This window comes from Absiella sp. AM29-15 (assembly GCF_003434225.1).
Classification (GTDB): Bacteria; Bacillota_I; Bacilli_A; order Erysipelotrichales; family Erysipelotrichaceae; genus Hoskinsella; species Hoskinsella hominis.
This window is the reverse complement of the sequence record NZ_QVFL01000017.1, coordinates 387-115692: the sequence shown is the minus strand read 5'-3', so window position 1 is coordinate 115692 and position 115306 is coordinate 387. Positions and strand designations below refer to the sequence as shown.

Genomic DNA, 115306 nt, shown 5'->3' with positions numbered 1-115306 from the left:
TTCACTAGATATCACTTTTCATTGTTGTCAATACCCTTAACTTATTGGCATTGAGACTAAACTACAGATTTTTATTTTCGATTCATTTGTTCAAGATATACGGCAAGCACGGCAATATCTGCCGGATTAACACCAGATATTCTGGATGCCTGTCCCATTGTCATAGGCTGTACCTTACTCAGCTTCTGACGAGCTTCTAAAGAAAGGTTTTCAATATCTTCATAGTTAATATTCTCTGGAAGTTTTCTTTCATCCATCGCATGTAAATGCGCTGCATCACGTTTTGCTTTATTAATATATCCTTCATATTTTATTTCAATTTCTACCTGTTTTGCAACGGTATCTTCAATTTTATGATCAAGATATGGCAAAAGTGCTTTCATTGTAACCTTTGGACGTTTCAAGAGCTCATTGGCACTGATGCCATTATGTAATGGTTCATAGCCTAAAGAAATAAGATAATCATTGATTTCTGATTTTGGTGTAAAACGTACCGTATCTAAATAAGCCATTGCTTCTTTGATATGTTTTTTCTTATCCATAAACTTTTGATAACGTTCTTCTTTGATTAAGCCAATATCGTGTCCATATTCACTCAAGCGTAAATCCGCATTATCGTGACGTAATAATAAACGATATTCTGCGCGTGAGGTTAATAATCGATATGGTTCTTTTGTTCCTTTGGTCACAAGATCATCAACCATTACTCCGATATATGCTTCATCACGATGTAAAATCAGTGGCTCTTTACCATCCAGTTTCAGGCTAGCATTGATACCTGCCATCAAACCCTGAGCAGCTGCTTCTTCATAACCGCTTGTTCCATTGATTTGTCCTGCTGTATAAAGGTTCTCAATAATTTTATTTTCTAAAGATGGCTTACATTGTAAAGGATCTATTGCATCGTATTCAATCGCATAAGCGTATTTTTTTATACTGCAGTTTTCCAGACCTGGCAGACTATGTAACATCTGATCCTGAATATCATGTGGCATAGATGTAGAAAATCCCTGAATATATGTTGTATCCAGACTTTCACTTTCTGGTTCTAAGAAAATTTGATGACGTTCTTTATCCGCAAAACGTACAAGTTTATCCTCAATACTTGGACAATATCGAGGGCCAACGCCCTTGACCAATCCTGAATACATCGCAGATTTATTTAAATTATTACGTATGATTTCATGTGTTTTTGAAGTTGTATACGTCAGGTAACATACGACCTGATCTTTAAATGGACGAATATGGGTAGTTTCTTGTGAAAAACAGATAAAATCATCCGTGCCTGGCTGTACCTCTGTTTTAGAAAAATCAATAGAATCCGTATATACACGGGCAGGTGTACCAGTCTTTAAACGAAATGTTGTAATACCCAGATCACGCAGGCTCTGGCTTAATTGATTGGTTGTCGGCTCATTATCTGGACCACTTGGTGTAGAAGTATGCCCTACCAAAACCGTAGAGCTCATAAAAGTTCCTGTTGTCATAATCAATGCCTTACATGGTATGATTTGACCATCCTGTTGAAGAACACCTGTGATTTTTCCATTCTCCGCAAGGACTTTTTCCACACACATTTCTCGCACTTCCAGGTTTTCCTGATGTAGACAAACCTCTTGCATATATTTTTTATAAGCGATTTTATCTGATTGTACACGCAAACTTTGTACCCCCGGACCTTTTGTGGTGTTTAGCATCTTGAACTGCAAAGCTGTCGCATCTGCGGCTTTTCCCATTTCACCGCCAAGTGCATCAATTTCACGTACTACGATTCCTTTTGCAGGTCCGCCAACACTGGGATTACATGGCATAGATGCAATCATATCAATATGCATGGAATATAAAATAGTTTTTTTATTTGTACGGGCACAAGCAAGCGCCGCCTCTACACCTGCATGACCTCCACCAATTACGATAACATCTACCATATTCATTCCTCCATTCTAATGAAATTTTGTTCCACATCTAGGGCAGTAGCAGACATTGGAACCAATACTTGCACCACATTTGGGACATGTTCTTTCTTTCGCAAATAACTCACGATCAAATTCATAGCTGTATTCTTTTTTTATCTCTTTCCTTCTCATATTTAATTGAAAAATATATCCACTAATCAATAAAGAAACAATCGCAAGAACACTACCTGTGACAGTATATGTCATATAATGTTTTATAAAAGCATATATTGCTGCAGCTGCGCATAGGATTCCAGCTATTAAAAAGATTGTAAACATAGTCCAGCGTTCTTTTAGACATAAACGTGAATAACTGTTTTTCATATAACGACCTTCTTTCTTTTAAGGAATCCTGCCTTAAAAATATTCCTATCGTTCTATATTATAGACTACTTTTTTGTGAAATAATAGAATTTTTTTATCTTTTTAGTGATAACACTTTCTTTTCCTATAATTTTTTATATTCTTAACTTTGTTTGCTATTTTCCGACAAAATCTGTTCTCGCTTTCTGATATCCTTATAGAAAAAGATACATAACACTGGTGCCATGAAACACCATGCAATGGGTTCCGCTAATGCAACCCCCAAATAACCCGTATAAGGTATAAGCAAAAATGTTGCGGCTGTTTTTGTGATCATTTCAATCGTACTGGATACAATTGGTATTTTGCCATTGCCAAGTCCCTGCAAGCCATTACGATAGATAAATAGAATCGCTAGTACAAAATAAAACAAAGACATCACTCTTGTATAGAAAGCTGATAAAGAAATGACCTCTTTTTGGCTTGCGTCTACCAAAAGTGTGATCAGCACATCAATACAGGTATACGATATCAAGATTACGATAATTACCCAAATCAATGCGATGACAATACTTTTCTTCATCCCTTCACGTATGCGCTGATATTGTGCAGCGCCTAAATTTTGTGATACAAAGGTAGTATCCGCAATCGCAATACTGATCAATGGCTGCATAAACATCTCCACAATCTTTCTCGCAGCTGTCTGAGCCGCAATCACACTTTCACCAAGAGAATTTACAGCACTTTGTAAAATCACTGTTCCAAGTGATACGATAGAATTCATTAACCCCATAGAAATCCCCATACTGATTTGACGATGGTAAATTGCTTTTTCCACATGAAAATCTTTTTTCTTTATGATAAATATTGGATATCTTCTTTTTATATATAGAAAGCATAAAACAACGGAGAGCATCTGTGCAATCACAGTCGCAATACCTGCACCAGCAATCCCCCATGAAAAAATTGCGATAAACAGATAATCTAAGATCACATTGCTGATACTGGCGATAATCAAAAAGTATAATGGCGTCTTACTATCTCCAATTGCCCGCAGCATGCTCGCAAACATGTTGTATAACATGGTAATGCATAAGCCTCCATATAATATGAACAGATAGCCGTCTGCCATATCAATAATACTGTCTGGTGTCTGTAGCAGCTTTAAACTTGGACGTTTGATTAGTAATGCCACAATCGTCATGACAATTGTGGAAAGTATACAGAAACGTACACAGCCAGCGCATGCATGTCGCATGCCTTCTTCATCTTTTGCGCCATAGTATTGGGCAATCATAATACTAGATCCCATAGCGATTCCACTTGCAAAGCCAATAATCAAATTCGCAAGCGATGTGCTGGCGCCCATTGCCGCAAGAGCATTCACACCAAGGATCCTGCCTACCATCATGGTATCAGCCATCGTATAAAACTGTTGAAATACATTTCCTAATAATACCGGTATCGCAAAAGCTAAAATCAGCTTCATTGGATTTCCTTTAGTCATATCCTTCATTTGATCACCTGCCTGTCTAGTGCCTCATTTTATCACATTGAAAAAGAAGATGCAATTAACATCTTCTCATCATCTGTATCAAAAACTGAAATATTTTTGGTGCATCCGCTGCTTTTAAAAGCTTCATAATTTTCGATGCATCTTTTGTTAACATGCACATTTCCCCATTATTTTTTTGAAGCTGTATCATATGGTTGCCAAAAGCCTGATTTCCGATTGCATATTCTCCATATGCATGATCTCCAATCGCCAGAATAAATCCTATCGATAATGCACCATAAGCATATACACCAATCGCAAGGGCACCGATTGCGATATATCCAATCGCAACTGCACCTAATACAAAAGCACCAAGCGCCAAAGCACCAGCAGTAATCAAACCGACACTAATTGCCCCAAAGGATAATAAGCCTGCACTGAGTGCACCAATTGCGACAACACCGATTGCCTCATTGCCGATTGCGATAATCCCCTTTGCACAATGAAATTTACCATCATGTCTTGGTCCTTTTCCCACATTGATATGTACAAGAGGAATTCCAGCAATATGGATAGAAGAACGATATTCTTTCTGCCATCCATATATATAATGTATTTCTTTTGTAATTTCTTTTTGTGGTTCTATTTCATTTCCTAGTAATGTATCTATATTGACAGATAATGCTTTACTCAATATTTTTAAATTCTCCATATCTGGATTTGCGGTTCCATTTTCCCATTTACTAATTGCCTGCCTGCTGACATGACATAGCATTGCTAACTCTTCCTGGGAATATCCTTTTTCTTTTCTGTACTTATACAATTGATCTTTAAATTCCATTCTATCACCTCTTAGACATTGTATCATTATTACCACTATAATACGAGATACACCCATATACAATTACGCAACCAGTGGTAGAATTGCTCTTTATTCTACAAAAAAAGGATATACGTTTGTGTATATCCTATTCCTTTGTTTCATCATAGTCATCGCTTTTTGTAAGTTCCTTCATGGCTTCTTCAAAGCTGACTTTTTCCTGCTTTTTCTTTTCTTCATCCTGTGAAGATGGTGTATCATCATAATGCTGAATATCATCATGTAATACTTCCTGTGCAGCTTCATTATCTGCCTGAATCTGCTGTTCCACATCGTTTGCCATTGCCTGCTTCTTCAAAGCATCTTCAGGGGAAGTAATGGTACCATATTTCACAAGGTTATTAATCTGTTCACTAGTGATGGTTTCTTCTTCAATCAATGTATCCGCAATCAGAGTCAATAAATCGATGTGTTCTGTAATGATCTGTTTTGCACGTTCATAACATTCATTGATGATCTTACGGATTTCTTTATCGATTTCGTAAGCAATTTCACCAGAATAGTTGCTTCCAGATCCATAATCTCTGCCTAAGAATACATTGCCTGTACCATCATCATATTGAATAGGTCCAAGACTAGACATACCCCAGCTTCTAACCATTGCCTTCGCAATTTTTGTAGCTTTTTGAATATCATTGCTGGCACCAGCAGAAATTTCATCAAAGACAACTTCTTCCGCAACACGACCACCCATTAATCCAGTTATCTGTGCCATGAAATCAGCCTTTGTCGGCATCATCTTTTCTTCTCTTGGTGTCATCAGGTTATATCCGCCTGCTTCTCCACGAGGAATAATTGTTACCTTTTCTACCATATCTGCATCTTCCAGTTTAATTCCAATGACAGCATGTCCTGCTTCATGGAACGCAACCAGACGTTTTTCTTTATCTGTGTATTTTCTGGATTTCTTCGCAGGTCCCATCATAACACGGTCAATTGCTTCATCCAGATCCTCCATTGTAATCATCTTACGTTTATCACGAACAGCTAAAATTGCACCTTCGTTCAATACGTTTTCCAAATCAGCACCAGAGAAGCCTGGAGTACGTTTTGCCAGAGATTCTAAAGAACAATCTGGCGCAAGCTTTTTATTTCTTGCATGTACCTTCAAAATTTCATATCGACCTTTTTTATCAGGCAGATTTACTGTAATCTGACGGTCAAATCGACCACTACGAAGCAATGCAGGGTCTAATACATCCGGACGGTTTGTTGCGGCGATAATCACGATACCTTTATTTTCACCCATACCATCCATTTCTACTAACAACTGGTTCAGGGTCTGTTCACGTTCATCGTTTCCACCACCCATGCCAGCACCACGCTGTCTACCGACGGCATCAATTTCATCAATAAATACGATACATGGAGCTGTCTGCTGTGCTTTCTTAAACATATCACGCACACGGCTTGCACCAGTACCAACAAACATTTCTACGAAATCACTACCACTGATAGAGAAGAATGGAACATTCGCCTCACCAGCTACTGCTTTTGCTAATAATGTCTTACCAGTACCTGGAGGACCTACCATCAGCATACCTTTTGGGATACGTGCTCCCATATCAGTAAACTTCTTAGGATCTTTCAGATAATCAATAATTTCTTTTACTTCTTCTTTTTCTTCATCACAGCCCGCTACATCTTTAAAACGAACCTTGATATTTCCTTCAATTCTGGCTTTTGACTTACTAAATTCAAAAGCTTTGTTGCTGCCGCCACTATTCATCTTCGTAAAGAAGAAAATGGCAATACCTGCTAACAGCAGATAAGGGAATACATTGATAAAGAACTTCATCAGGAAGCTTTCCTGATTTGGATCTCTTGTTGTTAAAACAGTGTCTTTGTTTTTGCTTAATGTTTCTGTCAACCATTTCACATTTGTTTCTGTGTTAGGTACACTGACTTTGAAACTTTTGCTTTCTTTGCCTTGTTTGTACGTACCACTTACATCAATGACAGTAGATCCCATAGACATTTCAACTTTATCAAAATCAAGCTTTTCCGCTTTATTCATGAATTCGTTGTAATTAAACGTTGTTGTGTTGTTTCCGGTTCCATAGGATACAAGGACTGCCAATATCGCAAGAATAAGTAAGTAGGGCCAAAGACTTATGACCTTCTTATTGTTCATACGCATGTCCTCCTTTTTTTATTTATAAACTTCAGGTTTTAACACACCAATATAAGGTAGATTACGATACTTCTGGTCATAATCCAGACCAAAACCAACGACAAATTCATTTGGTATTTCAAAACCAACATAATCTGCCTCAATCTCTACCACACGACGATCAGGTTTATCTAATAAAGATACAACTTTAACATCTTTTGCACCTTTATTCATCAATAACTTGGTTACTTCTTTTAATGTTCTACCAGTATCTACAATATCTTCTACCAATAAAATAGACAAGCCCTTCACTGAGCAGTCTAAATCCTTATCAATACGAATATCTCCGATAGATTCTGTTCCCTGATAACTGGATACATCCATGAAGTCAAATTGGATGTCCAAATCTATATGTTTGATGAGCTCTGCCAAGAAAGGAACACTTCCCTTCAACAAAGCAACCACCAATGGTGTTTCATTTGTTTTTCGGTAATCATCACTAATTTGTTTACCTAATTCACTACTGCGTTTTACAATTTCTTCTTCTGATACTAAAATTCTGTCAATCACATCTCGCATGAGTAATCCTCCTAATACAGCTACAATCTATTTTAACACAAATAGCGTCGGATTGTTAGAAAAATGTGCAATATCACAGCCTATTTTTGGCACTAAAATCACATTTCCATCCTTATTCACAACCACTGGCCATACTTTACGTTCTTTTTTGGGAATTTTACGGTCAATAAACCAGCGATTCAGCTTTTTTGTGCCAAAGCGCAACTGAATCTGATCGCCTTTTTTCGCATTGCGGATTGTGATAGGAAAATCATCCTTCGTTAATGTAAGTGCCTCTACACTACTGCCTGTTTGACTGATACAAAAATAAGGTGTTTTCTCAAATTGAATATGTTCATAGGTATAAGCATAAGCAACCTCATCCTTCAGTTCTATACAAAGCTTACCATATTCCTGATAAATTTCATATTGATTTGCAAGTTCTCTTGACCATCCATCTCTGCCTGATTGAATTAACTGAATCAGCTGTCTGATTTCATGGTGATTAATAGCGATATGCATCTTGTCATATAAGAGATAATGCAAGAAGCTTTGGATATCTTCTTTTGACAATTCAGATAGCTCTTGTACTGTATATTGCCAATTAGATATAAACCGTTCCCACTTGTGATTAGTTTCCTGTTTCTTTATATTCTCCTGACGGATTTGTTCATTCAGCTCCTGTTTTTCCTGATAACTCATCTTTTCAATAATTTGATGACGGATACGGTTCCTTGTATAATCATCACTTAAATTCGTTTCATCAATTCCATAAGGTACCTGATAACGATGGCAATAGTCCATCACATCTTGTTTACTCATAGATAATAATGGACGAAGGATACGACAGCCTTTGATGATCGTACACGCTTGAATACCCCACACCTTTCCTTCACTATGGCGTTGTTTCTGCATCAGATAAGTTTCCAGATGATCATCCAAATGATGTGCTAACAGCACTGCTTCCCCATGGTATTTTTCTAACAGTTCAGCGTAAAAATGATACCGTTGTTCTCTGGCAAATGCTTCAAAATTACCAATACATTCTTTTTCCTGCATACGAACAACACAGGGAATATCATATGCCTGTGCATAGTCTTCCACGATTTTCATATCACGATACGCTGATTCCCGTATTTGATAATTCATATGTGCAATCACAAGAGAAATCCCCTCTCTTCTACACATATCTAATAATGCCATAGAATCAGGACCACCGCTGACACCTATAACATAAGTTTTTGTTTTATCGATCTTTTCTAATTTCATAGCCGTATTATACAAAACAAGACAGGTTATTGCAACCTGTCTTTCTTAAGATTTGGTAATATTTGCAATGATAAAGGTAGAATCATCTTTTCTTTGGCTTTTCTTTAAGATATCAGAGAAGATTTCCACATCATCTCGCAGGGTATCTGCTTTGCGTTCTCTCATCCATTCATAAAATTCATGTGTTTCTATGCCATCACTCATCATGATAAATTCATCTCCATCTTCTAACTCAATGGAAAAACAATCCGGCTGCATGATAGACACAATCCCAACAGGCAATGCATTTCCATTAATTTCATAGATTTTGTGGTTTCTCAACAGATAGGTAGGACAAGCTGCTGATTTTGATATATAGGCAACACCAAGGGCATAATTGAAGCATAAAACATCGAGCGTCGCAAAGGTATCACTTTGAATCAGTTTGTTTATGCATTTGATTGCGGCATCCTGGGTTATACCGCTGATCATCATGCGTTGGAATATACTGGTAATCAATTGGGAACTTTGAGCTGCTCGTTCCCCATTACCCATTCCATCAGATATCATACATACCATACTTTGACGAAAACGAAATACGGAGAAACTGTCCCCATTCCCTGTAAAAGCATTTTTTACGCTATCCGCTAAAGCATCGATATGAAAAGGTATCGCATCACTCATACAAATATGGAAACCATTCAAAAATCTTCGATTATGTATTTCATCCATTTCCAGATTCCTGTGTAATAAAGCTTCCATTAACGGTTTTAATGTTGTTTTAATTTCTCCTCGTTTGATATTGGAAATATCCATGACGATTCTAAGATAACCGGCTTTCGGCTCTTCCATCAGAAAATCATCCACGATATATTGATAGCCTTCCAGTGCTGTCACAATTCTTTGTTGGTCTTTATAATGACTATCTGCTTTCGATATCACATCTGCATTATATCGCAAGGCTTCTGCCATCGTTTTTAACAGTTCGCTTTCTTCACTGCTCATTTTCGCATAATAACTGGCTAATGATTGAAAGATACTGGCATAATTCAACATTTGGCGTTTTAATAAACCCTGATCCTGAAACCGGTTGATCACAGGTGTTTCTTCTTGTAGGCACAGACCTTTCAACTTTTCTTTTTTTATCGCAAGCAAAGCCAGACAAAACAGAAAATAACTGGTAGAAGCTATATCTTTTACGGTATAGATACCAAGTGCAAGAATTAATACAACAGCTGATTTTTTATCTTTTTGAAAAACACTGATTAATAAAGGAATTACCATCATGACCCATGGTACCCCTATACAAAGATATGCCAGAATAAACAAAGTCAATAAAGTCAAAGGCTGGGCCACCACACCAATCAATGTAAAAATCACCCATCCGACTATTGCACAATAACTTTGCAACAACTGTGTACATAACAGATATGTCCCAAATAAAATCAATGCGGCAATACATTCTGGTAGTACATAACGATTCTGTATCCAGCTGTATTCTTTACATAACTGTTTCATAAAAACATAGGTACAAAGCGGCATGATTACTACTTCTTTCACAAAACCAAACTGCTGAATACTATAAGGAATGATGATTGCTGTCACAATCAACGCAATCGCTTCATAAAGATTTCGTTCTAATAATCGAATCATATGTACAATAATAAAGAAACATGTAAACCCCAGTGCATAAAGATATGTGTCAAAAACCCCTCTTGTGAGTGACATTAATAAAACAAAGAATACGACAATTGTGCTTTCCCTGGTATTACGCATATACGACATGGCACAATAGATAAATACTAACATATAGGCAAATGGTGAGCCAATACTTCCAAGTAAGATGGAAATGATCGCACAACAGATATCCTGTGCATGAATCTGGTATCTGCTTTTCTCCTTACCCAAGACTGCCTTTTCCACAAAATCACCTCTTTCTCAAACATTCTAAAAGAAAGAAAGTGTTGTTTCTGTCGTAATTTGTCTGTCACCGCATGTTTTTTTCTTTCTCCTGATACTTTATGGTTCTAGAAATTAATCCAGACAATCTTTCACACGCTCTTTAATATCTTTAAATAATTCACTTTTTTTATCCAGATGTGCTTTGATATCAATGATTCTTGCGGTATTGATCCATTTGGCATCATTGATAAATAAAACAGACTCTTTATTCATACCTTTGATCTTGCCTAATCGCATCAAATGTTTTTTCCCATTAGGATTTTCTTTTCCATATGCCTGATGATATGCAGCTTTATTTCCACTCATTGGCACCACAAATGCCTTATTGTGAAACATGGTCACAATCAAACCGAAATGTTGATATCCGATCTCGTTGATGTATGCTTCTCCATAGTCAATGAAACAGATATCCCCAACACGTATGGACAATCCCATTTCTATACAGTTATTAAAATGTCTACGTATTCTTAAATTCTGATCACTGATCATTCGTGGAATAGCTTCCTTCACGGGCAAAGTCTGATAATCGGCACTTTTCTCTTCCACATACAAATCCCACAACTTATTCCAATGTTTACTATTGGATACACTTTGTTCTTTATACTCATCTTCTAAAATTTCATATAATTGTTTTACTTCCATCTGCATTACCTCCTGTGAGTGTAAGGATACAACAAATGTAAGCGTTTGTCACAAAAATGAAAAATAATTATATTTTTTCGTGAAAAATGATGATTTACTTTAAGTTTTTTTCCATTTTCCACACAGTACATAAACAAAAAAGACCAATCAGGTTTTCCCTTGATTGATCTGTTTTACATCATAATTAATTCATCTTTTTCTTTCATCATCATGAAAAACAAAAAGCATATAGATAAGTATAATGGTTTTATTTCACTTTCACAAATATAACTTTCTTGATTTTCCTGTATGACAATCATCTGGTTTTCATATCTGATCAAACAGCCAGTTACTGTCTGTTTCAGATATATCTTAAAACCATCTAGATGTAATATCAGACTTTCCTGCTTATCATCATATATTGCTTTTCCACGATACTGATCATTTTTATAATGATAAATAATACCATCTTTTGTTTCTTCAATATATCCATACCCAATCTGTGTATTGCCTTTGGTCATTTCCAAACGTGTAAATTTCTTATGCAGAACATATACCATATGACCATTTGTATCCAGCATTTGCCAGCGTTGATATTTCTTTCTCCAGATATACTTCACGTTTTATCACTTCTTTTATATAATCAGATAAGCAATACCGCCAATCACACCTGCCACAATCATAACGGTTGTTGGACTTGGTTTCCATTTTCTTAATACGAAAACACATACCGCAAAAATCACAACTGCCAAAATATCTGTTTTCTCAAGCATAATTCCACTTTCTCCCCAGAATGCCAGGATTCCAATAGAAATACCTGCTGCCGCAATCAATGAAACAACGGCTGGACGAAGTCCTTGCAACACTCCCTGAATAATTTTTAAATCACTATATTTGTAATATAAATAACCTAACAACAACATTAACACGATGGATGGGAATACACATCCGATTGTTGCGACGATTGCGCCGGGAAATCCAGCCACCTGAATACCAACAAATGTCGCAGAATTTATCGCGATCGGTCCTGGTGTCATCTGTGAAATCGTAATGATATCACTGAACTCTGTCATCGTCAGCCAGTTATGAATACTGACAACCTGATTTTGAATCAAAGGCATAGCTGCATAGCCACCACCTACAGAAAATAATCCAATCTGTAGAAAGCTCCAGAATAATTGTAAAAATATCATAATTCAGCATCCTCCTTTGTTTCATCTTTCTCCATAGGTTCCTCCTTGTGAAGATAATGATCGATTACCATTTGTAATACACCCAACGCTCCACAAGCAAGTACGATCACGATAACATTTACCCCAAAGAAATAATTTGCGATAAATGCGCCAAACATAACAATTGTTGGAATCACTTGTTTTTCCTTTAAAACACCTGAACCCATTGTCCAAACAACATCACAGATAACAGCCGCAACAGCAGACTGCATGGCCTTCAAAACAGCATTCACCACAACATTATCACGGAACGCCGCATATCCAATAGATATCACAGATAAGATAATCAATGGTGGTAAGACGGTTCCCAATACTGTAATCATAGCTCCTTTGATACCTGCAATACGATATCCTAATAAAATAGAAGCATTTACTGCGACAGCACCTGGTGCACTTTGCGCAATTGCTGCTAAATTTAACATTTCTGTTTCATCAATCCAATCTAAATCATCCACAAACTTTTTCTTCATCAGTGGAATAATGACATATCCTCCACCAAATGTGAATGCACTTAAATAGAACGTTGAAGTAAATAATTTTTCATATGTTTTCCAACCCTTCTTCATAACATCATCTCCATTTCTCTCTTTTACTTGTATTATAATCGTTGCATCATCATAAGTAAAATATTATAATTAAATAGTAGTTATATCATTTTACTTATGATAGGAGGCACATATGAATATTCGTCATTTACGTATCTTTCTTACTGTCTGTGAAAGTGGCAGTATGACACAAGCCGCAAAACAATTGTATATCTCACAACCATCGATATCTCTTGCGATATCAGAACTGGAAGATTATTATGGTATTCTTCTATTTGACCGTATTTCACAACGTTTATATATTACACAGGCAGGCGAAAAATTTCGCCAATATGCCCAGCATGTCATTCAGTTATTGGATGAAATGGAAAGCAATATCAAAACTTGGGACCATACTGGTACCATTCGCATTGGTGCCAGTGTAACCATAGGCAATTATTTTATGCCTGAGATCATCTCTACCTTTAAACAGCGTTTCCCTGATTTAGAAATCACATTGCAAATCAATAATTCCGATAACATCAAAGCTATGGTATTAGAAAACAAGATTGATGTTGGATATGTAGAAGGCAACGTTCGTGATGAATATCTGGAACGCATCACCTTATTAGAAGATTATCTGACTTTGATCTGCGCCACAAATCATCCTTGGACAAAGAAATCTAAAATTTCTCCAACTGAACTAGAAAAAGAAAAATTCCTACTTCGTGAAGTAGGAAGTGCTGGAAGGGAATTATTTGATTCCTATGCACAATTACATGCGTTATCTATTACACCTGTGTGGGAAAGTACATCTTCTCAAGCCCTCATTCGTGGGGTAGAAAAAAATCTTGGGGTATCCATACTCCCATATCTGCTTGTGAAGGATGCCATTGATGAAGGAAAAATCGCTTCTGTACAGCTGGAAGATGGAGAATTATCCAGAAGCTTTTCCATCATTTATCATCGCAATAAATTTCTGCCAGAAACTTTTCATGATCTTGTGGAAATCTCAAAGGATTTCTCTAAAACCATTCGATATCAATAAACCTAATGATCTATCATTTATTTATAAATATATCATCCTTTAACTTTTACCATAATCTTATCTAAAACATCATCTATGTCCACATGATATAAAGGTTTATTACCTTTTTCATATTCAAAAAGATAATTTTGTGCTTCCTGTATTATTTTCTTTATATTTTTTTCTATAAATGCCATAACTAGTTCTTCCTCAAAATCACCTCCCATATGATATGGTAAAAAAAATTCTTTAGTGATAGGAAACATTTTAGTATAATGTAGACCATGATGTCTTCCATCTCTAGTTTTTTTTCTTTTTGGTAATGAAAAAAAAGTACCCTTTGGTGCATTGCCAATATTGGAACGAAAAGGAATAGCAAATGTATATTTATTATTTTTATAACTCAATTTTAATAAAATCAAGCATGGTCTCTCTTTACTTTCTTGCCCCAATTTTTTCATAATTTCATCGTCTGGTGAAAATAAGTTATAAAATTTTTGTGATATAGATACAATTTTAATTTTTCTTTTATGTAAACTGCTCATCAGAATCCTCCTTATAACATAAACAGACTCTTTTTCAAGAGTCTGTTTCTAAATGATATTCTAATTTTAAGTCCCGTCATTCTCGGAGACAACACTTACAAATGAATGATATTCTAATTTTAAGTCCCGTCATTCTCGGAGACGATACTTACAAATGAATGATATTCTAATTTTAAGTCCCGTCATTCTCGGAGACAATACTTGATGAGTCAGCATCAGGGCTACCCTTCAATCATATTTTAACACAGGACTATAAAAAGTCAAGCAATTAAAATACTTTTTTAATATACATTTTTTTCTTTTAAATTCATTAATGAAAATTAAATCTGTTTCCTGTTTTCCATACCATTGCACATACAAAAAGAGAAACAAATTATACATCTGTTTCTCCTATTTTTGAATATCATTCTGTATTTCTTTTTGTGATTTCTTTTTATATATCATATGATATAACTGTAAACAACGTTTTTTTATTCCTTTGATAATTGATAATATAGGATGAAACTGTTTTGATATCATACCACTTGTTTCAATAAACAGTTCTACCACAATGGCAATAATAAATAACACCAAAAATCCAGTACCTTTATTCACAAGATATAAATATGCGGTAAATCCAAACAGTGCTGTAACAATGTATAGAATCAATACTGTATTTCGATGACCAAATCGCTGCATCAGTAAGTGATGCAAGTGCTTTTTATCTGCTTCATTGAATTTATGTCCGCTTAGTTTTCGTCTTAATATAGCACCCAGCGTATCCACAATTGGTACTGCCAGCAAAAGAATTGGTAATGCAAGTGTCATAATCGTAGAGCTTTTGAATCCCAGCAATGATATTGCGGAAATAATAAAGCCCAAAAACAATGCACCACAATCCCCCATAAATATACTGGCTGGATGTAAGTTGTAAAACAGAAATCCAAGAATAGAACCCGCAAGCAATAAGGACATCGTTTCAATATCCAGTCTTGCTTCTACCACTGACATACAGGCAATTACCACAAGAATAATCGCACAGATACCACCAGATAGACCATCTAATCCATCAATCAGATTAACAGCATTGGTAATACCAATAATCCATACAAATGTCACAATAAAGGAAATAATTCCCATATCAATTGTAATACCAAATGGTAAACGTATGACATCTAAACTTACTTTTCCCACAACCATTAATACAATGGCAGCCAGACATTCGATTGCCAATTTGTATTTTGGTTTGAGATCCACCATATCATCAATCAGTCCACCAAGGAACATGATGGTTCCACCGATGAGGATTCCATTGATTGTTGCATCTGTCTTCATAAAACACGCCATACACACGATGAAAGATACATAGATGGCTACACCGCCAATTCTTACGATTTTTCCACTATGTACCGTTCGTTCATTCATTTGAGCATATATCTCTAATTTAACCGCAATCACTTTAAGAATGGGTGTAATCAGTGCAGACATGGTTAATGGAATCAACAGATATTTCAGCCAATCCATAGATCCACCTCGCTTTTTTTATCTTACCATATGAAGGTTTTCTAACAGAATACCAGTACCTTCCGCTACACAGCGAAGTGCATTTTCTGCCACATATACTGGAATATGTAATTCATTACGCAACAATTCATCAATGCCATGAAGCAATGCTCCACCACCTGTTAATACAATACCTCTTGTGACGATATCACTTGCAAGTTCTGGAGGTGTCTGTTCCAGAACTGTTTTACATGCACGTACAACATCCTGTAAACTTTCACGCATACTTCCTTCGATTTCATCACTGTTTAAGGAAATGGTTGTAGGCAGACCGCTTACTAAATCACGTCCACTGACTTCCATTGTTTCATGAATACTGCCTTTCCATGCAGTACCGATATTTTTCTTAACTTCTTCTGCTGTACGATCACCGATCAACAGTTTCTTTTCTTCTTTTACAAATTTGATGATATCACGATCCAGTGTATCACCTGCGATTTTTAATGAGGTACTTGATACAATTTCACCAAGGGAAATAACAGCGACATCGGTAGTACCACCACCAATATCCAATACCATACATCCACTAGGCTTTCCAATATCCAATCCAGCTCCAACAGCTGCAACTTTTGGTTCTTCTTCGATATAAACCTTCTTTGCACCTGCACGATATGCTGCATCACGAATTGCATTTCTTTCCACACTTGTAATATTACTTGGGCAACAGATTAGAATAGTAGGACGTTTAAACATTCCTTTAATTGCCAGCTTCTTGAAGAAGAAGTTCAGCATAATTTCTGTTACTTCAAAATCTGCGATAACTCCATCCTTTAATGGACGAATAGCAAGTACTCTGCCTGGTGTTCTACCAAGCATATCTTTCGCTTCCTGTCCTGCAGCAAGACATTTTTTTGTTTCTGCATCTATTGCTACAACGCTAGGTTCGTCAATAACGATTCCTTCGCCTTTTACGTACATCAATAAATTTGCCGTTCCTAAGTCGATTCCAACTTCTTTTGAAAACATGTATTCTCTACCTCCGTTTCGCGCATGTACATTATATCATAATTTTTTAATTTAAAAAGACTTAACCTAACGTTTCTTAAGGAACCTTAAGAATTGTTTTTTATAAGAAAATAGTACCTGTTATCGGTACTATTTGATTTCTTCTATGGTTTTGTCATAGATCGTTTCTGGATCAATGATCGCTCCTGTTTTGGTCGTTACAATATGTAAGTGGTTTCCCAGATCTTTATTGTAGATATTCGCACCAGCTTTACCAATCACAGCGCCTTGTTTTACTTCATCGCCCTGTTTCAAACCAGTTTCACCAAGACTTTGATATGTGATATCTAAATCATCTGTTGTAATCGTCACACTCTTACCAAAAACAGAATCATCTTTTACTTCACTCACTTTGCCAGAAAAGCATGCTGTTACATCAAATGCCTGATTATCAAGTGCATAATCCATGCCCTGATTGCCACGGAATACACCTTCAAATTCTGTAATGCTGTCAACCTCGCCTTCACTTCCATCAAAGTAATCTAATACCACTTTCGCATCTACCTGAAATGGCTTTTTCGCTTTTTCTTTGGCAGCATTAGCCGGCAGGGTTAATACGGGTACATCATCTTCATTGAATACTGCTGTATCCTTTTCTTTATTCAATGTGTATTCATAACTCAAAAAGGCAACAGCTACCACAAGTAATGCAGATAAACCTACGATCATTTTTCGCTTTGGAAACTTCTTTTTCTTTGTATAACTATACATTTCATCACCTCTATTGGTGAGTATACCCTTGATGAAATGCTTTATACACGTTAATTTTCCACTTTATTCCAACGGCTTGCTGGATAATTTTTTGCGATATTCACTTGGTGAAATGCCAAAGCTTTTCTTAAATACCTTATTAAAGTAGAATTGATCATCAATTCCCACCTGCATGGCAACATCTTTGATCATATAATTATCATCCTTTAAAAGCTCTTTGGCTTTCTTCATCTTACGCTCATTGATAAAACCAATCAGATTCATACCTGTTTCATTTTTAAAGGTACGGCTCAGATAGCTTTCACTCATACCAAATGCTTCCGCAATCATCTTTAGCGTTACTTTCTGTGCAAGATGTTCTTCTACATAGGCAATGATCTGCATGATATTTTTCTTATATTTATCCGAACCGGTAGACCACAGCCATTTACATATTTCTTCAAAGGAACGCTCTACATTATCACAAAGCCGGTCAAAGGTTTCACTGGCATAGATATGGCGATGTAAAAGATCAAATGGATATACTTCTTTCATTCCTTTCACAATCTCATTTCCTTCGATATTATTCAAAATAAATATAATATATTCTTTGACAGAATAAGGTGCAATCCGGTGCACCTTCATATAATGAAGTGTTTTTTGTACGAGTGCATTAACCTGTTCGATATCTTTTGATGATATAGCCGCAAAGATATTGGTATGAAAATCAATCTGATTCATATCTAAATCTTCAAAATCAATGGATTCTTCACTTAATAACAATGTACCTTCTCCCTCATAAAAACGTTTTTCATGTGAGGACAAGATATCCAGATAGCTCTGATAGAAAGTGGAGATATCTTTTTCTTTTGGGGATACGATAACGGATAATGGCAAGTCCAGATATTGAGATATATTACGGATAATGCTGTTACAAATATTCAATACACGTATTTTTTCTTCTCCATGAAACATCAAAACACCAGAGTGATTGCTTAAAAAGATCATCAGGTATGGCATGGAAAAGGGAATCGTTTCTTTGATTAAATCCTGTAAATTCTGTTTCAGCTTGGTATGATCACGTACTTTGTTTTCATAAAGGATATTGATATTGTCTATCCGGAAGTATGCCATTTGATAATCTTTATGATATGGTGTAAACACTGGCTGTTGCAGGGTTGTTAAGAATTCTTCTTCCTCCATCACATGTTCGTTTTTCCTTAAAATCATACATTGTCGCAGCTGCATCAACGCCTGATCTTCTTCTTGTGAGATATTCGCATGTTGAGATTCACAGTTTTCTTTGACCTGTTCGATAATGGTTTCCAGTTCTTTTTCTTCTAGTGTAACTTTTAATAAATAATCAAATGCACCGGCTTTCATCGCATCACGCACCAATTCAAAATCGGAATAATTGCTTAATGCAATCACTTGTGTATTGGTATTTTCACTTCTAATCTTTGTGATTAGTTCAATGCCATCCATTTTCGGCATCTTTAAATCTGTAATCACTATTTCCGGGTGTGCTGCACAATAGATATCATAAGCTTCCTGCCCGTCTTTGGCGAGTGCAATCACTTCACAATCTAATGCTTTCCAATCAATCATATTTTTCAACGTGATACGAATAAGATTTTCATCATCTGCAATCAATACCTTATACATGCCTATGCCCTCCTATTTATCAATTTTCCAGCGGCAGCAGCAACGTTGTGATTGTGCCAACATCAATCACGCTTTCAACTTTCATAGAATATGTATCTCCATACATTAACTGAATACGTTCCTGTATGTTTTTCATACCGATACTAGATAATTTCTTGTTGCTGGATACTGAATCTTCTACACAAAACCCTTTCCCGTTATCCCCTATTTCTATGCAAAGATAGCCATTTTTTTCTCTTGCGCGGATGGTTAGTATTTGATGTTCACGATCTTCTTCAAATGCATGCAAAATACTGTTTTCCACAATTGGCTGTAATAAAAACTTTAAAATCTTTTTTTGTTTGATATTTTCATCTATATTATATACCGTTTCAAATAAATCGCCATATCGAAGTTTTTGAATAATGATATAATTTTTTACATTTTCTATTTCTTCCTGTACACTTACCATTTCATTACTATCCACAATGGTATTGCGAAGCAGTTTCGCAAGCGCATTGATGCCTTCACTTACCGGCTTGTCTTCATTTAAAATCGCCAGATATCGTAAAGTATTTAACGTATTAAACAGAAAATGAGGATTGATCTGTGCCTGTAACAGCTGTATTTGTGTTTCTCTTCGCTGCTCCTGTTCTCTTTGCACAGTCGTTAATAATTCTTCAATTCTTGTTAACAGATCATTAAATGTAGTACTCAAATGATGTAATTCATCTCTTCCTCCATCCTTGATTTTGATGGTTTCCAGATTATCTTCTCGAAAATCCTGCATGGAAGACAACATCGCATTGATTGGATCATGCATACTGTGATATGTTAAACTTGCACACAACAACAATACAATCATGGCAATCAAGCAATATACCAGTATCAGATTTCTAAAGTTATGAATTTCTTCAAATACATGATCACTGCTGACCATATCCATGATTTTCCAATCCATGCCTTCAATTTGGCGCAATGTCACAATATATTCCATATGATTTATTTTTGCCATTTGATCATCTATCTGAATTTTCATTTGATAAGGCAGACTGCTTTGTCCAAAAAGGATACAATCATTTTCATCTAATATCTGGATTGCATTAGTTTTACTATTTTTTTCAGTAAACAAAGGCGCAAATACTTCTTTTGGAAAATATGCATATACACTGCCAATCAAGGTATCATCTTCTATAATCGTACTGATATACAACATTTTATCGATATCATGTTCATAATACCAGCCCTGCTTATGTTGATGAAGCAGATTAGAAATACCATTAGACTGACCACTTTCACCAATCAGTTCTCCCTGGCGATTATACAACTGGATCAAAGTGCTTTCCATATTGTTGCGGGATCGCTCCATGATCTGTTTCTGTGCATCTGTTATGGTCTTATTTTGTATTATCTGAATACATGAATTTTTTTCACTGAAATTATCCACCTTGCTTTTTAAACGTTCAGCATTTAAAGACAGATTTTCTTCTGCCATGGTGATGAGCTGGATACTTGCCTGTTCACTTTTCTGAAGCAGCACAGATCTGCTAAAGGAATAGTAAAACATAAAACATATCAACATAAGAATGCTTGGCAATATCGCAAAGCCAAACAAACGCTGCTTTATGCTGAATCGTCGTATCCAATCATTAAATCGTTTGAGATAAAATGTTTTCATTTAAAATCCCATGGATAACGACAATAAAAATTGTCCACAAAGATATGCTAATGCCATGGATAACAGCAACAGCAGCATCTGTGTTTTACCCGGCTTACTAACATTTGTGAATTTTTGAAATTGTACATTAGATAATGCCCAAAAGCTTAAACAAAAACATATGAGGTAAACGCTAAGACGTACGAGAAAATAAATCATAGGAAGGTCCTCCATCTTTTAATTATTATTATACGGTCTGAAATGCCAAATGTAAAATAACATCTTTATTTTTTTTCAATTTTCTGCGGTTTTTATCACAAAAAAGATTCATTACGTCTGAATGATATTTACATTGGTTTTAGATTTTTGTTTAATCGTTCCACCATCCATTTGATACGATGCTTGCGCCCAGTTTCTGTTTTAGCGTCAAGATAAGCCTTTGTATATGTCTTTTTCACAGATGGTGACATTGCCATAAAATTCGTATAGGCAGGTTCATATGCTTTTAATATATCCGCAAGCGAAGCGATTTGTTGCTCTGTCACTGGTGGTGCTTTGGGACGATCCCATTGACCATTCTGCTTTGCCTCTTCTACTTTTGCTTTTCCATGTGCTGTCATCTTTCCTTGTTTTTCAAGCTCCATGACAATTTTCTTATTTTTATCTGACCATTTGCTGTTTGATCGCCGGATAGAAAAATATTTCTTATATGATGTATCATCAATGCGCTGCATCACACCATCAATCCATCCAAAACACAATGCTTCTTCCAATGCCTCTTTACTGCTTAATGTCTTTGGACCATTTTTCTTCCCAAATAACAGCCATACACCATGTTTTGATGTACCGTATTCTTCCAGCCATGAGCGAAATTCTACCCTACTAGAAAATGTTAATATTTCATCCATCTTTTTACCTCCATCATGCTCCTACATTCATCGTACCATATCCTATAAGAAAAAGAAGCATCTTGTGCTTCTAATGTTCTTTATGAAAATAAATAGAGCTGCTGCTTAAGATTAACAGGAATAAAAATCCTGTCTGAACCCAATAAACAGTATAATCTAAAATTCCATGAATTAATACTGTCAGAATACATGCGACAATCAAAGAGAATAAACGCATATCGATTCTTCTTTGAAATAAACGCCATACCTGTTTCAGATTGCTTCCTAAATATACCGCAAATATCGCAACACCAATCACTCCATGACTTAAGAACGGATCAAGATATACACTATGTGCATGCTGGGTTGGATGTCCATGATATAATGGATAGATATGATAATATGTTAACGGTCCTTCTCCTAACAACGGATGTGCCTGTATCCCTTTCCAAGCTGTTTGCCATATATTTGCACGTTTTAGAAAATCAGTAAAAATACTGGTACGCTGCAAGATATCTGGTTTGAGTAATAATGCGATGCCACCTGCGCCAAGGGTTCCCATGGTTGTGCCAAAATATCCCATGCGCTTATTGATCAAAAACATAAATGGAATGGTAACCACAAATGGTACCCACGCTGTTCGACATCCTGTCAGATATAACGCAAACAGATTACAAACGATTGTCACGATATAGAATACAATACGACGCATGGTTTTTACCTGCATCATCTTATAAACACAAATCAATACCAGAAATTCAATCATCATGGCATAATAATTGGCATTAAAGAAAGTCGAATTGATACGATCTTTTGGATTATCTTCCACACGAAGTTCTAAAAAGCTGTAATCCAGACGATGAATAATTCTAAAATATTCCATCAATGCCCAGGCAAAACAGAATAAGGATATGATACAACAAGCATCCAGCAATAATTCAAATAAACGCTTGTTGATGATTGTACGATAATAGAAAATAAACAACAGCAACAATAAAATACCAATTGCACAAACACCGCCTAAATAGTTGCCATTCACAAATGCAACAAGCGATGTCAGTAAACAAAAGCCTATGGCCCATTTACTGCGGGGTACTTCATTGATGATATTTTTCCACCGTTTTTTTACCAGCAGATATACTAGTGTACATGCAATGGCAATCAAACAACAATAGAATGGAAGAAAAATGGAACACACAACAAACATGATGATGTATTCATCTAACGTAAAACCATCCAGTTTTCGATGTAAAAAGGCTTTTAGTCTTTCCATAACCATCCTCCGATCCTTTATTGCTCTCCCATTATACCATTATGTAAAAAAAATAACAATTTCTACAGCGCAGTCTTACAAAATTGATATAAAGGCTGTAGAAACCGTCATTTTTAGGAGTGAATTAATATCTCTTTTTAATATCCAGGGTTTCCAGAAATTCATACAAGGGAACACTTTCATCTTTTAAAGCATCCAATATGCCATATGGATCTTCGATTTTCACATGATTGACTCTCAACATCTGTATCAGATTACAAATATCTTTACGATCATGTCTGCCATTAAGGGTTGCCCCGCCAAAACCACTTGGCATAATGATTCCATTATCAATAGGATCAATATATAAAGGCAGCTTTTCATTTCCAATATAGAGTGTTAAACGATACGTATACCAAGAATATCCCAGCATACCACTCGTATGACACATCGCATCAAATACTCCTTTTTGTATATTCTGAAACGGTATTACACGTAAGAACGGTTCTATGGTATCATTGCACAATATGTAGCCAATAACTTTCCATTTCTTCATCAAAGGATAGGATGGAAGGATTTTCATACTGTGTTCATCAATATCAGATATCTGACTTTCTGCGACAAACATAGGCAACCATAAGATGACCAAAAAGATTGTAAAAAACAATATACACAGGGAAACATTAAAATGAAAGCCATATTCTTCAAGTCCAAGCAATGCTCTTGATATCAATAATCCAAATACAATGCCAAACGCTGAAATCGCTAAAATCATCATAATGATCCGTTTACGATTCCATACAATTATTTTTTGAAATCTACGTTTTTCCATTGTATCACCTGTCCTTTTTAATAACGAATTTTTATATCAAGACTTTCCAGATAATCATATATCACAATCTCTGTGTTTTCTAACGCTTCTATCATATGATAGGGATCTTCGATTTTTACCTGATTGACCTCAAAGAATTTCATAATATTACAGATATCTTCTCTGCTCTTTAAACCATCAAAGATGAAGCCCCCTCTGCCACCGGGAATAAAGATACCATTATCCATGGGGTTGATCACAACCACAATATCACGATTATCTAAATGAAGCGTCAATACATAAGTATAGTTGTGAAATCCCCATCCTGCATAGCGACGATCCACACTAAATTCTCCATAATAGATATCAGATAAAGGGATCGTTTCCACAAACGCTGAAATATCATCTCTGCACAGGATATGCATGATCAGTTTCCATTTCATAGCGATGGGATAAGGAGGGATGACTTTGATTCGGTTTTCATCAATATCATAAATCTGTCCAACAGGCATCCATAAGGGCGTACACAAAAATATCACCATCACCACAAACAACACAATCATGAATGCCATATTCCAATGAGAATATTCTTTTGTTGTAATGGATATCGCCTGGGCACAGCTGACACCAAGCAATGCTCCACAAAAGATTTCAATCAACAGTTGTGATATGATTTTTTTCCTGTTTATATTTAATTTTTTAAACAATCGCTTGTTTTCTGACATCCAATCATTCCTCTTTCGTTTTTATCAGCTTCTAATAGCGAATCTTGATATGCAGACTTTCCAAATAATCATACATCACAATATCTGGATTTTTTAATGCGTCAATCATATAGTAAGGATCATCAATTTTTATCTGATGTATCTCAAAGAATTTCATAATATTACAAATATCTTCTCTGCTTTTATATCCACTAAATACAAAGCCGCCTCTGCCCGCAGGCAACAATACTCCATTGTCCATTGGATTGATGGCAAGTTTCACCTCGTGATCTTTTTGGTAAAGTGTTAAAAGATACGTATATCGGGAATAGGCCCATGAACCTGCATGGCGGTCTACACTGAATTTTCCACCTGTAAATGATGATAACGGCATCGTTTCTATAAATGGAGAGATATCATTTTTACATAAAACATATAGGATAATTTTCCATCTTGTGATGATATGATATTGCGGAATAACCTTGATATTATCATCATTGATATCATATACCTGCCCTTGCGGCATCCATAAAGGTGTCCACAAAAACACGAGCATACATACAAAGATAACGATCAATAATGGCATATTTACATCTGCTTCACACACAATGGAAACAGAAGTAATCGCCTGATGACATACAGAGCCAAGAATTACTCCCAGAAAAACTTCTGTGATTAATTGGAAAAGAATCTGTTTTCTACCTACATTTAACTTTTTAAACATCATTCTGTCTTCTGACATAGCCATCATCCTTTCTAACCATATCATACCCCAATTCTGAATGAATGTATGGATATTTGCAAATGTGGTTTAATTTTCAACATCATCGGTATTCAAAAAGGACACCGCTGTAGTAAAGATTCCATGTTGATCATCCACTTCACATAAAAGTTCTCCATGATATTTCTTCGCAATGCCTTCGATATTCTGCATACCAAAACCATGAGCGAAACGATCAGGCTTGCTACTTCCCTGTACAACTTCTTTTTCTATCGTACTATTTTTCATCTTCCAGATAATTTTATCATTTAAAATGCGCATACGAAGTAAAATAAAACGTTGTTCACATTTGATACAGCTCTCATATGCATTATCCAGTAAGTTACAAAGCACGGCACAGATATCCACAGCATCCATAAAATCATAATGAATGTCTTCACTTTCTATATTACACTGAATATTTGCTTCTTTAAATTTTGGATGATATAACTGTAACACTTTATCAATCAGCACATCCCCTGTTTTTTGATACTGCAGCAGCTCTTCACTTTTTTCATAAATCTCTTTACGATAGTGTTCAACCTTTTCATTCTCACTACCCATCTGATCTAGCATATCCAAATGCTTTTTTAAATCATGCATATTCTTCATGATAAACTCATTTTCTTTTTGTATGGCTTCATATCGTTCTTTATTTCCCACCATGGTATGTGCTTTTTCCATAGCCAGTATTTCTTTTTCCTTACTGACTTCCATACAAAAACAGATACGATAAAAGGAAGATACCAGCATGAACAACAACTGGGTTGCCATCAGAATGATATCCTGATCAATATATTGATGATGTGTAAAATACACAAGAATGAACAAATAGCTGATAACCGCAAATATGACAGGATATATATACATCTGATCATATCGTTTTTGGCGATGACTGCAGATTGCTAGTTGACATAAAAAAGCACTTCCCAATATAAATAAATCATCATGAAATGCATAAGAATACAAGATTTCATGTGATCCCATATACACTCCAACCAGCTGATATGCAAAGACAGCAACAAGATAAGATCCCAGTAACCATCCTGTTGTTTTTATAAAATCTTCTTCTTTTCGATAAATCAAGGATGCCACAATGATCATCACAAAACATAAGATATGATATGTCAATGCGTTTAATAAAATACTTGATAAGAAACAAACGACATAGATAATCAAAAACTTTTGAATCCTGGTATATAAGGAACGATATCCACTTGTCATAATTTCATGAAACTGGTATACCTGTACTAGAATTAACGCAATTTCCATACCTAATACAAGATAGTTCATAAACTTTTCTCCTGATAGGCAAACCATTTTCTATTAATTTCTTCCACTCTTCTTCTCGCAAGCGGTAGTGTCTGTCCATTCTCCAACTGAATAATTTCTTTTTGTATCATTTTTATATGTTTTAAATGCACCAAAATCCCCTTATAACACTCACAAAACATAGAAGCATCCAGCTGTTCCACCCATGTCCCAAAAGATTCTTTACTGATAAATGCTTCACTTCTTGTGTGGATACAGACCTTTCTGCCATAAGATTCAATATAATAGATATCTGAGCGGCGGATTCTTTGTGAAGTCGCGCCATCTCTTGCGATGATATAAGAACCATGATCATACAACGATAATACTTCATCCAGCTCACTAAATAACAATGACTTTGCGACTGGCTTCAACAAGTATCGTGCGGCCTGTATCTTGTAGCCTTCCATACTATATTTTAGATAGGAGGTTATTACCACAATGATCATATCTGGTTCATGTATTCTTAATTTCTTTGCGATATCGATTCCATTTTCATTTCCTACTTCGATATCCAGAAATAATACATCATATTTTGTTTTCGATTTTAACAGAGATGTCCCATCATGAAAGACATCAAATCGATTGATTTCCATTTCTCTACAGTCAAAATATTCTTCGACCATGCATTTTGCATCCTGTGCACAAATTGCGTCATCATCTAAAATACAGATGTTTAACATGTTTGATCCCCTCGCTTTTCTGTTTTTTCATTATACCATGTCATAGATACGTTTTGTATCTGTTTTTGTATAGATGGTTATTGATTCCATAAAAAAACAAACCATATGCCCTTTTGGGCATATGGCCTAGTTAAACTTATTCAATTCTGTTGTTTTATCAGATACCTGAATTTCCAATGCTTCCTGTTCTTTCTTCAGGTTATCTAATTCATCTTTTGCGTCACTGATTGCTTTATCAAGTGATTTTACTTTTTCCGCGTATTTTGTATTTTCTGTTTCAAATTCAGTAGAGATGCTAGAAGCAGCCTGTTGTTTTTCCTGCATATCTTTCTGTGCAGCATCTAACGCTGCTTTATTTTCTTCAGTTGAATTTGCATCATAATTTGCTTGTGCATCTGTATAAGCCTTTTCTGCTGCTGCCTGATTGTTTTTCGCAGCCTGTGCTTCCTGACTTAATGTACTTACCTGATTCAGATAATTTGATTTATTTGTATTCGCTTCATCCAATGCTTTCTGTGCTGCCGCAACTTCATTTTTCTTAGAAGCCAGCTGATCTTCTAATGCTTTTAACTCACCACTGACCTTTGCCTTTTCCGCACTGTTATCGGTGATATTCGCATCAGATTTACCATCATCATTTGTTTTGTCATCATCAGTTTTTGGAGTATCTGTAGTAGGCTTGTTGGTTTCTGTAACTTTTGGATCATCTTTTTTCTTACCACTATCACCAGACAAGAATTTGCCAAGTGCATATTTCACACCAAAACCACCAGCTACTAATAACAACACAACGACAACACCAATGATAACATACGTGATTATCTTATTCATTTTCTGATCTGCTTCAGGGTTTTTATCTTTTTTTGATTTAGATTTCTTTCGTCTTGGAAGATCATCATCTTCCTCCTCTTCTTCATCCTCATCATAATCGTCATGAAGATCACTAAAAACCTGTGTATGTGAAGAATCATCCATTTCTTCTTCCTCTTCCTCATAATCAGGTTCTTCATATTCCTCTTCTTCTACTTCTTCACTTTGGAAAGTAGCTTTTGGTTTACTATCCATAATAACCAAAGTCTTATCATAAGCACTATCGCCATCAAAACCGACTCTTGTCTTGGTTAAATCATCATCGGCCTGAATATCAGGAATTCCACTTGTCTTTGGCAATGGCTGCGTATCATCTGCTTTTAAAGTTGAAAAAGCAAATGTATCTTCTGTTTTCCTTGTACTTTCAGCTTCTGCTTTTTGTTTTTTCAACTCATTGATTTTCTTTTTCAATTCGTTATCCTGACTGTACGCGTTGATCATGTCTGACAAATCATCCTGATTTGCATTGTTTCTTTCGTCTTCTTCATTCCACATAATGAATACCTCCACATCAATATATTCAAACAGCATTTGCTGTAGTCCTAATAATGGAAAGAGTGTTCATAGAAATGAACACTCATATCGAATTATCTGCATCTCAAAGGAGGAGAGAGAAAATTCGTATGTAAGTTCACATACATTACTTTCATTGGCTAGATGAAAATATGCAATCTTACACATAGATTATACCATGGAATTTTCTAATCCGTCATTTTATTTCTTAAAATTTACTTACATTTAGATTAGATTATTTCCTAATATTAGGAAATCCATCCTTTAAGGGAACTTTTACGTACATTAATCATGGTCATATTATAAATATATGGCAATGTAGACAAAAGGACATCTGCGATTAAGCAGATGTCCTGTTTACTTAAATCCTAAGCGCTGATATTGTTCATTTGGTGCGTGATTCTCTTTCATTGCTTTAATCATTAATTGTTCCATATAACTTATAATACTGGTATCCTTTATTTCCCTTGTCTGACCATAATCTTCTACAATATCAAATAAATGATCTGTATTTACATATGTTGGATCTTTTACTATCGCATTATGATAAGATGGCACTCGATACAAAGGATATGGAACATCAGGTAAGAAATGCCCGCATTCTATTTCCTGGGGAATATCTTTACCCAGCCAATTTCTTATAGTTGTAAGGCTTGTTGTATACTCGTACAATTGATTTTGATCACGTCCGCCTCGCATATAAGTATAACGTCCATCAAATACATTTACTGATAAACCAAATGTACCATATAATGCATATTCATGTATTTTTTCCTTTTTTTCCATAATTGTACGGATAGAATGCCCTGTAACAGAAGAAGGAATCTCTACATTTTGATAATCTAATATCGTTGGCATTAAATCAATATTTTGTGTAATCTGTGTTATACATTTACCAGCATACTCATGATGTGGAAAATGTATAAGTAATGGAATATTTGCTAATTCATTAAATGCTGGCATATAATTTTTACCAATATACTCTCGTTCTCCTAAACAATAACCATGATCTGTTGTCAGAATAATCATCGTGTCTTCATACATATCTGCATCTTTTAATTTTTGAATAAATTTACCAAAGTGATGATCTGTCATTGTGATTAAAGCTTTATAACGTTTACGTAAATGTTCCATAGCTTCATCTGTTTCGTCATCGATTTTATGGTATACTGGTAAATCAAAATATGGTCCATCATAATCATCCTCATACATATCCAGATATTTTTGTGGAACATCAAATGGTTCATGTGGATCAAAAGTTTCTACCATCAAAAAGAAATCTCTGGCGCCTTTATTTTCATCAACCCATTTCATTGCGGAATCAAAGCATTTTACACTAGAATATTCTTCTTCTGATGTAAATCTCGTTTTATTACATTGATATTGTCGTTTTACATCTCCATAATAATTTTCTGGCATCCATGGATCATCAATGAGTGATACCCAAGGATCACTTTCTTGACCTCTGAAAAACTCATATGTATTAAACTGCTGACAATAATTTTCTCCTCCGATACGGAAATAATGTGCATGATCAGTAATCATATGAGAGCGGATATTTCCTTTTTGAAACAATACTTTTGGTAACGTGGTATCAAATATTTCTATTGGCCCCCAGCTACGTTCCAAAAAGTTTAATCTTCCAGTAAATATATCCCGGCGTGCAGGCATGCAAGGCATACTGCCAACAAAATGATTATCAAATCTACAGCTGTCATTCGCAAAAGCTGAAATATTTTCATTTTTACAATCAGTTTTACTATTGTAACAGGTTAGTAAATCCCGGCGAAGGGTATCCATCAATACAACAATCGTACGCATTGATTATTCCCCCTATTCATCATCATCTTGATTCATGATTTTATATGTATTGACATATAGTAAAGCTTCTCTAGCTTCTTGAATCAATTCGTTTATTTCTTTTTCATTGTAAACTTCTTCATGGCCTAAGGCAATCGTTAACACTAATGGTAAATTCATACCGCATATTAGATGCGTTTTCTTATCCATATATGGTACGAATTTCTGTGTGACACTGCCTCCCAGCATATCGGTAAAGATAAATACTTCTTCATCATGAATATCCTCCATGATTTTTTGAATCTGATCATCGATATTTTGTTCATCCACATAAGCATTTAATACTGAAACATTTGGATAAGCCGACAGAAAATTCAATGTATCTGCCATTCCTTCTGCTAATCGATGATGCGATGCGATTATAATCTTTCTCATACTACTGCTCCTTATGCTAAAATGCCAAATGCCGCACAAATCATAGATAAAACAACAATCATCAAAATCAGAATCGTCACAGATATTTTTCCACTTTTGATTAACTTATAAGCTATGATTGTCGCAAGTACTGGTAACATAAATGGAAATATCTGATCAAGAATACTTTGAATTTCCGTAACAGATTCACCAGAAGTATATTTTAATGGTGTTGATATTTTGACAACGCTTGGAATCAAAGCACCAGCTACAACCAACCCTAAGATAGACATAGATTCTGTTAATAGATTTAGTTTATCTCCTAATGTAGAGATCAGTTTTGTACCAGAACGATACCCTAAGTGGAATAATTTTACACGTACAAACATAAAGATGATATTCAATAACAGCCAAATCAGAATACCTGTCATATTACCTTCTAAAGCCATATATCCTGCAATAGACCCCATGATTGTAGGATATAACACCCAGATTAAGGAATCACCAATACCTGCCATTGGTCCCATCAATCCAATTTTGAAACTTTGTACCGCTTCTTTTGCATCAATACCACCTTCATCTTCAATACCTAAAACAGCGCCTAAAACCATACTTGCCATCCAAGGATGCGTATTGAAATAATTAAAATGATTATTTAAAGATGCTACATATTCATCATCATTATCATAAATTTTACGTAGTGCAGGACCAAGAGAATAGACAATTGAGCCAGCCTGCTGATATTGGTACGTATATGTATTTACAGCCATTCCCATCCAGCGAATTGCTGCTTTATTAATATCTTTCTTTGTTAAAACAGGTGTCTTATTCATCTTCTAGTCCTCCCATGTTTATATTAGAATTGTTTGATTGAGAATTTTTAAAGCCATAGAATACCAGACATACCATAACACCAGCAATGGCTACTCCAAGCATACTTACATTTAAATAAGCGGTTAAAAAGAAACCTAGCATAATTGCCGCAAAGTATTTTCCTGTTGGCATAAAATTTAGTAATAGTGCAACACCCACAACTGGAAGCATTTTTGAAGCTATCGTTAAGCCACCAGTAAACCAGGCTGGCATTGCTTTTAATACTGTATTGACTACATCTCCACCAACCAATAATGCCAAAGCTACAGGAACTGCTGCTGTTAAAAACATCAGACAAGGTCCACACAATAACGTGTGATACATTGTGGAAAACCGTTTTTTATTTGCTAAATCTTGTGCCCTTCTTACGATTACAGATTGCGCAATTTTTGCAATCACATCAAACTGTACCATTAACATTGCCACAGGAATACCGATGGCTAGACCAGCTTCTACGCCACCTCCTGTAGTTGCGGCTACAGCCACAGCAATTACAACACCCACACCATATTCAGGAACACTACTGCCACCAATAGATGCCACACCTAATGACATCAACTGTAAAGTGCCTCCTATAAATAATGCTGTTGGCATATCCCCAACGATTATACCAGCGAATAATCCTGTAATCGCAGGCCATCTAAGCCCAAATGTCATACCATATTTATCTACCGGAACAAGCCCTGCTAATATAATCAGTGCAATGTTCTGTATCAATGAAAGTCCCATAATGTTTTCTCCTTTTTCTTTCTTATTTTAGAATTGTTTTAAAATCAATTTCTGAATCTGCTACAAGGTATTTCGCATAAATACGTACACCTTTTTCCATTAAAGCAAGATATGTCTGTTTTTCTTGCTCATCAATTGTCACAAAGCGATTAACCTGAATCAGATTTTCTCCACTACGTTGTGCAGTTGCTCCTACATTCACTTCATGAATAGGCACATTTGCTTCTTCAATTAAACGCTTGATTGTTTCAATATGCTTTACAATCAGGAAAATATTTTGTCCCTCATATTTGTTTGCTTTGAAATTTGCCAAAGCTTTGTCCAAAGGAATAATGGAAATCGCCATACCAGCTGGACGAGCAAGCTTCATTGTAGATTTCTGCATTTCATCATTTGCCACCGTGTCATCAATGACCATCACTCTTTGTGCCTTTGTTTTTGGTCCCCATTGTGTTGCAGTTACCCCATGTAATAAACGATTGTCGATTCTAGTTAAAACGATTTTCATAAGTCCTCCTTGCTGTTCACTTTATGTGAACGAAAATAATAACGCGTTGATTATTTACATTCCCATGATAGCACTTACACAAATACCGTGTCAATAACTTTCGGTTATATTTGGTCATTTGGTTATTTTGTGTTTTATTAAACAACCATTTTCAACCATTTTCATCTAGCATTTCCAAGATTTGTATGTTATGATGTATATAGAAAAAAGGGTGATAATCATGAACTTTGAAGAACGTAAAGATAAAATCTTGCAAGCATTAAAGAAGAAAGGAAAACTTTCTTTTCAGGAAATTGAGGCGTTAGTTGATGTTGCGCCAACCACTATTCGCCGAGATTTAACCACACTTGAGCAAAACGGAGATTTGATCCGTTTTCATGGTGGTGTCAAATTAGATAAAGGTGTTGCAGAATATTCTATGCATAAAAAAAGCACCATGCATATTAATGAAAAGAAACTAATTGGTAAAACAGCCGCAGAGCTTATACAGCCAAATGAATTTATATTCATATCCAGTGGCTCAACAACTTTTCAAATGATTGAATATATCACAGACACAAGTATTAGTGTCATTACAAACGGTATCCCACATGCAGAAGCATTGAATAAAAAAAATATTCGCACATTTTTATTATGTGGATTTCTAAAAGAGCATACACGTTCCGTGGCTGGAAGTGAAACGGTGAAGTTAATAAACTCCTACCACTTTGATCGTGCTTTCATTGGTGCAAATGGAATTGCCTCTAACCTAGATTTGTTATCCGCAGACAATTTCGAACATGAAATAAAAGAAGCCGCAATACATAATTCTAAGCATGCCTATATCCTGGTAGATGCTTCAAAATTTGATACAACCGCTATGTATGCACTTCATTTACGTGACTATCCAAACGCTAATATCATCACCGAATTATACAATGAAGAAAATGCACAGGTGATTATTGCGAAATAAATGTCGAAAAAAGTCAAAAATCCATGATATTTATGTAAGCCATTTCATAATCCCATGATATAATACTAGTACAGGTAAAAATGTACAGCAATATAGCGTTTAAGAAAAGAGGATTTTGTATGGAAAAAAACATAAGTGTGGAACTTGGATGCGAGCACATCCGCGTCGCTTGTGTTGGCATAAATGGCAAGATATATCAGATACTTAGCAGACCGACACAGATACATGAAGGAAAAGAAGGATTAGCAAAACAGATCATCTCCATGATTCATGCATTAGATGATGCATCAGAATGTAAACACATTGGCATTGGCGTACCAGGACCAGTAGACACAAAGAAAGGAATCATTCGTTTATGTAATCATTTCCCTGAATTAGAGAATTATGCAATTGTCGAACGTATCCAACAGGAGATACCTCTACCATGCACTCTGGTAAATGATGTCAATGCCGCTGCTTTGGGAGAAGCATATTTCGGTGCTGGCAAGAATCATGAATCCATCTATTATATATCACTTTCCACAGGAATTGGTGGGGCTTATATTTATCATCATCGTATCATTTCCGGAAACAATGGATATGCTGGTGAAATCGGCAATATGATTGTGGATCAGAATCGTGATAAAATCAATAAACTGAATGTTGGCGCGATTGAAAATGAAGCAAGTGGACATGCGATTACACGGGAAGGGCAATATGTTTTTGGAGAAGATATGATACATAATGCTGGTGATGTATTTGAACAGGTAAGAAAAAAAGACCCTGTGGCCATCCAGCTATGTGAAGATGTCAGTAAGGATCTTGCGGTTATGTTATCTACGATTGCTTTGGTATTAGACCCACAGGTGTTTATCTTTGGAGGGGGCTGTATGAAAAGTGATGATGTATTTTTTCCTTTGATGGAAGAACATTTCCGTTCTTTGATTTATGATGATATGCAGGATATTCAATTAGTAAAAGAGGAACTGGAAGACCCTGAATTATTAGGGCTTGCCATGTGTGCGAGTGATAATGAAAAGAAGGCATAAGTTGCCTTCTTATTTTTTATGCATGTTTTACACGATCGTGTTCTTCTGCACGTTTTGCGTCATTAAAACGATCAACTGTGCCTACCAGATAACCTGTGATTCTTCTGATTTTTTCAAATCCTTCCGGCTGTAAGTGATATCCTAAACCAACTTCTTCACCATCAAATTCTAAATCGATAGAATCAATTTCCTTACGTGGATTGTTTTTACGTACATAGGCAATATAAGCCTTTGCGATCTGTTCACTGATTTCTTCATTTGAATGAATCGTGATACCTTCTACTACCTTTTCAAATTTCATAACATTCACCTTCCATATATTCATTATAGAAATTAGATGATTGCTTTGCAACTACAATGCCCTATTCCCCATTTCCTACAATCTTCATTCGATTAAATGGGAAGAATACATAAACATCTTTGCCAACGATATTCTCACCTTTAAATGGTCCCACCATACGAGAATCTGTCGAATTTACACGATTATCTCCCATGAGGAAATATTCATCTTCACCAAGAATTACTTCATCAAAATCCGCTGTAAAATTATCTCCGCGTCCACGAATCTTATTTGCATAATCGCTATCCAAGTATGGCTCATCAATTGGTTTTCCATTGACATAAACCACATCATCTTTCGCATATATACGATCTCCTGGTAATCCAATCACTCGTTTTACCCAGTCCTCTTTCACCTTATCGTTATATACAACCACAACATCATATCGATCAACACCAAACATTTTACGAGATATTATATTCATAATTCCGATATCATCATCTTCCAGGGTAGGATACATACTACGCCCATCCACACGAACTGGTCTAATCAAGTAGGTTGTAATCAAAAATATAGCGATAAAACAAATCACAAAGGTTTTTATCAAATCGAATAATTCATATTTCCACCCGCTTTTTGGGGATTCCTCGGGTTGCTTATCATCTGGTTGTGTATCCGTATGATACTGTAATTCTGTATAGCTGTCGTCTTCCATAAAGCCACTCCTTTTACCAATGGCTTTATTATATCACTGAACATTACAAATAGAAACAAAAGAAACCGTAAGAAATTCTGTTTTTTTAAAGATTTTTTCATATGATATATAAAAATCCTGTCCTGTGAAATTAAACGTGTTCTTTTCTATGATTCTAATTCACTATTTCCAACATTTTCATCTCATTAATATTCCTATCGGATGCATGTTTTTCCCCTGTATGTTCATTATCATCATGTAACATATTGAAAATCAGTATATAATCATGGAATCTTTGTAATCTTTATATTTCCTTCAAACTATCATGACGAATTTATGATATACTTAAATTAAGCAGAATCTATAAAATCTGAAGGGAGAATCTTATGTATCAAGATGAGTTGTTTCAAAATTATAAAAACATCTTAAATGCTATTACAAATCCCATCATTATCCTTGATTTAGAGAAAAGAATCAAGTTTGTGAATACAAGTGCACTGAATATCATGCCAAAGGATGCCGGAAATGTGATTGGTAAGAAGTGTTCTTGTATGAATACTCCATATTGTAATACAAAGGACTGTTGTGTGGAACGTTTTTTAAGGGGAGAAGCCGGCATGGTCCAAAAAGGACCTGGAAAAATCGCAAATCGTGTTTCTCTTTCAGAATTAAAAAATGATAAAGGAGAACGCATTGGCTATATTTCTGTATCGACTGATGTTCATGAGCTGATGGAAACACAGCGAGAATTAATGATCAATGAAGAGCGTTATCAAATTGCCTTAAAACAATCGCAGAGTATCTTATGGCAATATGATCCTTATGCCAAAACCATTACACGTATTGATTCAGGTAATCAACATACCTCAAAAATTCTTCATAATATTCATCGTGTAGAAAATTTTCCTGATGTTCTATGGGAAAAAGGAATGATGGATAAAGATTCCTTAGAAGAAGCGAAAAAGACATGTGAAGATATTTTAAATGGAAAAAAAGAATGTGAATGTGTTTTACATCTATTTGATGAGCATCATGATTCACACTGGTTTCATATTTTTAGTACGTCGATTTTTGATAAAGATGGCACTGTATTAGAAGCGATTGGTATTAGTAAGGATATTACTGATTTGAAACAGCTGGAATTAGAGTATCATAACGAAAAAGAATATCGTGCTATCATTTCTTCAGATTTTGTCAGTGTATTTGAAGTCGATTTGACCGCAGATAAAATGTTGAATGTCAATAAACGCTGGATGGAAGAAATGAATTTAAAAGAAGATGCGACCTATGATGATTTGACACAACGCATTGTAGAATATATGCATCCGGATTATAGTTATATTAAAGCGATGAAAACCAGAGAAAATATGCTGGAATGTTTTTCACATAATCAAAAAGAACTTGTTTGTGAATATCGTAAATTAGTCAATGGAGAATATCGATGGATTCATAGTGTGACCCGTATGTATCAACATAAATCCAGTGGACATGTCATCGCATGTACAGCAATGAAAGATATTGAAGATGAAAAACGAAAAGAAGCCCAATGGCGATATAAAGCCGAACGTGATTTATTGACTGGTGTATATAATCACTCCACCATTGTTTCTATGATCAATGCAAAATTAAAAGCTGCACCTGATGTAAAACATGCGTTTATTATCATGGACCTGGATAATTTCAAGGATATCAATGATTTATATGGACATATGTATGGCGATCTTGTGTTAAAGAATGTATCTGCGCAATTATGTGAATGCTTCAAAGAGCACAGTATTATCGGGCGTATTGGTGGAGATGAATTTGTGGTCTTTTTATCTGATCTGCATGATCAGATTTCAGTGATATCACAATGTGAAAAATTCTGTGATGATTTATCCTCCTCTACATATACCTATTTAAAAAATGCCCATATTTCTGTATCTATCGGACTGGCATTCTATGATAAGAATCAATTATGTTTTGATGATCTATATCACAAAGCGGATATCGCCATGTATTATGGTAAATATAATGGAAAGAACCAGTGTAGTGTTTATCAAAACGGCATGTTTGACTATACGCAAAGCAATCCTGTAGATCTTTCTCCCGATGTGAGTGGACCTTTAGAAGGCAACATACGTGAATTTATATTCCGTACGCTATTCACCTCATCCTCTACTGATTTTACACATAAATTAGATGAAGTCTTACGCCTGACTGGCCACTTTTTCCAGTTACATCATGCGGTGATTTTATCTTATGATAATCAAATGGAAGAGATATCTGTTTTAAATGAATGGAAAGATTCCAGTATGGGACATGAGAAAATGAAATATCATGTTTACTTGATGAAAGAATGTTTATCAACCTATCCTGATATTAGCGAACATGCGGTATTTATCTATGAAAATAAAAATAATACACCGTTTGAAAAAGCAATATTGGCTTCCGTACATGCGAAAGCCATAACCGCGATGTCCATGGCTTTGGATGAAGTAAATTCTGTCATGGTTATCTTTTGCGATAATCTTCGTGCACGAAGTTTTACACGCCAACAGCGTAATGATCTTCAGACCATCATGGAAATCATTGAGATATTCTTACAGAATCAAGCGCAGAAAACCCGACAGAATGAACAGTTGAATATGATGATGTATTTATTAAATCATATCGGTAGTGCGATCTATATCATTGATCCCGCTACGTATCATCTTATCTATTTTAATGAAGATACCAAACGGTTGTTTCCATATGCGGAATATGGTTCTATCTGTCATAAATGTTTTCGTGGTAGTGAACATCCATGCGAGGACTGCCCAGTTAAATTATTAGAACATCGTGATCAAAACGATCGCAAGGTTGTAGATATTTATAATAGTGTTGTACATCAATGGGTACGCACCACTGCTTCTTATATCGACTGGCCAGATGGTCATCTTTATATCCTGTTATCTTGTACAGATATTACTGATTATATGCAATAAAGAGGAAGATCACATGCTTCCTCTTTCTTTATGTTATTCCATTTTAAAATCTTTTCTTTCTATTAAAATAGTATGGAACTTGGTTTTATAATTTTTAGTCTGTGTTATGCTTGTGAGTATATCATCTACTGGTTGATAAGAATCCGCTAATGAATGGTAGGTATAAGGATATTGGAACCAGCTGTCCTGATAAATGATATTTGTGGCAAATTCCATCATTTGATCATCAGATATATCATGGATAGAATACACATATCCACGATGATACTTTCCTTTCGCAAAGTTAATATCAAACGACTGGGATGATTCTTTTCTTCCATATGTTGTATCGCCTTGATCATACAAGAATGCGACCTCTTTATCCAGCATTACACCATTTTCTCTACTGGTATTCCATACAGGAATAATACTGCAGTTTCCATTAAAATCTACTTTATCAAAGTTGATCCACATCAGATGATATAAATATCCATCCTGATCAACCCCCACATATTCTTCTGTTTGTTTTGGAAAATCTTGATTTTGATTTTCTTCATAAACACGGAATGCTTTTACTTCTGATAATGCTTCTACTGCATCATCGCTTAAATCTTTACTAACCTGTTTTGACAAGCCTTTTTGAACCAGTGCATCCCGTTTTTCACCTGTACTTATTTTCCACACCTCATAATCACTTGTTAGATTTCTATGTACAAGATAGCTAAAAGTCATAATGATGGCGATTATCAAGACGATATAGGTTGCAGCTGCTGGTATAACAGGCACAAAGCAGCATGTAAATTCTTTATTATTCACATGTTCTTTCACAATGGAATGTATGCGATAGATCTGTACAAGAATGATAACCAATAAGATGATTCCAAAGTATATCAGCAAAGTTGGTACTACTATTGTAAAATACATAAGTCCAATATACGCAAGATATTCCTTATAGATACTTTTACATTGTATGATGCTTTTCCCACCATATGCCAGATTTAAATCTTGCATACCTTTTCCATATTGATATAATAATACCAGCATACAGATTGGCTTCACTACACTGATAGAGGATAAACCTATCCATGGTGTTGCTCTTATGATTTCCACAAAGGTAAAAATCACAAGTATACAGGAAGTCATAACAAATGATTTTCGCAGGGCTTCATTTTCTTTACGCAGAATATAACAGCCATACCACATCAACAGCGCAGATATTCCAGTTGTAAAATCTGCCAGATAAGAAATTTCTAAATGGATAAAACTGAATAGAAATCCTACAAACATGATATTTGAAACAGTGGAAAACCGATAGCTTTTCGCTTTCATTTCATCACCCTCTATCTCTACTTTCAGTATATCATAAAAGCATAAGAAAAAGGCAGAATATCAATCATATCCTGCCTGATTTTTTTATCCTCCGTATACTTTAATACGGTTGATTGCTTTCGCAAGTGCAACTTCTGCACGTTTGATATTGGTACGGTTATCACGTTTCGCAAGGCGTGCTTCTGCACGTTCTTTCGCACGTTTTGCTCGTTCAATATCGATTTCTTCCCGACCTTCAATTGCGTCTGTTAATATGCGCATTTCATTATCTTTGAACTGCATCATACCACCAGCCATCGCATAATCATGATAGTCGCCTTTTTCTTTTAAGGAGCACTTACATGTTTCTAACATGGCAACCAAAGGAATATGGTTAGGAAGAATGGTGATATCACCTTCCACGGTACGTAAATGAACAGCTTCCACTTCGCCTTCTTTATATAGACCAAGAGGAGTGATGATTTTCACTTTGATCATAGATTAACCTTCATTCAAAGTTTTAGCTTTTTCCACAGCCTGTTCGATGGTTGAAACGAACATAAATGCTGCTTCTGGAAGATCATCATATTTACCTTCCAACAGTTCCTTGAAGCTTCTGACTGTATCTTCACGGGATACATAGCATCCTGGAATACCTGAGAATACTTCCGCAACGTGGAAAGGCTGAGATAAGAAGTTACGTACACGACGTGCACGGTTTACAATAATCTTATCTTCTTCACTTAATTCATCCATACCTAAGATGGCGATGATATCCTGTAATTCTTTATAACGCTGTAGAATTTGTTGTACACCACGAGCTACTTCATAGTGTTCTTCTCCTACAACAAGTGGATCAAGAATACGAGAGCTTGATTCTAGAGGATCAACGGCTGGATAGATACCTAATGCCGCAATATCACGATCCAATACAGTTTTCGCATCCAGATGCGTAAATGCAGTCGCTGGCGCAGGGTCTGTCAAGTCATCGGCAGGCACATAGATTGCCTGTACAGATGTGATAGATCCATTCTTTGTGGAAGTGATACGTTCCTGTAACTGTCCCATTTCTGTCGCAAGGGTTGGCTGATAACCAACGGCACTTGGCATACGTCCAAGCAGGGCACTAACTTCAGAACCTGCCTGTGTGAAACGGAAGATGTTATCGATAAACAGCAATACATCCTGATGATCATGATCACGGAAGTATTCTGCCATGGTAAGTCCTGTTAAACCTACACGCATTCTGGCACCTGGAGATTCATTCATCTGTCCATATACCAATACGGTTTTATCAAGGACACCACTATCCTTCATTTCATGATACATGTCATTACCTTCACGTGTACGTTCTCCTACACCAGTAACAACAGACATACCACCATGTTCTTTTGCGATATTGTGGATAAGCTCCTGAATCAATACGGTTTTACCTACACCGGCACCACCAAACAGACCGATTTTACCACCTTTTGAATATGGACACAACAAGTCGATAACCTTAATACCGGTTTCCAGCATTTCTGCGCTGGTCTGTTGTTCATCAAAAGTAGGTGCTTTACGATGAATTGGCCATTTTTCATTTGTGGCTGTTTCACCTAATCCATCAATTTCACGTCCTAATACATTGTACATTCTACCCAGTACTTCTTTCCCTACAGGGACACTGATTGGTGCGCCTGTATCAATGGCATCCATACCACGTACCAAGCCATCGGTACTGCCCATGGCGATACAACGTACACGGTCATCTCCAATATCCTGGCTGACCTCAACGATTAAAGACTCTTTATCTTTCATAGGAATCTCGATTGCAGTCAATAAGTCTGGCAGTTCTCCATTTTCAAAGACAATGTCAACGACCGGACCAATGACCTGAACGATTTTTCCGATATTTTTACTCATTCGCTACACTCCTTCCAGGGCATTGACAGCACCAACAATTTCGGTAATTTCCTGGGTGATGCTTGCCTGTCTTGCCTGATTGAATTCCAATTCCAGGGTTTCTTTGATTTCATCCGCATTATCTGTCGCACTTTCCATCGCCATACGACGGCTTGCCTGCTCACTGGTTTTTGTTTCTAAGAAATAACTGTACAATAATGATCTGACATACATTGGTACTAACGTATCCAAAATCTTATCTCCAGCTGGTTCAAATTCAGTTAAGGCATTTCCTGAATGTTCACGATCATCTTTTTCCACAGGCAGCAAGGTTACTAGCTGTGGCTCAAAGGATACAGAATTAATAAATTTTGTGTACAGAATACGGATTTCAGATATTTCTTTTTTGCGATATAAATCAAGTGCCATATCCGCAATTTCCACCAGTTCACTGTAACATTCATCTTCCAGATCTAGTTCTTCACGAATCACATGATATCCTTTATTGTGAATCCATCCGGCTCCACGAAGCCCGATCATTACGATATCATCATCTTTACTGACAGTATTTTGAAGCATACGATAAATATTTGCATTATATCCACCACATAATCCCATATCACTGGTAAATACGATGGTAAATGCTTTCTTCGCATCATTTTTCTGTAAGTATGGATGCATGCTGTTTTCAATAGAAGATAAGATTTCCTGCACTGTTTCTTTTAGATAATAAGCATATTCTCTGTTTTCTTCCATGAACTGTTTCTGTTTTTTCAGTTTACTGCTGGCAACCAACTGCATGGCTTTGGTAATTTTTCTTGTAGAGTCTACAGAACGGATACGAGCCTTGATCTCTAATTTACCTGCTGCCATAGACTATCCTTCAATTAAATTCTTGAATTCTGTCGCAAACGCTGTCAACGCCTCTTTGATAGATGCTTCCAGTTCACTGTCTAAAGCCTGCTTTTCATTGATTGCGGCAATGATATCTGCATGCTCTCTTTCCATGTATTTCAACATTTCTTTTTCGTAAACTTTCACATCTTCTACTTTGACAGGTTTCAGGAATTTATGTTTTGCGGCAAATAAAGATAATACCTGATGAGCGACTGGCATTGGATCATACTGATTCTGGATCAGCAGTGTTGTTAAACGTTCTCCATGCGCCAATGTTTCGGTTGTTGTCGCATCCAGATCACTACCGAATTTCGCAAATGCCTGCATTTCACGATACTGTGCAAGCTCCAGTTTTAAGCTTCCACTAACCTGTTTCATTGCTTTGATCTGTGCGGCACTACCAACACGGGATACGGATAAACCACTGTCTACCGCTGGTCTTACACCACTGTTGAACAGCTCTGTCTGTAAGAAGATCTGTCCATCGGTGATAGAAATAACGTTGGTAGGAATATATGCTGCGATATCTCCGGCCTGTGTTTCGATGATAGGAAGTGCAGTTAAACTTCCTGCGCCTAATTCATCATTTAATTTTGCGGCACGCTCTAATAAACGAGAATGCAGATAGAATACATCACCTGGATATGCTTCACGTCCAGGTGGACGTTTCAACAATAAGGACATGGTACGATAAGCAACCGCATGTTTACTCAAGTCATCATATACGATCAATACATCGTCCCCATTTTCCATCCATTCTTCACCAATCGCACAACCTGCATATGGTGCAATATATTGTAATGGAGCTGGTTCACTGGCAGTAGAAGATACAATGGTTGTATATTCCATAGCGCCATGACTTCTTAATTTTTCTACGATTTGCGCAACGGTACTTGCCTTTTGTCCAATTGCGACATAAATACATTTTACGTTTTGACCCTTCTGATTGATAATGGTATCGATGGCGATTGCCGTCTTACCTGTCTGACGATCCCCAATGATCAACTCACGCTGACCTTTACCAATAGGAATCATAGAGTCAATGACTTTTAATCCGGTCTGGATTGGCTGGTGTACACTTTTTCTTGTCATAACACCTGGAGCTACACGCTCTACTGGGCGGAATTTATCTGATACGATAGGTGCACCACCATCAATTGCCTGTCCCAATGCGTTGACAACACGACCTAGCATGCCATCCCCAACTGGTACTTCGACAATTTTACCAGTACGTTTTACTTCGTCACCTTCTTTAATGGAAGCATCATCTCCCATCAATACGGCACCGACATGTTCTTCTTCAAGGTTTAATACCATTCCATAGACATCACCTGGAAATAACAGCAGCTCTCCAGCCATTGCATTTGCCAAGCCATGAACAAGGGCAATACCATCACCGATCGTGATAACGGTTCCTGTTTCACCAGTTTCCAGTTCATCATCATAGCGTCGGATCTGTTCTTTGATCAGTTTGCTTATTTCTTCTGGTCTTAAGCTCACCACATTCACCTCACTTGTTTGCTTCAGATGCAACGACTTTCTTCAAACGTTCCAGTTTGTTTTTCGCTGTATTGTCGATGATCTGATCATTGATTTTGATACGGATACCTGCCATCAAGTCTTCATCTACTCGTAAGACAAGCTCCACTTTTTGATTTAGTTTATTCATTAATGCTACTTTCAGTTTCGCAATCTGTTCATCATTCAATGCAGTTGCGCTATTCACATAAACTACTTGAATGTGGTTTTCCACATTGTAGCATTTCACAAATTCTTTTGTGATATCCGGCAGAATACGGAAACGGTTTTTATCTACTAAAATCTTTAAAAAATTTAACAGCATGTGTTCGATACTGTCTTTATAGATTGTTTCCAGCAGCTGCTTCTTTTCTTCCTTGTGAATTTTTGGATGGTTCATCACACTTACAAATTTTGTATCCGATGCCATCGTACTTTTCACAAGCAATAATTGTTCTTTATAAATATCCAGCTTGTTTTCTTCCTTTGCGATTTCAAACAACGCATCACAATAGCTTTTTGCTGCTATGCCTGCCATGTATCATCACCTGCATGTTCAATAAAGTCATCCACATAACGCTGCTGATCTTTTTCATCCAATTCCTTCTTGATGATTTTTTCCGCAGCTTCAAATGCAACATCCGTAATCGTCTGTTTCATTTCTTTCTGTGCCTGAACTTTTTCGCGTTCAATATCCGCTAATGCTTTCTGCTTGAGGTTTTCCGCTTCCTCGCGTGCTTTCGCTAACACTTCTTTACGCTCTTCATTGGCATTCTTTGCTGCCCCTTCTAAAATTGCGTGTGCTTCACCTCTCGCACTTGCAAGCTGAGTTTCATATTGAACTTTATATTCTTCTCCATCTTTACGTGCCTGTTCACCTGCGGCTATATCGTCCGCAATTGCTTTATGACGTGCATCAAAATAATCCAGAATGACATCCCAGAAAAAATGCTTTGCCACCAAACAGATGATCAGTGTAGAAATACAAACAAGAATTACATCCACCAGGTCTAATCGCAGGTAATTTGTTATATCAATATTCATGTTCCAAAACTACCTCCTTGTATCAATAATTCTTATCCTTTCATGAAGATCAAAATCAATGCGATTACTAATGCGTAAATACCAGTTGTTTCGGCCATGGCGATACCAAGAACCATGATACTACGGATTTTACCAGCTGCATCTGGATTTCTGCTGACACCTTCAGCACCCTTACTAGCCGCAATACCCTGTCCAATACCAGGACCTAAACCAGCGATCATTGCGATACCAGCACCTAATAAAGCCATACCTTGTACAAAATATTCGTTCATTTTTCATTTCCTCCTAGATTGTTATGTACGTAATTGTTAATCTTCACTTGGATATGCATCCGACAAGAAGAAGCTTGCCAGTGTGAAGAAGATATAGGTCTGAATAAGACCTGAAAAGATATCGAAATATGCATGCAGGAATGGTGTTAACGCATATCCTAACACACCTGCAGGCATCATACCTCTCATTAAGGAATAAACCATTCCTACAATGATGGTACCTGCCAGCATATTTCCAAACAGACGCAGAGATAATGAAACAGGAAGTGCCAAATCACCTAATACATTTAATGGCAGAAACAGGAAGAATGGATCGCACAGACCCTGAATTTTTCCTTTGATTCCCTGTTGTCTGATCTCTGTGTAGCGTACGAGCAAAAACATCATGACCGCAAGTGTCGCATTCACACTTAAATTGCTCGTTGGTGGCTGTAGCCCAATCAATCCTAAAAGGTTGCTTGGAGCCATCATAAATATCAGTGTACCAAAGAAAGGCAAAAACGTTCTTGTCCTCTCTTTCAGGTTATCACCGATAATACTGATTCCAAGATTGGCAACACTTTCGCATACCAATAGGAATCCTTTTGGCGCCTGCCTTGGATCTGCTTTCTTTATCTTTTTGCCCGCTAAGATAAAGAACACACACAGAATGACACAAAGCAATAGCCAGTTCACAATGGATTGGTGGATAAATAAGTGGAATCCTCCAATCGTGATATCGATAGCCACTAACCTACCTCCTTTCTATGCAGAATCGCATAAATAACGATAGACGCTTTATGACACAGCATCCCTACCAAAAGTGCCAAAGGATGGACACCTTTATATATACTTAACGCAAAAACAAGGGTATAAAGTGCGTAACGTTTCACATAAGCACCCTGACCTCTGCCCTTTGCATTTGTATATAGTTCAATATTGGAGCACATACGTTCAATCATGCCAAAACCCAGCAGACCACACATTGCGCCAATGATGATACCTAAGGTAATGCTTTGAAAGCTTCCTTGAAATACCAGTAAAGATAAGCCACTGATCACAAGCATCAAAGCCAACGTAATTTTGCGAATTTCATTTCCCTGTGCTTTATCAATCATCTTTACTCACCGCCTTCCACAATAAATAGAAATTGGCTCCAATGGCATACGCAAGCAATACCAGTAAAAAAACCGGTGCGCTATGAAGCTTTTCATCCAGCCAGACTCCCGCTAAGACGCAAAGAATACAGCTGATTAACAATGTCATGGTAAAGCGTATCGCTTTTTGGACATCTTTCATTATTTTGTTCCGAAAATTCGATCTCCGGCATCACCCAAACCTGGAATGATATACCCATGTTCATTCAGTTTTTCATCTAATGATGCCAAATAAATATCAACTTCAGGATGTGCTTTCTCTACTGCTTTTACACCTTCTGGTGCACCAACCAGACAAACTAGGCGGATATTTTTAGCGCCTTGTTTCTTTACCATGTCGATGGCAGCAATTGCACTTCCTCCTGTTGCTAACATTGGATCAACAATCATGACAATTGCATCCTTCACAGCCTTTGGATACTTTTCAAAGTACGTATGAGGTTCTAATGTTTCTTCATCACGATACAACCCAATATGTGCAATTTTTACCGTAGGAATCAGATTACAGATACCATTTACCATACCTAAACCTGCACGCAGGATTGGTACCAAAACGATTTCCTTTTCCATTTCATACGTCTTACACGTAGCAACCGGTGTTTCAATTTCCACTTCTTTCAGTGGAATGTCACGAGTGATTTCATATGCCATTAATCCGGCAATTTCATCCAAATTCTGGCGGAAATCCTTCGTACCACAGTTCTTATTACGCATTTGTGTCAACTTGTGCGTAATAAGCGGATGTTTTAAAACTTTTAACATAGCCCATTTCTCCTTATTTGCGATACGGCAAATATTTTACCATATCCTAACCGATTGTGTAACCAACATTTTCATATATCTGTATAAAATGTTTACACTGTAAATATTATACCATGATTGCCCTCTGTTTTAAGCACTTTCAGGCACTTTTTCTTTGTTTTCTCCTGTTTAGTATTTTTGCTTTCTTATATATTATACATATTCTTTCAGATATCGTAACGTCATATCATTTTTTATGATGAAAGATGTTGTGATTTTATATATACGGTCTTTAAAATCATATCTTATAAACATCAAAAAAGAAAAGCAACTGATCTAATCAATTACTTTTCCACCTTATCCATAAACTATTCTAATGCGACAACTGATTGTAGTGGTTCATATTTACCACTCACATTATTCTTTACCCTGATATCATCAATATTTGTAAGATGATCAGGATTTTCAACTTCGCGCATGCCATATGCAAAACCACTAATTGCATATTCATTTTCTTTTTGAGATGATGTATGATCTAAAAACACAAGATATGTTTTATCCTTTTCTACAGGGATATCATGTTCATACTCACTAACAACAGATGTGTACCCTGCATCTTCTAACATATCGACCTGTTTTTGAAGCAATCCTTTCTTCCATTCGTTATAACTTAACTTCCCACCTAATCGTGTAAAAGCAATCTTATCATCAATTTTAAGATTGCCTTTATATACTGCCTTCACTACTGCTTTTCCATACGTATATATATCTACATAGATTGCTAACTTATCGTTATAATTAGATGTACCACCAATATCTGTTATTTCAACCAAAGCGATATCGTTATGATGTTTACTCAGCTCTAAATTATTACTTAAATCATACGCATAATCAAAATCAGAATCGATTGTGAGTACTTTATCATTTATTTCGCTTTTTTCATCAGTTGAACATCCAGATAATACCATCAACCCTAACAGGAATAGACAAATTATTTTTTTTAACATTTTCCTCACATCCTTTTATTCTTCTAAAAGACATAACATCTTGAATATCTTTATTGACTCATAATTAGATATATCCCTTATAGCTTTTTTTAGTCAGACATTAGTTGTGAATCTGTATCATTTCTTCAGTTTAGAATCTTGTTGAATGCTTTTTTATACATATGATAATCCCCAAGCTGCCACCATATATATGAATACAGAAAGAAAACCATAGAACAATAAGAAAATTATTGGAGTTTTATTGTCGTTCTTATATTTTAAATTTACTTTTGATTGTATTAAATTTGAAATCATATATGTGATTAGGCAAATGATTACTTTATTCATCAAAACTTCGTTATACATAAATGACGATAATACTATTTCAAAAAGGATCAATAAAATCAAGGAATTGGAAAAATCTATGATTTTCATTCTATTGAATGTGGCTTTTTGTTTCATATCAAACCAACTTTTATATGCAGATAATATACCACTTGATATTAAAAATAACGGTATAGATAATTGAAATATCACATCTTCACTCATAGCAATTAAATTTGAATTTTTGAAAAAGATTAATAATATACAATAAGAAAAAATATATTCAATATAAATACTTCGTGATTGAAATAGTAATAAAAAATAATTTTTTAATATATTCATATTACCATGTAATAGCAATGGTTTACTATCCTTCACATGATTTCTTAATACATAAGCACTTTCTATTTTACTTTTTGTATAAAACAAATAAATTCCAAATGATAATAGTACCATTACACAAATAATCACAAAGAATGGTATACTCATCACTGTACCTAAGCTCACATATTTTACAGGTAAATAGAACAAGAAAGCGAGTATTGCAACACTTATTCCCTCAAAAACTGCTATATATTTTGTTTTTATATATTTCAGAGAAAAATTTACTACACCCTGATAAATAAACAATAAGATAAACAGTATTGAATCAAAAGAAAATAAAAATAATACTATAAAAACAATCGAAGAAAAAAAGTTTGAAGAAGTATGCATAAGCAACTCCGCTAATATTACGAAAAACAAACTATCTAACATCATCAAACAAAGTCCCATATTTGCTAAAGAAATATCTTTATAAGATATATTAAAATGTCTATACTTTTCATAACTTCTATTATTAATTTGCGTAATCATGATATATAATGGTGCAGATAAAATAATAGTATAATAAAGCAGTTGATGAAAAACTGCGCTAAAGGATTTAACCAACTTTAAAATATCTGAATTTATTGAAATACTTTCTAAACCATTTGGCATAAATATTTCCGCAATAAAATATATTACAATTGGAGTTAAAATCACCAACGATATATAATATGGATTATCCGCTAAGTGCCTAATAATAAAATTACTAAGAGTTTTTATTCTAACACAAGCAATTTCTTTAGCCTTGCCCATATGCTTGCTCACTTTCCATTAATTTTGCATTTAGGAATTCCGTTTCTAAATTCAGAGAACTATCATTTATAATATCTTTTACAATCTGGTGATGATTAAATAATAATATTCTATCACACACATCCTCTAAGAATTGTGTATTATGACTAGATATTATAATTGTAGAAGAAAACGCATTATGTTCTTGTTTTAGTAATTTTTTTAATGAAATGATCATGCCAATATCTAATCCATTTGTTGGTTCATCAATTAATATAATATTTTTATGTAAAAACAATTCACCAATGATTTGAATTTTTTTCTTCATACCAAAAGAGTAATCTTTTATTAATTTTGATTGATATTCGCCAGATAAATCAAATAGATCTATATAACGCATGATTTCTTCTTTCTTATTATCATAATCTAATTTTTCAATATGACATATGAATTTAATATATTGCTCTGCCGTTAAATAATCAAGGAGATTAGGTGTATCCTGTATATAAGATACATTTTCTTTGATCATTTGATTATCAATTACTGGATTCGTTGACAATATTAAAATAGCTTCTTGTTTCCCATGAAAACCATATAAGGAATCCAAAAAAGTTGTTTTCCCAGAACCATTTTCCCCCAATAATCCTATAATTTCTCCCTTTGCGATATGGAATGAAACATGCTCTAAAACTGGCTTATCCCCATAAAAAAAACTAAAATCATTTACATCTATTACATTTTCCATTATGGTTTCCCCTTTCATTTTTTGTTATAGTTTGTAATAAGTTTTTTTGTAATAATCGTCATTACTATAACAACAATTAATAATATAAATCCAACGATAAATGGCAAATAATCATACATCATATTTTTTACGATGGTTATTTCATATCCTCCATTATTATATATGCTTCGAAATTCTTCAACTTTTATACCAAATAGTTTTACTGTTTGAACAGTTTCTTCTTGTATATTGACCATTGCTGCTGTCATATCGTAAGATCGCTTAATAATTAAAGCAATCGTACCTATAAAACCAACAAGAAAAACAATAATCGCCATAACAATAATTTTTAAAATTTTTATTAACATATTTTTATTCAATGTCACCAACTCCTTTTTGTACATAAATTCTAAATAATAACATATACACTCACCAATAAAACACCAGCAGTATCTCCCCTTGATGACAAGAATGCGTTACATTTAATGTCATATACATATCTCTTTTTTGCTTATACACTCATGATATCATATATTTTTCATATGGCAATATAAGTGGGATATAACGTAATAAAAGTTATAAATTAATTTGTTTTCATGTATGAACTTAATACATTCTTATTTATACAATAAAGGATAATATAAAAAATATGATGTATATTGTAAATTATCATCTATTATTCCATTATAAAAAAGATAGAATTTTCAAAAGTAATGAAAATCCATATCCTTTTTATTCCAAAATTTTCCCATAAATCACCTACTATAATTTCTACCACTCATCAAGTAACACCCTATTTCTGTATTACTTCACGCTTTATATACTTCCATATCTATTTCTTTAACAGTGATATTCCCATGCCCATCACTTGCTTTAATGAACACTTTATACTGACCTGGATATTTTATATCCAATGTTTGATTCATTATGCCTTCTTTCGCATCCTTTATCTTTTCCTCATCATTGACAGGAGCGTATGTTATAATATAGCCTGGATAAAACTTACTGAATTGCTCATAAGCTTTAATATCTACCTTTTGTTTACCTTTAATATCATAAACATTTAAATCTTTATTTATATCATATGATCCTTGTACCTTCATTCTATTTTCGCCACTATATTCAATTACAGGCGCTTTGGTATCATCTATCAATATCGTAAATATCTTTTTATAATCTTTATCTTTATATTTAATAGAAACTTTCATGTCTATGATTTTCCCAACATTATCTTCATCATATTCAAATTTTGTTTCACAATCTTTTTCATTAACACCTTCTCCTAAGCTATAGTACATATCTTTTGATTGTATATCTTCTCCCCATTCTATAACTTGTGTACCCTTTCCATCTATTCCGCCACCAATTGTAGAGAATCTAATAGGTTCTTCTATTTCTGAATCCTTATTTTGGCATCCGAATAATAATAAGCAGCTTGGTATAACAAATATTAGCATTGTTTTTAATTTTTTCATGATTTGTTTTCTCCTATTATTTTATAAACATCAAATATAGTTCGTAAGTATAGTTATGATAATTACAAGGTGATAACGATTTTCCATGCTCAAAATATCATAAGAGAATGTTTTTAACATAACTTTTTATCTAACATAATTGAATAGTTCAAATATTAATATACCAATAATGATACCTATAACAAGTATAATAATTGACTTTTTATTCATAATTTTTTCCTCCCTTTTTTACAATTTATTTGAATTATCATATCAAACTTCATGTTTTTTTGATAATCAATCCTAATCTAGCATAATAAGCCAAAATGGGTAACACTTTTATTTCATTTAAATTTTAATTATGATTGCAAAATTTGGTTTCTAGTATCATTGTACTACTATAATATTAAAAGGATAGGATTTTCAAAATCACAAAAGCTCACATCCTTTTATTCCTTATTCCGTTACAACAATAGAAGATAGAGGCTCATATTTATCTGTAAAATTATTTTTCACCATAATTTCAGAACTTTCTGTAAGTGTTTTACTTGTATCAATTTCTCTCATACCATAAGCAAAACCTGTAATTGCATATTCATTATCTTTTTGAGATGAAGTATGATCTAAAAACACAAGATACGTCTTACCTTTTTCAACATCAATATCATCTTCAGATTTACTTACAACAGTAGTGTAAACCTCATCATCTTTTAAGCGGTTTAATTGTCTTTCATTTAACCCTTTTTTCCATTTATTAAATTCAATTTCTCCTCCTAATCTTGTGAAGTCTATTTTATCTTCCTTTTTTAAGTTTCCTTTATACACTTCTTTTACAACAGCATTTCCATAAGTGAAAATATCAACATAAGTGTTTAACTTATCATTGTAACTTGAAGAACCTTCCACATCCGTTATTTCAATTAAAGCAATGTTATCATGGTGATCGCATAACTCTTTATTATTACTCAAATCATAAGCATAATCATAATCTGAAGTAATCTTTAATACTTTATTTTCTTTATTTGCTACTTTTTTATCACTCTCAATGTTATTAGAACATCCTGTGAGGATAAATAACCCAACTATAAACATACAGAATATTTTTTTTAGCATTTTAAATCACATCCTTTCTTTTAATACAAATAATTAATTATATTGTTATCACATTGCTGAACCACTTGAACTTTACTTGCCCATGTTTGTGCCATTATACTATATGGATTTTCATTATAGTGTTTTAATCCAAAAGCATATCCCATTTCATGAGTTATTGTTCCTTGAACTTCAGTGTAATATCTATTTCTATTAGAATCATCATTAATATAGATTTCTGTATATGACCAATTACTAGCCGGATTGATACCTAATGCAATCCCTATCCTTACGATCATGTACCCTCCTTTTCTACTTTCATTATAATCCTAAAAGAGAAAAAAACTATAATACCTGCAACGAACGGCTAATTTCTGCAACGAACGGCAGCTATTTAAAAAAGCAACAAAATACATTGTTTATATTCTTCATTTTCACTAACATCAAGATCTCCATTATACTTTTCTATGATACTTTTTAAATAATCATCTTGGAATTTATTTATATACTTTGGCTCTTTAACCAGGCAGATTGGAAAATGTTCATAAATTTCTAATTCATTATCAAAATATCTAATTTCTAAATAGTAATCAGATTTCTTATTTTTTCTCAATAGATTACAGCTACGATTTATTAATATCGTTAGAAAAGCAATTAAATCAGTCGTATTCATATTGATGATTTCAGGAACATTTATCGTTAAATGAAACGTAATATCAGAAAATTCATCTATTTTAGATTGTAGAATATTATTAATATAGACATTTAGACAAATTGGTGTACGGTAAGATGAATAATAATTTACCTGCCATTGCCTGATGTACGGTTTAATTTTTTCTATTTCATTTTGATCAATCATCATTTCAATTTCTAATAATTGATTTTTTGTATCATGAATTAATTTTTGAATTTCACGTTGTTGTATTTCAATCTGATCTATATTCTTTTCCGTCATGGCAATTAATTCCTTGAATATTGTCATATCATATTTCTTTTTTAATATAATGCGATAATATAAAACAAAACATAATATAACAAAAAATATAGTTTCATACAAAATCATTAAAAATAGAAATTTATCATTTTCCTCTGATAATTGAAGGATACGAGATGATATGAATGTACCAACACCTAAACAAATGATTATAATCATAAAACTTTTTCTTTCGACTAGCACTTCTGTTTTTTTTATTTGCATAACTTCAAACCACATTAGTAAAAACATGATAACTTTCAAAATCAATGTAAATATCAACCTGAATATGCCTGGCTCTAGCGACAGTCTTAAATCAATGTTCAATAAATCCGCCATTGTAATACAAAAAGATAAAGTAAAGAAAAATAATGTATCGATTATAAAAGCATTTACTATATTTTTGAAATCAATCTTTTTAGAATATGCAATCAAAAAAAACATAAGTAGAAAATTATCTTTTAATGACGCATACATTCTTGGTAATTCAACAAATTCACTTACATATTGAATTGATGAAAAAATGACCACAGCAATAATAAATTTTACTTTTTCTATTTTTTTGTTCGTTAGTAAGTGAAAAAATAATAAAACATAGCAATAATCTATAACGCTGAACAAATATTCACTCATGCGTATACCTCAATGAATGATATCTAGATTTAAAATCATTCCATTTTTTATCACTTACTTTGATTGTTTTGTCATCTTGAGTCATTAATTCATATCCTCTAGGAACTATTTTTTTATTTTCATAATATTTACAATCGTATTTCGATTTACTTTATAAAAATTATCAGACAATTTATGATTTATTTCCGATAACGATCTTGCGCTAAGATAGAGAAAAGATTTTCTGTTTTCTATTTTCATACATACGGTATGATCTGAATACACAAAATATAAGATTTTATATTCTTCGATTCTTATATCACCATCCAATGTTTTAAAATTATACAATTTATCTTTTTTTATTTCCTGTTCCACTTCATTTACCTTATCAACTAATAATGCATTGATTTTGTCTTTTGGTATAAAACCTAAAACATTAGAATGAAAAGCCTCACCCATCATCTCAGGATAAGATGATACATATACAACATATCTATGTTTCTGAGGATTGTTTTTTATATATCTAATTCCTTTTTCATCTTTTAGCTCAATATCCAATAACAACAGATCATAAACACCTTCGCTACTTTCATAATCTCTTATATTTTCAAAATCTGAAACATCATCATTCTTTCTACATTCTTTTAAAATATGTATTATTTTATTTCTATGTAGTTTATTATCATCAACAATCGCAATCCTCATAAGCATCCCACCTTTTTCTTTTATGATAGCATATATTTTTCACATAGCAAGAAAAGTGGGATATAATGTAAAAAAAGTTATTAATTAATTCCTATTCATATACGAACTTAATACAAGTAAATTATATTATATTTCATCGTAACTCTATTATATAAATAACAGCATATACAAAGGATAGCACTTAATCTTTTCATTTACATTTGTATTATTCGTAGACAATTTATAGCCTTTTGTTAGATGAAAGCGTTCCATAGAAGCTTGTAGGCTTTTAGACTTTGTATTACCTGCCGATTTCACTTCAATCGGCACAACTCGATCATTATCATAAATCACAAAATCAATTTCATATTGACTTCTATATTCATAGTAGTAAATATTTTTATGATGCGCTTGTAAGCATTGATATACTACATTTTCAAAGATGCCCCCTTTATATATTAATAAATCATCCTGCAATATCATTGCGCCAACATTTTGTTCAAACATCGCCAATAATAGACCTGTATCATGAAAGTAAACCTTGAATGCACTTAAATCAATATGGGCTTCCATAGGTTCTTCTAAAGTATCTAATCGATATAATCGATGAATCAGTCCACTATCAAACAGCCATTGTAAACTACTTTCATATATTCTTGCGTTTCCGCCTTTTTTCAAAAGTTTATATTGGAACTTTTTATTGTCTTTTGCTAGTTGTTTTGGAATAGAAGTAAAGCATTCATGAGCTTTTATCTTTTCGCTTCCTTCTCCATACTTCGCAATATCTGCATAATATGCATTCAATATCTGTTGCTGCAGTTGTTTTACTTTATCAAAATTCTTTGATGTTATATATTCCTTTACGACTGCTGGCATTCCACCAACAACAATATATTCCTTAAATAACTGCATCATTTTTTTGTGTAAAGGTTCCATTACCATTGTACCTTTTTCATAACATTCTTTTAGTTGTTTAAAAATTGCTTCAGGTATTTGATTGGCAATAAGGAATTCTTCAAAATCCATTGCATGCAAATCTACCATTTCTACATAGCCTACTGGAAATGATGTTGTATGCGCAATAGAAACACCTAATAAGCTTCCACTTGCAATGACATCAAAATCTTGATTCGCAAAAAAATTTCAATGATGTTAAAGCACTACTGGAAGATTGTATCTCATCAAGGAAAAGCAACGTATTTTGATCAAATATTGTTTCTGGATGTTGAAGTTGATACATGGCGATAATATCTTCTACTTTTCTTGTTTGTTCAAAAACTTCTTTCATGTACATATCTAGTTCAAAATTAATTTCAATTACATGTTCATAATTTGTTTTCGCAAACTTTAAAACACTGTATCTTTTTCCAACGAACCGTGCGCCCTTAATAAGCAATGGTAAATGATTATTCTTTTGTTTCCATGCGATAAGTTGATCATCAAATTTTCTATACATTGTATCATCTCCTTGTATCTTTTTATAGTAGCATATTATTCCCCAGTAAAAAAGTGTTTTTTTACACATTATTCCCCATGAATAAAATGCAGTTAAAAGAAAAATAAGCATAAAGACTACTCGTCTTCATGCTTATTCCATACTCTTACAAAGATGATCAATCGCACAATACCTAATACTAATAACGCAATTCCTATGATTGACATTGCTATCTGATCTGATGTAATTCCATAGTAAATAAAGAATATAGAAACCAGAATCAATGCAATCGCCATGCCCATAGCACGGAAAATCATCTTGCTATCCAATTAGCTCACCTTCGTTCCATTTGGAAGATCTTTTGCAATCGTCACAATATCCAGGTCATCATCATTGCTTGCACATAGAATCATACCCTGGCTTTCTACGCCACGTAAAGATACAGGTTTTAAGTTTGTCACAACAACTACTTTTTTACCTACCACTTCTTCTGGCTTAAAGCTTTTCGCAATACCACTGACAATCTGGCGTGTTTCATCACCAAGATCAATTTGTTCAACTAATAAACGATCTGCTTTTGGATGTTTTTCCGCAGATACAATGGTACCGACTTTTAATTCCACTTTTGTGAAATCTTCAATACCGATTTCTGCTTTTGTTTCGTCATCTGCTTTTTTCTCAGCTTTCTTAGCTGCCTTTGCTTCTTTTTTCTTATCTTCTTCTAACGTTTTCATAAATTCTTTTACATCAATACGTGCGAATAAGATTTCAGGTTTTGGATCAACTGTGTGTCCACATTCCAGATTGCCAAATTCTTCAAGACTAGCAGCATCACGTTCACTCGTGCTTAATTCATCCAGAATCTTTTCTGCTGTTTCAGGCATATAGCTGCTTAATAATACTGCCGCAAAACGAATGCTTTCCAACAGATTATAAAGTACCGTTGCCAAACGATCTTTCTTCGCTTCATCTTTTGCCAATGCCCAAGGTTCTGTTTCATCAATATATTTGTTACATCTCTTTAATAATGTAAAGATTTCTTCAATCGCATCCCCTACATGTAAGGTATCCATTTTAGCTTCTACACGTTTTGGAGTATCTAATGCCAAGTTGATTAATTCATCATCAATTGGCTCTTTTTCAAGTGGATTGCTGATGACACCATTGAAATATTTATTCTGCATAGAAATCGTACGATTCACAAGGTTTCCTAATACGTTTGCTAAATCAGAATTTACACGTTCTACCATTAAATCCCAAGTAATTGTTCCATCTTGTCCAAATGGCATTTCATGTAATACAAAGTAACGAACAGCATCTACACCAAAATAGTGTACCAATTCATCTGCGTAAATTGCATTACCTTTTGATTTAGACATCTTGCCATCACCAACTAACAGCCAAGGGTGTCCAAATACCTGTTTAGGTAGTGGTTCACCTAAAGCCATCAACATGATTGGCCAATAAATGGTATGGAAACGAAGGATATCTTTTCCAATGATATGTACATCTGCAGGCCAGAATTTTTTATAATTTTCTCCATGATTGCCATCTGCATCATATCCTAATGAAGTGATATAGTTACTTAAAGCATCTACCCATACATATACCACATGTTTTGGATCAAAGTCTACAGGAATTCCCCATTTAAAACTTGTACGGGATACACATAAATCCTGTAATCCTGGTTTTAAGAAGTTATTGATCATTTCATTCTTTCTTGATTCTGGCTGAATGAATTCTGGGTGTTCTTCAATATGCTTGATCAATCTAGGTGCATATTTCTGTAAGTTGAAGAAGTATGCTTCTTCTGTTGCTTTTTGTACTGGTCGTCCACAATCAGGACATTTACCATCAATCAGCTGACTTTCTGTCCAGAAGGATTCACATGGTGTACAATACATACCTTCATATTTACCCTTATAAATATCTCCCTGTTCATACAGCTTCTTAAAGATTTTCTGTACCTGTTTTTCATGGTTTTCATCTGTCGTACGAACAAAGTAATCATAGCTTGTATTCATCATATCAAAATTCTTACGAACAATGCCTGCGACATTATCCACAAATTCCTTTGGTGTAACACCAGCTTCTTTTGCTTTTTCTTCAATTTTCTGACCATGTTCATCTGTTCCAGTCTGGAAGAATACATCATATCCCTGCTGACGTTTATAACGGGCGATTGCATCTGTCAAAACGATTTCATACGTATTTCCGATATGTGGTCTACCTGATGTATACGTGATTGCGGTTGTGATATAATACTTGCCTTTTTTGTTGTTACATTTTTCACACATAGTTATAGCCTCCTATTCATATAAAAAAACTTTCGCCAAAGGACGAAAGCTCGTGGTACCACCTTTATTTGTGCATTGCTGCACCTCAAATCGTTAACGCCGACAACGTCTTTTCCTAACTATTCGGAAAAGCGGTTCCAGGTCCATGTTCATCTATTCATCCATACAGATTTCCACCAGCCATCTGCTCTCTATAATTTCAAAATAGACTACTTTTCCTGTCTTTACCTTTTGGTATCATTATATAGAATTATGGCCTTATTTACAAGGGCTAAACCGAAATTTTCATTCATCGGCAAATCTTTTTTTGCATTTCCTTCTTGATCCACTGCATAATGATCATCACGATATAATCCTGTTGCTTTTCAGATAAGCGCCCATGCTTTGAAATCGTATGCCATTTTGATAAACATCCTCTACAACAAGTCGCTGTCGCATGTTGTGCCACAAACACAGGATGTCCTCGCATTGGTGTTTGTTTCCCATCATTTTCAATTACTGCAGGAGCTAAACGTTTTCTAACAAAATCACGTGCATGTTCTTCCATTGTATCCATGCCTTTTTCTTGGATATATATTTTATCTTTTTCACTTAAATGAAATTGGGAACGAAACGTTGACTGGCTCAGTTTGAAAAACAACTGATTCATCCATTCTTGTTTATCCATGTAATCACCTTCGTAAAACAGTATATCATTGTTTTCAATGAATGCTATTATTTTTGGATACAAGTTGATCAAAAGATGCACGAATGATTTCTCTTGTATCTTTTAATTCCGCAAGCCTTTGATATCCTCCCTCATTAGCCTTTAAGTCCATATCCGTATATCCTAATTCTTTCATAATTTCATAATATTTATCTTTATTGAAGTCAACCATATCATATGGCATTATATCTTTTGCTTTCATTTCTGAATTATATACTTCCATATATGCATCTTGCTCATAATTATATTTTCCATATAAAGATGATATATATTGATATCGCTGATCTGCATTTTCTTTCAAAAACAATATATATGTTTGATTTTCTCTCATTGGCAAACAAACACCAAAAATATTAATAATATCTTTCTCCTGATATCCAAATGGCTCATAAACTTGAATTGTCTTTTCATTTAATGGTGTGCCTTTATAAATATCTAAAATATTTACATCACTGCAAATAGTATTATAATCTTGTTTTCTATTCTTCAATGATACTTTCACAATTAAATCACTTTTTTTATATAATTTTTCAAATGTATTAGATTCTGAATCATACGTTATATTTTCAACGAGTGTTTTATCAGTTTTTCCTTCATATCCAGCATTATCCAAATTGAATCTCACAGTTCCTTCTGATACATCAATTTTTTCTATTACAGGGATTTCCTTTCCTTTATAGTATCCATAACCAATACTGCCCAAGACTACAATGATAAATAAAATCAATAATTTTCTAATCTGTTTCATATGCATGCACTGTTCCATTATTAAATTTAAACGTTTCATCACAGAGTTCTTCAATATCTATTTTATTATGTGATGTTATGATAATTAATTTTCCTTTTTCTCTTTCTTCTTTTAAGATATCATAAATCATCTTTACACCATCTTCATCAAGGCCACTTGTAATTTCATCTAGTATAAGGATATCATTATCTTCCATGATTGCCTGTGCAATCCCTAAACGTTGTCGCATTCCTAATGAATACTTTCCTACTTTTTTATTTTCTTGTGTCAACAATCCAACTTTTTTAATTGCTTCCATTATCTTGTCTGTATGAATTTCATTTCTTATTTTCGCTAACATTTCAAGATTTTCTAATCCACTTAATTCATTGAAAAAATCTGGTTTCTCTAACACGATACCAATTTTTGGCATTGATTTTATCGCAGAATATGGTTGTTCATCTAAAGAAATCATTCCTTCACTTGGTTTTACTAAATTACTGATGATTCTTAACAGCATCGTTTTTCCACAACCGTTATATCCAACAAAACCATAGATATGACCTGATATGAGTTCTACATTTACATTTTGAAATATCATCTGTCCTTTTATCGTTTTCCCAACATTCTCTAACTTGATTTTCATATTACTTCCTCCTCTAATAATAGTCCCAATGATTTAGTGTATAACAGTTTGCACATATTAATATAAATGTACAACATCCTAATGAAATCAGGGTTAACATATCATGTGTTCTCATTAAAATGATTGAACTTCCTATATTAGTTATAATAGAAAATCCTATCACAATCATTAAAAATATTAATACATAACTAAAGAATTTTATATCTTTTATCATCTGATATCCAAGGAAAGCTATTAATGCAAGATTTACCATCCTTAATATGCTCTCCATCATAAAATGTAAAAATGATAGATTAGCGTTCTGAAAATAAACATCTATGGCATATTTTATACACAATAATACCATAAGATACAAGATTCCTTTTCCTAAAACTTTTAGAAACCATATACTTCGATTGGTGATTCTAATTGCATAAAACAATAGATGACTTCGATAATTAACCAACATATAATATAGAGGAATTCCTGCTAGTAACACGATTCCCAGAATCCATATACATAAGGGGAATATGATTTCATTTATCGATAAAAAGAAAACATCTGGAAAACCTATATTTTCTACTCCTCCTAAACCTCTAAATAAAACACTTTGCAAGTAGAATATTATGATGCCAATTACAACAAACAAAAGCTTAGACTGTATTGCCTTCATTTTTGAACTGTAATGGATAATAAATGGCAACAAAATATTCATCAAAATACCTGCCACACATATATACCACATATATGGCTGATCACCAATGCAATGTTCTACAGAATAATAATTGCCTATGAAACGCAATAATGTTGAAAATACTAAACAAATGGCGATAATGATAAAGTAAATTACATATTTATTCCTAAACTTGGAATATAGAAAACAATTTAACTGTGCTAATATCATAAAGATCGTCACAGAATGAACAAACAATAGTAGCGTCACAATAAAGAAAGTTGATGTTGCCTCGAAGCAACAAAGAATAATATCGAAATAGAATAAAAATACTACAAAAGCACTCATCATCATGCACTCTTTTAAATAATTTTTCTTCCATGCATTTTCATTTATATACCGCGTTCTGATAAAAATATTTTGATAATATAGATTTACTCTATACAACATCATACATATAAAAACCGGTAGAAAGATGAACTGAATATTCTGGAAGAACCATATACCTAAATCAACACCATGAATGCCTGATATTAATCGTACAGCACCTACCAAAGCTAACAAGCCAAAAAATATATAATCAAAATTTTTTGTTGGAAGTATATATCTATGCTCACTCATAAGCAGTTCTCCTACAAAATACATAATATAAAACGATATTTAATATAAGGAAGATCCCTAACCAAACAATATAAACAATAGGTTCTATAACGATTCTTGTATCTGGTTGAATTATATTTTGTATATTATAGTATCCAAATGGCACTGGTAAATTTCCAATAATCAGCATTTCTACTATCGAAAAGAGAAACATGCCAATATAGGCTAACACTTTCTGTTTCACAACTAAACTGATAGAGAAAGCTGTTACTGCGCAAAATCCTCCAAAAATGCTGATAAGAAATATGAAAATGAAGATAAACATATATGGATTTTCTAAATAGATTTGATAGAAAGTATAATTACTTAGAAAAGCTTCTATGTTAGTTTCATTTGCTGTTGCCTGTACTATATTTAAAACATTATCATTAAAATCCAGTGCCAATATGACACTACAATAACTGACCACAAGAGGAATAAAAATCACGATAAATCCTGAAATAAAACTTATGAGGTATTTCGAGAAAAAATACTGTTTCTTTGTGGTTCTTGTGAAAATCACATCTGTCATATTCTGCTCATGTAACCATGTATCCGCAAACGGAAACACGACCAATAATGGTATTAAAAGAAAGAAAAAACTCATAAAAGCATGTTTTGTGTAATTTAACATCATAAAGAAATAGTTCTGATAAGATCTACCTGCGTAATATGCACTAGATATACCATTTAATGACATGTAAGAAAGTAATAACGTTATACCAATCAATACAATCAAAAAAGCCTTCTTATGAAACAACAAATACAAATCTTTTTTTATACATCCAAGCATAGAATCCCTCTTTTCCCTTACTTATTTTTTATACTCCCTAGGTTACCTTTATTATAAATAAAAAAATGAAAGTCCAGCGCAAGAAAAACGAAAGATTTTCTAAAGAAAAAGACTGTTTCCAGTCTTTCTAAATATTAATTTCTAATGATCGCCTCTGGTATTAATTTATCTAAGTAAAGCTTACTGAATATCCACGATACAATAACACAGGTAAAGCAGCCAATGATCAAGATCATGATATAATCCCCAAATGTAAGGAACACAACATTTGTTAATACATAAACGACACCTGTAATAATAAAGGTAATTACGATAGCACTACATATAGATAAGATAAATTTAAATACTGTTTCCAGAAGTAATAACCTTTGTAGATGCTTTCTTCTCATTCCGTTAATAACAAGTAACGCAAATTCTTTATTGCGCTTATACAGATAATTCATTTGGAAAGCTGAAAACATTAGAATAAAAATTCCAAATAACATTCCCATACATATCACTTTTACTAACTGAATACTGTGTATAATAGACATGATCGTTAAGATATCACAAAAGTCTTTATTCACTCCAATTGGTTCTTCTGCGAATTGATCTTCTACTTTCTTGACATCAGGATAATTTTCAAACAAAAGTATTTTCCCTACAAACACCTCTGATGATGCGTGTTTTTTATACATAGCCTCCATCTGAGAATATGGCATATATACAAATAATTTACTTCCTGTATAAGGAGAATTCACATTACTTTTCAGTATCCCTTTAATAGAGGATACCTCTTTTTCTTGATGTAAATTTTGTCCTTTATCTAAATGCTCATATATTTGTACATTTAAGGAAATCTTATCATTCTCAATATCTTTTTGAATCAAATCATACGCTTCTTTACTGAAAATCAACCCTTCTTTTCCCAATGTTTTTTCCATTTGTCCATCAAGTTCATTTTCTTCAAAATAAGGTAATATGGTGATTGGCTGCCCATCTATGATCGTATTCGCTGATATCATAGGATACGCTTCGAATGGAACATCTATTTCATCCAGCATGGCTTGTTTCTCAGGTTGAAACATCGTAATGATATTATCTAAATGATCACTTCCATATTCATTTGTAAATAAGATTCTTGGTTGATATAATTTAGAAAATTCCGCAAGGCTGGCATTTGCGTAAACCCGAAATAATCCAAGCGCCACAAGGCATAATAGAAATCCTGCCACCATGACAGATAATATCAACGTGTTTAACTTTTTATATTTGCGCATGAAATAGATAAGATAATTTTTATAAAATTCCATTTTCAAAGGACTTTCCTTTGTTTTCCACATGACATCCATTTGCTTATCTACATCTTTTTCGCATATCAATTCTTTATCATGAATCACATATACTTTATCCGCATAATCTGATGCATATTTGCTATGACTCGCAAGAATAATACATTTGTTTTGCTTATGTGCTAATTCTTTTAATATATCAAAAATGTGTAATTCATTTTCCTTATCTAATGAACTAGTGATTTCATCTAGTATCAAAACATCTGGCTGTTTACATAATGCACAAGCAATCGCTAATCGTTGTCTTTCACCACCAGAAAGTGTTTCTATCGTCTGATGTATATCCGCATGTACATGAACATGATCCAATAATGCCTGATATTCCTTTTCACTATATTCATATCCTGCTAAAGAAGCATACAGCTGCATGTTTCCAATGACATCATATTGTTCAAATAAAGAACTTTCTTGTAACACATAGCCATAATTAATTCTTCTTAACTTTTCCTTTTCTTTTTCATTTTTTATGAGTTGTCCATTCACATCGTACTTAAAATGAATATCTTTAGAAATACAACCAATGCGGTACAATAACGATGTCTTGCCTGCACCGCTTTCCCCTTTGATGAGAATCAACTTTCCATCTTCAAAACTGATATCACAGGGATGAATGATTTCTTTATCATATTTCACAGATATATTATTTAGTTTTATCATACATCATCCTCTTTTCTATAATGTAAGGTACAAGATATTCAATTAACAAAACGATACCAAGTGCCACTATAAATGGTTTTATATGGAATCCTAAGCCAATCATTCTCATACCTAAATCAATGCCAATACAACATACCATCACAATCACAGTTTCCACAAAAACTGATTTAGCTCGATCGAAGTATTTTCTACGTTTGATTTGTAAAACCTCATTTTCATCAAATCCTAAATGGGTAAAAAACTGATTCATTTGTTTTTCTTCATCTCGATCATAGTACTTCATGAATGCTAATACGATCACAATCAAAATAGTAGAAATGATACTCGCCCATTGAATCAAAGTTTGTAATTCTTTCGTTCCTTCTGAAATCACATGATAATCTGAATTACCATAATAGATACTGTATCCCATTTTACTTATTTTCTGTATCACACCAGATACATTTGATGTATCGTCTACTAAAACCGTATAAGCTGATGGCTCCCATGGTTGATAATCAATTGTATAAAACCTATCATATCCACCATTTTCCTTAATATCATCAGTCAACTCTGAGAAAAAATCTATTTTGATATAATCTCTATATTCATTCTCAACTGCAGCCATATATAATAGTTCAGGCTTTTTCTTTCTATATTTTTCTACATAAGATTGCATAGTGCTTTGTTTCATATATATTATATTTTCATAAGGACATGCAAGTCCCATCTTACTTTCTTTTAAAATTCCAGCGATTTTCATAGTTACAGGTACCTTTGTACAAGCTGATATTGTTAAATAATACTTATTATCTTGAATTAATCCTCCTTTTCTATAATATTGAGGAATCAAGAGCCTTAAATCAATGGTTACATCTTTTAAGCTTTGATAATCTTTTGAAAATATTTTTGCGAGAGAAGGTGATATATAAATGCCTTCTTGATGAAAATCTTCTTGGATATCAACAGAATAATCTACATCATCTAAATAACTAGAATATCGTAATGATCCTATATCAGATCTAGCAAATTTTTGACTTTTTCCATCTCCATAATTTATATTTAAGAAATATTCTCTATCTGATAATTCTATAATATCTATCCCATATTGAAAATTTTGGTATTGTTCTGGCAAATAAACATTAAATTCCTCAAATATATCTACATCATTTCTATATTTAATTTCTTTTATATGATTGATTTTTTCAATCTTTTCAACCTCATTTGGTGTAATTACTTGACCAATCCCGTCATAAGAATAGCCGAAATTTTCTACACCTTTATTAGGTTTATATATAATCAATTCATTTGTGAAATCTTTTGATAATGTGTAATTCATATTTTCTTTTAGAAATCCATTAAACTGACTAGATAATGCACAAAACGATATACATATGACCGCAAAAGCTGTTAGTAATTTTTTATATCGTTTATGATGTTCATATGTTTTCTTTATATATTTTTGAACCTGTTTTATATCTTTCTTTACTACTTCTTTTTCATATTCAAATACTTCCTCTTTTACATCTTTTTCTAAAACTATCTCTTTATTATTTATATGATATAATACATCAGCTTTCTGAATTAACTTCTCATCATGCGTTGTCACAAGCAATGTTTTATCTTCTTTCAATAATTGATCTAATAGCTGTATGACACGATCTGTGTGGTGTTCATCTAAGGAAGCTGTTGGCTCATCCAAGATAACAAGTTCACTATCTTTCATAACTGACAATAATATACTGACTCGTTTTCTTTCTCCACCAGATAATTGCATAGGATATTTATCTAAAAGATTATTTACATCAAGAAGTGTTTTATATTCTTCTATATCTCCTTGAAAACTAAACAAATCCTTATACATTTGTATATGATCTATAATGGTTAAATCTTCTAGTAATTCTGTATCTTGGGATGCATAACTAATACGTTGATATAGTTCATCTTTTGCTTTAGATATATCATTTAAATCTATGCTTTTCCCATTCCATATGCACTCTTCTAAGAACTTATTTTCTAATATCAATGCATGTAGGATTGAAGTTTTTCCGCTGCCACTTTTTCCATATAAAACATTCAGTTTTCCTTTTTTCACATTCAAAGATGACGCATTCAAAATTATTTTCTCATTAAAACATATTTCTTTGATTTTAATCTTTATCATCTTTTCACTTCCCTTATAAATAACATTCTATAGATGAATGTTATAAAAACAAGATGTAAGGTGGTATCGGTTATTTATAGGATGTCATCGGTCTATGATCTCTTTAGTTTTATCATGAATCATTCTTTTTTCTATAACATAAGGAACAAGGTATTCAATTAACAAAACGATACCAAGTGCCACTATAAATGGTTTTATATGGAATCCCAAACCAATCATTCTCATACCTAAATCAATGCCAATACAGCACACCATCACAATCGCAGTTTCTACAAAAACTGATTTAGCTCGATCGAAGTATTTTCTACGTTTGATTTGTAAAACCTCATTTTCATCAAATCCTAAATGGGTAAAAAACTGATTCATTTGTTTTTCTTTATCACGTTCATGATATTTCATCAATGCTAATACGATTACAATTAATGCTGTACAGACTATGCTTGCCCATTGTATAAGGGTTTGTAGCTTTTTAGTTCCTTCTGAAATCACATGATAATCTGAATTACCATAATAGATACTGTATCCCATTTTACTTATTTTCTGTATCACATCAGATACATTAGACGCATCATCTACTAAAACCGTATAAGCTGATGGCTCCCATGGTTGATAATCATCTTTATAAAACCTGCTATAGCCTCCATTCTCTTTGATATCACTTGTAAGCTCTGAATAAAAATCGCGTCTTAACTCCATTCCATGTTCATCTTCTTCAATCGCCTCATAGATTATTTTAGGTGCTTTCTCCCTATATTTTTCCACATAAGATTGCATAGTGCTTTGTTTCATATATATCACGTTAGAAAAACAACATGCCAATCCCATTTTACTCTCTGTTAAAATTCCCGCGATTTTCAATGTTACTGGAACTTGAGTACATACAGGAGTCGTCAAATAATAATCGTTATTCACAATAACATTATTATCAACAGTGTATTGTGGTATTAATAGATTGAATTCTAATTCTACATTTTTTAAGCTTATGTCATTTTTTTTGATTAAAGCTGCTAATTCAGGTGAAATATAAATACCATCTTGATGATAATCAATCGAAATATCTTCCTTATAATCAACATTATCCAGATAGCTAGAAAAAATAAGTGTACCAACTTCTGACCTTTTAAGACTTACACTTTTTCCTTTATCATAATTTATTTTAATGCAATATTTTTTATCCAATTGATCTGTCAAATCCTTTGTATAATCCATGTTTTCATATCGTTCTGGTGATGCTACATTTGTATCCATAAATATGTCTATATCATTACGATAACTAACTTGTTTTACATGATTCAGTTCTTTTATTTTTTTTGTTTCAACTTCCGATATTCCTTTTCCATCACCTCTAAACATATAATTTAAAGATTCAGTCCCTTTATCAGGTTTATATATAATTAATTCATTTGTGAAATCTTTTGATAATGTATAATTCATATTTTCTTTTAGAAATCCATTAAACTGACTAGATAATGCACAAAATGATATACATATGACCGCAAAAGCTGTTAGTAATTTTTTATATCGTTTATGATGCTCATACGTTTTCTTTATATATTTTTGAACCTGTTTTATATCTTTCTTTACTACTTCCTTTTCAAATACATCTTCTTCCTCTATTGTATCTTTTTCTAACACTATTTTCCTATCTTTGATATGATACAATACATCAGCTTTCTGAATTAGTTTTTCATCATGCGTTGTCACAAGCAATGTTTTATCTTCTTTCAATAATTGATCTATTAATTGTATGATACGATCTGTGTGGTGTTCATCTAAGGAAGCTGTTGGCTCATCCAAGATAATAAGTTCACTAGCTTTCATAACTGCCAATAATATACTGACTCGTTTTCTTTCTCCACCAGATAATTGCATAGGATATTTATCTAAAAGATTATTTACATCAAGAAGTGTTTTATATTCTTCTATATCTCCTTGAAAACTAAACAAATCCTTATACATTTGTATATGATCTATAATGGTTAAATCTTCTAGTAATTCTGTATCTTGGGATGCATAACTAATGTGCTGATATAGTTCATCCTTTGCTTTAGATATATCATTTAAAGCTATGCTTTTCCCATTCCATATGCATTCTTCTAAGAACTCATTTTCTAATATCAATGCATGTAGGATTGTAGTTTTTCCACTACCACTTTTCCCATATAAAATATTCAATTTATTATTTTTTACTATTATTTCAAATGGATTCAAAATCACAATATTATTGAACTTTATTTTTTTCACTTTTATTTTCATATTAAATTCACCTTATCACTTATATATCTAAAAGGCTGTCTATTTAAAACAGCCTTTTTCAAGTACTAATCTGTTTGTCTCACAACTTTCCCAGTATACTCATAATATGCACTTATAACATTTGAAGCATTTGTGCCACTAGGATACCATAATCTGCCTGTAACGTCAACCGTTAAAAGATGCCCATTAGAAGAATTAACACGATTGTATAAAGATGCGGTTCCATATGCTCCATTGCTAACATGAGAAACACAGTTTCTCACTTTTGAGGTCCACCGATTATTAGTACCTGTGTTAAATGATGCTGAATGATTAACTGTTAGAGCACCCAATCCAGTTTTTATATAAGTACTACCATTTCCTGTTATGATTGCTGCTTTAGCAACTCCAATACACATCAAGAAAGCTAAACAACTTCCTGTAATTGTAGAAATCACTTTTTTCGTTTTCATTGAATTTCCTCCTTTTTCAATTTTGCTTTTAAAATTTTTGGTTCTTTCAATTGATAAATTCCACGTTGGGATACTTTCATCGCAGATTTCATTGCTTTTTTATAAGACTTTTTCGCAATTTTCTCCATCAGTTCTTTCTTCATAATTTCTCACCAACTTTCCAGTTATCAATAATATTGTATTCGTTAGAATACAATACCAAATCATAAGAGACATATTTTTATTTATAAATGAAATCAAATAAAAACATATCAATGTAATTACAATAAGTCCTTTTGCTTCTTTACTAAATCCATTTTTCATTGTTTCGCTTAATATCTTATTTGCATGATCAACTGGTGCTAGCTTCCAAATGATTGCTGTACATACAATACTACAAATTATTTGAATATACTGTGGTACCATGATAATCAGTAATAATTCAAATAATATGTAAATCGTTATGTATGTTAAGTTACAAGTTAAAAAGCTTTTACAATGAAACCCTCCAAAGGTTTCTCTCATTTTAGAAAAAAGTAAAATGTAACCTATTGTATAAAGGGTATGTCTAGTAAATAGGGAAATCACGATAATGCTACTAAAACTAATACATTCAGAAATATATAAAGCAATCCCGTGACGATATATTTCTACATCATCTTCAATGATGTTTTTACTGTATAAGTATTTAGCAATCATATCCGCAAGTTTCAATATCACTAGCATTCCCCTTCCTACAACTACATTTTAAACGAATTTAATTAAATTGCAATATGCCTGGTTATGACCGTTACTTCTATGGTTGTAAACGTTATCAAACTATCTTCCAAAAGTTATCATACATTCGAAAAAATTATCATCGCACTTGTGATTTAATTTTCCATGATATTTTTTTATTATATTTTTCACACTTGCTATCCCATAACCATGATCTTTTTTATTTTCTTTAGTTGTACGTAAATTTTCGTTTTCCTTTAATACATTAGAGGTAACAGAATTTTTTATACTCAAAAATAAAAATTCATTTTTTAGTGTTGCTTCGATTTTTATGATAGGATTGTTTCTATCGCAATTTTCAATGGCATTCTCTATCAAATTAGACAGCACGATATATAAATCTACGTCATCTATGTTTATTTCTTTAGGTATTTGAATATTGGTTTCTAATTTGATATTTTGATCTTTTGATTTCACTTCCATTTGTTTTAAAACCATATCGAAAATCAAATTTTTTGAAAATTCTTTTCCAATTTCATTAAAAAGTCTAGTACTTTGTTTAGAAATATAAGTTTCTAAATCATCATAATTTTTTTTCACAATCAATTCATTCATATAACCATAAATATGCTTCATATCATGTTTTAAAGTTTTTAAATCTTCATATAATATCTTATTTTCCTGATAGGTTTCTTTATCATGTTTCATTAATTCCATTTTTAATTTATTCTCTAATTTTTTCAAACTTTCTTTTTGTACTGTTCTAAATAATAAAATAATCGTGATTATAATTATTGCAAGTAAAACAGATAATAAAAGCAAACTAGTATTATCTAGTACTCCAGTTAACAACATTGAAAAAAAGATATTCGACATCGAACTAGCTGCTAAGGAAATAATGATAATTGGCCACCATGAATTATCTATGTTATTAAAATAATCTAACTTCATATTTTTCTTAAATAAATAAAATATTAGTGATAAAGAAAAAAATACAGCTTTTGATGATAATACAATTAGATAATAATCTTGGCCATTTATCAAAAAGTCTATTGGTTGATTCCTTAAAATTGAAAAAATAGATAACATAATTATATTACAAATATCTAAAAAAAACATTGGAAAAGAAGATATCGTTAACTTATAGACCATTGAATCTTCACTATAATATAAAGCAAATAAATAAATTGTTAGATCTGTCAAAAATCCTAATTGGCTTCCATAATTATTTATATAATTACATATAGTAGTTAGCCCTGTTAATAAAAACGCTAATATCAAAACACTAAATATAGAACGATTAGCCTTCTTTGTCATCAAAATATAACAGAGAAATGCTAATAGAGAGTTTTCTAAAATATTTATTATAATATCAAATGTACTCATACTATCTTTCCCTATTCAAAAAATTTATATAAGCATCATATGTGGCTTTTTCTTTTCTTTTACTAATGTCAAATATTGCACCATCATTCATTATGATTTCACTCATTTCGTTAAATCGCTTTACATAATAGAAATTGACAATACTTGATTTATTAATTTGACAAAATCCAAATATATCCTGTTCCAAGACTTTTTTTAATGACATATTTCTTATTTTTACAATCGCTCTAGTTTTTAAATATACATTCAAATAATTACCAATTCGTTCGATATACAAAATCTGATTTGCTGAAATCTGTGCACTTCCTTTTTCGTCTTCATAAATAAATTTTTGTTTTTTTCTTAAATATTCTTTCAATAAATTTTCTATACACTGTGTCAATTCAAAATCTAGAAACTCTTTTCTTACGAAACAAAATGGGTTTACATTAAAACTTTCATGTTCATATTCTTGATGCCATGAAACAAAAACAATTGGTTCATCATACCCATGTTCACGAAGTTTTTTTGCAATCATTAATCCATTTTCATCTGGAATGTCGATGTCTAAAATAACTGCATCAGCCGCTTCCTCTGATTTATAAAACTCTGCAGCTGATGAAAAATATAGTGGTGTAATCTCATGAAACTTCTCTACAATATTCTTTATAAGCTCCATATCCTCTTTTGTATCCTCGATAAACATAATTTTCATAATGTATAAAGCTCCCCTTTCAACATTACTATCTTATATTTATTCTACTATTTTAAAATAAGGAAAGCAACTTTTATCTTTTGTAAGGTATATTATTTTTTTATTGATTATCCTAATTTCTTAACACACTTTCTGGTGATAGATGTTTTAGATAAGCGCTGCTGTAGAACTTCGTTAAGATCACGCTCATAATGAATGTTATACATAAAAATCCTATATATAAAACAAAGCCTGGAAATGGTAAACTTATACCGATGAGGTTACTGATGCATACAATTAATAAAACACCAATGGATGCTATTATACAAGCAATCAGATATTTGAATAAGCTTTCAAGAGATAATAACTTATCTAATCCTTTATGGTTCATTCCATTGATTATCAATAATGCCATTTCATTATTTCTTTTATATAGATAATTTGTCTGGAATGCGCCAAACATTACCACGAATATAAATAAGATACTTGCTATGGAGAACAGCTTTACGATTGTGATATTTCGCATGATTTCCGATATTGTTTCTGTATCGCAAAAATCTGTATTATAGTATACTTCTTTATTTTTTAAATCTTTTTTGATAGATACTAAATCTTTATAATCCTTTGTTAACAAGGTCATTCCAGCATATGTTTTAGAAGCAGCATGTTCTTGATAGAGTTTTTCTATCATGGATTGTTCCATATAAATATAGTTTCTTCCCTGAATATATGGTGCTTTCACATTATCTTTTAGTACTCCTTTGATTGGAATATCTACAGTTATAGTATGAGGTATTGGTTCATTATCTTTATATTCATATAACATGATTTCTCCTGTTAATGTTTTCTCATTCCCTGCTTCTTTTAAGGCATCATATGCTTCTTGGCTAACGTAAACACCCGTATCATTATATGTGGTTTTTACTTTATCATCAAAATGGTTCTGTGGAAAGTAAGGTAATATATCAATCCATTCATTTCCACATATCATCCCTGCTTTGATATAAGGGAATGCTTCATAATCTTCATCAAGTGATGATACATCTGATATCGTTTTATCACTTAATTGCTTCATCACACGATCTGTGTATAAAGAAGCTCTGTTTTCCACAACCAATAACTGGTTTTCATAAAGCTGTTCAAAGTTATGTTTACTATTATTCTCATAATAATTAAACATGACAAATGTTTGTAAGAACATAAAAAATGTCAGACACATCACAATAAGAATAGAAACATTCAACAATTTATACTTCTGAAAGAAGTAGTAGATATAATCTTTATAAAAAGCAAACGTCAATTTCTTTTCTTCTGTTTTGATTACCTGTGTATCAACATTAGCTACATCCTTTTTACATATGATTTCTTGATTTTTAATCTCGTATATTTTATCTACATAGGTAGATGCATATTGGCTATGGCTCGCAAGAATGATACATTTATGTTCATGATGTGCTAATTCTTTAAGTATTTCAAAAATATGAATCTCATTTTCTTTATCTAATGCACTGGTGATTTCATCAAGAATCAAAACATCTGGTCGTTTACATAAAGCACATGCGATTGCAACACGTTGTCGTTCTCCTCCTGATAAAGTTTGAATGGATTGATGTAAATCAATGGATAGATGTACTTTTGATAAGAATGCTTTATAATCTTCTTCTTGATAATCATATCCAGCAATAGATGCATAAAGTTTCATATTTCCCATGACATCATAATGTTCAAATAAAGCACTATCTTGTAATACATATCCAAAATTCAGTTTCCGTAAAGTTTCTTTTTCACTGTTTGTTGTGATTTGTTTACCATTGATATAATAGGCGAAGTTTTCATCTTTTGAAATTAGACCGATTCGATATAACAATGATGTTTTACCAGTACCGCTTGGTCCTTGAATAAGGGTTACACTTTTATCAGGAGAGCTTAGATCACAAGACTTTATCAATGGTTTTTGATAAGTGATGGATATATTTTTCAATTCAATCATGATGCGCTCCCCTTTCTATCAATATTGGTATAATGAATTCCACAATACTTGCGATGAATATAATTATGAAAATCATCTGTATATGAAAACTGGTTGGCAAATAATTCATAAAGCGGTTGACAAAGAAAATTGCAGCTGTGAAAGTGCTACAGGTAACTGCCAGTTTTATTGTACTTTTTTGATAATATCTTCGTTTTATTCGTATAACTTCTTTATCTGTGTATCCCAGATTTTTTAAATAGGAGTTCACATGGATCATTTGATTACGTTCATTTAATTTCATTAAAGTTATCATCAAAATAATCATTAAGCCTGCGATCAAAGAAGTCCATTGTAACATCTTCTGTAAACTTTTTGTACCTTCAGAAATTGCATAATAATTTGCATAGGAATTACTGGCACTTAACCCCATTTCATTTAATTGCTTTAAAACTTCTGACATATGTATAGGACTATCCACTTCCACAGTATATGCTGTTGGTTTCCATGGCTGATAGTTGATTTTATAAATTTCTGAATACTCTTTTTCAGCATTTTCTGGCAAGGTATCATAAAATAAATCAATTTTATCTTTACTTGGATCATCCGTATTAAGAAAAGCTTCATATACAATTTTTGAATTGATTTCTTTATACTCGTTGATCAGGTTTTCCATAGTACTGCGTTTTATGTAAATCATATTTCCATACATCGTACTTGTTTCCATATCATTTCCCTTTAATATTCCCGCAATTGGTAGTTCTACTTCTACTGGAATACAGGACACTTGTGTGAGTGGAATTTCACGTTGATCTATTTCTATACTTGATGTATCTTTCTGATAATATACTGGAACGTACACTTGTATTTGTATTTTTACATCTTTAAATTCTTCTTTACTCATTTTAAAAGTGGATACCATATCATTAGATAAATATACACCATCCTGATGAAAATCCAGATCTATATCATTAGCATAATCTTTTCCATCAAGATATGTTGAAATATGCATTTCATAGATTTCCTGTTTAGAACGTAGAAAATCTTTTTTATTTTGATCCTTATCGATAATGCTGGCTTTCAATTCCCCACGTTCTTCTTCTAAGCTCTTATAATGGTAAGGTAAATATAAAGAAAAGATATTTCCTAACACACAATCATATCGCCATTCTACTGAATCTACATGTGGAATTTGTTTTATATCATTGATTTGTGAATCACTAAGTGGCACCTGTCCTAAACCAGATCCATCATAGCTGTGTGATTGTGCACCATCATCTGGCTTATAGACAATCATTGTGGGTGATATGCCTTTCATAGAGGAACTATTGATTTCTGTAGCATAACCACTAAATTGTGTTGAAAGTGTTAAGAACACAATACAAATAATACTCACGCCTTTTATAATTTTTGCATACTTTGTATCATGATGATGGATATAGTTTAGATATTTCTGAACCAGATGAATATTTTTTTGTTTATGTTGATGTTCATGTAGCTTTTCCTCATGATGATTTGCATATTCCAATATAAGCTTTTTATGTTCAATTTTATATCTGGTGTCTGCTTTTTTTATAATGTTTTCATCGTGAGTAGATATTATGATAATCTTCCCAAAATCTTTTAATTCATTCAAAAAACGATAAATCATCTCTGCGTTTTCCAAATCTAAAGAAGCAGTAGGTTCATCTAATATAATGATATCTGTATCTTTCAACACAGCAAGTAATAATGCGACTCTTTTCTTTTCTCCTCCTGATAATTGTGCGGGATAATGTTGTTTTAATTGTTCTATTCCTAACAATGTCTGATATTTTTCAAAGTTATTCTTAGAAGAAAATAATGTTTGATACATTTCGATATGTTCTTTAATTGTTAAATCTTCTAATAAGTCAGGTTCCTGAGCAACATATGCAATATGATGAAAAATAAAATCACGTTTTTCATCATCAGAAAGACTTAATATATCTATATCCTGATAGATATATGATTTTGTAAATACTTGATGAAGTGTTAACTCCTGTAATAATGTTGTTTTACCACTGCCACTTTCTCCACATAAAATCGTAAGTTCTCCTGGATATATTTCCATATTATGAGAAGCTAAAATGAAATGATTATTAAACTTGATATCTTGAAAGCTAAATTTTAGCACATTCATCCCCCCCATTATTATGTATGATTAATTTTCATTTTATCATTTTTAATAAATAATTCAAGACGTTTTCTATAGAATATGCATTCTTAAGATAAAGTTAATGTTTAACGAAAAAAAGCTGTATGCATAATCACATACAGCTTAACCTCTTGCTTTCACAAACATTTCCACAATTTTTTCTGCATCTTTTGGACAATTAGTCTTGCCGATTCTTTCTCCTCGATCTTCACGATAGAAATCACTTCCGGCACTTACAAACAGTTTACGATCCATAGCAATCTTTAATAATTTTGCGATATCATCTTTTGTATGACTTGGATGGAATACTTCTAATCCATCAATATCCATATGCAATACCTGTTCCATTAAACCAGGATCATTTTCCATCAATTTCCCTGGATGAGCAATGATCGCAATCCCATTCGTTAAGTGGATTACATCCAACACATCCTGGATTTCTGGATATTTCACAGGTACATAACATAGTTTTCCATATGCAAAGAAATCTTTCGCCATTTCATGATAAGGATTCATTGCTTTACTTCCACTCAGATATGGCTGAAGCAGTGGTGAGTCTTTATATTCAGCACGATTTAATACATATTCTGCAATCATTTCTCCAGGTATTCTTTGGAAACGATTGTTTGCCAACAGTTTTTCTACTGGCACTTTCAGTCCGATAATATTTTCAAACTTGCGAACTCGTTCAATACTTGCCTGCTTTTCATTGATTAATGCATCATTTTCAATCTGGTGATATAATTCATGTGGATAATCCACAAAATAACCTAATACACGAATGCGTTTACCATATAATTCTGCGTTGATCTCAATACCTGGAACATAATTGATATGATATAAGGCACTCATACGTTGTGCAATGGCAATTGATTTTGCGCTGTCTAAATCTGTAATGGAAATCGTCTTTAAGCCTTTTTCTTTAGCAATCTGGAAAATTTCCTCTACATTATTAGAACCATTGGCGCTAAAGTTAGAATGTATATGCAAATCGATTGTTGTTTCTGGTTCTTTCATGATTTTAACAGGTTGTTGAGGTTTTGGTTTGATTGTTTGTTTTACAGGCTCGCTTTGTGGAACAATCGCTGATGGATCATACGTCACAACCTTTGTACCCATGATAAAGTCAATAATACTGCGATGTTTTGGTTCAAAGAATACCACAAGACCATTGATGAACCAATATGCGACAACACCTAACATATTGGTGAAGTATAATAATATAAGGAAAGGAATATCAAATCCAATCAATTCACGCATCAACAATCTACGCTGCATGGCGACTTTGCCTGTTTTTGTGATAACACGTAAGCCAAAGATTTTCTTTCCATAGCTTTGCCCTTTGGTTTGTGTATAAATAAAGTTATTAAACAGTAAAATAGATATGAGCAGCAATACGCCTATGATAATGGAAATTATTTTAATTCCTGCAATACTAACGATACTGCCAAATATTGCAAGAAACAAAATATTCCATATAGAAATCGGCAGCAGCATGACACAGACATCTGTAAGAAATGCAAACAGACGATTAGACATATCTGATTTTTCAAATGCACGATATCCTTTCACTAAAATTTTATCTTCACTTATTGTTTTTGATGATTTCTTTCTTTGCTTATTTTTCATCGTTTCACCCATCCACTTTCTTTTCATATTTCAATAAACCGATATGTACCAGCAGCATATCCATAAAGGATGCCAACAAAAATGATACACCTAATATATATAATGTTTTAATATCAATTGTTTTGCCTTTCAGAAATAAAAGGCTTGTGGAAACTGCAATACCTACTGCCACGAATGGTTCCAGCATGCGCAGCTTTGTGCTTTGCATCGTCATTTGATATTCGCATCCGCAGTTGGGACATTTCAAGTGTGCATTCCCGAAGAAGAGTTTCAATCGAATTGCTGTTTTGCAATGTGGACATGTATATATTTTCATCATTTTCACAACCTTACCACCATATTATACAACATTTTGTGTATTTGTATATGCCTTAAGATTTCCATATGGAAAACGTTAAGGAAAAAGTAAGAATCTTACGCGTAATTCCTGTTAAAATTATACATACAACCCATGTCAGAAAGGAGGACCTTTATGAGCAAAACTTGTTCATCCATCGCCATAAGAATTTGCGCATTGATTGCCGTTTTATCTTGTGCTTTTAGTTTATATGCTGGAATCGATCCTAATTATTCATTAAATATCAAAGGTCGGCTGTTATGTGCTGTCGCCTTTGTCATCCCTCTAGGAATTGCCAGTATTTTGATTGCTCATCGAAGCCATGATGAAAATCAGCGACAAAAAATATATCATATCTTCTGGGTCATCCTATTTCTATATTACATTTTACAGCTTGGATATATGTTATTTTTCGCTAGTGAATTTGCAAGACAGAATCATAATATCTTTGATGGCAATTATATTTATAATCTGATGCTGCAATGGGAATACAGTACTAATCTGATTCCATTTAAAACCATTAATTTGATGTTAAATGCATATCAGATTGAATTAAGTTATGTTGCCAATGTAAATCTATTAGGAAACCTGGCAGCCTTTATGCCATTTGCATTCTTTTTGCCAAAATTGTTTCCATCCATGCAGAAACCTAAAAAGTTTTTGATCAGTATGGCACTCATCATTATTTCTGTTGAAGTGCTTCAGTTATTTACTTTATCAGGAACACTGGATATCGATGATTTTATATTAAATATGACAGGTGCTTCTTGTTTCTATTTTGTGTTAAAGATCCCTGTTTGTAAAAGAATGATGAAACCTTATAAGATTCAACATATTATCGGATAAAAAAATCCCACAGAGCGATTATACTCTATGGGATTTTTTCTCATATTTACGCATTTCATTTGTTAAATAATATCCAATGTAAATAGGTTCTGTTTCATACAAGCTTTGAATCTTTGCTTCATCATCTTTCCAATCATCAAAGCTGTCATGCTCTTCTTTAGATATTGGATAGAAATACGTATCCATACCTGCTGCCTTCTGTTCTGTGATCACATAAGTATGATCCAATACGCCTACACCCATGCGTTTATGATGTTTTGTTTCTTTATAATCACTCCACTGCATCTTGTATGCCTCCTGTCTTTTTATTACTTTTATTATAGAACGTTATTATGAAAAAGCAATAGAAAAAACCGCTATTTATTCAATAACGGTTAATTGGTGGATTCACACCAGTTCACATTGCATTTTAAGATTTGATTTGGTGCTTCCTCATGTTTGCCTTCTAAAGAATCAATCAATATCTTTGCGGCCTGATGTCCCTCATCATATGCTGGCTGGACAATAGTGGTAACGGTTGGTGATGAAAAATTACTCCATTCTGTATTATCAAAACCTATTAATCCTATGGTATGAGGCATAAGATTACGGTAATTTTTCAAAGCGACATATACCCTTGGCAATAAGAAGCAGTTTACCACAAAAATCAAGGTACGGGTACCAAATTTCAATTCTTTATTTAACATTTCTGTCAACGCTTCACTTTCTACATCTCCATCAACGACATGGGTGATGCATTGTTTCCCTTTTAACTGTAATGCATCAATAAATCCTGTCGCTCTCTCTTTTCTAGTACTTAGTACACTTGGATCTGCAGTAATCATGATATATTCATCATATCCTTTTTCCATTAGCATTTCACTTGCTTCCAGAACGGCTTCATAATTATTGGTTTTTACCCATTTTTCACGATCCATGGAAACCTGTGAATCAATAAAAACAACTTCTTTTCCTTCGTTTTTTATTTTATCCACAAGCTGATCAAATTTACTGGATGGCTGAACAATAAAGCCATCTACTCCCATTGCCAGCATACGGTTGACATAATCTTCCTCGTTCTCCAAAATATAGTTGCTATTTCCTACAATTAATTGATATCGCTTTTCTCTGGCAATATCATCAATACCCTTAACAATCTGATTCGCAAAACTATTGGTTATATCCCCAATGATAACTCCAATCAGTTTTGTTTCCTTTGCGTTTAACAAACGCGCTGCCACACTTGGCCGGTAATTGGTTTCTTCGATTACCTTTGCGATTCTCTGTCTTGTTTCTTCTGACATTTTATCAGTTCTTCCGTTCAGATAAAATGATACTGTCGTCTTTGATGTTTGCGCTCTACATGCAATTTCCTTAATTGTTATTTTTTCACTCATACCGTATCTAACCTCTTTATCTACTTAATTGTAACATAGCACTCTTATTTTTAGCAAACCTGTTTACTTATTTTGAAAAAAAGATAGATCAAATTGGTAATAATCCTGAATGACTTCATCTACACCAGGCATATTTTTATATTCTTCTATTTTATCTGCGGTTGTGATTGCGACAATCTTTTCCACATGACATGCATGTGCAAATGCAATACCGGATAAAGAATCTTCCACAATCATACAATTTGATAATGGAACATTGATACGTTTCGCTCCATCTTCAAACATACTGATTTTATTGCTGTGTGTACCATCGTCATAAATGATGTTATTCACATCAAACCACTTATCAAGATGAAAAGAAGACACAAAGAAATCTACATTTTCCTTAATGGATGCAGTACAGATTGTCATCGGCACCTGCATCATTTTTAATTGATCCAATACTTCTGTTAGTCCTGGTGCTAAATGAAAACTTTCTGGCTGTTGAAGGCATATTTCTCGATATAACGCTTCTTTATCCTTAGAAAGCTTTTCACTTTCTTCATCACTCATTTCTCCCATTAATACTTTTATAATCTGTGCATTGGTTTGTCCATGCATATGATCCATTTCATCATCACTGATTGGTTTTCCACGATACTTTTCTGAAAACACATCCCATGCAATTTTATGTTTCGGGCTGTCAAAAAACATTGTCCCGTTAAAATCAAATAATAATCCTTTTTCCATAATACATCCCACTTTCTTTTTCTCCTTAATTATAACAGGTTTTACTTATGCTAAACAGTGGTTTATGCACGTAGTCGTATAAGTTTTTTATGATTCCCATGTTGATGTATGACAACACATTTCGCATGAAATGGCATATTCTCACAATAACAGATTTTCTTTCCTTTAAATATTTCTTTATGAAAGATTGCGACAGTATAAGACTCATCTTCGCTCATCGTAAAGCGATAAGCACATGCGATATCTTTTGACATTGGCGTATCCTGATTTTGATAGATATCTACTGGTGTTACTTGAATATCTGTAGCACATAGTATGGTGATATTTTGATATTGATTAGTGAAGGTATCTTTTAATGTAATGACATCATGTGGCAATAGTTCATTATAGCGCAGAGAGCATGGCTTAGTTTCTATTTCTTTTTCGCCTTTGGTATACATACACAGCTTTGTTTCTCCTTGCAGTATGATACGATTCTCTTGTATTTCTGCTTTCATATTTGGATCTATATGAAAATAACTTTCTATCTGATGTTGCCCATCTTCTTTTACCTCATCTACAATTATCCAAATCGAAGGATCAATCACAATAAGCTTTCTTGTCCATATCTGTAAAGGATCATGACTGAATAAATTTCCCTCCAAATAATGCATGTGATCAACATGACGTACATAGTTTTTCCCAGGAATGCCAAAATCTTGATAGCACCAGCTATCGGATGGAATACAAGATGGTTTGTTATCTACAATCACACTATTATGGGAAGGCATGGATTTCAATATTACCCGTAATGGATGATCTTCACGATATGTATATCTGCCCGGATCAATCAAAACCGGCACACCCTGATGATAAATAGATACATGTAAATTATCGCTATGTCCATGTCCACTTCCCAGTGAACCATTGGTAAACATCGTAAAACTTGCTTGCGTTGACCAATCACTGCGAATTGTATACATGCCACTGTCTTCTCCATCAAAAATCCGTTTTACTGGTTCAATGACTGACAGCTTCTGATATTGGATGGCCTCTGTTACCCCAAAGGTATATAAGCTTTCTAAATCATATTGAGGATACCCGCCATATTTCCATACACCATTTTGATATAAAGTGGCTGCTCTTGTCATGACATCTTTTATGCATGCACGATCACTATCACCAAATGTTTCAATATGGAAATCAAAAGTTGCCTGATAAAATAATGCATCTGCCAGCTTTTCTACTTGATGTTTCAAAACAGGCAATTTTTCATTATGATAGAAACGATCATAAAACAATGCCTTCATTCCATAGTTCAATACTTCAACATGATACATGGTAGATTGTTCCCATTGCATACCATCATCATAAACCTGAATACCAAACTGTGTTTCAATTTCCCTACGTGCCCACTTGTATATCTCATTCTCACAATAGTTCGAAAGATAAAGTGGTATTGTAGAAATAATGGCACATGTCTGAATACTTCCCCAGTTGCTAAGGGTATACTTTGTCAGGTAGTGATCTTTTAAATATTGAATTTGCTGGTCGATATGAGAGAGGATTTTTTCCAGCTCTATATCGCTTAATATGCCCGCCCTATATATATAAGGAAGAGTTTCCATGAAATTCATGATGCGAATGCCCGTATCTAAGGTTCTTGTACTGCAAGATGGCTCCATTTTTTGATGTGCATCTATCCAGTCAAACATCAATGCTTTCCCTTTTTCAATATATTTTTTATCATCTTTAAGATATCCTGCCAACATCAAATAGTTTAAATAATCCATCCGATTTAACATGAAGCACCATTCTTCATCATCATTTCGTTGTGCATTCCAATCCATTTTTTCAAATGAATATGGTATTTTACAACGCTCCATATCCCATGGTTTATCAAATGTGAAGACTTGTTGAAGCAATTCATCAGCTTGTTTTATGATCAATTCCTCGTCTTGTTTTGTGATATAATCTTTGATATGTGAAATTTGTTTATACGCAATCAAAGCTTCTAATTGTTTTTTACAATACTTGATATCCATTTTCGTGAATCCTTTCTTATGCGTGAAAACTACTTACAAGAAGTAGTCTTCATCTCTGTATTTTTATGTAAAAATCATCTAAATTTCTACTTCTAATATACTAAATATTACTTGTATCATTTCCTATTGTATCATTCCCTAGTGAAAATATGTTTCTATCATATTGAACTTCTCCTTTCTGACAAAAAAAGGGGAACACGATATTCCCCTTATATTCTTTATTTCAAGATACCAAGTAAGCTAAATGCAATACCTATCACAACAGTAATCAATACCAGTACATACGTTGTTACACCTTTTTTCTTGATAAGATAATACATCAACAAGGTATATAAAACTGGTAGTAATGCAGGAGCTACTTTATCAAGCATTGCCTGAATATCTACAACAGACTGCGTTTTTCCTTCTACTGCTGCCTGATTGGAAGCAAATGTGATTGCTACATTCATTTTAACAAATGTTGCGGCTAAGCCCGCAATTACGGTAACACCAATCATGCTGGCAGCATCTGATATTACACCCATTTTTTCTGAAAGCTTATCAATCATGGTAGTACCAAGTTTTCTACCATAACCACCCATGACCAGTTTAATTGCCAGTAAGACAATATTTTCTGCTAACAGGAATAAAATTGGTGCAGCTGTAATATGATCCATTGCCATTGAGGCAAAGATTGTAGAGAATAATGGGGCGATACAGAACTGTGATAAGGAATCACCAATACCAGCAAGTGGACCCATCAAGGCCATTTTGATACCACGAATTTCCTCATATTCCATACCACTCTCTGCCATTGCTAAGTGAATAGATGTAATAAATGGCAAGAAGTTAGGGTTTGTGTTATAAAATTCACAGTTATTATTCAATTCTTCTGCGAACTTGTCTGCATCATTTCCATATAACTTTTTTAATGCAGGATACATGACAAGAGCATACCCTAAACCTTGATAGTTACTATAGTTAAAACCATTCTGTAAGAAGAATGCACGTAAGGTTGTGACGGTATAATCTCTTTTTGTTAATTTATTAGATCCAGTCATCGTGTTCTACCTCCTGTGTTGGGGCACCAGCAGGATTTGCTGCTGCTTTTTCTGTTTCATTATAGTGTTTTAATGCGAATACTGCACCAACAAGTGCGATACCAATAACTGGCAGTTTTAAGAATCCGGCTAAAATATATCCTAATAAAGCAAATGGGATAAATTCTTTTTTCAACATAACACTCATAATCATCGCAAAACCAATTGCTGGAAGCATACCACCGGCAACTGTTAAACCATCTAATAGCCACTTTGGTACAAGTGCAACTAGGTTGCTTAAGGTATCCATACTGAATGCACCTAAGAAGCCTAAGATAAATCCTACGATAGCAAACAGCCATACGGTCATATTTGCGCCTCTCTTAAATGCTTTGAAGTTATGTTTCTTTAATGAATTCGCAGCACCTTCCGGAGCTCCTGCACGTACGGTATAGATCGCTGTCTGTAAGAACTGAATTGCGACAGCAAATGGAAGTGATAAAGATAATGCACTTTCAGGAGTAACATCTCCTGGCATTGTAATCGCCATCAAAGTACCAATGATGCCCGGACCGATTGGATTTGGTGGAACTGTACCACCGGCACCAACGCCAAATCCCATAAATGCTAATTCCGCAATTGCTCCACACTCTAATGCGATTGGAATATTGCCTAAAATCACACCCACACCAAAGCTTAAAACGATAGCTCTGTTTGTATAAATTCCCCACAGCATACCTGCATAACAGAATGCTGTCCAAAGGCCAATCAATATGGCCTGAATAATTGTAATATCCATTTGGTTACCTCACCTTTCTTATAAATAATTTTTAATATCTACCTGTATACTTCCATCATTGCCACTTGGCGTGGTTTTGGTGTTAAATGTTACATTGTATTTTTCAATCATTGTACGTAAAGCATCTTTATCCTCTTTTCCAAGGAAAATAGAACGTGTTACTTTTTCTTTACCTTCGCTGTTATGGATATTACCGATATTGATTTCATGAATCGGTACGCCTCCTTCTACCAGACGAAGTGCATCTTTACAATCTTTCACAATAATAAAGATGGATTGTGCAGGATTTGCTTTATGTATAATGTCAATGACTTTCTGTACAGGATAAAAACGCATTGCGATTTCCTTTGGCACAACAGTTTTCATTAATGTTTGTGACATCGCATCATTTGCAGTTTCATCATTTGCGACAATTACCGTATTGGCACCAATGGATTTTACCCAAAGCTGTCCTTGTCCATGTACTAAACGTTCATCAATTCTTGTCATTAAAATATTTGGTGTACTCATAATCATTCCTCCTTACCAATATGGGTTCCATTCTTTTAACTGTCTTATTAAGGCTTCCATATAGAAGTAATCTCCCCAGATATTACCTTCATCCACACCTTTTCCACTGTGCCATGAATAAACACCATGATAAAGAATCGGATCACCCTGTTTATGTTGTTTACATGTATAATGTTTCATCAAAGAACGCAAGATATTAGCACTTGCTCCCTGGTATACTTTTTTATATGGATCTTCATCGGATAAGTTATGATCCATTTCCAACATACCACATACTGCAATGGCAGCAGCACTGGAATCTCTAGATTGATCAGGATCATCTGTAAATATCAGATCCCAATAACATACGTTATCTTCTGGTAAACGATTTAAGAAATAATTCGTCATTCCTTTGTATATATCGCAATATTCCAACTGTTTTGTATAACGGATATTTAAAGGAATACCATAGATACCCCATGCCTGTCCTCTGGCCCAGGAGCTGTCATCACTATATCCCTGACGAGTTGCGCCATGATCAGGACCACCTGTTTCAGGATTCATATAGAAGGTATGATAAGCACTGGCATCATCACGAATCACATATTGACAGCTTGTTTCAAAGTGTCGTTGTGCAATTTTTGCGTATTTCTCATCACCAGTTGTTTCACTTGCCCAATACAATAATGGAATGTTTAACATACAGTCGATGATAAAACGATAATGTTCTTTACTGTCTAATGGACCCCATGCCTGTAAGAATCCACCTTTTTCCTGCCAGCGTTCCATCAGCTTGTCAGCTGCCAGTATACCAGCACGCTTTGCATGTTCATTGCCAGTTAATTTATAACCAGCCACACAGGATAAAGAATAAAGGAATCCTAAATCATGATGATCTAATTCAATTCGATTTTCTACACGATGTAGAAAGCTTTCCACATTACGGTCTGCAAGTGTACGATATTTTTCCTCATGTGTATATTCATATGCCAGCCAAAGCATTCCTGTCCAGAATCCATCTGTCCATTCAATATTTTCTATGATTGGATACGTCTGTTGTTTTGTCGCAGAATAAGGAAATTTATCTTTGAAGTATTCCATGTTCAGATCAACCTGCAGGATACATTCCTTCATCGCTTTGTTTAATTCATCTTTCGTCATTGCTGGTGTATTGAGAAATTCTTCGCGTTTTTTAATTTCTTCGATATTCACCTTTCTTACCATACGTTTGTTACCTCCTGATTCAAGTGAATCTGTTGTTTAAAGTAAACTGGTTTACTAGACGTTTACATTATAAGTGGAAAGTGCTTCCATGTCAATCTTTTTCTATAAAATTTTTTTATTTATTTTCTACCTTTTCCTATGCTTTCTTATATAATTATCACGTTATTGCCATGTTTTAGTTTATTGACGAAAACTATTGACAAAATCGGTTTACCAAATTATACTGTTAGTGAACTGGTTTACTATAGATAAAAGTAAACTGCGTACTAGACATACGTAAAAGAAAGCAGGGATTTCATGAATAAACATATGGAACGAATTTCACAGATTGGTATTGTGCCTGTCGTGAAAATCATGGCAAAAGAAGATGCGCTGCCTTTAGCTCAGGCATTATATAACGGAGGACTGGATGTTGCGGAAATCACTTTCCGCAGTGAACATGCCAAATACGCAATCCAAACCATTCATCAGGCATTACCCGATATGTTGGTCGGTGCAGGCACTGTATTAAGTGTTGAACAAGCACAGGAAGCGGTGGATGCTGGTGCAGCCTTTATCGTTTCTCCAGGCTTTAATGAAAAAGTTGTTGCCTGGTGTATTGATCACGATATCGATGTCTATCCAGGTGTATCCAGTGCAAGTGAAGTAGAATTAGCCATGTCTTATGGCCTAAAAGATTTAAAATTCTTTCCTGCCCAGAGTAGTGGCGGTGCTAAGAAGATTAAAGATTTCAGCGGTCCTTATCAGGAATTAAGCTTTATGCCGACTGGCGGTATTAATATGAATAACATGCATGAGTATTTATCTTTACCTAATGTATCTGCGATTGGTGGAAGCTTCATGCTGCCAAATGATCTAGTAAACGCAAAAGACTGGGATGGTATTGAAGCATTATGTAAAGAAGCAGTAAAACATATGCTGGATTATCAACTGATTCATATTGGTATCAACAGTGAAAACGAAGAAGCATCTCTTGCGACTGCAAAACAGTTATGTGATCTGTTTCATTTCACATATTATAAAAAGCCGAAATCTAACTTTGCCGGCGTTGGTTTTGAAGTATTGCACAACAAAGGCAGAGGAGAAAACGGCCACATTGGTATTTATACCCCATATCCACAACGTGCCATGTATCAATTAGCAAAACAGGGTATCCACTTTGTTGAAGACAGCATCACAAGAAACAAGAAAACGCATTTGATTAACTTTGTTTATCTGGATATGGAGATTGCCGGATTTGGCATTCACCTAATCAATCCTGATGTAAAAATGGAGGTATAACATGAAAGTTATCACTTTTGGAGAAATCATGCTGCGATTAGCACCACATGGCTATTATCGTTTTTCACAAGCAAATGACTTTGAGGCAACCTTTGGTGGTGGAGAAGCCAATGTCGCAGTATCACTTGCTAATTATGGCTTGGATGCAGCTTTTATCACAAAACTGCCAACGCATGATATTGGACAGTGTGCTGTGAATGATTTAAGAAAATATGGTGTCGATACTTCTATGATTACTCGTGGTGGGGATCGTGTTGGTATCTATTATTTGGAGAAAGGTGCTAGTCAACGTGCATCACAGGTCATTTATGATCGTGCACATTCTGCCATTGCAGAAGCAATACCAGAAGATTTCAACTGGTCTGAAATATTTGAAGGTGCAGACTGGTTTCATTTTACTGGGATCACACCAGCATTAAGCGATACACTTTCCGCTATCACATTAGAGGCATGTAAAGCCGCAAAAGAAGAAGGCGTCATGATTTCCTGTGATTTAAATTTCCGTAAGAAATTATGGACAAGTGAAAAAGCAGGACAAGTCATGGGTGAGCTAATGCAATATGTGGATGTATGTATCGCCAATGAAGAAGATGCAGAAAAAGTATTTGGCATCAAGGCAAGCAATACGGATATCACAAGTGGTCAGTTGAATCACGAAGGATATATCGATGTTGCGAAACAGTTAATTCATCGTTTTGGATGTAAAGCTGTAGCCATCACCTTACGTGAAAGTATTTCTGCATCAGACAACAACTGGGCAGCGATGCTATATACAAATGATGAAGCCTATTTCTCAAAGAAATACCCTGTACACATCGTTGATCGTGTCGGTGGAGGAGATTCCTTTGGTGCAGGTTTGATCTATGCGATGCTTATGAAGAAAAAGCCGCAGGATACGATTGAATTTGCGGTAGCGGCAAGCTGTTTAAAACACAGTATTGAAGGTGATTATAACCGAGTCAGTGTAAAAGAAGTAGAAAATCTAGCCAATGGCGATGGCTCAGGCAGAGTACAGCGATAGGAGGAAAATCATGGAAGAATTCACAATGGATGCCTTTTCCTTAAAAGGCAAAGTAGCACTTATTACCGGTGCTGCTTATGGTATAGGTTTTGCGATTGCCACTGCTTATCACAAAGCAGGAGCAACCATCGTTTTCAACACCAGTCGACAGGCTTCTGTAGATAAAGCCATGCTTGCATATCAAGAAGCAGGAATTCCTGCTAAAGGTTATGTATGCGATGTTACAGATGAAAAAGCTGTACAAGCAATGGTAAAACAAATCGAAGAAGAAGTTGGTACAATTGATATTCTGGTAAACAATGCCGGAATTATCAAACGTATCCCTATGCTGGATATGAGTGCTGAAGATTTTAGAAGTGTTATTGATGTAGACTTAAATGCCCCATTTATCGTATCTAAAGCCGTATTGCCTTCTATGATAAAAAAAGGTCATGGAAAAATCATCAATATCTGCAGTATGATGAGTGAACTAGGACGTGAAACAGTCAGTGCCTATGCAGCAGCCAAAGGCGGCTTAAAGATGTTGACAAAAAATATCTGTAGTGAATATGGAGAAGCCAATATCCAGTGTAATGCTATAGGTCCAGGTTACATCGCCACACCGCAGACTGCACCATTAAGAGAAAAACAACCCGATGGAAGTCGACATCCTTTTGATCAGTTTATTGTATCAAAAACACCAGCTGCACGCTGGGGAACACCGGTTGACTTGATGGGACCTGCAGTATTTTTGGCAAGTGATGCCAGTAACTTTGTCAATGGCCATATTTTATATGTAGATGGCGGTATCTTAGCCTATATCGGTAAACAACCACAATAAGGAGGAATGTGTAATATGAAAATCGCTTTAATCAATGAAAACTCACAAGCTGCGAAAAACGCACAAATCTATGAAGTATTAAAAGAAGAAGCAGAAAAAGCAGGTCATACTGTATTTAATTATGGTATGTACACTGCTGAAGATGAAGTACAATTAACATATGTGAAAAACGGTCTTTTAGCAAGTATCCTTTTAACAAGCGGTGCTGCAGACTTTGTTGTCACAGGATGTGGAACAGGACAGGGCGCAATGCTTGCCTGTAACTCTTTTCCAAATGTCATCTGCGGACGTATCGCTAATCCATTAGATGCGTATTTATTTGGACAGGTAAATGATGGCAACTGCATTGCTATGCCATTTGCGCAGAACTTCGGCTGGGGCGCAGAAATCAATCTGCATGATACATTTGCCAAACTATTCTCTGAACCATTTGGTGGAGGTTATCCAAAAGAAAGACGCGAGCCAGAGCAACGCAATAAAAAGATTTTAGACAGCGTAAAGGCAATTACTTATAAACCACTGCTTCAGGTTCTAAAAGAAATTGATCAGGATTTCTTAAAAGAAACGATTGCTGGCAAACACTTTGCAGAATACTTCTACCCAAATTGCAAAGATGAAGAAATTGCTGCATATTTAAAAAGCTTATCATAATATATAAGGAAGTATCTATACTTCCCGCTCTCTTGTAAACATGAACAAATACCCTTTTAAAAAACATGGAGAATTCTCCATGTTTTTTACTATAAATTCAGAAATAACTATCAAAATCTTTACAAAATGACCTGTACAAAAGTCTTTTTTACAAAAAGCTTTACTTTTTTAAAACATTACTATTTTTATGATATACTATATATTGACATTCCTAAAGGAATGAAGGAGGAGAAGAATATGAAATTAAAAAATATTACTGGAAACGATTGTGGAGAAAAACTTAAAAAGTTTGGTAGAATTACCTTTTACATTTTCTTAGTGCTTGTTGCACTATTTGGCATCTTTGGTGGAATGGGTATCATTGCTGATGGAGATACAGGTACCGGCATGATGGTTCTGTTCATTGCGGCTGTTTATATCGTTATGATTTTATTCTTTGCATATATCGCATTCCTAAAAACATATGCTTATGGAAATATGGTACAGGTACAGGAAAAACAATATGCATTACTACAGGACTTATACAAAAAGCTTTATGATGATGGCACATTAAATAATCAAACAGACAAACTGGAGTTCTAATATGAAATATCGCTATCAGTTTCTATTAGACTTATATAGGAACCGTTCTTATCATCCTGATAATCTGATCTGGCTTTATCGTTATGAACATATAGCACAGAATGGGCATTACTTAAAAGTTTACCTGTACTGTAGAAACAAATACATGCATTTGGAGGAAGTAAACTTTCAAATACAGCAAGGTGATCAAACAAAAACGGTTTCTGTTAAAGAATTTCATAAAATCAAGCATAACTATCAGCCTTATTTAAAAGGCTGTCTGATTCCTGTGGAAGATGACTTATCCGATATCTCTTTAGAAATCACATCGTATCAAATGGATGGAAAAACATATCCTTTTGTGAAAGAAGATATAAAAATCACATTAACAGATGAACAATGTAACCAGGAAAGAAATGCACTATTATTACAACAAATGGATATTACGATGATGCCATCCATTCAGGAAACTTATTACATATGTGCCTGTGGAAATATCCATCGTATAGGTGAAACCTGCCCAAACTGTCATCGTCCATATAGCGAAATAAAAGCAATGGTAGAACACGGACAAGAAGCCTTATGTAAAAAAGCTCTGTTGAAGAAATATTGTCGTTTATCCGAGTTAGAAAAACGTAATTACAAGACTGATCAGTGGATCTCAGATATACAAAAAGAAGCAACTGCTTTATATATTTCCTGTATATCAGATGATTATGCATCTTTTCTTAAACAAGCAGTTTCCTCTCATAGAAAAGATATTATGAAAACGATAATTGTATCTATTTCAGTGGCATTAGGATTAGCTTTTAGTATTTTATTATTCATTGGACTACAACCAACGGTAAATGATTTAGATAAAAATCTATTGCCAAATGATTCCTTATATTCCCCTTATGGAAATAATGATTATGGCTATAATGATACTGATGATGATTCTGATACAGATAATCTTTATTCTTATGGAGATGATGATTACCAATATAAAACATGTTCCATTGATCAAAAGGAAATGATGTTATATGTTTCCTTATCCGGCAAAAACGATAAGATTACTGGTATGCTTTTATCAATCGATATCGACAAAGAACAATTAGGTACTGATCCAAACCTTCTTGATGAAAGTCAATTAGATATGGTAAGCTCCCAGATATTAAGCCAATTTGGTTTAACTGGTGATGAAGATGGTTTGTATACTGATATTTATGTTGTTGGATCATCATTAATCATTGATATCGATATAGATGTTGAAAGTGTTGATGATAAGACATTAAAAGCTTTAGATTTTGAATTTATTAAAAATTATTCTTACAAACAGGCACTTATGGAATTTAAGCTGTCTGGTATGGATTGTTACTAAAATCTGTGATATACTCACAGATTTTTTTAAACAAAAAAAGACGATATGTTGAACATACCGCCTATTTGTCATTCTTATTCAGCTTTTCCAGCAGAACCGAACTGATTCATCATAGCAACAACTTTTGCCTGGATTGCATCAGCACCTGGTTTTAACAGTTTACGAGGGTCATAACCTTTACCTTGCTGATCTTTACCTTCTTCGATGTATTTACGTGTAGCAGCAGCAAATTCTAACTGAAGTTCTGTGTTAACGTTGATTTTAGATACACCTAAAGAAATAGCTTTTGCAATCTGATCTGCAGGGATTCCTGAACCACCGTGTAATACTAATGGTTTACCATTTGTAACGTTCTGGATTTCTCCTAAACGATCAAAGTTTAATCCAGCCCAGTCAGCAGGATATTTACCGTGGATATTACCGATACCAGCAGCTAAGAAGTCAACGCCTAATTCAGCGATTGTCTTACATTCCTGAGGATCAGCTAATTCACCCATAGAAGCAACACCGTCTTCTTCACCACCGATGCCACCAACTTCACATTCGATAGAAATACCTTTAGAGTGAGCTAAAGCGATCATTTCTTTAGATTTTTCTAAGTTTTCTTCAAATGCATAGTGAGAACCATCGAACATTACAGAAGTGAAACCAGCTTCGATACAAGCTTTTGCTCCTTCGTAAGAACCGTGGTCTAAGTGTAAAGCAACTGGAACTGTGATTCCTAAGTAATCGTGGATTCCTTTTACCATTGCTACTACGTTTTCAAATCCACACATGTATTTACCAGCACCTTCAGAAACACCTAACATAACAGGTGATTTTGCTTCTTCTGCTGCCAATAAAATAGATTTGATCCATTCCATGTTGTTAATGTTGAATGCTCCAATTGCATAATGACCTGCATGAGCTTTTTCAATCATGTCTTTTGCTGAAACTAATGCCATAAGTATATTCCTCCTTGATTTCAATTTACACTCTTATTCTACTTCATTTTTCCCTTTTTGAAAAGGGTTATTGTTATTTATTTCACTTGTTTCCACGATTTAAGCGCATACACATAGAAAAAGCACACCATTTATGATGTGCCTTCATATTAATAATCTTCTTCTGTAGTTTTTAATGGTGGGATATCATCTTCATGACTATCTGTATCATCTTCATCTTCGTCAATCAGAATTTCACTTGTATCCACAACAACTTCGTTATATGTGTGACGTTCTCTTAAATCCCATTTGTTTTCCCCTACACATACAAAACGATCATCTAAAGATAAATCACTATAGAATTGTGCAATATTATCTTCTTCCTGTGCCTGTGTAAATCCCATAATCTGACAGATTTCTTCCCACAGCTTAATAAAAGTTACCGGTTTTTTCTTTGTGGATAACTGTTCATATGCGACATCGATCATTGCTTTTTTCATGTTAAACTAAATCCTCCTACATTTTTTCAATAGCTTCTACACCGATCAGTTCCAAGGCGTTTTTCAGCGTGATTTTTGTGGCCTTTAACAGTGCCAGTCTTTGTGCACTCAATTCTTCATGTTCCATATCAATGACTTTACATGCATTGTAGAAACTGTGGAAATAAGCTGCAAGTTTCTGAATGTAATTACATACCTTATGAGGCGAACGTGTTTTTGCGGCATCTGCCACTACATTTGTAAATTCATTGATGTACTTCATCAATGCGATTTCTTTTTCATGTGTTAATAAATCAAAGTTTTCTGCTTCTTTCATTTCAGGTGCCTGACGCAGGATAGAACACATTCTTGCGTGTGCATATTGTGCATAGTACACAGGGTTGTCATTACTCTGTTTTCTTGCTAAGCCTAAATCGAAATCAAAGTGTGTATCAACGGCACGCTGAACAAAGAAGTAACGTACAGCATCTACACCTACTTCATCACATAACTCACGAATCGTAACCGCATTTCCTAAACGCTTACTCATCTTCACTTCTTCACCGTTTTCCACAAGACGAACCATCTGAATAATGTCTACCTGTAACTTATCAGGATCATTACCCAATGCTTCAATACTTGCCTTCAAACGAGGAATATATCCATGGTGATCTGCGCCAAGCAAATCTACCAACATATCAAAACCACGATCCAGTTTATCTTTATGATAAGCGATATCTGGTACAAGATATGTGTAAGAACCATCTGTTTTTCTTAATACACGATCTTTATCATCGTTAAACTTAGTAGTCGCAAACCATAAAGCCCCATCTTTTTCATAAGTCATGCCTTTTTCATCCAGCACCTTTAAAGCCGCTTCTACTTTACCATCATCACGAATCTTTTGTTCACTACTCCATACATCAAAGTGTACACGGAAGTAATCTAAGTCACGTTTGATTTTATTCAATTCAAACTCAATACCTTTTTCTTTAAAGAACTTTAAGTTCTCTTCATTTTCTTCTACATAAGTATCTTTATATGTTTCCGCTAATTCAATGGCAATCTTTTTTACATCTTCTCCATGGTATCCATCTTCAGGCAATACAAAGTCAAGTCCCATGTGTTCACGATATCTTGCCTGCAAAGATTTACCAAGATTGATAATCTGATTACCTGCATCATTTACATAATACTCACGGCATACATCATAGCCACTTGCCTTCATCAAACGGGTAATGCTATCACCCCATGCTGCACCTCTGGCATGTCCAAGATGCAAGTCGCCAGTAGGATTTGCGGATACATATTCCACATTCACTTTTATGTTATGACCTGTATCATTATGACCAAAATTATCACCCTGTGCCAAGACTGTTTCAATAATCTTTGCCAAAGATGTATTTTTGATTTTAAAGTTGATAAAACCAGGTCCTGCAATTTCACAGCTTTCGATATCCGCAGCATCTTTATCAAGTGCTTCCATAATACCTTCCGCAATCTTTCTTGGGTTGTTTTTCAAAATTCTTGTTAACTGCATGGCAACATTAGTTGAGTAATCTCCATGGCTTTTATCCTTTGGAATTTCAATCACGATATTGTCTTCTTGCAATTCTTGTCCAAACGCTTTTGATACAGCATCCTTCAACGCATGCTTTAAACTCATCTCGATCTGGTTCATGCCTGATCCTCCTTCAATATCCATAAAATCCGGTAGCCATCTGTCACTTCACCACCGCTGAGGATATCATATTCCAATGCGATGATGTTATCTTTCCTTATATATTTATACGTATAAATTTCCAAGTCAATCGTGCCAAATTCTGACAGTACACTTCCGCAGGTTTTCTCATTCATTTGGAAATGCAGATTTGAAATGACTTCACCTTTTCGTTCAATACGAAGTCCTTCATCATCTGCGACAATATTCACAGATGCTACCCCATCCTTTTCCACATATTCCATACACAGAGAAGACCCTTTTTTCACTAAATTTACATGGCCTTCAAACATCAGATTTTTCTCATTTGTGTATCGATGCTTTTGTTTCACTGTAAGATGTTTCTTCATGTTCTCACCACTTATCATGAGCATTATAGCAGAATTTTATATTCATGCAACCTTTTTTAGTCAAAAAGATTAAAAACTTTTGGTTTTCGGTTTTTTCGCCTGTTTTCTTTCCTTATATTATATATCACAAAAATCATATTCCAAATAATTGTTCTTCCTTATATTATATATATGCATGTTTTACTTCTTAAAAAATCTCTTCCTTATATATATAAGACGAAAAATTCTTGTTTGTTAATCAGGTTTAATTTATAAAAGTATCATATTCCACTTTTATAATATAATTCGTATAATAGGCGAATAACACCTGCATTTCATGAAAAATCAGAAATCAGCATCAAAAACCCACGGATTTGTAAAGAATGCGCTTTCATACCCGGAATCCATGGTCTAACAGTGGTACAGCATTATAAGTCAAAAATATCATATTCCACTTTTATAATATCGATTTTGCATTAAATTTGGCATTTTTCCATACCATTTCGTTTAGAAAGACATAAAATTGCTCACACTAAGACATGAAGAGGTGGCGCTATGAAACTATTTAAACGTATCATTTTTTGTTTCACTTTTCTTATCCTGACTGCTTTGATTCTTTTGTATGGCATTGCCTACATGGATACTTTGTCTTTAGATGAGCAAAGAAAGAATATCACCATCTATGACAAGAATGGAGATATCATGTATGAATCCAATTTTAAGAAAGATATGAAGTGGACAAAGATTGATGATATTCCAGAGTTTATTCAAAAAGCATTTGTCAGTGTGGAGGATAAACGTTTTTATTCCCATGCCGGCTTTGATCCTATTCGGATATCCAAAGCCCTGCTTACTGATATCAAATCCAAAAGCATTGTGGAAGGTGGCTCTACCATCACACAACAATACGCAAAGAATTTATTTCTAACAAATGAACAGACCCTATCCCGCAAGGTTCAGGAAATGTATTATGCTGCGCGTTTAGAAATGCAATACAGTAAAGAAGAAATTTTGGAGGGATATTTAAATACAGCATACTTTGGGCATGGCATCTATGGCATCAATGCTGCATCCCATTATTTCTTTGACAAGGATATGAAGGATTTAAGTGTTGCCCAGGTTGCGATGTTGATTGGAATACCCAATGGACCAAGTATCTATTCCCCATTTCTTCATCCAGACAATGCCCTGCAGCGGGAACATTTGATTCTGGGTATTCTAAAAAACAATCATCTGATTGATGATGCTACTTATCAATCTGCCATGGAAGAACCTTTGACTTTATCCACCAAAGAAGAAACCAAGACCAGCGGCATCAACCAGTACTACATTGACGCAATCATTTCTCAACTGAATCAAATGCACATTGATTTAAATCAGGAAATCAAAATTGATACCTATTATGACCCTGATGCCCAGCAGGCGTTATCCACAGCAATTCAAAACAATACCAGCGCAGATAATGAACTGGAAGTTGCTGGTATCATTACCCAGCCCTTCACTGGAAATATCTTGGCATTATCCGGTGGAAAAGATTATACGATTTCACAATACAACCGGGCAATACATTCTTCCCGTCAAATTGCCAGTACAGTAAAGCCACTGTTATACTATTGCGCGCTTCAACAAGGTTTTACGCCATCCACCCAGTTTTTATCTCAAGAAACAACCTTCCCACTTGGTGAACATGATGAATACAAGCCACACAACTACAACAATCAATATCCGAATCAGAAAATCAGCATGATCAATGCTATTGCGATGTCAGATAATATCTATGCTGTCAAAACACATTTGTTTCTGGGTATCGATACACTACATAAAGCACTGCTTGATTTTGGTATCACCCAATCACAGCCAAATGCCAGTGAAGCGTTAGGCTGTGTGAATATGTCAGTTAGTGATTTAAGTGGCATCTATAATACCTTTGCCAGTGAGGGGCTTTATATAGAACCCTCCATGATTGCTCGTATCACCAATAAAGATGAAGTACTATATGAACGCAAAGTAGAACCCAAGCGTTTGTTACAGCGTGATGAAACCCTAGTGCTTGATCAGATGTTGACAGCAACCTATGATATCAAAAACAAGACCTATGGCCTGCCTAGTATGTATGGCTCCAATCCAAATGTGAAAGTTGCGGTAAAATCAGGTACCAGTGACTGGGATTCCTGGGTGATGGGATTTAATCCAGAATATACTATCGGGGTGTGGAGTGGCTTTGATGATAATCGTGATTTAAGCAAAGACTATTACATGGTTTCCAAAAATATCTTCAAGCAGAGCTTTGATACCCTGTATGCTCACAAAGATGGCATCTGGTATCAGCCAAGTGACAACATCATACAGCGCAAGGTGAATCCTGTTACTGGAGAAGATGCACAGGATGGAAGTATCTACTGGTATCTCAAAGAGCGATGAAAACGTTATCATGACTGTTTTTGGCTAAAGGTAGTGTACATTTCGGTAATATTGTCTATAAATTTGTGAATATTGTGTGAAATTCAAAAAAATTTGAAAAATATTTTTTTATTTTTGAAATTCCTCAAAATCCTTTGATTATCGACTCATTTTAGGTTTTATACCCACTCCAAAAGTGACAAATTCGTAAGTTTCAACTATTTTTGGGGTTGCAAAGCGTTTGGGCGTTTGTTACAATGAGGGCGTTGATGTCGAGGTGATAAAATGAATTTTATTGAAAAAAACGCTAAAAAAGTCGCATTATTCCTATGCTTTGCTACAGCAGGTACTGCGGTAACCACTGCGTATGCAATGGAAAATTCTACAGGATGGAAAGGTAACGGAGCAGACAGAGTTTATATAAACGCAAATAACGAAAAGGCAACTGGCTGGCTGACTCTTGAAGATGGTGTTTACTTCTGTAACGATGAAGGACACCCAGTAACAGGTTGGCAGACAATCGAAGGAAAGAAATATTTCTTCGACGCAAATGGTATTAAACTATCTGGTGTACAGATCATTGAAGGTCGTCAATACACATTTAGTAAAGACGGAGATCTGTTGAACGGATGGAATACTGAAAAAACATCTTACTTCAACGAATTCGGTGATAAAGTAACTGGTCTTCAGAAGATTGATGACAAATCATATCTGTTTGATGACAAAGGTGCAATCAAAACTGGATGGCAGGAAGTTGACGGAAAGAAACTGTACTTCAATGCTGATGGTTCATTAGCAACCGGAAAAACAAAAATCGGTGACAAAACTTACACATTTAATGATGATGGTACATTAAACGTAGGTTGGGCAAAAAAAGGTAAAGAAAAATTCTATTATGACAAGTATGGTAATATGACAAAAGGCTGGAAAACAATCGATGGTGATAAATATTACTTCGATAAAAAAGGTCAGATGTTATATGACTGTGATGAATATGCAGGATACAAATTTGCTAAGAATGGTGTAGCTACACCAATCGAAGAAGATGAAGAAGAAATGGAAGATCAGATTGATGACAATGGAAATGTTGTTGAAACAGCTTCTAGAGGCAACAGCTCTTCTAAATCAAGCTCAAATTCTTATAAAGCAAACGTTGGTAATGCAGATGGTTCTATCTATTCAGCTGCAATGTCCCAGTTAGGTGTTAACCAGGACTGTACAGCATTAGTTAGTAACTCATTGGCTGCTGCTGGAATTTATTTCCACGGATGGCCTGCAGAATACTTAAGTCTTGGACCTACAGTATCTTACTCACAGGCACAGCCTGGTGATGTATTGGTTTACAATGGTCACGTAGCAATCTATGCTGGTGATGGTATGGCAGTACACGGTGGTTTCAACGGAAATCAGACTGTTCTGTTCTCTGTAAACTGTAGTTCTGGAGCATTCCAGGTAGTAAGACCTCAGTAATATGTATAAAAGAACGCGATATGCGTTCTTTTTTTTATTTATATCCTACTTTTTATCCATTCTCAGCAATGTTTATGATAAATACAGGTATTTGTTTACCTGACAGTAAAACATCCCTCAAACGCCTTAAAAACAAAAGAAGCACTACAACATGCTTCTTCCATTGATAACAACTTCTTTTAATTTTAAATGATGATCTAAAATTACCAGATCAATCTTTTTACCTAAACCAATTTCATGAGCATACGTCTTTAACTTCTTTGCGGCATTTAAAGAACACATATCCACACATTCCATTAAATCAAAATGCAGTTCCTTGTACAAATACGTAAATGTTGATAATAAATCACGACATCCCCGTTTCAGTTCCCCATCCATATACACAGCACCATTGATAATACTGACATGCTCATCTATTGGATGAACACCATGGGTATCTAATCCAGCAAATTTACTATCTGATATTGCGGTGATTCGCTTACTTCCAATCATTGGTATCATCCATTTCAGCATATATGGCTGTACATGAATACCATCCATAATGACTTCACATAAACAATCACCTAAGAAAATCGCATCCATCATGTTTTCTTTATGATGATCCACATGCGGCATTGTATTGCCCAGATGTGTAATCTGATCAGCACCATTATCAAAAGCTTCCATCACTTCATCATAGCTAGCTTTGGTATGTCCCAAAGATACCTCCACACCATATAAATGCAATAAACGAATTGCTTCCTGTGCATTTTCTACTTCCGGTGCAATTGTCATAATCGCAATGTCCTCATGATACTTCCCTAAAAAAGTATCCAGCTCGCCAATATTTACAGGATGGATATCTTTACGATTCATAGCCCCGTTCATATCTGGATTCAGATAAGGTCCCTCCAAATGAAGTCCCATATATCTTGCGCCTTTATAAGAACCACGAAATGCTGTACGATAGGCTTCAATCAATGGTTCATATTCCTTTAAGGAACGTGAAGCCAGCGTTGGACAAAACGCTGTCACACCTAACTTAGGATATAGCATCGCTAATTTCAACAGCTCTTGAATATCTGTAGTATCTGCGCTGATACCCATACAACCATGTGTATGAATATCCACAAAGCCTGGCAATGCCAAATCACTTTCCATTTTTGGTGTCTTATAATCTATTCTTTCCACAAACCCGTCTTCCAGATAAAGATCACCAAACACCAGTGTTCCATCCTGGAAAAACTTTACATTTTCTATCTTTTTCTTCAACATAAACACCTCTTTATAAGTATTGTATTGCATACTTCCCCCTTTTACAAGAAATATTTAAATGCTTTCTTTAGAAAATCTTTCGTTTTTTTTCCCTTTCCTCTTTAGAACTGTTTTTTATAATAGAAGTGAACATAAGGGAGGGATTTTATGAATGAGATACTGTTTTATTTAGGGGTCGCCAGCCTTTTTATTGCTTTTTCCATCACACTTGCGATTTCCCTGTGTATCGACCATATTCAGGAAAAACGATATCGCCATACTTCTCGCTGGTAAAATATTGTATAATAAAATAAAAGCGAGGGGTTTTCCATGAATGAGACAATTTTAATCGTAGAAGATGAAGTAGAAATTGCGAATGCAATTGAAATTTATTTAAAGAATCAGGGATATCAAACATATATCGCAGGCGATGGCAAGGCTGCTTTGGATATCCTTGATCAAAAAGAAGTACATTTGGCAATCGTTGATATCATGATGCCAATTATGGATGGAATCACTTTTACCATGAAAGCAAGAGAGCGTTTTGATTTTCCAATTATTATGTTATCAGCAAAAAGTGAGGATATTGACAAAATAACCGGTTTAAATATCGGCGCAGATGATTATGTAACCAAGCCTTTTACACCTATGGAGCTATTAGCAAGAGTCAACGCACAGTTGCGGCGCTATAAACGTTTTCTTTCCATCGCAAAACAGAAAGAAGAAATGAAGGATGTTTGTATCCTGGGTGGTATTGAACTGCATAAAGACACAAAAGAAGTGTATGTCGATGGCGTACTCAAACAGCTGACACCTATTGAATTTAAAATTCTTCAGTTGTTTATGGCATCTCCAGGACGTGTTTATTCCAGTGAAGAAATCTATGAAAAAGTCTGGAAAGAAGATGCCATCAATACAGAAACGGTCATGGTACATATTCGAAATCTGAGAGAAAAAATAGAACTGGACCCGAAAAAGCCACGATATATCAAAGTCGTTTGGGGTGTCGGTTATAAAATTGAAAAACAATAAAGGATGATGAACATGAAAAAAAATCAACACCCGGCAAGGCTATTCCTGCTGGTCATTATAGGTCTTATGGTATTTATGTTACTTTCCATGGGACCAAGCAATAATTCTGCCACAATGAAGGCTGAAGCAACACGACAGGCAATCATAGAAGAAACAGAAAAAAACTCACCACAGATTTTTGCGGAGCGATACAATGATGAATTTGAAACACATGTAGGCAGATGGATCGTATCTTCCTATATCAGCTATTTGGATTCAGAAGCATTAGAAGGCCGCCGATCTTTCTTCAAAGATACCCACTACCTGTATACAAGCTCTTTACAAGTTATTGATCGAGTATTAAATGACTATCTTGGGGAAAATAATGGAGATAGTTTAAATGATTTTAATTTAATTGGCTATTATGTTGTGGATACCACAGATGATAAAACAGACCACCATATCACAAACAGCCAAAAATACAAAGAATATGTATCCAAAGATACCAGCATCACAAAGAAAGATAACACATGGTTTATCGTCATACAGTTTGATAAAGATGGAAAACTAAAGGTCACAAAAAGCTATAATAACACCCGTTCTTTAGTCATACAAAATAGTTATGAAGAGCAGCTACATGAAATTCTAACATCAATTTCAAATAATGATGATACACTTGCCAACCTTGAAGTCAATGATATAAAAAATATGACATTTGCCTTTATCGTTACGGAAGATATGGGTTTAGTTTCCACAGACCCTGTATATGATGAAAGCGCAGTTCATCTAGTTTATCATGATGAAATGTTAAATTCACAAAATATGTATTTCACAATGTCTATGTTTATCCTCATCGCCTTTGTGGCATTCTATCCTCATAAACGTATCAAAGAAACAAAATTCTATCGTACACTCATGTCTTTGCCAATTGAACTTATGGCATTCAGCTTAATGATTGTTTTGATTTTGATTTATACGCACACTCTATCACTAGGGGGAGATGCTGCTTCCGCACTCGGTGCTTTCTTTATCTTCCCAATCGCGTATCTTTTAACGATGCACCTAATCTTCTTCTTCAAAGAAGTAAGTACTATGGGACTAAAGAATGCTTATCTGCAATATTCTCTGATTCATAACGATATGAAAGAAATCAAGAAAATTTTAATTGAAGTTTATCACTATCTGGCAAACGATAACTTGGAGCCAACAGATAAAGGGCTGTTACGCATCATTTTCCTTATTTTATTAAATCTGTTGTTAATTGTATTGTTTAACAGCTTAGGATTATTCTTCTATATACCATACATTATTTGCCTGTTTTTAATCATATTCCGAAAGAATCAACGCCGCATTGAGGATTTCTTAAAAGTAAAAGAACTGACAACCAATATCTCCAATGGGGATTTTGAGGAAGCGGTGGAAAAGGATAACTTAGGTGTTTATGAACCATTGAAGGGTGATTTGATCAACATCCAGCAGGGCATTGAAGAAGCCGTAGAAAAAGCTATGGTTTCCCAGCGTATGAAAAATGAACTGATTACCAATGTATCCCATGATCTAAAAACACCTTTAACGGCTATTATCAGCTATATCGATCTATTGAAAAATGAAAATATCACAGAAGAAGAACGTAAGAACTATCTGGAAATCTTAGAGAAGAGTGCTGATCGTTTGAAACATCTGATTGAAGATTTATTTGAAATGAGTAAGGCAAACAGTGGCAGTATCACTCTGGATTACATGGATGTCGACTTAATTTCATTATTGAAACAGGTAGAAATGGAATGTCAGAATGCCTTTAATGAAAAACATTTAATCATCAAGCATCATTTCTCTGATGAAAAGGTATTATTACCATTAGATCCGCAAAAAACCTGCCGTATCTTTGAGAATCTATTAAGCAATGTTGGTAAATATGCTTTAGATCAAACACGAGTGTTCATTTCCGTCACAGATTTTGAAAGCCGTGTAGATGTTGAAATTAAAAACGTATCCAAAGAAGAAATTGATTATACACCTGATGAAATCGTAGAGCGCTTTACCCGTGGAGATAAATCACGCAACAGCGAAGGCAGTGGATTAGGCCTGGCGATTGCCAAGAGCTTTACAGAACTGATGAAAGGGCGTATGCATATCGATTTAGATGGCGATATCTTTAAAGTTACCATCAGTTTCTATAAAAACAACAATGCATAAGCTTTAAAAAGGGACATTTTGTCCCTTTTTCTATGTGATAAAACATTTTAAAATCCGCATTTTATGATAAACTTGTGATATAATAAAAGAAAAAAGCGGTGGTACGTATGAAAAAAGTCATCAATCATCCTAGTTTCCGATATCTTCTATTCGGTTTTTCGCTTCTTTTTCTCTTTATTTCGTTTTATGATTATAACCGTATCAGTGAAAAACATATTGAAACTGAAATGATTGAAATCACGGGGGAAAACAATCAACTGATTAATGGGGCAATTACCAATAAAATAAAGGATCAATTGGAAATCCTTCAAAATTACGCCAAGCTTATCGCATACCATGAGGATATCACAAGTAAAGAAGTATTTGATCTGCTAGAGCCATTAACGAAGGAAGATCTTTTCACTAACGTCGCCATTACCACACCTGATGGTATTTCCTATACCAGTCCAACACATACAAGCGATAACAGTGAACGTAAATTCTTTGTGGAAGGAATGAAGAGAAAAACGATCATCAGTGATATGATTACATCCAAAATCAGTAATGAACAAGTCATTGTGATGAGTGTACCTATCTATAAACAGGCAAAAGTCATCGGCGTATTACGGGTTTCCATGAGCACCACATTACTGCCGGAATATTTTAATCTGTCTTTTTTATCAGGCAACATTTCATCTTTTATTATCCAGCGGGATGGCGTGAATTTAACACCTAAGAAAAATTATTATAATTTCTTTCACATGCTGGAAAAAGATGAACGCAATAAAGAAATCGAAAAAGAAATGAAGGAAAAGCTGGCAAATGGAGATCATGGCTACATCACCTTCAAATTAAACAATAAAACACGTTATGCGTACTTCTCAGACGTGGAAGGCACAAACTGGTACCTGTTAAGCGTGCTTCCTCATTCGTATGTCACAGAGCGTATAAACCACAATTTAACGCATACACTTCTTTTAGCTGGCAAAGTTAGTGTCCTACTTCTCATCATTGGCATATACCTGTTATATCTCATGAATGAAAGCCGTAAAGAAGAAGTAAAAAATCAGGAAAAACTACATACCATCATATCCAATACACCAGGTATCAGTTTCAAACATAAGATACACAATCCAGCATCTATCCAATTCTTTAACGATAATCGAAAGCTGTATGCAGGCTACAGCAAGGAAGAACTTTTAGATCTCATTTCTACCGATTTATCCAGCATTGTATGGGAGGAAGATCTTCCTATCGTTGAACAGTTAAACCGTCCCCAGAAAAAAGGAACTGTTGTTTCTAATACATATCGTATTCTGCTTAAGAATGGACATATGCAATGGATTTTTGACCAGCGCCAAAGCGTTTTAGAGAAAGATCATACGATATGGCTATATATCACAGTACTTGATGTCACAGGTATGCGCGAAACCCAGGAACGCCTGCGACTTAGTGAAGAGCGATATGCAATGATATTAAAAGAAACCCGTTCTATCCCATTTGAATGGAATGTCAAAGCAGATACCATTACCTTCTCTGATGCATGGACAAATACCTTTGCCCACCCGAAAGTAATCGACCATTTTCTTTCTGTCACAAACAAATACTTCAAAGACCGTGAATACACTTATATTCCTCTAATGGAAAACATGATTCGAGGACAATCCAGTGATCAAATAGAATGTATCCTTCCAAGTGGACATAATGAAAACATATGGGTCAAGATTCACGCAAAAGCGCTATATGATAATAATGGCTTTTTGACCCGTATCATTGGCAGTATTCTGGATATCAGTGAAGAAAAAGAAAAAACATCTCGCTTGATCAAACAATCTCAAATCGATGGATTAACTGGGCTGTATAATCGTATCACGATAGAACATCTGATCAATGAAGCATGTCAAAACGATCCTGATTCCTCCCTTATCCTGTTTGTGATCGATGTGGATGATTTCAAGAAAGTCAATGATACCTATGGACATGCCAGTGGTGATGAAGCATTGATCAATGTATCCAAAGCTTTAAGGAAATGTTTTAGAAGTGATGATTTGATTGGAAGAATTGGTGGCGATGAATTTGTTGTATTGATGAAAGCCAATACGAATGTTTATAAAGAACTGCCAACACAAAAGATTTCCATGTTGAAAAATATGTTGTCAAATATTCATATCCAGAAGGATCTCAATTTTGTGATTCACTGTAGTATCGGTATCTCTATTCATCCACAGGATGGTACGAATTATAAAGAATTATTCACATGGGCAGATCACTCCATGTATGAAGCAAAAAAACATGGCAAAAACACATTTGTTTATCAGCCAAAGAACACAGAAAAACCATGATCCTTACGACCATGGTTTCTTTTTATTATAATTTAATAAATTTCTCAACATCGATAACAAAGATTGTTGCGCCGCCCACCTGTACTTCTACAGGGAAGGAAGCATATCTTCCAATATCATAAGAAGCAGTACTTGGCACAACTTCTGTACGTCTTCTACTGTATTCGCCAATGACTTCGATTGCTCTTTCAATCTTATCATCATCTGTACCAACGATCAAAGTAGTATTACCAGCTCGTAAAAATCCTCCAGTTGTTGCAAGACGTGTTACCTGATAGTTTTCTTTCGTCAAAGCACTGGAAACAGCTGGGCTGTCATCGTTTGACATGATTGCTAATATTAACTTCATAATAATATTTCTCCTTTCTATTAGTATAGTCATATTTTATCACTTATCCATGTTTAGCACAATGATTTTTTTGCTTTCTGTGACTTTGTGAAGGATTTGTCTAAATGATTTTTAATCATCTTTTCATCGCTCTTCCCAAATTGTGCTATAATATACAAACGTAAAGGAAGTGAGCATCATGGAGAATGTAGGACTGGTATTAGAAGGCGGCGGCATGCGTGGATTTTACACAGCCGGTGTACTTGATTATTTTATGGAAAGAGGCTTTTATACCAATGGTGTCATTGGTGTCAGTGCTGGTGCATGCCATGGTTGTAGTTATGTATCAAAACAGATCAAGCGAAGCTATCGTATCAACACAGAATATTTAAATGATAAACGGTATATGAGTTTTCAATCTCTTGTGAAAACAGGTGATTTCTTTGGCGCAGAATTTGTATATGATACCATTCCAAATAAACTGGATGTCTTTGATTATGATGCGTATAATCAAAGTGGAATGAAGTTTTATACGGTTGCCAGCAATCTAGAAACAGGCAGAGCAGAATATCTTCCATGTATCAATATGAAACATGATGTCATCTATGTACGTGCCAGTGCATCCTTACCACTGTTATCACGAATCGTGGAAGTAGATGGCATGAAGCTGCTTGATGGTGGATGTACCGACAGTATCCCAGTTAAAAAGTTTCAACAAATGGGATACAAGAAAAACATTGTGATCTTAACCCAGTGCAAAGAATATCGAAAGGGTAAAAACAACTTATTGCCTTTGATACGTAGAACATATCGTAAATATCCAAAGTTTGTGAAAGCTATGGAAGAACGTCATATTCATTACAACCGTACCCTGGATGAACTTGGTGTTATGGAAAAGGAAGGCAGCGTCTTTATCCTTCGCCCAAAAACCCCTGTAACGATTGGGCGCTTAGAAAAAGATATAAATAAATTAACAGATCTCTACAATCAGGGATATGAAGATGCAAAGGAACAGTTTGAAAACATCCTAGCCTTTGTGAACAGCTAAAAACTACCACGAGGTTTTTTACCTCGTGGTAGTTTTTTCCTTGCTTGAAAAAAGACATTGCAAAAAAAGATATTACATTGGTTCTTTTCCCTGCATCATTTTACGATATGCAAGTGCTGTCATATGAAACATCCGCTTAAATATTTTTGCGAAATAACTGGCATCCATAAAGCCACATTGTGCCGCAATATCTGTCACATTAAACGTGGTTGTCCCTAATAATTCACATGCTTTCATCAATCGATACTTCATCAAGATCTGCATAGGTGTTTCCTTGATGTTGCGTTTAAAGCATCGTTGTACTTCCCGTTCACTGATATTCACATGATGTGCCAAATCTTGCAAAGTTATTGGCTCATCATAATGCGTTTTTAAATAATTCATCATTTGTTTAATTCTTTCATCTTCTGGATATCTACTTTTTGAATATGATAAAGTTGATATATTCGCTTCTTTTAATATTGTTAAACATACCTTCATCAATTGTTCACGTGCAATAATTTCATATCCAAAGCTCTCTTCATGACATGCCATATAAGCAGATTCAATACAACTTGCCGTTTCTTTACCTAATACCATATAAGGAAGATTATGGTTGGTAATGAGTGGTGTAATATATCGTTTATCATAGACGCTGCCTTCTGCGCCAAATAAATTTTTTGATATCACAAAAGAAAACGCAATACAGGTATCCTTGCTTGTTTGAATGACTTGATGTAAAACACCACCATTGATAAACAAGCCATCGCCAGGGCACAAATGGATACATGTTTGTCCCGCATAGGCATCAAGTTCACCATCTTTCACATAAATCATTTCCATTTCATCATGAAAATGCCATGGGATCTGTCTTGCCGCAAAATGTTCCATATCGTTATAATAAGCAGCAAGTGGAAAGCTGTCTTCTACCATGACATTCAATTGTTTGTTCTGTGCATTCTTTTCTACACTGCATTCTATAATCATATTCTCACCTCAGTCGCTTTTATCCAATCTTTCGGCTATATTATTATAGATTTTATCAGAAATTGTCACTATAATACAAGTATCAGGAGGTTTTTCTTATGAATACAATTGATTTACATATGCATTCCATCTATAGTGATGATGGAGAATATACGCCAACCGAATTAATGAAAATGTGTAAAGATGCCGGTTTAACAACTGTTGCTATCGCAGACCATAACAGCACAAGTGCCATTGCGGAAGCTAAAAAAGCCGCAAAAGCATTAGGTATCAACTATATACCGGCAATTGAATTAGATTGTACGATTCATGGTGTTGATCTTCATGTGCTGGGATATGGCATTGATGAAAACAATCAAGCCCTTTTGGATAACGCAGAATATGTCAAAAAGCAGGCGCAGAATGTAGGAAAGGAACAGATTGAAAAAGTAAAAGCCTTAGGCTTTTATATTGATGAAGATGCATGTTATGCATTATCTCATGAAGGTGTGATTACAGGTGAAATCATCGCAGAAGTTGCCCTGCAGGATGAGCGAAACCATCCACTTATGAAAGAATATCTGCCTGGTGGCTCACGTAGTGATAATCCGTTTGTGAATTTCTATTGGGATTATTGTGCACAGTCAAAGCCAGCATATGTGCCTATTCACTATATTTCATTAAAAGAAGCTGTGGATATGATTCATGCGGCTGGCGGTATCGCAGTGCTAGCACATCCTGGGAATAACACAAAAGAAAACTTATCCTTAATAGACGCAATTTTTGCTTATGATGTAAAAGGCATGGAGGTATATAGCAGTTATCACACACCTGAGCAGATTGCTTTCTATAAAGATTACGCTGAACAACATTATTTAATGATCACCATGGGCAGTGATTTCCACGGTAAAACAAAACCAAGTATTGCATTAGGGGGTAGTCATTGTCCAGATACATCACTTTATGAAAACGCTATTTTATCCTTGATCAAATAAAAAGTACACTTCATCAGTGATCCTAAATAGGTACTTAAAATAAAACAGAGATTTCAAAAATGACTGTACTTATCAATCATTTAGAAATCTCTTTTCGTATATACCCTAAAGCAATAAAAAATCTTCATCACCTAACACTTTTTTCTTTATATATGCATTTTCATATATCTAATTAATGCCTCTTCCCTTTCCTGTAAAGCATAACCTTTTCGCTTCAGCCAATATCCACTGATCCATACATCCTCCTCTTTCAAAGGAAGATAACACATATCATCATCCTTTATAATCAAATTGCCTGCGGTGATGGATAGATATTTTCCACTTTGCAAGGCATCATGAAAACTTCCACGATCCGATACTTTCAACATATCCGGATGCTGGTGTAACCGTAACAATTCCATCAATTTATCCGTGCTTGTATCGTCGTAACAAACAAAAGGATACTTCTTGATATCTAATAGTTTCATGGATGTTTTGTGTGCAGCTTCATGCTGTTTGGACATCAACACATAAACAGGCATATGCTCTTTTAAGATTTGATATTCACACTGATATTTAACCGCATATTTTTGTATACGTTCCTCGCTTTTCCCTAACAAAAACACAATACCCAAGTGATCATTTTGCTGGTTTAACGACTGAAACACTTCTTCATTTCCCATCTCCCGAATCCGATCATTATAACGTTTTCCCTGTTGTGTAAATTGTAGAAAAACACGCATGATCATTGGAGAATAATAACTGGCAAGATTGATATCTTTACATGATGTTTGATTCAGATGATAGATATGATCCAGTTCTGCCAGGATCTTTTTACTACTGACAAGAAACGCTTTTCCCTCATCACTGAACTCAATGCCCTGATAATTTCGATTAATCAAAGTATATCCAAGTTCTTTTTCCAATGACTTGATCATCGTCGAAAGATATGGCTGAGATACATTTAATTTGCCTGCTGCCTCTTTGATAGAATGACATTTTGCGACCATACACATTATTTCTAAATGACGAAAATTCACATACCTCACCTCATTTATACTATAACATATTTGTTATATCCTATAAAACTTTTTGAATATCCTTTCCATTTATATCTATGTTATCATACATCTGAAAGGTGGGATTTTTATGACAAATATCTTACAAAAATCAAATGACATCAAACAACTTTTACAAACATGGCGCAAAGCCTTACATCAGATACCAGAAACGGGCATGCACCTGCCTAAAACAATCGCATATGTCACAAAACAGCTAGATACCATGCAGATTTCCTATCGTATCCTTGACCATGGCGCAGGGATCCTGGCTCAGATTGGTATGGCTTCCTCTCCTTGTATTTTATTAAGAGGGGATATGGATGCTTTACCTATCAAAGAAGAAAGCGGAGAAGCTTTTGCGTCAGTAAATGGCAATATGCATGCCTGTGGACATGATTTACATGCGACAATGTTATTAGGTGCCGCAAAGTTATTAAAAGAAAATGAAAATGAAATTCATGGTTGTGTAAAACTGCTGTTTCAAAGTGGTGAAGAAATAATGGCAGGTGCCAAAGCCGCAATACAGGATCATATATTAGAAAATCCTCATGTGGATGCTGGTTTTGCGACTCATGTTATCTCTAATATTCCAGTTGGTGTCATTGCATATGGAGAACATGCAGCTTCTTCTTCCACATTGTTTGAAATTCACGTGCAAGGAAAAGGCGGTCATGGATCCATGCCAGAACTATGTATAGATCCAATTCAGGCTGCTGTGATGATTTATCAGGGTTTTCAAGGCCTAATCGCAAGAGAATGTGGCGTTAGTGAAGAAGTTATTCTAACCTTTGGACAACTAAGCGCAGGAAACAGTACCAATATCATTCCTGATTCAGCAATATTAAAAGGAACTCTTCGTACATATGATAAAGAAAAACGTGAATACATAAAACAGCGTATGCAGGAAATCACCCAGGGGATTGCCCTTACTACACGTACCACCATCACACTTGATATCTTAAATGAGATGGATGATTTACATTGTGATCCTGCGTTAAATGATTTTTTTGCGCATAGCATTCAGGAATTAAATTCAGACTTCAAAATGATCAATCAGTTACATACTGCTGCATCTGAAGACTTTGCCGCTATCGCAGAATGTATACCATCTAGTTATTTTGCGATTGGTGCCGCGATTGATCCCCCTCAAAACTGTTATGGTCAACATCATCCAAAAGTACGTTTTCATGAAGATGCCCTTGTGATTGGCTGTGCAGCTTACACAAAAGCAGCTCTTGATTATATAGAAAAACAAAGCTAAAACTACCCTTAGCTTTGTTTTTTCATAAAGGATCTTAAACATTTTCCAATGTCACATCTTTTTTCTTTTTACAAAAATCATAAAGAAAATAAATAATACTGATACCCATAACTATCCACATGACATAATCCACAGATCCAAATTGTGTAAGAACGGCCATTGCATTGGCAAACATATGTAACATGATACCACTATAAATATCATGATTTTTCTCTCTTAAAATATATGCCGCAATACTCAAAAGAAACGCCTGAAAGAAGCCATTTAATGAAAAATGTAGAAATCCAAAAATGAAGGCATGTGCCAGCATCGTTTTCCTTCTTGTACTTAACGTAAGAGTATCAAACAAAACTCCACGAAATACAAATTCTTCCACAATTGGTACGAGGAATATCTGATTCAAAATTAATAGGATATTTAACTGTATGGTTGTTTCATCTTTAATGTAATCATTCATAATCGTTTCTAACATATTAGAAAATAAGAAAAATAAACCAATTCCAAATATAATGATAATTCTAATGATTTCTATCCATCCATAAGATGCAATTACTTCTGGTATCCTTTTCTTCAAATTCTTTGTATTATTCAAAAATGACATATCCAGCTGTTTTCGTTTCGCATATATCCAAAATAATGCGCCCAAACAAAGTACGCTCAATATTGATGCTAAAGCAGCGATATGTAGCCCATGCAGGATATCCGCAATAATATACCATCCAATCAATAAACCTAATAATTCTACACATTTTCTCCCTGTCATAATGTTTACCTGTAGCCCTTTCCACCTTCTTGATCATTTCTTATTGGTTTTATGCATTTACCATTAATCCCATTATACTATAGATTGTTATATAAAGCTATTGATAATTATTTTTTATTACTTTCGTATGATATAATGAAGATAAGAAATAATTACAGAAGCATTTTGTAAGAAAGTGAGATATTTTATGAATGAAGATTTCATCAATTTGACAAGTGAAAATTTAGCAAGCGAGCATTTATCATGTATTATCCGTACAAAAAAGGCACATCCTGGTGTAGAGGCAAAACGTCAATGGCTAAGCGAACGTTTAAAAGAAGGACATGTATTCAGAAAGCTTAACGAAAAAGCTACAGTCTTTATAGAATATGCGCCTCTTGAATCTGCCTGGGTTCCCATCATTGGTGATCGTTATTTCTATATTTATTGCTTATGGGCAACTGGCGAATTTAAAGGAAAAGGTTATGGTAAAGCGTTGATGGAGTACTGCATTGCGGATGCAAAAGCAAAAGGAAAATCTGGAATCTGTATGTTAGGCGCAAAGAAACAGAAAGCTTGGCTTACAGATCAGGCATTTGCGACAAAATTTGGTTTTAAAGTGGTGGATACGACTGATAATGGTTATGATTTACTTGCACTTTCCTTTGATGGAAGTAAGCCACAATTTGCAGATCATGCGAAAAATATGGAGATTGATCAAAAAGAATTAACCATTTTTTATGATATGCAATGCCCTTATATCTATCAAACCATAGAAAAATTAAAAGCTTATTGTGAAGAAAAATTTGTTCCTGTTACTTTCCATCAAATTGACACCTTAGAAAAAGCTAAACAATTACCATGTGTTTTCAATAACTGGGCAGCTTTTTATAATGGAAAATTTGAAACTGTCAATTTATTAGCGCCTTCGTTTATTGATCGTATTTTAAAGAAAAAATCATAATAAACATGATTTAGAATATTTCATATTTCACGACAATATTTAAAGAAATGGTTGATTTAGCATGCAGTAAACAAAAAATGACGTAACCCTTTAACTACTGGATTACGTCATTTATATTATTCCTTCTTTAATTCCTTGATGACTATTTTTTTGATGTTCTCTGGAAGTTTCAGCATATTCATTGCTTTATTTATGTCAATATTTGCTGATTCCATTAAGTTTTTTGTCAGTTCAATTGCAGATTTGATTTCTCCTTGCTCGATGCCTTGTTTTAAACCTTGTTCTAAGCCTTGCTCAAATCCTTCTATCAAAATGCTCTCGCCAAGATTACTCATAAAC

Annotated in this window: 114 protein-coding genes, 1 pseudogene and 1 other annotated feature; of the genes and pseudogenes, 21 read left to right on the top strand and 94 right to left on the bottom strand. The window is 34.3% G+C overall.

Going from position 1 to position 115306, the window contains the following annotated elements; genetic code table 11:
• Window positions 1–71: 71 nt before the first annotated feature.
• From mnmG to DW761_RS16270, 12 genes are all read right to left on the bottom strand, one after another.
• Complete coding sequence (gene mnmG / locus DW761_RS16325) at window positions 72–1928, bottom strand: tRNA uridine-5-carboxymethylaminomethyl(34) synthesis enzyme MnmG (RefSeq protein WP_117518777.1); 1857 nt, start codon at window positions 1926–1928, stop codon at window positions 72–74.
• 15 nt (window positions 1929–1943) lie between these two features.
• Entirely contained in the window at window positions 1944–2279 is a 336-nt protein-coding gene (locus tag DW761_RS16320) for a hypothetical protein (RefSeq protein WP_117455618.1), read from the bottom strand.
• Between the two features lie 142 nt (window positions 2280–2421).
• Window positions 2422–3774 (bottom strand): MATE family efflux transporter, encoded by a 1353-nt coding sequence (locus DW761_RS16315; RefSeq protein WP_117455616.1) that lies wholly within the window; start codon window positions 3772–3774, stop codon window positions 2422–2424.
• Between the two features lie 55 nt (window positions 3775–3829).
• Window positions 3830–4594 (bottom strand): helix-turn-helix domain-containing protein, encoded by a 765-nt coding sequence (locus DW761_RS16310; protein ID WP_117518776.1) that lies wholly within the window; start codon window positions 4592–4594, stop codon window positions 3830–3832.
• Between the two features lie 127 nt (window positions 4595–4721).
• Window positions 4722–6767 carry an ATP-dependent zinc metalloprotease FtsH gene (ftsH, locus tag DW761_RS16305; RefSeq protein WP_117455612.1) on the bottom strand — a complete coding sequence of 682 codons (2046 nt, stop codon included), beginning with the start codon at window positions 6765–6767 and terminating at the stop codon, window positions 4722–4724.
• 18 nt (window positions 6768–6785) lie between these two features.
• Entirely contained in the window at window positions 6786–7325 is a 540-nt protein-coding gene (gene hpt, locus DW761_RS16300) for a hypoxanthine phosphoribosyltransferase (RefSeq protein ID WP_117455610.1), read from the bottom strand.
• 27 nt (window positions 7326–7352) lie between these two features.
• Window positions 7353–8573, bottom strand: a complete 1221-nt coding sequence (gene tilS, locus DW761_RS16295) for a tRNA lysidine(34) synthetase TilS (RefSeq protein WP_117518775.1) — start codon at window positions 8571–8573, stop codon at window positions 7353–7355.
• A 45-nt stretch (window positions 8574–8618) separates the two neighbouring features.
• Window positions 8619–10475 (bottom strand): SpoIIE family protein phosphatase, encoded by a 1857-nt coding sequence (locus DW761_RS16290; protein ID WP_117518774.1) that lies wholly within the window; start codon window positions 10473–10475, stop codon window positions 8619–8621.
• 111 nt (window positions 10476–10586) lie between these two features.
• The gene (locus tag DW761_RS16285) at window positions 10587–11156 is read right to left on the bottom strand and encodes a hypothetical protein (protein WP_117518773.1); all 570 of its coding nucleotides are present in this window, start codon (window positions 11154–11156) and stop codon (window positions 10587–10589) included.
• 173 nt (window positions 11157–11329) lie between these two features.
• Window positions 11330–11755: a hypothetical protein gene (locus DW761_RS16280; protein WP_117518772.1), complete on the bottom strand. Its 426-nt coding sequence runs from the start codon at window positions 11753–11755 to the stop codon at window positions 11330–11332.
• Window positions 11756–11770: 15 nt separating this feature from the next.
• On the bottom strand, window positions 11771–12328 hold the full coding sequence (locus DW761_RS16275) for a chromate transporter (RefSeq protein WP_117453954.1): 558 nt from the start codon (window positions 12326–12328) through the stop codon (window positions 11771–11773).
• Complete coding sequence (locus DW761_RS16270) at window positions 12325–12933, bottom strand: chromate transporter (protein ID WP_117518771.1); 609 nt, start codon at window positions 12931–12933, stop codon at window positions 12325–12327. Before DW761_RS16270 ends, DW761_RS16275 begins: the two co-directional genes overlap by 4 nt.
• A gap of 112 nt (window positions 12934–13045) precedes the next feature.
• Here DW761_RS16270 and DW761_RS16265 point away from each other — a divergent pair, with 112 nt between their 5' ends.
• Entirely contained in the window at window positions 13046–13939 is an 894-nt protein-coding gene (locus tag DW761_RS16265) for a LysR family transcriptional regulator (RefSeq protein WP_117518770.1), read from the top strand.
• A gap of 32 nt (window positions 13940–13971) precedes the next feature.
• Here the strand turns inward: DW761_RS16265 and DW761_RS16260 are convergent, their stop codons facing one another.
• The 20 genes from DW761_RS16260 to DW761_RS16165 all read right to left on the bottom strand — a co-directional run bounded on the left by DW761_RS16260 (window position 13972) and on the right by DW761_RS16165 (window position 33116).
• Window positions 13972–14463 carry a hypothetical protein gene (locus DW761_RS16260; protein ID WP_117518769.1) on the bottom strand — a complete coding sequence of 164 codons (492 nt, stop codon included), beginning with the start codon at window positions 14461–14463 and terminating at the stop codon, window positions 13972–13974.
• Window positions 14464–14853: 390 nt separating this feature from the next.
• Window positions 14854–15966: an MraY family glycosyltransferase gene (locus DW761_RS16255; RefSeq protein ID WP_117453957.1), complete on the bottom strand. Its 1113-nt coding sequence runs from the start codon at window positions 15964–15966 to the stop codon at window positions 14854–14856.
• Window positions 15967–15984: 18 nt separating this feature from the next.
• Complete coding sequence (locus DW761_RS16250) at window positions 15985–16971, bottom strand: rod shape-determining protein (protein ID WP_117453958.1); 987 nt, start codon at window positions 16969–16971, stop codon at window positions 15985–15987.
• A 129-nt stretch (window positions 16972–17100) separates the two neighbouring features.
• On the bottom strand, window positions 17101–17721 hold the full coding sequence (locus DW761_RS16245; RefSeq protein ID WP_117453959.1) for a M23 family metallopeptidase: 621 nt from the start codon (window positions 17719–17721) through the stop codon (window positions 17101–17103).
• A gap of 63 nt (window positions 17722–17784) precedes the next feature.
• Window positions 17785–19365 (bottom strand): response regulator transcription factor, encoded by a 1581-nt coding sequence (locus tag DW761_RS16240; RefSeq protein WP_117518768.1) that lies wholly within the window; start codon window positions 19363–19365, stop codon window positions 17785–17787.
• Between the two features lie 19 nt (window positions 19366–19384).
• Window positions 19385–21022 carry a sensor histidine kinase gene (locus DW761_RS16235; RefSeq protein ID WP_117453961.1) on the bottom strand — a complete coding sequence of 546 codons (1638 nt, stop codon included), beginning with the start codon at window positions 21020–21022 and terminating at the stop codon, window positions 19385–19387.
• Entirely contained in the window at window positions 21023–21220 is a 198-nt protein-coding gene (locus DW761_RS16230; protein WP_117453962.1) for a DUF1146 family protein, read from the bottom strand.
• A gap of 128 nt (window positions 21221–21348) precedes the next feature.
• The gene (locus DW761_RS16225) at window positions 21349–21909 is read right to left on the bottom strand and encodes a YdeI/OmpD-associated family protein (RefSeq protein ID WP_117518767.1); all 561 of its coding nucleotides are present in this window, start codon (window positions 21907–21909) and stop codon (window positions 21349–21351) included.
• 70 nt (window positions 21910–21979) lie between these two features.
• Window positions 21980–23161 carry an O-antigen ligase family protein gene (locus DW761_RS16220; protein WP_117453964.1) on the bottom strand — a complete coding sequence of 394 codons (1182 nt, stop codon included), beginning with the start codon at window positions 23159–23161 and terminating at the stop codon, window positions 21980–21982.
• A 124-nt stretch (window positions 23162–23285) separates the two neighbouring features.
• A complete protein-coding gene (locus DW761_RS16215) occupies window positions 23286–23972 on the bottom strand; it encodes a hypothetical protein (RefSeq protein WP_117518766.1) in 687 nt (228 codons plus the stop codon).
• 17 nt (window positions 23973–23989) lie between these two features.
• Window positions 23990–24676, bottom strand: a complete 687-nt coding sequence (locus DW761_RS16210) for a hypothetical protein (RefSeq protein ID WP_117518765.1) — start codon at window positions 24674–24676, stop codon at window positions 23990–23992.
• 31 nt (window positions 24677–24707) lie between these two features.
• The gene (locus DW761_RS16205) at window positions 24708–25397 is read right to left on the bottom strand and encodes a hypothetical protein (RefSeq protein ID WP_117518764.1); all 690 of its coding nucleotides are present in this window, start codon (window positions 25395–25397) and stop codon (window positions 24708–24710) included.
• A gap of 69 nt (window positions 25398–25466) precedes the next feature.
• Window positions 25467–26708: a GHKL domain-containing protein gene (locus DW761_RS16200; protein ID WP_158553835.1), complete on the bottom strand. Its 1242-nt coding sequence runs from the start codon at window positions 26706–26708 to the stop codon at window positions 25467–25469.
• Window positions 26705–27409: a LytR/AlgR family response regulator transcription factor gene (locus tag DW761_RS16195; RefSeq protein ID WP_117518762.1), complete on the bottom strand. Its 705-nt coding sequence runs from the start codon at window positions 27407–27409 to the stop codon at window positions 26705–26707. The genes DW761_RS16200 and DW761_RS16195 overlap by 4 nt, the downstream gene beginning before the upstream one ends.
• 126 nt (window positions 27410–27535) lie before the next feature.
• Window positions 27536–28774: a hypothetical protein gene (locus DW761_RS16190; RefSeq protein WP_117518761.1), complete on the bottom strand. Its 1239-nt coding sequence runs from the start codon at window positions 28772–28774 to the stop codon at window positions 27536–27538.
• A gap of 375 nt (window positions 28775–29149) precedes the next feature.
• Window positions 29150–30613 carry a sulfatase gene (locus DW761_RS16185; RefSeq protein ID WP_117518760.1) on the bottom strand — a complete coding sequence of 488 codons (1464 nt, stop codon included), beginning with the start codon at window positions 30611–30613 and terminating at the stop codon, window positions 29150–29152.
• Between the two features lie 12 nt (window positions 30614–30625).
• Window positions 30626–31027 (bottom strand): PTS sugar transporter subunit IIA, encoded by a 402-nt coding sequence (locus tag DW761_RS16180; protein WP_117518759.1) that lies wholly within the window; start codon window positions 31025–31027, stop codon window positions 30626–30628.
• 11 nt (window positions 31028–31038) lie between these two features.
• A complete protein-coding gene (locus DW761_RS16175; RefSeq protein WP_117518758.1) occupies window positions 31039–31839 on the bottom strand; it encodes a PTS system mannose/fructose/sorbose family transporter subunit IID in 801 nt (266 codons plus the stop codon).
• Complete coding sequence (locus DW761_RS16170; RefSeq protein WP_117518757.1) at window positions 31832–32608, bottom strand: PTS mannose/fructose/sorbose/N-acetylgalactosamine transporter subunit IIC; 777 nt, start codon at window positions 32606–32608, stop codon at window positions 31832–31834. Before DW761_RS16170 ends, DW761_RS16175 begins: the two co-directional genes overlap by 8 nt.
• Before the next feature lie 22 nt (window positions 32609–32630).
• A complete protein-coding gene (locus DW761_RS16165; protein ID WP_117518756.1) occupies window positions 32631–33116 on the bottom strand; it encodes a PTS system mannose/fructose/N-acetylgalactosamine-transporter subunit IIB in 486 nt (161 codons plus the stop codon).
• A gap of 220 nt (window positions 33117–33336) precedes the next feature.
• On the opposite strand from DW761_RS16165, the gene DW761_RS16160 reads away from it, so the two are divergent.
• Window positions 33337–34068 (top strand): DeoR/GlpR family DNA-binding transcription regulator, encoded by a 732-nt coding sequence (locus DW761_RS16160; protein ID WP_158553834.1) that lies wholly within the window; start codon window positions 33337–33339, stop codon window positions 34066–34068.
• A 119-nt stretch (window positions 34069–34187) separates the two neighbouring features.
• Window positions 34188–35096: an ROK family protein gene (locus tag DW761_RS16155; protein ID WP_158552245.1), complete on the top strand. Its 909-nt coding sequence runs from the start codon at window positions 34188–34190 to the stop codon at window positions 35094–35096.
• A gap of 16 nt (window positions 35097–35112) precedes the next feature.
• Here the strand turns inward: DW761_RS16155 and nrdD are convergent, their stop codons facing one another.
• Both nrdD and lepB read right to left on the bottom strand, forming a co-directional pair.
• Window positions 35113–35397, bottom strand: coding sequence for an anaerobic ribonucleoside-triphosphate reductase (gene nrdD, locus DW761_RS16150; protein ID WP_117453981.1), 285 nt, complete (start codon window positions 35395–35397; stop codon window positions 35113–35115).
• A 61-nt stretch (window positions 35398–35458) separates the two neighbouring features.
• Window positions 35459–36091 (bottom strand): signal peptidase I, encoded by a 633-nt coding sequence (gene lepB, locus DW761_RS16145; RefSeq protein ID WP_117518754.1) that lies wholly within the window; start codon window positions 36089–36091, stop codon window positions 35459–35461.
• Window positions 36092–36456: 365 nt separating this feature from the next.
• Between lepB and DW761_RS16140 the strand changes: the two genes are divergently transcribed.
• Window positions 36457–39036: a diguanylate cyclase gene (locus tag DW761_RS16140; protein ID WP_117518753.1), complete on the top strand. Its 2580-nt coding sequence runs from the start codon at window positions 36457–36459 to the stop codon at window positions 39034–39036.
• 33 nt (window positions 39037–39069) lie between these two features.
• On the opposite strand, the gene DW761_RS16135 is transcribed toward DW761_RS16140, so the two are convergent.
• From DW761_RS16135 to DW761_RS15935, 42 genes are all read right to left on the bottom strand, one after another.
• Window positions 39070–40344: a hypothetical protein gene (locus DW761_RS16135; RefSeq protein WP_117518752.1), complete on the bottom strand. Its 1275-nt coding sequence runs from the start codon at window positions 40342–40344 to the stop codon at window positions 39070–39072.
• 84 nt (window positions 40345–40428) lie between these two features.
• Window positions 40429–40821, bottom strand: a complete 393-nt coding sequence (gene atpC / locus DW761_RS16130; RefSeq protein ID WP_117453985.1) for an ATP synthase F1 subunit epsilon — start codon at window positions 40819–40821, stop codon at window positions 40429–40431.
• Window positions 40822–40824: 3 nt separating this feature from the next.
• On the bottom strand, window positions 40825–42228 hold the full coding sequence (gene atpD, locus DW761_RS16125; protein ID WP_117453986.1) for a F0F1 ATP synthase subunit beta: 1404 nt from the start codon (window positions 42226–42228) through the stop codon (window positions 40825–40827).
• Between the two features lie 3 nt (window positions 42229–42231).
• Window positions 42232–43080: an ATP synthase F1 subunit gamma gene (atpG, locus tag DW761_RS16120; protein WP_117453987.1), complete on the bottom strand. Its 849-nt coding sequence runs from the start codon at window positions 43078–43080 to the stop codon at window positions 42232–42234.
• A gap of 3 nt (window positions 43081–43083) precedes the next feature.
• Window positions 43084–44604 carry a F0F1 ATP synthase subunit alpha gene (gene atpA, locus DW761_RS16115; protein WP_117453988.1) on the bottom strand — a complete coding sequence of 507 codons (1521 nt, stop codon included), beginning with the start codon at window positions 44602–44604 and terminating at the stop codon, window positions 43084–43086.
• A gap of 10 nt (window positions 44605–44614) precedes the next feature.
• Window positions 44615–45160, bottom strand: coding sequence for an ATP synthase F1 subunit delta (gene atpH, locus DW761_RS16110; RefSeq protein WP_117453989.1), 546 nt, complete (start codon window positions 45158–45160; stop codon window positions 44615–44617).
• Window positions 45148–45666: a F0F1 ATP synthase subunit B gene (gene atpF / locus DW761_RS16105; protein ID WP_117453990.1), complete on the bottom strand. Its 519-nt coding sequence runs from the start codon at window positions 45664–45666 to the stop codon at window positions 45148–45150. Before atpF ends, atpH begins: the two co-directional genes overlap by 13 nt.
• A 32-nt stretch (window positions 45667–45698) precedes the next feature.
• Window positions 45699–45938 (bottom strand): ATP synthase F0 subunit C, encoded by a 240-nt coding sequence (gene atpE, locus DW761_RS16100; protein ID WP_117453991.1) that lies wholly within the window; start codon window positions 45936–45938, stop codon window positions 45699–45701.
• Window positions 45939–45974: 36 nt separating this feature from the next.
• The gene (locus DW761_RS16095; protein ID WP_117453992.1) at window positions 45975–46667 is read right to left on the bottom strand and encodes a FoF1 ATP synthase subunit A; all 693 of its coding nucleotides are present in this window, start codon (window positions 46665–46667) and stop codon (window positions 45975–45977) included.
• Window positions 46667–47035: a hypothetical protein gene (locus DW761_RS16090; RefSeq protein ID WP_117453993.1), complete on the bottom strand. Its 369-nt coding sequence runs from the start codon at window positions 47033–47035 to the stop codon at window positions 46667–46669. Before DW761_RS16090 ends, DW761_RS16095 begins: the two co-directional genes overlap by 1 nt.
• Window positions 47028–47216: an AtpZ/AtpI family protein gene (locus tag DW761_RS16085; RefSeq protein WP_117453994.1), complete on the bottom strand. Its 189-nt coding sequence runs from the start codon at window positions 47214–47216 to the stop codon at window positions 47028–47030. The genes DW761_RS16090 and DW761_RS16085 overlap by 8 nt, the downstream gene beginning before the upstream one ends.
• Entirely contained in the window at window positions 47216–47836 is a 621-nt protein-coding gene (gene upp, locus DW761_RS16080) for a uracil phosphoribosyltransferase (protein WP_117453995.1), read from the bottom strand. The genes DW761_RS16085 and upp overlap by 1 nt, the downstream gene beginning before the upstream one ends.
• 347 nt (window positions 47837–48183) lie before the next feature.
• Entirely contained in the window at window positions 48184–48822 is a 639-nt protein-coding gene (locus DW761_RS16075) for a hypothetical protein (RefSeq protein WP_117518751.1), read from the bottom strand.
• Between the two features lie 153 nt (window positions 48823–48975).
• Entirely contained in the window at window positions 48976–50244 is a 1269-nt protein-coding gene (locus tag DW761_RS16070) for a hypothetical protein (RefSeq protein WP_117518750.1), read from the bottom strand.
• Window positions 50231–50968, bottom strand: a complete 738-nt coding sequence (locus DW761_RS16065) for an ATP-binding cassette domain-containing protein (RefSeq protein ID WP_158553833.1) — start codon at window positions 50966–50968, stop codon at window positions 50231–50233. Before DW761_RS16065 ends, DW761_RS16070 begins: the two co-directional genes overlap by 14 nt.
• Window positions 50969–50982: 14 nt before the next feature.
• On the bottom strand, window positions 50983–51327 hold the full coding sequence (locus tag DW761_RS16060) for a hypothetical protein (RefSeq protein ID WP_117518748.1): 345 nt from the start codon (window positions 51325–51327) through the stop codon (window positions 50983–50985).
• A 429-nt stretch (window positions 51328–51756) separates the two neighbouring features.
• Complete coding sequence (locus tag DW761_RS16055; protein WP_117518747.1) at window positions 51757–52422, bottom strand: hypothetical protein; 666 nt, start codon at window positions 52420–52422, stop codon at window positions 51757–51759.
• A gap of 435 nt (window positions 52423–52857) precedes the next feature.
• On the bottom strand, window positions 52858–53514 hold the full coding sequence (locus DW761_RS16050) for a hypothetical protein (RefSeq protein ID WP_117518746.1): 657 nt from the start codon (window positions 53512–53514) through the stop codon (window positions 52858–52860).
• A gap of 20 nt (window positions 53515–53534) precedes the next feature.
• Window positions 53535–53792, bottom strand: coding sequence for a hypothetical protein (locus DW761_RS16045; RefSeq protein WP_117518745.1), 258 nt, complete (start codon window positions 53790–53792; stop codon window positions 53535–53537).
• 95 nt (window positions 53793–53887) lie between these two features.
• Window positions 53888–55099, bottom strand: a complete 1212-nt coding sequence (locus DW761_RS16040; protein ID WP_117518744.1) for a hypothetical protein — start codon at window positions 55097–55099, stop codon at window positions 53888–53890.
• Window positions 55100–55204: 105 nt separating this feature from the next.
• Window positions 55205–55783: a LytR/AlgR family response regulator transcription factor gene (locus tag DW761_RS16035; RefSeq protein ID WP_158553832.1), complete on the bottom strand. Its 579-nt coding sequence runs from the start codon at window positions 55781–55783 to the stop codon at window positions 55205–55207.
• A 147-nt stretch (window positions 55784–55930) separates the two neighbouring features.
• Window positions 55931–56806: an ATP-binding protein gene (locus DW761_RS16030; protein WP_117518742.1), complete on the bottom strand. Its 876-nt coding sequence runs from the start codon at window positions 56804–56806 to the stop codon at window positions 55931–55933.
• Window positions 56807–56879: 73 nt separating this feature from the next.
• A complete protein-coding gene (locus DW761_RS16025; RefSeq protein WP_158553831.1) occupies window positions 56880–57218 on the bottom strand; it encodes an AAA family ATPase in 339 nt (112 codons plus the stop codon).
• Between the two features lie 116 nt (window positions 57219–57334).
• On the bottom strand, window positions 57335–57526 hold the full coding sequence (locus DW761_RS16020; protein WP_117518740.1) for a SemiSWEET family transporter: 192 nt from the start codon (window positions 57524–57526) through the stop codon (window positions 57335–57337).
• Window positions 57527–59494, bottom strand: coding sequence for a methionine--tRNA ligase (metG, locus tag DW761_RS16015; protein WP_117518739.1), 1968 nt, complete (start codon window positions 59492–59494; stop codon window positions 57527–57529). It abuts the gene before it with no gap.
• 35 nt (window positions 59495–59529) lie between these two features.
• Window positions 59530–59728 (bottom strand) — a binding site (T-box leader).
• 55 nt (window positions 59729–59783) lie between these two features.
• Window positions 59784–60161, bottom strand: a complete 378-nt coding sequence (locus DW761_RS16010) for a DUF4186 domain-containing protein (protein ID WP_117518738.1) — start codon at window positions 60159–60161, stop codon at window positions 59784–59786.
• Window positions 60162–60195: 34 nt separating this feature from the next.
• Entirely contained in the window at window positions 60196–60987 is a 792-nt protein-coding gene (locus DW761_RS16005; RefSeq protein ID WP_117518737.1) for a hypothetical protein, read from the bottom strand.
• The gene (locus tag DW761_RS16000) at window positions 60935–61573 is read right to left on the bottom strand and encodes an ABC transporter ATP-binding protein (RefSeq protein WP_117518736.1); all 639 of its coding nucleotides are present in this window, start codon (window positions 61571–61573) and stop codon (window positions 60935–60937) included. The genes DW761_RS16005 and DW761_RS16000 overlap by 53 nt, the downstream gene beginning before the upstream one ends.
• A gap of 13 nt (window positions 61574–61586) precedes the next feature.
• Window positions 61587–62846 carry a hypothetical protein gene (locus tag DW761_RS15995; RefSeq protein WP_117518735.1) on the bottom strand — a complete coding sequence of 420 codons (1260 nt, stop codon included), beginning with the start codon at window positions 62844–62846 and terminating at the stop codon, window positions 61587–61589.
• Entirely contained in the window at window positions 62839–63657 is an 819-nt protein-coding gene (locus DW761_RS15990; protein ID WP_117518734.1) for a hypothetical protein, read from the bottom strand. Before DW761_RS15990 ends, DW761_RS15995 begins: the two co-directional genes overlap by 8 nt.
• 134 nt (window positions 63658–63791) lie before the next feature.
• On the bottom strand, window positions 63792–65645 hold the full coding sequence (locus tag DW761_RS15985) for an ATP-binding cassette domain-containing protein (protein ID WP_117518733.1): 1854 nt from the start codon (window positions 65643–65645) through the stop codon (window positions 63792–63794).
• Window positions 65629–67788 carry an ATP-binding cassette domain-containing protein gene (locus tag DW761_RS15980; protein WP_117518732.1) on the bottom strand — a complete coding sequence of 720 codons (2160 nt, stop codon included), beginning with the start codon at window positions 67786–67788 and terminating at the stop codon, window positions 65629–65631. Before DW761_RS15980 ends, DW761_RS15985 begins: the two co-directional genes overlap by 17 nt.
• Before the next feature lie 84 nt (window positions 67789–67872).
• A complete protein-coding gene (locus tag DW761_RS15975) occupies window positions 67873–70044 on the bottom strand; it encodes an ATP-binding cassette domain-containing protein (protein WP_117518731.1) in 2172 nt (723 codons plus the stop codon).
• A gap of 65 nt (window positions 70045–70109) precedes the next feature.
• The gene (locus DW761_RS15970; RefSeq protein ID WP_117518730.1) at window positions 70110–70496 is read right to left on the bottom strand and encodes a hypothetical protein; all 387 of its coding nucleotides are present in this window, start codon (window positions 70494–70496) and stop codon (window positions 70110–70112) included.
• Window positions 70493–70639 carry a hypothetical protein gene (locus DW761_RS21070; RefSeq protein ID WP_158553830.1) on the bottom strand — a complete coding sequence of 49 codons (147 nt, stop codon included), beginning with the start codon at window positions 70637–70639 and terminating at the stop codon, window positions 70493–70495. Before DW761_RS21070 ends, DW761_RS15970 begins: the two co-directional genes overlap by 4 nt.
• On the bottom strand, window positions 70596–71201 hold the full coding sequence (locus DW761_RS15965; RefSeq protein ID WP_117518729.1) for an accessory gene regulator B family protein: 606 nt from the start codon (window positions 71199–71201) through the stop codon (window positions 70596–70598). Before DW761_RS15965 ends, DW761_RS21070 begins: the two co-directional genes overlap by 44 nt.
• A gap of 93 nt (window positions 71202–71294) precedes the next feature.
• On the bottom strand, window positions 71295–72578 hold the full coding sequence (locus DW761_RS15960; RefSeq protein WP_117518728.1) for a sensor histidine kinase: 1284 nt from the start codon (window positions 72576–72578) through the stop codon (window positions 71295–71297).
• A gap of 1 nt (window position 72579) precedes the next feature.
• Complete coding sequence (locus DW761_RS15955) at window positions 72580–73272, bottom strand: LytR/AlgR family response regulator transcription factor (protein ID WP_117518727.1); 693 nt, start codon at window positions 73270–73272, stop codon at window positions 72580–72582.
• A 112-nt stretch (window positions 73273–73384) separates the two neighbouring features.
• Entirely contained in the window at window positions 73385–75241 is a 1857-nt protein-coding gene (locus tag DW761_RS15950; protein WP_117518726.1) for an ATP-binding cassette domain-containing protein, read from the bottom strand.
• Window positions 75234–77375: an ATP-binding cassette domain-containing protein gene (locus DW761_RS15945; RefSeq protein WP_158553829.1), complete on the bottom strand. Its 2142-nt coding sequence runs from the start codon at window positions 77373–77375 to the stop codon at window positions 75234–75236. Before DW761_RS15945 ends, DW761_RS15950 begins: the two co-directional genes overlap by 8 nt.
• A gap of 144 nt (window positions 77376–77519) precedes the next feature.
• Window positions 77520–79052 carry an RDD family protein gene (locus DW761_RS15940; RefSeq protein ID WP_117518724.1) on the bottom strand — a complete coding sequence of 511 codons (1533 nt, stop codon included), beginning with the start codon at window positions 79050–79052 and terminating at the stop codon, window positions 77520–77522.
• Window positions 79030–79344, bottom strand: a complete 315-nt coding sequence (locus tag DW761_RS15935; protein ID WP_233509466.1) for a hypothetical protein — start codon at window positions 79342–79344, stop codon at window positions 79030–79032. Before DW761_RS15935 ends, DW761_RS15940 begins: the two co-directional genes overlap by 23 nt.
• 153 nt (window positions 79345–79497) lie before the next feature.
• Here DW761_RS15935 and DW761_RS15930 point away from each other — a divergent pair, with 153 nt between their 5' ends.
• The gene (locus DW761_RS15930; protein WP_158552253.1) at window positions 79498–80208 is read left to right on the top strand and encodes a VanZ family protein; all 711 of its coding nucleotides are present in this window, start codon (window positions 79498–79500) and stop codon (window positions 80206–80208) included.
• 18 nt (window positions 80209–80226) lie between these two features.
• Here the strand turns inward: DW761_RS15930 and DW761_RS15925 are convergent, their stop codons facing one another.
• The 8 genes from DW761_RS15925 to DW761_RS15890 form a co-directional block, all read right to left on the bottom strand.
• Entirely contained in the window at window positions 80227–80493 is a 267-nt protein-coding gene (locus DW761_RS15925) for a hypothetical protein (protein ID WP_117454028.1), read from the bottom strand.
• An 89-nt stretch (window positions 80494–80582) separates the two neighbouring features.
• Window positions 80583–81584 carry a LacI family DNA-binding transcriptional regulator gene (locus DW761_RS15920; protein WP_117454030.1) on the bottom strand — a complete coding sequence of 334 codons (1002 nt, stop codon included), beginning with the start codon at window positions 81582–81584 and terminating at the stop codon, window positions 80583–80585.
• A gap of 63 nt (window positions 81585–81647) precedes the next feature.
• Entirely contained in the window at window positions 81648–82313 is a 666-nt protein-coding gene (locus DW761_RS15915) for an HAD family hydrolase (RefSeq protein WP_117518780.1), read from the bottom strand.
• 62 nt (window positions 82314–82375) lie between these two features.
• The gene (locus tag DW761_RS15910; RefSeq protein ID WP_117518723.1) at window positions 82376–84337 is read right to left on the bottom strand and encodes an alginate lyase family protein; all 1962 of its coding nucleotides are present in this window, start codon (window positions 84335–84337) and stop codon (window positions 82376–82378) included.
• 218 nt (window positions 84338–84555) lie between these two features.
• A complete protein-coding gene (locus DW761_RS15905; protein WP_117518722.1) occupies window positions 84556–85377 on the bottom strand; it encodes a PTS system mannose/fructose/sorbose family transporter subunit IID in 822 nt (273 codons plus the stop codon).
• Window positions 85364–86155, bottom strand: coding sequence for a PTS mannose/fructose/sorbose/N-acetylgalactosamine transporter subunit IIC (locus tag DW761_RS15900; protein ID WP_117454034.1), 792 nt, complete (start codon window positions 86153–86155; stop codon window positions 85364–85366). The genes DW761_RS15905 and DW761_RS15900 overlap by 14 nt, the downstream gene beginning before the upstream one ends.
• An 18-nt stretch (window positions 86156–86173) precedes the next feature.
• Window positions 86174–86665, bottom strand: coding sequence for a PTS sugar transporter subunit IIB (locus DW761_RS15895; RefSeq protein ID WP_117454035.1), 492 nt, complete (start codon window positions 86663–86665; stop codon window positions 86174–86176).
• A 12-nt stretch (window positions 86666–86677) separates the two neighbouring features.
• On the bottom strand, window positions 86678–87868 hold the full coding sequence (locus DW761_RS15890; RefSeq protein ID WP_117518721.1) for a glycoside hydrolase family 88 protein: 1191 nt from the start codon (window positions 87866–87868) through the stop codon (window positions 86678–86680).
• Window positions 87869–88165: 297 nt separating this feature from the next.
• Here DW761_RS15890 and DW761_RS15885 point away from each other — a divergent pair, with 297 nt between their 5' ends.
• The 6 genes from DW761_RS15885 (at window position 88166) to DW761_RS15860 (ending at window position 93562) form a co-directional block, all read left to right on the top strand.
• Window positions 88166–89149: a bifunctional 4-hydroxy-2-oxoglutarate aldolase/2-dehydro-3-deoxy-phosphogluconate aldolase gene (locus tag DW761_RS15885; RefSeq protein ID WP_117518720.1), complete on the top strand. Its 984-nt coding sequence runs from the start codon at window positions 88166–88168 to the stop codon at window positions 89147–89149.
• A 1-nt stretch (window position 89150) separates the two neighbouring features.
• Window positions 89151–90170, top strand: a complete 1020-nt coding sequence (locus DW761_RS15880) for a sugar kinase (protein WP_117518719.1) — start codon at window positions 89151–89153, stop codon at window positions 90168–90170.
• Window positions 90171–90180: 10 nt separating this feature from the next.
• On the top strand, window positions 90181–90990 hold the full coding sequence (locus tag DW761_RS15875) for a gluconate 5-dehydrogenase (RefSeq protein ID WP_199485646.1): 810 nt from the start codon (window positions 90181–90183) through the stop codon (window positions 90988–90990).
• Between the two features lie 15 nt (window positions 90991–91005).
• Window positions 91006–91641, top strand: coding sequence for an RpiB/LacA/LacB family sugar-phosphate isomerase (locus DW761_RS15870; RefSeq protein WP_117454039.1), 636 nt, complete (start codon window positions 91006–91008; stop codon window positions 91639–91641).
• A gap of 237 nt (window positions 91642–91878) precedes the next feature.
• Window positions 91879–92223 carry a hypothetical protein gene (locus tag DW761_RS15865; protein WP_117518718.1) on the top strand — a complete coding sequence of 115 codons (345 nt, stop codon included), beginning with the start codon at window positions 91879–91881 and terminating at the stop codon, window positions 92221–92223.
• A 1-nt stretch (window position 92224) separates the two neighbouring features.
• Window positions 92225–93562, top strand: coding sequence for a hypothetical protein (locus DW761_RS15860; protein WP_117518717.1), 1338 nt, complete (start codon window positions 92225–92227; stop codon window positions 93560–93562).
• A 74-nt stretch (window positions 93563–93636) separates the two neighbouring features.
• On the opposite strand, the gene fba is transcribed toward DW761_RS15860, so the two are convergent.
• The 4 genes from fba to DW761_RS15840 all read right to left on the bottom strand — a co-directional run bounded on the left by fba (window position 93637) and on the right by DW761_RS15840 (window position 97034).
• Complete coding sequence (gene fba, locus DW761_RS15855) at window positions 93637–94506, bottom strand: class II fructose-1,6-bisphosphate aldolase (RefSeq protein WP_117454042.1); 870 nt, start codon at window positions 94504–94506, stop codon at window positions 93637–93639.
• 149 nt (window positions 94507–94655) lie between these two features.
• Window positions 94656–94985, bottom strand: coding sequence for a DNA-directed RNA polymerase subunit delta (rpoE, locus tag DW761_RS15850; protein ID WP_117454043.1), 330 nt, complete (start codon window positions 94983–94985; stop codon window positions 94656–94658).
• Between the two features lie 16 nt (window positions 94986–95001).
• Window positions 95002–96645 (bottom strand): arginine--tRNA ligase, encoded by a 1644-nt coding sequence (gene argS, locus DW761_RS15845; RefSeq protein ID WP_117454044.1) that lies wholly within the window; start codon window positions 96643–96645, stop codon window positions 95002–95004.
• The gene (locus tag DW761_RS15840) at window positions 96642–97034 is read right to left on the bottom strand and encodes a DUF1934 domain-containing protein (protein WP_233509411.1); all 393 of its coding nucleotides are present in this window, start codon (window positions 97032–97034) and stop codon (window positions 96642–96644) included. Before DW761_RS15840 ends, argS begins: the two co-directional genes overlap by 4 nt.
• Window positions 97035–97568: 534 nt before the next feature.
• On the opposite strand from DW761_RS15840, the gene DW761_RS15835 reads away from it, so the two are divergent.
• Window positions 97569–99434 carry a transglycosylase domain-containing protein gene (locus DW761_RS15835; RefSeq protein ID WP_117454046.1) on the top strand — a complete coding sequence of 622 codons (1866 nt, stop codon included), beginning with the start codon at window positions 97569–97571 and terminating at the stop codon, window positions 99432–99434.
• Between the two features lie 264 nt (window positions 99435–99698).
• Window positions 99699–100883: an NlpC/P60 family protein gene (locus tag DW761_RS15830; RefSeq protein WP_117518716.1), complete on the top strand. Its 1185-nt coding sequence runs from the start codon at window positions 99699–99701 to the stop codon at window positions 100881–100883.
• 144 nt (window positions 100884–101027) lie between these two features.
• Here DW761_RS15830 and DW761_RS15825 read toward each other — a convergent pair whose 3' ends face one another.
• A complete protein-coding gene (locus tag DW761_RS15825; protein WP_233509408.1) occupies window positions 101028–102137 on the bottom strand; it encodes an N-acetylglucosamine-6-phosphate deacetylase in 1110 nt (369 codons plus the stop codon).
• A gap of 147 nt (window positions 102138–102284) precedes the next feature.
• On the opposite strand from DW761_RS15825, the gene DW761_RS21710 reads away from it, so the two are divergent.
• The 4 genes from DW761_RS21710 to DW761_RS15810 all read left to right on the top strand — a co-directional run bounded on the left by DW761_RS21710 (window position 102285) and on the right by DW761_RS15810 (window position 107644).
• On the top strand, window positions 102285–102410 hold the full coding sequence (locus tag DW761_RS21710; RefSeq protein WP_255411871.1) for a hypothetical protein: 126 nt from the start codon (window positions 102285–102287) through the stop codon (window positions 102408–102410).
• Window positions 102411–102446: 36 nt separating this feature from the next.
• Complete coding sequence (locus tag DW761_RS15820; protein WP_117454048.1) at window positions 102447–103148, top strand: response regulator transcription factor; 702 nt, start codon at window positions 102447–102449, stop codon at window positions 103146–103148.
• Window positions 103149–103160: 12 nt separating this feature from the next.
• Window positions 103161–105323 carry a sensor histidine kinase gene (locus DW761_RS21515; protein ID WP_158552254.1) on the top strand — a complete coding sequence of 721 codons (2163 nt, stop codon included), beginning with the start codon at window positions 103161–103163 and terminating at the stop codon, window positions 105321–105323.
• Window positions 105324–105430: 107 nt separating this feature from the next.
• Entirely contained in the window at window positions 105431–107644 is a 2214-nt protein-coding gene (locus DW761_RS15810) for a GGDEF domain-containing protein (RefSeq protein WP_117518715.1), read from the top strand.
• Window positions 107645–107669: 25 nt separating this feature from the next.
• On the opposite strand, the gene DW761_RS15805 is transcribed toward DW761_RS15810, so the two are convergent.
• Window positions 107670–107993 carry a cyclic-di-AMP receptor gene (locus DW761_RS15805; RefSeq protein WP_002606956.1) on the bottom strand — a complete coding sequence of 108 codons (324 nt, stop codon included), beginning with the start codon at window positions 107991–107993 and terminating at the stop codon, window positions 107670–107672.
• A gap of 178 nt (window positions 107994–108171) precedes the next feature.
• On the opposite strand from DW761_RS15805, the gene DW761_RS15800 reads away from it, so the two are divergent.
• Window positions 108172–109020 (top strand): patatin-like phospholipase family protein, encoded by an 849-nt coding sequence (locus tag DW761_RS15800; RefSeq protein ID WP_117518714.1) that lies wholly within the window; start codon window positions 108172–108174, stop codon window positions 109018–109020.
• Between the two features lie 72 nt (window positions 109021–109092).
• Here the strand turns inward: DW761_RS15800 and DW761_RS15795 are convergent, their stop codons facing one another.
• On the bottom strand, window positions 109093–109986 hold the full coding sequence (locus tag DW761_RS15795; protein WP_117518713.1) for an AraC family transcriptional regulator: 894 nt from the start codon (window positions 109984–109986) through the stop codon (window positions 109093–109095).
• A 98-nt stretch (window positions 109987–110084) separates the two neighbouring features.
• Here DW761_RS15795 and DW761_RS15790 point away from each other — a divergent pair, with 98 nt between their 5' ends.
• Complete coding sequence (locus DW761_RS15790) at window positions 110085–110960, top strand: PHP domain-containing protein (protein WP_117518712.1); 876 nt, start codon at window positions 110085–110087, stop codon at window positions 110958–110960.
• A gap of 146 nt (window positions 110961–111106) precedes the next feature.
• On the opposite strand, the gene DW761_RS15785 is transcribed toward DW761_RS15790, so the two are convergent.
• Window positions 111107–111979, bottom strand: a complete 873-nt coding sequence (locus DW761_RS15785; protein WP_117518711.1) for a LysR family transcriptional regulator — start codon at window positions 111977–111979, stop codon at window positions 111107–111109.
• Between the two features lie 109 nt (window positions 111980–112088).
• On the opposite strand from DW761_RS15785, the gene DW761_RS15780 reads away from it, so the two are divergent.
• On the top strand, window positions 112089–113261 hold the full coding sequence (locus DW761_RS15780; protein WP_117518710.1) for a M20 metallopeptidase family protein: 1173 nt from the start codon (window positions 112089–112091) through the stop codon (window positions 113259–113261).
• A 34-nt stretch (window positions 113262–113295) separates the two neighbouring features.
• Here DW761_RS15780 and DW761_RS15775 read toward each other — a convergent pair whose 3' ends face one another.
• Window positions 113296–114024, bottom strand: coding sequence for a CPBP family intramembrane glutamic endopeptidase (locus DW761_RS15775; protein ID WP_117518709.1), 729 nt, complete (start codon window positions 114022–114024; stop codon window positions 113296–113298).
• A gap of 187 nt (window positions 114025–114211) precedes the next feature.
• On the opposite strand from DW761_RS15775, the gene DW761_RS15770 reads away from it, so the two are divergent.
• Window positions 114212–114967 carry a GNAT family N-acetyltransferase gene (locus DW761_RS15770; protein WP_117518708.1) on the top strand — a complete coding sequence of 252 codons (756 nt, stop codon included), beginning with the start codon at window positions 114212–114214 and terminating at the stop codon, window positions 114965–114967.
• 116 nt (window positions 114968–115083) lie between these two features.
• Here the strand turns inward: DW761_RS15770 and DW761_RS15765 are convergent.
• Window positions 115084–115306, bottom strand: a pseudogene (locus DW761_RS15765) (hypothetical protein); the annotation flags it as partial.

Coding starts and splice junctions, on each gene's coding strand:
- mnmG (WP_117518777.1), bottom strand. CDS start 1,928: ATGGTAGATGTTATCGTAATTGGTGGAGGTCATGCAGGTGTAGAGGCG.
- DW761_RS16320 (WP_117455618.1), bottom strand. CDS start 2,279: ATGAAAAACAGTTATTCACGTTTATGTCTAAAAGAACGCTGGACTATG.
- DW761_RS16315 (WP_117455616.1), bottom strand. CDS start 3,774: ATGAAGGATATGACTAAAGGAAATCCAATGAAGCTGATTTTAGCTTTT.
- DW761_RS16310 (WP_117518776.1), bottom strand. CDS start 4,594: ATGGAATTTAAAGATCAATTGTATAAGTACAGAAAAGAAAAAGGATAT.
- ftsH (WP_117455612.1), bottom strand. CDS start 6,767: ATGAACAATAAGAAGGTCATAAGTCTTTGGCCCTACTTACTTATTCTT.
- hpt (WP_117455610.1), bottom strand. CDS start 7,325: ATGCGAGATGTGATTGACAGAATTTTAGTATCAGAAGAAGAAATTGTA.
- tilS (WP_117518775.1), bottom strand. CDS start 8,573: ATGAAATTAGAAAAGATCGATAAAACAAAAACTTATGTTATAGGTGTC.
- DW761_RS16285 (WP_117518773.1), bottom strand. CDS start 11,156: ATGGAAGTAAAACAATTATATGAAATTTTAGAAGATGAGTATAAAGAA.
- DW761_RS16275 (WP_117453954.1), bottom strand. CDS start 12,328: ATGATATTTTTACAATTATTCTGGAGCTTTCTACAGATTGGATTATTT.
- DW761_RS16270 (WP_117518771.1), bottom strand. CDS start 12,933: ATGAAGAAGGGTTGGAAAACATATGAAAAATTATTTACTTCAACGTTC.
- DW761_RS16265 (WP_117518770.1), top strand. CDS start 13,046: ATGAATATTCGTCATTTACGTATCTTTCTTACTGTCTGTGAAAGTGGC.
- DW761_RS16260 (WP_117518769.1), bottom strand. CDS start 14,463: ATGAGCAGTTTACATAAAAGAAAAATTAAAATTGTATCTATATCACAA.
- DW761_RS16255 (WP_117453957.1), bottom strand. CDS start 15,966: ATGGATTGGCTGAAATATCTGTTGATTCCATTAACCATGTCTGCACTG.
- DW761_RS16250 (WP_117453958.1), bottom strand. CDS start 16,971: ATGTTTTCAAAAGAAGTTGGAATCGACTTAGGAACGGCAAATTTATTG.
- DW761_RS16245 (WP_117453959.1), bottom strand. CDS start 17,721: ATGTATAGTTATACAAAGAAAAAGAAGTTTCCAAAGCGAAAAATGATC.
- DW761_RS16240 (WP_117518768.1), bottom strand. CDS start 19,365: ATGTATAAGGTATTGATTGCAGATGATGAAAATCTTATTCGTATCACG.
- DW761_RS16235 (WP_117453961.1), bottom strand. CDS start 21,022: ATGAAAACATTTTATCTCAAACGATTTAATGATTGGATACGACGATTC.
- DW761_RS16230 (WP_117453962.1), bottom strand. CDS start 21,220: ATGATTTATTTTCTCGTACGTCTTAGCGTTTACCTCATATGTTTTTGT.
- DW761_RS16225 (WP_117518767.1), bottom strand. CDS start 21,909: ATGGATGAAATATTAACATTTTCTAGTAGGGTAGAATTTCGCTCATGG.
- DW761_RS16220 (WP_117453964.1), bottom strand. CDS start 23,161: ATGGAAAGACTAAAAGCCTTTTTACATCGAAAACTGGATGGTTTTACG.
- DW761_RS16215 (WP_117518766.1), bottom strand. CDS start 23,972: ATGGAAAAACGTAGATTTCAAAAAATAATTGTATGGAATCGTAAACGG.
- DW761_RS16210 (WP_117518765.1), bottom strand. CDS start 24,676: ATGTCAGAAAACAAGCGATTGTTTAAAAAATTAAATATAAACAGGAAA.
- DW761_RS16205 (WP_117518764.1), bottom strand. CDS start 25,397: ATGTCAGAAGACAGAATGATGTTTAAAAAGTTAAATGTAGGTAGAAAA.
- DW761_RS16200 (WP_158553835.1), bottom strand. CDS start 26,708: ATGAACTATCTTGTATTAGGTATGGAAATTGCGTTAATTCTAGTACAG.
- DW761_RS16195 (WP_117518762.1), bottom strand. CDS start 27,409: ATGTTAAACATCTGTATTTTAGATGATGACGCAATTTGTGCACAGGAT.
- DW761_RS16190 (WP_117518761.1), bottom strand. CDS start 28,774: ATGTGGAATGAAGAAGACGAAAGAAACAATGCAAATCAGGATGATTTG.
- DW761_RS16185 (WP_117518760.1), bottom strand. CDS start 30,613: ATGCGTACGATTGTTGTATTGATGGATACCCTTCGCCGGGATTTACTA.
- DW761_RS16180 (WP_117518759.1), bottom strand. CDS start 31,027: ATGAGAAAGATTATAATCGCATCGCATCATCGATTAGCAGAAGGAATG.
- DW761_RS16175 (WP_117518758.1), bottom strand. CDS start 31,839: ATGAATAAGACACCTGTTTTAACAAAGAAAGATATTAATAAAGCAGCA.
- DW761_RS16170 (WP_117518757.1), bottom strand. CDS start 32,608: ATGGGACTTTCATTGATACAGAACATTGCACTGATTATATTAGCAGGG.
- DW761_RS16165 (WP_117518756.1), bottom strand. CDS start 33,116: ATGAAAATCGTTTTAACTAGAATCGACAATCGTTTATTACATGGGGTA.
- DW761_RS16160 (WP_158553834.1), top strand. CDS start 33,337: ATGAACTTTGAAGAACGTAAAGATAAAATCTTGCAAGCATTAAAGAAG.
- DW761_RS16155 (WP_158552245.1), top strand. CDS start 34,188: ATGGAAAAAAACATAAGTGTGGAACTTGGATGCGAGCACATCCGCGTC.
- nrdD (WP_117453981.1), bottom strand. CDS start 35,397: ATGAAATTTGAAAAGGTAGTAGAAGGTATCACGATTCATTCAAATGAA.
- lepB (WP_117518754.1), bottom strand. CDS start 36,091: ATGGAAGACGACAGCTATACAGAATTACAGTATCATACGGATACACAA.
- DW761_RS16140 (WP_117518753.1), top strand. CDS start 36,457: ATGTATCAAGATGAGTTGTTTCAAAATTATAAAAACATCTTAAATGCT.
- DW761_RS16135 (WP_117518752.1), bottom strand. CDS start 40,344: ATGAAAGCGAAAAGCTATCGGTTTTCCACTGTTTCAAATATCATGTTT.
- atpC (WP_117453985.1), bottom strand. CDS start 40,821: ATGATCAAAGTGAAAATCATCACTCCTCTTGGTCTATATAAAGAAGGC.
- atpD (WP_117453986.1), bottom strand. CDS start 42,228: ATGAGTAAAAATATCGGAAAAATCGTTCAGGTCATTGGTCCGGTCGTT.
- atpG (WP_117453987.1), bottom strand. CDS start 43,080: ATGGCAGCAGGTAAATTAGAGATCAAGGCTCGTATCCGTTCTGTAGAC.
- atpH (WP_117453989.1), bottom strand. CDS start 45,160: ATGGCAGGCATAGCAGCAAAAAGCTATTGTGATGCGTTGTTTGAAATC.
- atpF (WP_117453990.1), bottom strand. CDS start 45,666: ATGAATATTGATATAACAAATTACCTGCGATTAGACCTGGTGGATGTA.
- atpE (WP_117453991.1), bottom strand. CDS start 45,938: ATGAACGAATATTTTGTACAAGGTATGGCTTTATTAGGTGCTGGTATC.
- DW761_RS16090 (WP_117453993.1), bottom strand. CDS start 47,035: ATGATTGATAAAGCACAGGGAAATGAAATTCGCAAAATTACGTTGGCT.
- DW761_RS16085 (WP_117453994.1), bottom strand. CDS start 47,216: ATGAAAGATGTCCAAAAAGCGATACGCTTTACCATGACATTGTTAATC.
- upp (WP_117453995.1), bottom strand. CDS start 47,836: ATGTTAAAAGTTTTAAAACATCCGCTTATTACGCACAAGTTGACACAA.
- DW761_RS16075 (WP_117518751.1), bottom strand. CDS start 48,822: ATGTTAAAAAAAATAATTTGTCTATTCCTGTTAGGGTTGATGGTATTA.
- DW761_RS16070 (WP_117518750.1), bottom strand. CDS start 50,244: ATGGGCAAGGCTAAAGAAATTGCTTGTGTTAGAATAAAAACTCTTAGT.
- DW761_RS16065 (WP_158553833.1), bottom strand. CDS start 50,968: ATGGAAAATGTAATAGATGTAAATGATTTTAGTTTTTTTTATGGGGAT.
- DW761_RS16055 (WP_117518747.1), bottom strand. CDS start 52,422: ATGAAAAAATTAAAAACAATGCTAATATTTGTTATACCAAGCTGCTTA.
- DW761_RS16050 (WP_117518746.1), bottom strand. CDS start 53,514: ATGCTAAAAAAAATATTCTGTATGTTTATAGTTGGGTTATTTATCCTC.
- DW761_RS16045 (WP_117518745.1), bottom strand. CDS start 53,792: ATGATCGTAAGGATAGGGATTGCATTAGGTATCAATCCGGCTAGTAAT.
- DW761_RS16040 (WP_117518744.1), bottom strand. CDS start 55,099: ATGAGTGAATATTTGTTCAGCGTTATAGATTATTGCTATGTTTTATTA.
- DW761_RS16035 (WP_158553832.1), bottom strand. CDS start 55,783: ATGAGGATTGCGATTGTTGATGATAATAAACTACATAGAAATAAAATA.
- DW761_RS16030 (WP_117518742.1), bottom strand. CDS start 56,806: ATGGTAGATTTGCATGCAATGGATTTTGAAGAATTCCTTATTGCCAAT.
- DW761_RS16025 (WP_158553831.1), bottom strand. CDS start 57,218: ATGTATAGAAAATTTGATGATCAACTTATCGCATGGAAACAAAAGAAT.
- metG (WP_117518739.1), bottom strand. CDS start 59,494: ATGTGTGAAAAATGTAACAACAAAAAAGGCAAGTATTATATCACAACC.
- DW761_RS16010 (WP_117518738.1), bottom strand. CDS start 60,161: ATGGATAAACAAGAATGGATGAATCAGTTGTTTTTCAAACTGAGCCAG.
- DW761_RS16005 (WP_117518737.1), bottom strand. CDS start 60,987: ATGAAACGTTTAAATTTAATAATGGAACAGTGCATGCATATGAAACAG.
- DW761_RS16000 (WP_117518736.1), bottom strand. CDS start 61,573: ATGAAAATCAAGTTAGAGAATGTTGGGAAAACGATAAAAGGACAGATG.
- DW761_RS15995 (WP_117518735.1), bottom strand. CDS start 62,846: ATGAGTGAGCATAGATATATACTTCCAACAAAAAATTTTGATTATATA.
- DW761_RS15990 (WP_117518734.1), bottom strand. CDS start 63,657: ATGCTTGGATGTATAAAAAAAGATTTGTATTTGTTGTTTCATAAGAAG.
- DW761_RS15985 (WP_117518733.1), bottom strand. CDS start 65,645: ATGATAAAACTAAATAATATATCTGTGAAATATGATAAAGAAATCATT.
- DW761_RS15980 (WP_117518732.1), bottom strand. CDS start 67,788: ATGATAAAGATTAAAATCAAAGAAATATGTTTTAATGAGAAAATAATT.
- DW761_RS15975 (WP_117518731.1), bottom strand. CDS start 70,044: ATGAAAATAAAAGTGAAAAAAATAAAGTTCAATAATATTGTGATTTTG.
- DW761_RS15970 (WP_117518730.1), bottom strand. CDS start 70,496: ATGAAAACGAAAAAAGTGATTTCTACAATTACAGGAAGTTGTTTAGCT.
- DW761_RS21070 (WP_158553830.1), bottom strand. CDS start 70,639: ATGAAGAAAGAACTGATGGAGAAAATTGCGAAAAAGTCTTATAAAAAA.
- DW761_RS15965 (WP_117518729.1), bottom strand. CDS start 71,201: ATGCTAGTGATATTGAAACTTGCGGATATGATTGCTAAATACTTATAC.
- DW761_RS15960 (WP_117518728.1), bottom strand. CDS start 72,578: ATGAGTACATTTGATATTATAATAAATATTTTAGAAAACTCTCTATTA.
- DW761_RS15955 (WP_117518727.1), bottom strand. CDS start 73,272: ATGAAAATTATGTTTATCGAGGATACAAAAGAGGATATGGAGCTTATA.
- DW761_RS15950 (WP_117518726.1), bottom strand. CDS start 75,241: ATGATTGAATTGAAAAATATATCCATCACTTATCAAAAACCATTGATA.
- DW761_RS15940 (WP_117518724.1), bottom strand. CDS start 79,052: ATGAAAAGAAAGTGGATGGGTGAAACGATGAAAAATAAGCAAAGAAAG.
- DW761_RS15935 (WP_233509466.1), bottom strand. CDS start 79,344: ATGATGAAAATATATACATGTCCACATTGCAAAACAGCAATTCGATTG.
- DW761_RS15930 (WP_158552253.1), top strand. CDS start 79,498: ATGAGCAAAACTTGTTCATCCATCGCCATAAGAATTTGCGCATTGATT.
- DW761_RS15925 (WP_117454028.1), bottom strand. CDS start 80,493: ATGCAGTGGAGTGATTATAAAGAAACAAAACATCATAAACGCATGGGT.
- DW761_RS15920 (WP_117454030.1), bottom strand. CDS start 81,584: ATGAGTGAAAAAATAACAATTAAGGAAATTGCATGTAGAGCGCAAACA.
- DW761_RS15915 (WP_117518780.1), bottom strand. CDS start 82,313: ATGGAAAAAGGATTATTATTTGATTTTAACGGGACAATGTTTTTTGAC.
- DW761_RS15910 (WP_117518723.1), bottom strand. CDS start 84,337: ATGGATATCAAGTATTGTAAAAAACAATTAGAAGCTTTGATTGCGTAT.
- DW761_RS15905 (WP_117518722.1), bottom strand. CDS start 85,377: ATGACTGGATCTAATAAATTAACAAAAAGAGATTATACCGTCACAACC.
- DW761_RS15900 (WP_117454034.1), bottom strand. CDS start 86,155: ATGGATATTACAATTATTCAGGCCATATTGATTGGCCTTTGGACAGCA.
- DW761_RS15895 (WP_117454035.1), bottom strand. CDS start 86,665: ATGAGTACACCAAATATTTTAATGACAAGAATTGATGAACGTTTAGTA.
- DW761_RS15890 (WP_117518721.1), bottom strand. CDS start 87,868: ATGGTAAGAAAGGTGAATATCGAAGAAATTAAAAAACGCGAAGAATTT.
- DW761_RS15885 (WP_117518720.1), top strand. CDS start 88,166: ATGAATAAACATATGGAACGAATTTCACAGATTGGTATTGTGCCTGTC.
- DW761_RS15880 (WP_117518719.1), top strand. CDS start 89,151: ATGAAAGTTATCACTTTTGGAGAAATCATGCTGCGATTAGCACCACAT.
- DW761_RS15875 (WP_199485646.1), top strand. CDS start 90,181: ATGGAAGAATTCACAATGGATGCCTTTTCCTTAAAAGGCAAAGTAGCA.
- DW761_RS15870 (WP_117454039.1), top strand. CDS start 91,006: ATGAAAATCGCTTTAATCAATGAAAACTCACAAGCTGCGAAAAACGCA.
- DW761_RS15865 (WP_117518718.1), top strand. CDS start 91,879: ATGAAATTAAAAAATATTACTGGAAACGATTGTGGAGAAAAACTTAAA.
- DW761_RS15860 (WP_117518717.1), top strand. CDS start 92,225: ATGAAATATCGCTATCAGTTTCTATTAGACTTATATAGGAACCGTTCT.
- fba (WP_117454042.1), bottom strand. CDS start 94,506: ATGGCATTAGTTTCAGCAAAAGACATGATTGAAAAAGCTCATGCAGGT.
- rpoE (WP_117454043.1), bottom strand. CDS start 94,985: ATGAAAAAAGCAATGATCGATGTCGCATATGAACAGTTATCCACAAAG.
- argS (WP_117454044.1), bottom strand. CDS start 96,645: ATGAACCAGATCGAGATGAGTTTAAAGCATGCGTTGAAGGATGCTGTA.
- DW761_RS15840 (WP_233509411.1), bottom strand. CDS start 97,034: ATGAAGAAACATCTTACAGTGAAACAAAAGCATCGATACACAAATGAG.
- DW761_RS15835 (WP_117454046.1), top strand. CDS start 97,569: ATGAAACTATTTAAACGTATCATTTTTTGTTTCACTTTTCTTATCCTG.
- DW761_RS15830 (WP_117518716.1), top strand. CDS start 99,699: ATGAATTTTATTGAAAAAAACGCTAAAAAAGTCGCATTATTCCTATGC.
- DW761_RS15825 (WP_233509408.1), bottom strand. CDS start 102,137: ATGTTGAAGAAAAAGATAGAAAATGTAAAGTTTTTCCAGGATGGAACA.
- DW761_RS21710 (WP_255411871.1), top strand. CDS start 102,285: ATGAATGAGATACTGTTTTATTTAGGGGTCGCCAGCCTTTTTATTGCT.
- DW761_RS15820 (WP_117454048.1), top strand. CDS start 102,447: ATGAATGAGACAATTTTAATCGTAGAAGATGAAGTAGAAATTGCGAAT.
- DW761_RS21515 (WP_158552254.1), top strand. CDS start 103,161: ATGAAAAAAAATCAACACCCGGCAAGGCTATTCCTGCTGGTCATTATA.
- DW761_RS15810 (WP_117518715.1), top strand. CDS start 105,431: ATGAAAAAAGTCATCAATCATCCTAGTTTCCGATATCTTCTATTCGGT.
- DW761_RS15805 (WP_002606956.1), bottom strand. CDS start 107,993: ATGAAGTTAATATTAGCAATCATGTCAAACGATGACAGCCCAGCTGTT.
- DW761_RS15800 (WP_117518714.1), top strand. CDS start 108,172: ATGGAGAATGTAGGACTGGTATTAGAAGGCGGCGGCATGCGTGGATTT.
- DW761_RS15795 (WP_117518713.1), bottom strand. CDS start 109,986: ATGATTATAGAATGCAGTGTAGAAAAGAATGCACAGAACAAACAATTG.
- DW761_RS15790 (WP_117518712.1), top strand. CDS start 110,085: ATGAATACAATTGATTTACATATGCATTCCATCTATAGTGATGATGGA.
- DW761_RS15780 (WP_117518710.1), top strand. CDS start 112,089: ATGACAAATATCTTACAAAAATCAAATGACATCAAACAACTTTTACAA.
- DW761_RS15775 (WP_117518709.1), bottom strand. CDS start 114,024: ATGACAGGGAGAAAATGTGTAGAATTATTAGGTTTATTGATTGGATGG.
- DW761_RS15770 (WP_117518708.1), top strand. CDS start 114,212: ATGAATGAAGATTTCATCAATTTGACAAGTGAAAATTTAGCAAGCGAG.